Source organism: Microbacterium sp. LWH11-1.2 (assembly GCF_038397745.1).
GTDB lineage: Bacteria > Actinomycetota > Actinomycetes > Actinomycetales > Microbacteriaceae > Microbacterium.
Genome location: NZ_CP151636.1, coordinates 1,627,316 through 1,739,103 on the forward strand (window position 1 = coordinate 1,627,316; position 111,788 = coordinate 1,739,103).

Sequence of the window (111,788 nt, forward strand, 5' to 3'; positions counted from 1 at the left end):
GTGACGACGCAGTCGCAGGGGATGCAGGCGGATGCCGCCGGCTCCGGTGAACCGCAGACCCGCGCCGAGCGCCGCGAGGCGGCCGAGGCGGCCGAGGCGCAGGAGCGCGAACGGGCCGAGAAGCGCGCGCAGGCGCAGACCCTCGACGAGCAGGAGCAGCTGGTCCGTCCGACAGTCGGCTGAGCCGGCGAAGGCGGCTCAGCCGCGTCGGGAGCACAGGAACCGCAGGCGAGCGGGCTCTCAGGCGAGCTGGAGAAGCCGCTCCGGCGTGGACGTGCTCGTGGAGGTCGGATCGGGGCTGCCGAGATCGCGGATGCGGATGCGGCGGATCGCCGGATCGCCGATCACCGCGTCCGCGATGGATCGGATCAGGGCGACGGTCGACGGGCTGTGCGTCCAGCGCGCACCGGCGAGCTCCGCGTCGATCCGGGCGAGCGGGCCCCGGAGCGCCGGGTCGTGCTGACGGGAGTCCTCGCTGAGCCACTCGACGAGCGCGCCGATGGTCCAATCTGGGTCGATTGGACCGAGATCGGGTGAAGTGCTGGCGAAGAACGTGTCCATTGGTCCAGAATCGGGTCTCATGAGCATCGATCACAGGGCCAATCCGGCGCCAGTGGACCACGGATCGGACACAGGATCATCGACCGTGCTCGTTCGGGCCGGCGAGGTGTCGTCCGAGGGGCTCTCCGGGCGACTGGGGCGCTGGACCCACGGCGACGGCACTCTCGCGGGCCGGCTCGCGCGCGGAATCGCGGGCCTCATCGAGACCGGCGAGCTGCGTCCCGGTGACCGCCTCCCCGCCGAACGCGCGCTCGCCGCCGCCAGCTCGGTGTCTCGGGGCACCGTCGTCGCGGCCTATGCCGACCTCGCCGAGAGCGGGCTCGTCGAGCGGCGGCAGGGGAGCGGAACGCGCATCGCGGGCTCCGCGGCATCCGTCGCCCCCGTGCAGCGACCGGGTCGCGGCGAAGCGCTGTTCTCCGCCCTGCCGAACGCGATCGACCTGCTGCGGACCGTCCCGCAGATCCCCGAGCTCGCCGTGCAGCTGATCCGCGACCATCAGCCACGGCTCGACCTCGCGCTCCTGCCCGAGACGGACCCCGCTGGACTCCCCGTCCTGCGCCAGCTCATCGCGGAGATGTACCGCGCCGAGGGCACGCCGACCACTCCCGAGCAGATCCTCGTGACGCACGGAGCGCAGCAGGCGATCAGCCTCGTCGTGAACGCGCTCGTCGGCCCCGGCGACGTGGTGCTCGCGGAGGAGATCACCTGGCCGGGGGTCACCGACTCGGTGGGGCTGCGCGGCGGCACGGTGCACGGCATCCCGATGGGGCCGGACGGGCTCGACGTCGACGCGCTCGAGCAGGCGCTTGCGCGGCTGCGGCCCGCACTCGTCGCGCTCAACCCGCACCACCAGAACCCGACCGGGACGCGTCTGCCCGTCGCCGCCCGGCGCCGCGTCGCGGAGCTCGCCGCGGTCTACGGCGTGCCCGTGATCGAGGACCGCGTCGTCGCAGGCATCTCCTTCGACGGCGTCGTGCCGCCCACCCTCGCGGCAGAGCGGGCCGATGCGCCGATCATCGTCGTCGAGTCCGTCTCGAAGTGGGCGTGGGCGGGGCTGCGGATCGGCTGGCTGCGCGCCGAGCCGGTGCTCGTGCGGCGGCTGCGCGGCGCACGGCAGCTCGCCGACCAGTCCACCAGTGTGCCGGGGCAGCTCATCGCGCTCGACCTCATCGCGCACGCTGAGGAGCTGCGGCGTGCGAACAGCCGCATCCACCAGGAGCGCCTCGGGCTCCTCCGACGCCTGATGGCCGAGCACCTGCCCGACTGGCAGGTCGACCCGCCGCGTGGTGGCCTGTCGCTCTGGGTCGCGCTGCCCGCGGGATCCGCCGACGCCCTCGCCCGGATCGCGGCCACCCACGGCGTCTCGATCGCCGGGAGTGCCGCGTTCGCGGCATCCGTCTCCTCCGACGACCACATCCGGATCCCGTTCACCGCACCCGACGACGTGCTCACGGAGGGCATCCGCCGGCTCGGCGCGGCGTGGCGCGAGTATCGGGAGACTCTCGGGCGTGCTTCCTAGGATGACGATGTCCGCCTGAGACCGGTCACGGAATCCCGCCCTCGGCCCGCTCGGCAGCGACTAGCGTGGGAACATGGTCAACTATCGCTATCTCGGAAACAGCGGTCTCAAGGTCTCGGAGATCACCTACGGCAACTGGGTCACCCACGCATCGCAGGTCGGCGATGACGCCGCCGTGAAGACGGTCCACGCGGCGCTCGACGCCGGCATCACCACATTCGACACCGCAGACACCTATGCCAACACCGCCGCCGAGGTCGTGCTCGGCAAGGCTCTGGAAGGACAGCGCCGCGAAGGGCTGGAGATCTTCACGAAGGTCTACTTCCCGACCGGCCCGAAGGGTCCGAACGACACCGGCCTGAGCCGCAAGCACATCCTCGAGTCGATCAACGGCTCGCTGAAGCGCCTCGGAACCGACTACGTCGACCTGTACCAGGCGCACCGCTTCGACTACGAGACGCCGCTCGAGGAGACCTTCCAGGCCTTCGCCGACGTCGTGCGTCAGGGCAAGGCGCTGTACATCGGCGTCTCGGAGTGGACCGCCGAGCAGCTGCGCGAGGGCCACGCGATCGCGAAGCAGCTCGGCGTTCAGCTCATCTCGAACCAGCCCCAGTACTCGATGCTGTGGCGGGTCATCGAGGGCAAGGTCGTCCCGGCATCCGAAGAGCTCGGCATCTCGCAGATCGTCTGGTCGCCGATGGCGCAGGGGGTGCTCAGCGGCAAGTACCTCCCCGGTCAGCCGGTGCCCGAGGGATCGCGCGCGACCGACCCGCACAGCGGTGCCGACTTCATCAAGAGCTTCCTGCAGGACGACATCCTCACCGCCGTGCAGCGGCTCAAGCCGATCGCCGACGAGGCGGGCCTCTCGATGCCGCAGCTCGCGATCGCGTGGGTGCTGCAGAACCCGAACATCGCCGCGGCGCTGGTCGGAGCATCCCGTCCGGAGCAGCTCGCCGAGACGGTCAAGGCCTCGGGCGTGAAGCTCGACGCCGACACGCTCGCGGCGATCGACACGGCACTCGGCGATGCGGTCAACCGCGACGCCGAGCACACCTACTCGGTCTCGCCGAAGCACCGCCTGACCTGAGCCTCGCGTTCCGGTCGCGAAAACGGCTCCATCCGCATGTCGGATGGAGCCGTTTCTGCGACCGGAACCGGCTCGATTACTCCTTCACGGCGCCGGCCGTCAGGCCCTGCACGATCCAGCGGCTCGCGAGCGCGAACATCGCCATGGTCGGCAGGATCGTCAGGACCGCTGCGGCGCTCATCGAGCCCCAGTCGATGTTGAACGTCGAGATGAAGCCGTTCAGCGCCGAGGGGACCGTGCGGTTCTCGTCGGTGTTCATCAGCACGACCGACAGGAACAGCTCGTTCCAGCAGTTCACGAAGTTGAAGATGAACGCCGCGATGATGCCGGGCGTCATGACCGGCACGAGCACCCGGAACAGGGCGCCGAGGCGGGAGCATCCGTCGATCATCGCCGCCTCCTCCAGCGCATCCGGCACGTTCTCGAAGAAGCCCCGCAGCATGACGGTCGAGAACGGGATGCAGATCGCGATGTAGACGAGGATGAGGCCGGGCTTGGTGTCGACCAGACCCAGGTCGGTCATCATCGAGTACAGCGGTCCCAGGGCGATGAACGCCGGGATCATCTGGGTGAGCAGGAACGCGATCAGCACCGCGCCCTTCCCGCGGAACTCGAAGCGGGCGATCACGTAGGCGGAGAGCAATGCGATCAGCGTGGCCACCGCGCCGGCGACGATCGCCACCAGGGCCGAGTTGCCGAGGAACACCGCGAACGAGCTCTGCTGGAACAGGTTCACGTAGTTCTCGAACGAGGGCTCGCTGGGCCAGTACTCGATCGGGAACCGGTTGATCGTGCCCGGCGACTTGATCGACGTCAGCGCGATCCAGTAGAGCGGGAAGAGCGTGATCACCAGCCAGAGCCCGAGGCCGACGACGCGCACAACGCCGCCCGGCGTCACCCGGCGCTTCGGACGCGGAGCCCTGGCCGGGTCGGGGACGGTGAGCCGCCTGGTCTCCGTCATGGTGGTACCGGTGATGGTCATCGCTGGGCCCTCCGCATCGCCATCAGATAGAACGCGCAGAACACGAACAGGAACGCGACGACGATGAGGCCGATCGCGCTCGCGATGCCGTAGTTGCCCTGCTGGGTGTAGTTGATCATCCAGGTCGTGATGATGTGGGTCTGGTTCGCGGGCCCGCCGTTGGTCATGGCGTAGATGATGTCCGGGAAGTTGAAGATCCAGATCACGCGCAGCAGGATCGTGAGCAGCAGCGTCACCGCGATGTACGGGATGATGATCGAGAACAGCTGTCGCACCTTGCCGGCGCCGTCGAGGCTCGCGGCCTCCAGCATCTCGTCCGGGACGGACTGGAGCGCGGCCAGGATCATGATCGCGAAGAACGTCACGCCGTACCAGATGTTGGCGACGATCACGGCGATCATCGCGAGCTTCGGGTCGGCGAGCCAGGGCAGCGGGGCGTCGATCAGACCGGCCTTCATGAGCAGGTCGTTGACGACGCCGAACTCGGCGTTGAACATCCAGCGGAACAGCATCCCGATCAGGAAGCCCGACACCGCCCAGGGGAAGAACACGAGGGCCTGGTAGAGCCCGCGGAAGCGGAACCGCTTGCGCAGGGCGAGGGCGATCAGGAAGCCGATCACCAGCTGCGGGACGAGGGAGCCGACCACCCAGAGGATCGAGTTCCACGCCACGACGGGGAACGCCGGATCCTGGAACACCGCGACGAAGTTGTCGAAGCCGACGAACGGGGTCGACGTGAGGTCCCAGAGGTTCCAGTCGTGGAAGGCCATGCGGGCGCCCTGCAGCATCGGCCAGTATGTGAACCAGCACACGAAGACGATCGCCGGGGCCATGAAGGCCAGGAGCGTCAGCGCGTGCCGGCCGCGGAACGGCCGGCGCCGGGGGCCGGGGGAGGCCCCGCCGGCGGCTTCTTTCGAAGCCGTGCCGACGGAACCTCCCTCGCGAGCGGTCAGGGCCACGGGTCAGCCCTTCTCCGCGGCGTACTTCTCCGTCCAGAAGGCGTCCCAGGATGCCAGCAGATCGCTCGTCGACATGTTGCCGAGCAGCACGTTCTGCACATCCTGGTCGGACTTCTGGATCCATTCGGTCCACCAGCTGACGCCGCGCGGCTGGCGCACGTTGACGTAGGTGTCCGGGTCTTCCGTCATGGTGACGTAGCTCGTCCACGGGCCGGTGGAGTAGAAGTCGTCATCCGCCGCTTCGGTGATGATCGGCACCAGGCTGTTCGCCTGCGCGAACTCGGTCGCGGGCTCGGCGGACGAGAGGAACTCGACGAGCTTCACCGCCGCCTCCTTGTTCTCGCTCGCCTCGGCGACGCCCCATCCGGCCACGGCCAACGGCTGCGCGGCCTTGCCCGACGGGCCCACGAGGAGCGGAGCGGTGTCCCACTGGTCCTCGGTGAGGTTCGAGTCCTGGACCGTCGCGATGACCTCGGGGTCCTGCAGCAGGAACGCCGTGGTGCCGTTCGTGAAGCCGGCGACCATCTCGGGGTAGCCCCACGACACGGCCGAGGGCGGCGATGCCTTCTCGAACAGGGCGAAGTAGTCGTCGACGGCATCCTGCGCCTCGGGCGCCGCGAAGATCGTCGAGCCGTCCTTCATCAGGAAGGCGTCGTCGATGTTCAGATCGTCGATCGTGTACGCCTCGATGGCGGCGACCACGTTGCTGTTCGCGTTCGGGCCGCCGCGGAAGGCGTAGCCGTAGACGTTGTTCGACGGGTCCTGGATCGCGCTCGCCTGCTCGAGCAGGTCTTCCCAGCTCTTCGGCGGACCGTCGAAGCCGGCCTTCTCGACGAGGTCGGTGCGGTAGAACAGCGACAGGCCGTAGAAGCCGTACGGGACGAAGTAGCTGTTGCCGTCTTCTGCGACCGACGCGGACTTGGCGTTGTCGGTCAGGGCGTCCCAGCCGTCCCACTTCTCCAGGTCGTCGCCGAGGTCGTACAGCCAGCCGTTGTTGGCGAACGGTCCGACCGTGATGTCGCGCACCTCGAGGAGGTCGACGCCCTTGCCGGACTGCAGCATCTGCTGGATCTTCTGGTCGGCCTGCTCGGTGGGCGGCGAGACCAGGTTGACCTTGATCTTCGGGTTCTCCTTCTCGAACTCGTCGAGGAGTCCGCGGATGAGGTCGGTGCGCGCCGGGTTGGTCAGGCTCTCGACCATCTGCAGGGTGACGGTCCCGTCGGCGGACGGGCCGCCGCCGGCGGAGCAGCCGGTGAGCGCGAGGACGGCGACGGTGCCGACTCCCGCCGCTGTCGTCAAGATCTTGTTCTTCACGATGTGCCTCTCAGTTGGTGTTTCGGGTGGGGGTCAGGGGATGATGACGGATGCCGCGGGCCGGATGCCGGCACGCTGGAGGATCTGCGGGATGCAGCGCTCCACGAACGCCTCGAAGTCGGATGCCTCGGAGTAGAGGTGCGCCGACAGGCGGAAGTAGCCGATGCCGCGGAAGCTGGTGAACGCGGTCTCGACCCCGGTCAGGTCGAGCAGGTCCATGCGCAGGGCGTCGGCCTCCTCCCGCGTGGCGCCGAGGCCGAGGGGGAGGCGGACGAGTCGCATCGACGGAACGGGCGAGGGGAGCGGGGTGAGGGGCTCCTCGTCGGCGTAGGGGCGGAAGCCCTCGGCGATGATCTCAGCGCCGGCATCCGCGAGCACCGCCATCGTCTCGCGCGCACGCTGCCAGCCGTACTCGCTCTCGACGAAGTCGATGGCGGCGGGGGTGGCGAGGTAGGTCGTCGCGTCGATCGTGCCCTGCGTGTCGAAGCGCGTCGGGTACGACTCCTGCGCCGCCCACGAGTCGATCAGGGGCCAGAGCTCTTCGCGGTCGTGCGTCTCTGTCACGAGCAGCGCCGAGCCGCGCGGAGCGCAGGGCCACTTGTGCAGGTTGCCGAACCACCAGTCGCCGCCGGCGACGGCTGCGGCATCCGCGACGAGGCCGGGGGCGTGGGCGCCGTCGACGAGCGTGCGCACTCCGCGGTCGGCTGCGAGTTCGGCGATGCGTCGGGTCGGCAGCAGCCGGGCGGTCGGGGAGGTGATCTGATCGACGACGATGAGCTTCGTGCGCGGGGTGAGGGCAGCGGCGAACAGCTCGACGATCTCGTCGTCGGAGCCCAGCAGCGGGAGCTCGACGACCCGCACGGTCGCGCCGAAGCGGCGGGCGAGGCGCTGCGCCCCCATCGTGATCGCGCCGTAGCCCTGATCGGTGACGAGGATCTCGTCTCCGCTCTCGAGGCGGAGCGCGTTGTAGACGACGGTGGCAGCGGCAGAGGCGTTCGGCACGAAGGCACTGTCCTCGGGGCGAGCGCCCACGAACGGGGCGGTCAGCTCCCGGGCGGCGCGCACGCGCTCGGCGATGCGGGGGAACCACTCGACCGGGCTCAGATCCGCCTTGCGGCGCAGCGCGTCCTGCTGCTCGACGACGGCGGTGGGGACGGCGCCGAATGAGCCGTGGTTGAGGTGGATGATCGCCGGATCCAGGGGCCAGGCATCCCGCGCACGGTCGAACGACCTCAGTCGGAGCGGGGCGGGGAAACCGGTGGCCTGCATGGGTCCTCTTCAACACGTCGGGGGGAGTTGTTGCACAACTTTGCCACACAGGTCGATAGATCACCAGAAATCACGCACAATTTAATAAAGTCGTCATACAAGTTGGTTGCGCGATCGGCATCCGACAGACTCACAGGAGATCCGGGTGCCAGAGAGGAACACGATGAGCGCGTTGGACAAAGCGCTGCACGGGCTGCGGGCGCTCATCGCCGACGGTGCCCTGCGGCCGGGGGACAGACTGCCCAGCGAGGGCGAGCTCTGCGAACGGCTCGGCGTCTCTCGCGGATCACTCCGCGAGGCGATCCGCACGCTCGGCGCCCTCGGCGTGCTGGAGACCCGGCACGGGTCCGGCAGCTACGTCAGCGAGCTGCGCGCCGCCGACCTCATCGGCAGCCTGTCGCTCACCGTGGGGCTTCTGCCCATGGCGGGAGTGCTCGAGCTCACCGAGCTGCGGCGCGTGCTCGAACCGCACGCTGCTGCGCTCGCCGCGGCGCGTATCGATGAAGAGACCGTGGAGAAGCTCGATGCGCTCCTCGGCGAGATCGAGGTCAGCGACGACTTCGAGGATCACTCGCGGCTCGACCACGAGTTCCACATGACGATCTCGAAGGTCGCCGGCAACGACGCCCTCACCAGCCTGATCGACGTGCTCCGGTCGCGCTCGCGCGCCTATCGGATCCACGATGTGCACGATGCGGCCGAGCTCAAGCTGCATTCGGATGCCGGGCACCGCGCGATCCTCCGCGGTCTCGCCGCGGCCGATCCGGTGGCGGCCTCTGCGGCGGCGTCTTCGCATGTCGCGTACACCGAGTACTGGGTGCGCAAGTACACCGAGGTGGACGAGCAGGCTGAATGAGGTCCCGATCTGCGGATGTCGTCCCGATCTGCGGAGGATTCTGACCGATCCGTGAGCTGATCGGGTCACGGTCAGCAGATCGGGACGCAGGCGGTCAGGCGAGGGTGATGTCGACCTGGATCTCGGCGGCGATGCGCTCGAGGTCGGCGCGCAGCGCGTCGAGATCGACCGTCGCCGGAACGCGCGCGGTGACGGATGCCTCGAACAGGCGACCGCCGGCCATCGCGGCATCCCGGGTCTCGGTCGCCAGCTCCTCGATGCTCAGGGCGTGCTGACTCAGCACCGTCGAGATCTCGCGGACGATGCCGTGGCGGTCGTTTCCGAGCACCTGGATCGTCAGGAGCTGCTCGTCGTCGAGATCGGCGGCGGGGGTGCCCGTGAGCACGGCGAGGGTCAACAGGCCCTGGCCCTGCAGCGAGCGCAGCGCGGTCTGGAGCTCGGGCGCGCGGTCTTCGGCGACGGACACCTCGATCACGCCCGCGAACGTGCCGGCGAGTTCTGCCAGCGAGCTGTTCTCCCAGTTGCCGCCGTGCGCATCGACGACATCGGCGACAGCGGCCACGAGGCCCGGACGGTCTGCACCCGCGACGGTGAGGATCAGAGTGGTCATGCCGCCAGCGTAGCCCGATCGGCCATCGCCGAAGGGCTGGGTCGCTGAGCCTGCTCGGGCCCTTCGACGAGCTCAGCGCCCCGGGGGTGCGGGTCAGTCGGCCCAGACGCCCGTCTCGAGGAAGGCGTCCAGACGTGCGCGATGCGGGGCGAGGTCCCAGCCCTGGGCGGCGACCCACTCGTCGGAGTAGTAGGTGCCGGCGTAGCGGATGCCGCTGTCGCAGATGAGTGTCACGACGCTGCCGGTCTCGCCGGCCGCCCGCATCCGGGCGATGAGCTGGAACGCGCCGTAGAGGTTGGTGCCCGTCGACCCGCCCGCCCAGTGCAGGGTGCGTGCGCGCAGCATCCGGATCGCGGCGATCGAACCCGCATCCGGCACCCGGATCATCTCGTCGATCACGCTCGGCACGAACGACGGCTCGACGCGGGGCCGTCCGATGCCCTCGATGCGGCTCGGTCGTCCGGCGGGGGCGTCGACGGTGCCGGCCCAGCCGTCGTAGAACGCCGAGCCCTCCGGGTCGACCACGGCGATCTGCGTCTCGTGCCGGCGGTACTTCACGTACCGTCCGAAGGTCGCGCTCGTGCCGCCGGTGCCGGCGCCCACGACGATCCAGCGGGGGATCGGATGCCTCTCCTGTGAGAGCTGGCTGAACACGCTCTCCGCGATGTTGTTGTTGCCGCGCCAGTCGGTCGCCCGCTCGGCGAACGTGAACTGGTCGAGGTAGTGGCCGTGGCAGTCCGAGGCGAGGCGCTGAGCTTCGGGCGACATGTCCTCGGCGCGGTCGACGAAGTGGCACCGTCCGCCGTAGAACTCGATGAGGTCGATCTTCTCCTGGCTGGTGGAACGCGGCACGACGGTGACGAACGGCAGTCCCAGCATCCGCGCGAAGTACGCCTCCGAGACCGCGGTCGACCCGCTCGACGACTCGACGAGCGTCGTGTTCTCGTGGATGCGCCCGTTGACGAGTCCGTAGAGCAGCAGCGAGCGGGCCAGGCGGTGCTTGAGGGAACCGGTCGGATGCACCGACTCGTCCTTCAGGTACAGGTCGATGCCCCACTCCGGCGGCAGCGGGAACAGATGCAGGTGCGTGTCGGCGCTGCGATTGGCATCGGCTTCCAGCAGGGCGATCGCGGTGCTGGTCCAGGAGGTCACGGATCGAGCGTAACGCGCCCGCTCACTTGTCGGTGTAGCCGCCTTCGCCGGTCTCGCCGTCATAGATGAAGACCTTGTCCTCGAGGGTGATCTTTATGTCGTCGCCGAGCGGCTGCTGCGCGAGCAGGCGCTCCTCGAGCATCGCCATGCGTTCGTCGTACTCCTGCGCCTGCTGTTCGTCGATCCCCCAGATCGTCGCGACCTTCATGTCGGTCATCAGATACAGGAACGCCGAGACGGCGGTGCGGTTGTACTCGGTGTCGGGGATCGTCTGCCAGAGCGCGCCGGAGTCGCGCAGGCGCTTGTACTCATCGATCTTCGCCGCGAGCCGGTCCGCGATCCCCGAGGCGTCGGCGTCAGGGCCGGCAGGCTCGTCGTCGGACGGCTGGTCGTCGGAGGGGGCATCCGGCTCTTCGGCGAACGCGCTCGGGCTCGGTACCGGGACCGGCGGGGAAGCCTCGTCCGACCCGCGGACGAGGAACCCGACGAGCACGGCGACGCCGACGACCGCGAGGATGACGAGACCGCCGACCACGGCCAGCACGATGCCGAGGGCGTTCGAGGACTTCGCCGGGGCAGGTGCCGGGTACGCGGGTGCGGGAGCGGGTGCCGGGTGGCCGCCCGCGGTCGCGTAGGGCGGCAGAGGTGCGGCGGAGGGTCCGGGAGGAACGGGAGCGCTCACCGGTGGCGCGAGCGGGACGACGGGCGGGAAACTCGGAGCGCGGCCGCCGGCATCCACAGGTGGAGGCGGAATGACGTCGTCTGGTTCTGCCCCCGTCTGCGCGTCTGTCATCGTTCTCCCCCTGGATCGAAAGCACCTGCCGGATGCCCTCTCCGAAAGGTAGTCGTTTCCGTCATCGACCGTGCGGGCAGATCTGCTCAGGTGGTCATGCTGTGGGGAGAATCTTCGCCACCATCCGCGACGTGCAGGAGAGATCGTCAGTCGTGCGCGGGCCGCTCGGGGCCCAGGGGGCCTGCTGATTGCTCCCCGGCGGCGTCGTCTTGTCGCGCGGTTCGTCGGTACTCGGGATGACCGCGGCAGACCCTCTTCAGCCGACCGTGCCCGCGGGAGAGGCACCGCCATCGCCGTCGACGTGCAGGAGGGAGGCCTGTGACTGCTCCTGCCGCAGCTGGAACTCGAAGCGCGACCGATCGCCGCGGTGGTAGGCGATGAAGTACTCCATGGGGGCGCCGTCGGCGCTGCGGCTCACGCTGCGCAGCCGCAGCAGAGCCGAGCCCGCACTGACGCCGAGGAGCTGCGCCTGCTCGTGGGTCGCGACCGTGGCCTCCGCCGAGCGGACGCCGTGCGTCGCGACCATGCCGTTGTCGGCGAGGAGGCGGTACAGCGACGCCTCGGTCAGATCGGCGTCGAGGGTGACGGCGCCGACGGCATCCGGCATCCAGGTCGTGGAGAGCGACCACGGCTCGCCGTCCACATGACGCAGTCGCTCGAGGGCGACGACCGGCGACCCGACGGGGATCTCCAGGGCGAGCGCGACCTCCTCATCGGCAGTCGTCCGCTCGTGCCGCAGCACGTCGCTGTGCACGTGGCCGCCGCGACGCTCCACGTCGTCGTACAGGCCGACGAGCGTGTGCACGAGGCTCTCGCTCGTGCGCGGTCGGGACACGAACGTGCCCTTGCCCTTGACCCGCTCGACCAGCCCTTCGTGCTCCAGCTGGGCGAGAGCCTGTCGCACGACGGTGCGCGAGATGCCGTAGCGCTCGCACAGGCGGTGCTCCCCGGGCAGCGGATCGCCGGGCTGCAGGCCGTCTCGCGCGATGCCGTCGATGATCAGCTGGCGCAGCTGGTCGTACATCGGAGCGGCGGAGTGCCGGTCGATCGTGTCCGCAACGGTGCCGGTCATGTCAGTACGCGACCCCCGCGTGCAGGATGACGTTCGCATAGGGCGTGAACTCGCCGGAGCGCACGAACGCCCGCGCGCCCTGCGTGAGCTTCTTGAACTCGACGTGCGGCACGAGCTCGATCTCGAACCCCATTCCGGCGAAGCGCTCGCGCAGAGCGTCGAGCACTTGCGGGCTCTTCTCGGCGACCTCGGCGGACACCGTCGCGCCCTCCACCACGAGTTCGGCCAGCACGGTGTCGAGCACATCGAGGAAGGTCGGTGCTCCGGGTCGATACGCCAGGTCGATGCGCTCCGAGCCGAGCGGGATCGGCAGGCCGGCATCGGTCACGACGAGCAGGTCGGTGTGCCCGGTCTCGCTGATCACCCGCGAGAGCGCGGGATTGATCGTGGTCGCTGACTTGCGCATGGGTTCTCCTCAGTTCGTCGCGGTCGCGGATTCCCGGGCCTCGAGGAAGGCATCGACATCGGCACGGTGCGGCAGGCTCGGCGACGCGCCCTGCGTGGTCACGGTCAGCGCTCCGGCCGCCGTGGCCAGGCGCACGGCTTCGCTCAGCGTGCTGCCGTTCGCGAGGGCGGCGCCGAGATAGCCGGCGTAGGCGTCGCCGGCCGCGGTCGTGTCGACCGCCTCGACCGGGAACGGCGGGACGATCGTCGCGCCCTCCGCCGTCACGACGCAGGACCCCTGCCCCGCGAGCGTGATGACCGCGGCACCCACACCCTGCTGGAGGAACCACAGGCCGGCGCGCTCCGCCGACGCGGCATCCGTCACCTCGATCCCGCTGATCAGCGAGGCCTCGGTCTCGTTGGGGGTGACGATGTCGACGCTCCGCCAGATCTCGGCCGGGAGCTCGGCAGCGGGCGCCGGGTCGAGGATCACGGTCATCCCGTGCTCGCGCCCCCGCGCCGTGATGTGGGCGGTGAGCGCGGACGGCGTCTCGAGCTGGGTCAGGAGGACGGATGTCGTCGACGCCAGCGCACCGAGCGCGGCGTCGATCTGCTCGGTGCTCAGGGCGGCGTTGGCGAGCGGGACCATGACGATGTCGTTCTGCGCGGAGGCGTCGACGCGGATGTGCGCGATGCCGGTCGGGCCCGGGACCGTGCGCAGGTGCGTGAGGTCGACTCCCGCGTCGCCGAGTCCGTCGACGACGAGGTCGTGGAACAGGTCGTCGCCGACGCAGCCCACGAAGCTGGTGCGGGCGCCGGAGCGCCCGGCGGCGACCGCCTGGTTGGCGCCCTTGCCGCCGAGCATGAGCGTGAACTCGTCGCCGAGGATCGTCTCGCCCCGGGCGGGGAGGCGCCGTGAGAAGGTGGTCACGTCGGCGGTCACGCTGCCGACGATGACGACGCCGGAGCGATCGCCGGGAAGTGCGGGGGACATCTCGCTCCTGATCCTCTTCGACAGCACGCTCGGCCGCGTCGGCGTCTTTGACAGACGTCGGCGGCTGTCATTACATTAGCCGAATCCGAACCTGTAACGACAGGTTCCTCTGTCTGGAGCTCCGATGACTGCGATCGCCCCCCGCCTCTACGTCGACAGCGCCGACGTCGACCGCATCTCCCGGCTGCTCGCCGCCGGCGTCGTGCACGGCGTGACGACCAATCCGACCATCCTCGAGCGCGGCGACAGGACGGCCGCGGACATCCCGGAGCTGTATGCGCGGTGGGCGGGCGAGGGTGCGCAGGAGATCTTCTTCCAGACGTGGGGAGGTGACACGGCGTCCTTCCTGCGCAACGCCGAGGGCATCCGCGCTCTGGGCGACCGCGTGGTCGTGAAGGTGCCGGCCACGGCCGACGGCTTCGCCGCGGCATCCGCTCTCGTCCGCGACGGCGCGACCGTGCTCGTGACGGCCGTGTACTCCGTGGCGCAGGCACTCGTGGCCGCGAGCATCGGCGTGCGGTACATCGCCCCGTACCTCGGACGGATGCGGGATGCCGCCGCCGAGACCGGCTTCTCCGGGCCCGGCGCCGAAGACGTCATCGCCCGCATGCAGGAGGTCTGCGTCGGCAGCGGCACCGATGTTCTGGCGGCGTCGCTGCGCTCGCCGGAGGACATCGTCGGTCTGCGGATGCTGGGGGTGCCCTACTTCACCGCCGCCCCGGACGTGATCGAGCGGATGCTCCTCCACGACGTGAGCGACAGCTCGGCTGTGGAGTTCGACGCGGCCATGGAGCGACTCGGGGCCTGACCCGGGTCGATCGGGCTGCAGCTTCTGCGCACGCTGCGCGTCGGGATCAGGCGGATGCCGCCTGGCGCAGCCACCGTTCGACGCCGGCGATGTGCGCCGTGGTCAGCGAGGTCGCGAGAGCGGAATCGTGCTGCGCGATGGCCTCGGCGATCGCGCGGTGCTCGGAGAGCGTGCGCTCGACCGCGCCGCCCTCGGTGAGACCGCGCCACACACGCGCGCGCACGGTCTGGCTGCTGAGGTGCTCGATCAGGCTCGCGAGGTACGCGTTGCCCGCCATCCGGACGATCTCCCGGTGGAAGCGGATGTCGTGCTCCACCAGCTCCTCGATCGTCACGGAGGCGTCGATCCCGTCGATCTCGGCCGCCAGCTCGGCGATCGCCTCGTCGGTGCCCAGGTTCGCGGCGAGGCCGGTCGCCTGCGACTCCAGCATCCGCCGCACCGCGAAGATCTCGAGCATCGAGTCGTCGTCGTGCATGTCGACGACGAACGAGATGGCCTCGAGCAGGAGATGCGGTTCGAGGCTCGTCACATAGGTGCCGTCGCCGCGGCGCACATCGAGCACGCGGATGACCTCGAGTGCCTTGACCGCCTCGCGCATCGAGTTGCGGGACAGGCCGAGGCGTTCGGACAGCTCCTTCTCGGGAGGGAGTCGATCGCCGGGGGACAGCTCGCCCGACACGATCATCGCCTTGATCTTCTCGATCGCCTCATCCGTGACAGCCATGGCGTCATCCTAGCGATTGATCGGATGTCTGGGGCAGGATGGGGGCATGCGCGTCATCGATTCACATCTGCACCTGTGGGATCCGGAGCTGCTCGAGTACACCTGGCTCGAGGGGCCGTACGATTTCCGGTTCGCCGAGATCGAGCTGGAGCACGCGCGGCTGGGCGCCGCGGCGGACGAGAAGGCGGTGTTCGTGCAGGCCGAGACCGCCGACGACCGCTTCCTCGACGAGGTGCGCTGGGTCGAGAGCCTCGCCGAGCGCGTCGGGGTGATCGGCATCGTGGCGGGCGTGCGCCTCGACCACGGAGTCGACACGACCACGCACCTCGACGAGCTCGCCGCGCAGACGCTCGTGGTCGGCGTGCGGCACAACCTGCAGAACGAGCCGGACGGCCTCGCGGTGTCGACGGCGTTCGTGACGGGAGCGCGTGAGGTCGCGGCGCGCGGATGGACCTTCGACGCCTGCGTCCGCGCGAACCAGCTGCCCGATATCGCCCGTCTCGCCGGCGCGATCCCGGAGCTGCGCATGGTGCTCGACCACCTCGGCAAGCCCGAGGTCGGCACGGCGGATGCACCGCGGACGCCGTCGGTGGAGTGGGTGCGCGATCTCGACGAGCTGGCACGGCATCCGAACGTCTTCTGCAAGCTGTCGGGCCTGCCGGCGGAGTCGGCGGGGAACTGGAGCAGAGAGCAGCTCGAGCCGTTCCTGGATGTCGCCGCCGACGCGTTCGGCGAGGAGCGTCTGATGTGGGGCAGCGACTGGCCCGTCTCGGCGATCGGACCGGCGGAGTCGGGCGACCCGCATGCCCCGGAAGACGGCTCCGCGACCTACCAGGCGACCGCGCGCACACGCTGGCTCGAGGTCGTCGTGGCCTGGGCCGAGGCGCGCGGCCACGACGTCGACGCGGTCCTCTGGTCCAATGCCGAGCGCTTCTACGAGGTGGGGGACGCGCGGCAGCCGGGGGCGCCGGAGTCTCCGCGCCGCGGCATCCTCGGCTGGCTGCGCGGGGAGTAGGAAGCTCCCGTCGCAGAAAGGCACCGATCCCCGCTCGGGATCGGTGCCTTTTCGCGACCGGGGCGGTGACCGGGGCTACTCGGTGCGCAGACGCAGCTGCGCCATGCCGCCGTCGACCTCGATCGCCGTGCCGGTCGTCGAACCGGCGGACGGGCCGACCAGGTACGCGACGGCTGCGGCGACCTCGTCGGCGCTCACCAGTCGGCCGTGCGGCTGCCGCGCCTCGAGAGCCGCGCGCTCGGCGGCGGGGTCGGATGCCGAGTCCAGCAGTCGGCTGACCCACGGGGTGTCGGCGGTGCCGGGGTTGACGGCGTTCACGCGGATGCCCTCGCGCAGATGGTCTGCAGCCATGGCGCGGGTGAGCGCGGCGACCGCACCCTTCGACGCGGTGTAGAGCGCGCGCTGCTGCAGGCCGGTCGTCGAGGCGATGGATGCCGTGTTGCAGACCGCTGCCGACGGCGACTTCCGCAGCCAGGGGAGCGCGGCCGAGGTCACGCGGGCGATGCCGGTGACGTTGATCGACAGCACGCGGGCCCACTCGTCGTCGTCGTTCGCGGTGATGTCGCCCGTCGCGCCGATCCCGGCGTTGTTCACCACGATGTCGATGCGGCCGAACTGCTCGGCGACCGCCGCGACCGCCGCGTCGACGCTCGCGCGATCCGACACGTCGGCCGTGAAGGCCGCGAAGGCGGGATCTGCGGCGGAGGTGTCGCGATCGAGCACGGCGATCTGCGCCCCGTCGGCGTGCAGGCGCTGCGCGATCGCCGCGCCGATGCCGGATGCTCCGCCGGTGACGATCGCGACCAGTCCTTCCAGTGCGGTGGGTCCCTGAGCCTGTCGAAGGGTCACTTCTGCGCCTCCCATGCCACGAACTCCTGACGCTGTCGGCCCAGCCCGTCGATCTCGATCTCGACGACGTCGCCGGCGGCGAGGTACGGGAAGTTGCCCGAGAGCGCGACGCCCTGCGGGGTGCCGGTGAGGATCAGGTCGCCCGGCTCGAGGGTCACGTACTGCGACAGGTGATGCACGATGTGCTCGACCGAGAAGATCATGTCGCTGGTGTTCGAATCCTGGCGCGGCTCGCCGTTGACGAAGCTGCGCAGTCCGAGGGCATGGTGATCGACCTCGTCGGGGGTGACCAGCCACGGACCGGTCGGGTTGAAGCCCGGAGCGATCTTGCCCTTCGACCACTGGCCGCCGGACACCTCGATCTGGAACGAGCGCTCGGAGACGTCGTTCGCCGTCACGAAGCCGGCGACGTGCGCCATCGACTCCTCGGGGGAGTCGAGATAGGCGGTGCGGGCGCCGATGACGATGCCGAGCTCGACCTCCCAGTCGGTCTTCTCGCTGCCGCGGGGGATCGTGACGGTGTCGTTCGGGCCGACCACGGTGTTCGGGGTCTTCAGGAAGATGATCGGGATGGTCGGCGGCTGCGAGCCCGACTCGGCCGCGTGGGCGGCGTAGTTCATGCCGACGCAGATCACGGCGCTGGGCCGGGCGATCGGGGCGCCGATGCGGAGGGACGCGGCATCCGTCAGCTCGGGGAGCTCACCGGCATCACGCGCCGCGGCGACGCGGGCGCGGAAGTCGCCGGCGAGGAAATCACCGTTCACATCGGATGTCACGGGACGGAGGTCGAGGTAGCGGTCGCCCTCCACGAGGACGGGGATCTCGGTCCCTGGGGCGCCAAGCCGCGCGAACTTCATGATTCTCCTGATCGGTCGGTGGGCCGCGTCGGTGCGGCCGGTCTCGTTGACAGTATAGACATCCGATGTTTACACTCCAAGAGATCCGCGCGAAGAAAACCGCTCGCGCATGGAGAGGAAACCCTGTGAGCCGCATCGTCGCCCTCGACACCACCGACATCCGCTTCCCCACGTCGCTCAGCCTCGACGGCTCGGATGCGATGAATCCCGACCCCGACTACTCGGCTGCCTACATGATCGTGCGGACGGATGCCGACGACGACATCGAGGGTCACGCCTTCGTGTTCACGATCGGCCGCGGCAACGACGTGCAGGTCGCGGCGATCGACGCGCTCGCCGGGCATCTGGTCGGGCGCGAGCTCGAGCCGCTCCTCGATGACATGGGCGGCACGTTCCGCGCGATCATCGGCGACTCGCAGCTGCGCTGGCTCGGCCCCGAGAAGGGGGTCATGCACATGGCGATCGGCGCGGTCATCAACGCGCTGTGGGACATCAAGGCCAAGCGCGCCGGGCTCCCGCTCTGGCAGCTGCTGGCAAGGATGACGCCCGAAGAACTCGTCGACCTCGTCGACTTCCGCTACCTCACCAACGCCCTCACCCGCGAGGACGCGCTCGAGATCCTGCGCGCCGCCGAGCCCGGTCGCGCCGAGCGGGAGCAGCAGCTGCTCGCCACCGGCTATCCGGGCTACACCACGAGCCCCGGCTGGCTCGGCTACTCCGACGAGAAGCTCGAGCGCCTGGCCCGTGAGGCCATGGCCGACGGCTTCACCCAGATCAAGCTCAAGGTCGGCGCCGACCTCGACGACGACATCCGCCGGTTCCGCAAGGCGCGCGAGGTGTGTGGACCCGACTTCCCGATCGCGATCGACGCGAACCAGCGCTGGGAGGTGTCCGAGGCGATCGAGTGGGTGAACGCGCTCGCCGAGTTCCACCCGGCCTGGATCGAGGAGCCGACCAGCCCCGACGACGTGCTCGGTCACGCCGAGATCGCGCGGGGGGTGGCGCCCATCCGCGTCGCGACCGGCGAGCATGCGCAGAACCGCGTGATCTTCAAGCAGCTGCTGCAGGCCGAGGCGATCTCGGTCATGCAGATCGACGCGGTGCGGGTCGCCGGCGTGAACGAGAACATCGCCAACCTTCTCCTCGCCGCGAAGTTCGGGGTGCCGGTCTGCCCGCATGCCGGCGGGGTGGGCCTCTGCGAGGCCGTGCAGCACCTGTCGATGTTCGACTTCGTGGCCGTCACGGGCACGCGCGAGGGCCGCATGATCGAGTTCGTCGATCACCTGCACGAGCACTTCGTGGTGCCGACCGACATCCAGGGCGGTTCGTACATGGCGCCGACCGCTCCCGGTGCCGGCATGGAGATGAAGGCCGACAGCATCGCGACCTACACCTGGACGGGTGCGCATGTCGGGGCCTGAGCGGCGGGTTTCCACGTCGGCGGACACCGGGGAGCGCGGGCACGCCCTCACCGACATCCCCGCCCTCGGCTACGGCGCCGCGAACGTCGGGAACCTGTTCCGCGCGCTCTCCGACGACGATGCGTGGGCCGTGCTGGATGCCGCGTGGGAGAGCGGCATCCGGTACTACGACACCGCGCCGCACTACGGACTCGGCCTGTCCGAGCGTCGCCTCGGCGCGTTCCTCCAGACGAAGCCGCGCGACGAGTACGTGCTGTCGACGAAGGCCGGGCGGCTGCTGCGCCCGAACCCCGAGTTCTCCGGCGGCCTCGACACGGCGAACGACTTCCACGTGCCCGACGACCTGCAGCGGGTGTGGGACTTCTCGGCAGAGGGCATCCGTCGGAGCCTCGACGAATCGCGCGAACGCCTCGGCATCGAGCGCATCGACCTGCTCTACCTGCACGACCCGGAGCGCAACGACCTGGATCTCGCGCTCGCCGAGGCCTTCCCCGCCCTCGAGCAGCTGCGTGCCGAGGGTGAGGTCGCGGCGATCGGCATCGGATCGATGGTCTCGGATGCACTGGCCGCCGCCGTCCGCAGCGCCGACCTCGACCTGATCATGATCGCCGGTCGGTACACGCTGCTCGAGCAGCCCGCCGCCGTCGACGTGCTCCCGGCCTGTCGGGAGCGGGGGACCGGGATCGTCGCGGCATCCGTCTTCAACTCCGGCCTGCTCGCCTCGAGCGAGCCGCGCCGCGACGGGCGCTACGAGTACGGACAGCTGCCGGACGAGCTGTGGGAGCGGCTGCTGCGGATCGCCGCGGTCTGCGCCGACCACGACGTGCCGCTGCCTGCAGCCGCCGTGCAGTTCCCGCTGCAGGCGTCGGGCGTGCGCTCGGTGGTTGTGGGCGGGAGTCGCCCCGAGCAGCTGCGCCAGAACGCGGAGTATGCGGCCCGGCCGATCCCCGAGGAGCTCTGGGAGAACCTGGCAGCCGACGGCCTCATCCCGGCGTGAGCGCGGGTGGTGCACGCCGCGTGTTCACATTTCAGCAAGAACGTACGGAGATCGCCCGGATCGCGTCCGAATCCTCAGGGAACACGACGGATTTGCTGAATCGTGAACGCCGACGCAGTGAGACGAGACCGCCTCAGCGTCCGATCGTCGACTCGCGCACGATGAGTTCGGCGGGGAACGGGGTCGTGGCGGGTGGCGGAGCGCCGGGGTCGGCCAGCTGCTGGAGCAGCGCTGCGCCTGCCGCACGGCCGATCTCGTAGCCCGGCTGCCGCACGCTCGTCAGCGGCACGACCCCCTGGTGCGCCTGGTCGACGTCGTCGAAACCGACGAGCGCGATCTCCTCGGGAACGCGGATGCCGTGCCGCAGCAGCTGGGTGAGCACGCCCAGCGCCACCATGTCGTTCGCGGCGAAGACGGCATCCGGGCGCTCGGTGGCAGGGAGGGCGATGAGCTGCTCGGCGGCCCGCAACCCGTCTTCGGTCGCGAGATGCGGCACGTCGACGACCGTGATGGTCGCAGTGGTGCCCGCGACCGCGTCCTGGAGGCCGGCCAGGCGGTCGTTCGACTGGCTGACCGCGGGATTCCCGAGGAAGAGGATGCGGCTGCGGCCGAGCGACAGCAGATGCTCGCCCGCGAGCCTGCCCCCGCCTCGATCGTCGAAGAGCACGGACGCGACGGTGTCGGATGAGCGGATGGGGCCGACGACCACCGAGCGGATGCCCCGTTCGGCCAGGAGCTCCAGACGCGGCACGACATCGCCGAGCGGATAGATCACGATGCCCTGCACCCGGTGCGCCTCGAACATGTCGATGTTGCGGCGCTCCTGCGCGCCGTCGCGGTTGCTGTTGCTGAAGAAGAGCGACCAGCCGCCCTCGCGGGTCACGTCCTCGACCCCGCGGGACAGCTCGTTGAAGTAGGGCAGCCACGCGTCGAGCAGGATCAGCGCGAGCGCCTTGCTCGACCCTGCGCGCAGCTGCCGCGCCGACTCGTTCGGCACGAACCCGAGCTGCTCGATCGCGTCCCGGACGCGCTCCCGGCTCGACGCGCCGAGCACGTGCGGGTGATTGAGGTAGTTCGAGACCGTGGAGGACGAGACCCCGGCGAGAGCGGCGACGTCCTTGACGCTCGCGGGCATGGATACTCCTCGTTGTCGTGCCCCGATCACGGCAGCGGGCGGGGCGGCGACCCTCAGCGTAGCGGAGGACTTGGCACGTGCCAAGAAATGACTTGACTTCGCCTCGCCACCGCCGTAGCGTGACTCGAACGTCGGGATTGGCACGTGCCAACCGGCGAGGCGACGGTGCCGGACACCCGCCTGCGAGAGGCCTCATGAACATCGGCTGCCACGGGCTCGTCTGGACCGGGAACTTCGATGCCGACGGCATCCGTCTCGCTGTGGAGAAGACGAAAGCGGCGGGATTCGATCTCATCGAGTTCCCCCTCATGGATCCGTTCTCGTTCGACGTGGCGGCCGCGAAGGACGCGCTCGAGGAGCACGACCTCGCGGTGAGCGCATCGCTCGGGCTGTCCGAGGCGACCGACGTCACGAGCTCCGACCCCGCGATCGTCGCGGCGGGCGAGGCGCTGCTGATCCGCGCGGTCGACGTGCTCGCCGAGTTGGGCGGCGAGCACTTCTGCGGGGTGATCTACAGTGCCATGAAGAAGTACATGGAGCCCGTGACGCCCGAAGGACTCGCGAGCAGTCGCGCCGCCATCGCGCGGGTCGCCGACCACGCCGCCGAGCGCGGGGTGTCGGTGTCGCTCGAGGTGGTCAACCGCTACGAGACCAACGTGCTGAACACGGCACGTCAGGCGCTCGGCTACCTGGCGGAGGTCGACCGGCCCAATGTCGGGATCCACCTCGACACGTACCACATGAACATCGAGGAGTCGGATATGTTCGCGCCGGTCCTCGACGCCGCTCCCGCCCTGCGCTACGTGCACATCGGCGAGAGCCATCGGGGCTACCTCGGCACCGGGACGGTCGACTTCGACACCTTCTTCAAGGCGCTCGGCCGCATCGGGTACGACGGTCCGATCGTCTTCGAGTCGTTCTCGTCGGCCGTGGTCGCTCCTGATCTCAGCCGGATGCTGGGCATCTGGCGGAACCTCTGGACCGACAACGACGAACTGGGCGCCCACGCCAACGCGTACATCCGCGACAAGCTCGTGGCGGTCGAATCGATCCGCCTGCACTGAGGCGGGCAGCCGGATCCGGCGGCGGGAAGATCAAGATGTTATTACAGGCCTTCCCCATCCGTGCTTCGTTAGATACATTCAGATACAACTTGCGCGGAAGAGGCGCAGGCCGCAGAATTGATCCGATGTTTACTGCGGCCCGCATCGCCGGACTCGCAACATGACCTTCAAGGAAGCAGGTGAGCACATGAGTGAGCCCATTCTCAGAGTGGAGGGGATCAGCAAGGGATTCCCCGGTGTGCAGGCGCTGAAAGACGTGCACCTGGAGGTGCGTGCCGGCGAGGTGCTGGTGCTGGTGGGAGAGAACGGCGCCGGCAAGTCGACGCTGATGAAGATCCTCTCCGGGATCTACACCAAGGACGAGGGCACCATCACGTTCGAGGGGCAGGAGGTCGAGCTCACCAGCCCGCTGCAGGCCCAGGAGCTCGGCATCACGATCATCCATCAGGAGCTCAACCTGATGCCGGATCTGACCGTCGCACAGAACATCTTCGTAGGCCGTGAGCCGACTTCCGGCCCCTTCCTCTCCGAGCGGAAGCTCAACACGCAGACCGCTGAGCTGCTCAAACGGCTCGAGATCCGCCTCGACCCGCGCCAGCTCGTCGGCGAGCTGACGGTCGCCGAGCAGCAGATGGTCGAGATCGCCAAGGCCCTGTCGTTCAACGCCAAGGTCCTGATCATGGACGAGCCGACATCGGCCCTCACCGACACCGAGGTCGAGACGCTGTTCGTGCTGATCGAGCAGCTCAAGGCCAGCGGCACCGGCATCGTCTACATCTCGCACCGCATGGACGAGCTCCGCCGACTCGCCGACCGGGTGACCGTGCTGCGCGACGGCACATACATCGGATCACTCGACCGGGCCGACGTCACGATCCCGACGATCATCGAGATGATGGTGGGCCGCGTGATCGACGAGGGCACCCGGCCCCAGGCGCGCGAGCACATCAACGATCCGATCGTCCTCGACGTGCAGGGCCTCTCGACGAGGAACCTGCTCAAGGACGTGTCGTTCCAGCTGCACAAGGGCGAGATCCTCGGCTTCGCCGGACTCATGGGCGCCGGCCGCACCGAGACCGCGCGCGCCGTCATCGGCGCCGACCACCGCGACGGCGGCACGATCTCGATCAGCGGACGTCCGGTGCGCATCGGCCAGCCGGCGGATGCCGTGAAGCACGGCCTCGGCTACCTCTCCGAGGACCGGAAGCTGCTCGGACTCATGCTCGAGCAGGACGTCACGTTCAACACGGTGCTCGCCTCGCTCGGCTCGTACGCCAACGGCATCGGCTGGATGGGCGACAGCAAGGCGAAGAACCGCACCAAGGAGTACGTGCAGCAGCTGCGGGTGAAGACGCCCTCGGTCAACCAGGTCGTCAAGCTCCTCTCCGGAGGGAACCAGCAGAAGGTCGTCATCGCCCGGTGGCTGATGCGCGACTGCGACATCCTCATCTTCGACGAGCCGACCCGAGGGATCGACGTCGGCGCGAAGGAGGAGATCTACCGCCTCATGCAGCAGCTCGCTGACCAGGGCAAGTCCATCATCGTCATCTCATCGGAGCTCCCGGAGATCCTCCGCGTCGCGAACCGCATCGCGGTCTTCGCGAACGGTCGCATCACCGGGACGCTCCGCAACGAGGAAGCCAGCCAGGAGAAGATCATGCAACTCGCAGCCCACGGGGAGGAAGACTGATGAGCACCCCACAGCAGCCCGGATCGTCGACGACGACGGTCATCCAGACGGCGGTGAACGAGAACACCGACAAGCGCGACGTCGGAGCGTTCCTGAAGCGCCAGCTCCAGCAGTCGCTGGCATTCGGCACCCTCATCGTCCTGGTGATCTTCTTCACGATCGCCAGCCCGAACTTCTTCACCTTCAGCAACATCGCCACCGTCCTCCTCTCGACCGCGGTCATCGGCATCCTCGCCCTCGGCACGACGTTCGTCATCATCACCGGCGGCATCGACCTGTCGATCGGCACCGGCATGGCGCTCTGCGCCGTGATGACCGGTGTGTTCGTGACCAACATGGGCCTCCCGGTCTGGGTCGGCGTGATCGGCGGCGTGCTGACCGGTGTGCTGATGGGCCTGGTGAACGGCGTGAACATCACGTTCCTCCGGCTTCCTCCGTTCATCGCCACGCTCGCGATGATGATGATCGCGGGCGGTCTCGCCCTCGTCATCTCCAACGTCTCGCCGATCTACTTCTCCACCTCGGCGCCGGACTTCAAGAAGATCGCGCTCGGCGTGATCATCCCCGGCATCCCGAACGCCGTGCTCATCACGGCCGTCGTCGCGATCATCGCGTGGCTGGTCCTGTCGAAGACGCTCCTCGGCCGCTACACCTTCGCGATCGGCTCCAACGAGGAGGCCACGCGTCTCTCGGGTGTCAACACCCGTCGCTGGACGATCCTCATCTACATGTTCGCCGGCGCCTTCACCGGCATCGCGGGCATCGTGATCGCCGCTCGCCTCGACTCGGCCCAGCCGCAGATCGGCATGGGGTACGAGCTGCAGGCGATCGCCGCGGTCATCATCGGCGGCACCTCGCTGCTGGGCGGCCGCGGATCCATCCTCGGCACCGTGATCGGCGCGCTCATCATGAGCGTGCTCGTCAACGGCCTGCGCATCCTGTCGATCCAGCCCGAATGGCAGAACATCGTCGTCGGCGTCGTCGTGCTGCTGGCCGTGTTCCTCGACTCGCTGCGCAACCGCCAGCGGACCTGAAGCAGTTCGACCCGACTCAACTGAATAGCACCACGCAGTCCACCGTCGGCCCCGGCCGGCAATCACAGAGAACAATGGAGTTTCCATGACATTCGGCAAGAAGACCGCATTCGCGGCACTCGTGGCAGCATCCGCGCTGGTGTTCGCCGGCTGCGCCGGCGGCGGAGACGTGATCGAAGAAGGCAGCGGCGGCGGCAGTGGCTCAGGCGACGGCGAGATGTACATCGCCCTCGTCTCGAAGGGCTTCCAGCACCAGTTCTGGCAGGCCGTGAAGAAGGGCGCGGAGCAGAAGGCGGAAGAGCTCGGCGTCAAGATCACGTTCGAAGGCCCCGCGGCCGAGACCGAGATCGCCGGCCAGCTCGAGATGCTGACCGCCGCGATCGACAAGAACCCGGATGCCATCGCCTACGCGGCGCTGGACCCCGAGGCCTGTGTCGCCCCGCTCGAGCAGGCGAAGTCGAAGGACATCCCTGTCGTCTACTTCGACGCTCCCTGCAACGGCGACGTCGGGCTCAGCCTGTCGGCGACCGACAGCAAGGTCGCGGGCGCGCTCGCCGCAGAGCACATGGCCGAGCTGATCGGCGGTGAGGGCCAGGTCGCGATCGTGGGCCACTCGCAGATCAACTCGACCGGTGTCGAGCGTCGTGACGGCTTCGTCGAGAAGATCGAGGCCGACTACCCCGACATCGAGATCGTCGACATCCAGTACGGCGACGGCGACCACCTGAAGTCGGCCGACATCGCGAAGACGCTGATCGCGGCGCACCCCGACCTCAAGGGCATCTACGGCACCAACGAGGGCTCGGCCATCGGCGTCGTGAACGCCGTGAACGAGCTCGGCCTGGAGAAGGGCAAGATCACGATCGTCGGCTTCGACTCCGGAGCGGCGCAGATCAACGCCATCAAGGACGGCACCATGGCCGGCGCCATCACGCAGGACCCGATCGGCATCGGCGAGCAGGTCGTGCAGGCCGCCTACGACGCGGCCAACGGCAAGGAGGTCGACGAGTTCTACGACACCGGTTCCTACTGGTACGACAAGACCAACATCGAAGACCCGAAGATCGCCGCAGTCCTCTACGAGTGACCTCGGCAGATCCACGGGAGCCCCTCACCTTCGGGTGGGGGGCTTCTTCGTGCGCGCGGCGAATGAGGACAGGATCCGTCCGCGGCGAATGTCACGATGTGATCGACGAAAGGATGCACCATGACCACCACCCCCGCGCGACCTGACGGCTCCAACACCGTCAACCCCTTCCTCATGACCGACGACGCCGCACGGATCATCGACTTCCTCACGCGCGTCTTCGGCGCGATCGACGTGCCCGAGGCGCGGACGCTCGACACCGACGGGCTGATCCTGCACTCCGAGCTGCGCATCGGAGACTCCCTGATCACGGTGGCGGATCGCAAGCCGGACTGGCCGTTCACGCCCGGCTTCCTCCAGGTCTACGTCGACGACGTCGAGGCGACGCTGGAACGCGCGGTCGCGCTCGGTGCGCGCATCGTGACCCGCCCGACGGACTTCTTCGGCGACACGTTCTCGCGCTTCACCGATCCGTCCGGCAATCTGTGGTGGGTGTATCGGCACGAGCCGCAGGAAGCGGCCTGGGATGCCGCGCCGGCTGTGGACGCCGGAACGACCGATGCCGACGCCGAGGACTGGTCCAGCTTCACCTCTCCGGAGCTCGAGTACATCCACGAGAGCCTGGTCGAGGCGATGACATCGTTGCAGGATCCGCGGCTCGCGAACTGAGGCGCCTGGTCGGGCGGAGATCTCACGTTCGGGAGTTGGATCTGAGCCTCAGACTCCTCCCGTCGCGGAGAACTCCGCCCGAACAGCTGTCAGATGACGCAGCGCCGCGACTCACGCCGAGAGCGTGAGCAGGCGCGCGGGGTTGGCGATCAGCATCCGGTCCACGGCGTCATCGCCGATCAGCGCGCGGAGACGCGGGACGTAGCGCTCGCCGAGGTAGCCGAGGCCCGGCATGCCGCCGTAGGCGAGGTAGCGGGTGCGTCGCGCGACGTCTCCGCCGAGCACCACACGATCGCCCGCTCCACGCTCGACGACGGATGCGGTCAGCGCCAGCAACTCGGCATCGGACCGCGTGCGCGGCCGCGCGAATCCGTCGTACCCGAGGTAGGCGCCGCGTTCGGTGAGGGAGACGTGCAGCCCCGGATCCGGATCGCGGTCGGCGTGCGCCAGGACCACCCGATCGGATGCCACGCCCTCGGCCGCGAGCAGATCGAGGACCTCATGGGCTGCGGTGCAGAACTCCAGGTGCACCATCACCGGCGCACCGGTCTCGCGGTGCGCGGCGGCGACGGCGAGGAGGCTCGTGCGTTCGAAGGGGCTGATGCGCCAGTAGTCGATGCCGGCCTTCAGCAGCCCGGCGCGCACCGGCTCGCCGTGGGTGGTCGCGGCGAGTGGGACCTCCGGCGTCTCGAACACCGCGGTGTCGGCATCCGGCATCCCGCGGGTGAGGTCGGAGCGGAACAGCGCGGCCAGGCGGTCGACCGTCCAGACCTGCATCGGATGGTCCGCTCCGTAGTGCGCCTCGCGATGCCGGCCCGTCGTCGCGATGATGTGCAGGCCGGTCGTCGCACTGATCCGCGCCAGCGCCGCGGGGTCGCGGGCGAGGCCGAACGGGGTCGCATCGACCATCGACTCGAAGCCGCTCGCCTTCAGCAGCCCCGCTTCTGCGCCCGACGCGCGCTCGTCGTCGAGCTCATCACCCGGCAGCAGAGGCGACACCTGGAACAGATGCTCGTGATAGTCCACGCGCCCGAGCGCGGCCGGTTCGACATCGCCGAGCACCGTCCGGACGACCGGCATCAGCGCACCGACTCCGCCGCCTCGGCGAGCCGCTCGACGGTCTCGGGGGTGAGGTCGAGCTCGAACACGTCGGCCACGACCTGCGACCAGCCGTGGATGAAGTAGCGCCAGCCGTCGACCACGTGCAGCGACCGGGCGGTCTCCTGCGCGTGGGCCTGGTGCAGGAACTCGAGCGAGCCGCGGTAGTTGAACTCCCACGCGTACGCGCCCTCGGGGAACACGACCGCGTCGGTCAGCGGAGAGCCGGGGCGATCCTTGCCGAGTCCCGTGGCGTTCGCGATCACCGATCCCGGGGGAGCGGCGGCCACGACCGCGTCGGCCTCGTCGGGGGTGGCCGTGACGATGTAGTCGATCAGCCCGTCGCGGGTGCCGTGCTGGCGGTGCACCTCGCGGAGATGGTCGAGCTTGTCCTGCGAGCGGGCGGTCACCGTGACGCGAGCGGGAGCATCGGCGCGCTCCGCGAGCGCCCAGCTGAGCGCCGTGCCCGAGCCGCCGGCTCCGAGGATCACGACCTCCGCTCCTGTGCGGGCGAAGTGGTCGGCGGGGAGGAAGTCGTTCAGCGCCAGGTCGACCGTGATCGGATCCTTCGCGCGGCCCGACAGCAGCGCGCCGCGCTTGGAGATGCTCGAGATCTCGGCGCACGACACCGCGAACGGATCGAGCTCGTCGAACAGATCGGATGCCGCGGCGTACACGTTCATCTTGTGCGTGGTGACGAGGGCGCCGCGGTGGTGCGGGTCGTCGCGGATCTGCTCGACCATCGCCCGGTACTGCGCCGGATCGGCATCCATCGGCAGGTCGTGGCCGATCAGCGTGCGGGTCGGGAGGCCCAGGATGTCGGCCCAGAGCGGGAACACCTTCATGATCGACGACGACGCCGTCGTCACGCCGACGAAGCCCATGTAGTTCGACGGCACGGTCTCGATCGTCTCCGGATCGGTGGTGAGGGACGAGGTCATCGGAGGCTCCTAGCGGGCGGTCACGGGGTGGGCGGGCTCTGCGCCCCTGAGCACGGCGAGGACGTCGTCGAGCGAGATCGAGCCCATGTTGTCCACGGCCTGGGTGGTCTGCGCCCCGAGATGAGGAGTCACGATCACCCGGTGCGCGAGGGCCGGATCGAGCAGAGGGCTGGCCTGGGCGGCGGTGTCGCCGTCGAGCGTGTCGGCGGCGTAGGCGGACAGGATGCCGTCGCGCAGCGCCTCGGCGACGGCGGTCTCGTCGACGAGGTCGCCGCGCGCCGTGTTCACCAGCACGGTGCCTCGTCGCATATGGGCGAGCCGTCCGGCGTCGACGAGCAGCTGACCGCCCGGGGCGTGCAGCGTGATCACGTCGGCGACGCGGAACAGCTCGTCGAGGTCGATCGGCTCGGCGCCGTTCGCCCGGATCAGGTCGGCGGACAGGAAGGGGTCGGCGGCGACGACGCGCGGCCCGAAGCCGCTCAGGCGCCTCGCCACGCCCTGGCCGATGCGGCCGAAGCCGACGATCCCCACGACGGCCGCCCCCAGCTCGCGTCCGCGTCGCACGCTCCAGTCGCCCTCGCGCACCCGGCGGTCGCCGTCCGGCACGGACCGCAGCGCGGCCAGCATGAGACCTGTGGCGTGGTCGGCGACGGCATCCGCATTGGCGCCGGGGGTGTTGGTGACAGGGATGCCGCGGCGACGGGCCGCCTCCAGATCGACGGCCTCCGTGCCGACGCCGTAGCGGGCGATGACCTTGAGGCGCGGCCCCGCGTCGAAATGCTCGTCGGTGACGGCACCCGTGCCGGCGATCCAGGCATCCGCGCCATGCAGCAGCGGACGCAGCTCGTCGAGGTCGTGGTGGGCGGGACCGCGCAGGATGCGGTGACCGGCCTGTGCCGCCCGACCGACGAGGTCGAGGTCGCCGTCCGAGAACGAGCGGCTGGTGACGAGGATCACGCCCATCAGCTCGGCCGTCCTGCGAACCAGGGCGCGAGAGCCGAGTAGGCCTCGGCGAAGCGGGCGTGGCGCTCGACATAGACCGCGTGACGCCCGGCATCCGGGGTGAACTCGGCGGTCACCTCGCTCAGCGCGCGCGCCGCGGCGAAGTCGGCGAGGCCGAGACCGACCGCGCCCGTGACCGCGGCGCCGAGGCTGTTCGCCTCTTCGACGATCGTGCGTCGGCGCACCGGCACACCCCAGACATCGGCGAGGACGGACAGGTACACGTCGCTCTGCGCTCCGCCGCCGACCGCATCGATGCGGTCGATCACGGCGCCCGAATCCCGGAACGCCTGGATGCACGTGAGCAGGTTGAAGGCGGTGCCCTCGAGCACCGCGCGCGTGAGGTGGGCGCGCTGATGATGGCGTGCGAGGCCGACGAAGGCGCCGCGCGCGTCGGGATCCCAGAGCGGGGAGCGCTCGCCGAGGAGGTACGGGAGGAAGTAGAGGTCGTCGGTGTCGACGTCACCGGAGGCTTCGGCGATGAGCCGACCAGTCTGCGGGTGCGCCGGATCGGGGGAGAGGGCTTCGGCGATCCACTGCACGGATGCTCCGCCGGCCTGCATCGTCGCGGTCGGGACGAACGACCCCGGCACGACGTTGTCGAACGTGAAGGTGCGCATCGCCGGATCGTGCAGCGGCTGATCCGCGGCGAACGAGATCCACGACGACGTGCCGAGGCAGACGTACGCGCCGTCCTCGGGTGCGACCACGCCGGAGCCGACGGCGGCCATCGGGCCGTCTCCGCCGCCCATGACCACGGGGACGCCGGCAGGCAGGCCGAGCGCCTGGGCCGCGGCATCCGTCAGTCCGCCGGCGATCGCGGTCGAGTCGAGGATCTCGGGGAACAGGGCGGGGTCGAGGCGCGCAGCCTGCAGCACCTCGTCGGACCAGGTGCCGGTGCGCTGGTCGTACGCGTTCGTTCCCGAGGCATCGGAGCGGTCGGTCGCCAGGCGTCCGGTGAGGCGCAGCACGATGAAGTCCTTGGCGACGCAGACGCGGCGCACGCGCGACCAGATGTCTGGCTCGTGGTCGCGCACCCACATGACCTTCTCGAGGGAGTAGGTCGGGTTGAGGCGATGACCGAGGATCGCGTAGGCGTGCTCGGCGCCGAGGGCGGCTTCGAGCTCGCGCTGCTGCGCCCCCGCACGGGTGTCGGCCCAGATGATCGCCGGACGCGCCGGCTCGCCGTCGGCGTCGAGAAGCACGGCGCCCATCATCTGCCCGCTCACGACGAGGCCGGCGATGGCGGCAGGGGCCGTCTCGGTGCGGGCGAGCAGATCGCGGGTCGCGGCGACGACCGCGTTCCACCAGTCGGCCGGTTCCTGCTCGGCGATGCCACCGGCGGCGAAGTGCGCCGGGTAGGGCACGGTGACCGCGGCGACCAGTCGGCCGTCGTCGTGATGCAGGGACGCCTTGTTCCCCGTGGTCCCCAGGTCGTGCGCGATGAGCATGGCCGCGGCCTATCCCGCGTAGGGACGCAGGTCGACGCCGTCGGCCGCACGGTAGGCGCGCGAGCCCATGCCGTGCTCGAGCACCCAGCCGTAGTCGTGGCCGGCGCCGCCTGGATACACGGCGAGGAACGCGTAGGGCTCGTCGCCGGTGTTGACCGAGCGATGCGCCCACCCCGGCGGGATGTAGCCGATGGTACCGGGGAGCATGTCGAGCCATTCGGTGCGCTCGCCGTCGAACATGAGCAGTCCGCCGCGTCCCTTGAGCGCGAGGTAGATCTCGCCCTGGTGGTTCGGATGCTGGTGCCCCTTGGTCATCCACAGCTCGCCGGACGTGTCGCCGGGCATGATCGTGGTGATCGACTGGGGGAGCTCGCGGTCGATCTCGGGGACAGGGGAGCTGACGACGGTGTAGACGACCGGGTCGTCGCCCGCGGATGCCGCGGCCCAGGCGTCGGCGTCGAGGAAGAGGCCCTCGAGATCGGACATCCGCCGGGTGAGGGTCGGTCCTTCGGGGGAGAGCGTCAGCTTCTCGGCATCGAAGGCGATCGCCATCGGGGAGATCGGCGGGGTGTGGAACTCGGGCATCGGTGCTCCTTGCGAGGATGCTGCGGCGCTGCGCAACCTGTAATGACAAGTTGAGTGTACCTGTGATGACAGGTTCGCGTCCAGGACACATCGCTCATCCGCGCAGGTCTCGGCGCGCGCTGGTGGCCGCTCTGTCAGCTCCGGTCGCGATATCTCATGGATCCGCGGCCGGGATGGCTGACATATCGCGACGGGAGGCGGGTCAGCGGGGTCAGGCGTCGGCGCGGCGGGCGCGGTACGCGGCGACAGCGTTGCGGTTGGCGCAGGTCGCCGAGCAGTAGCGCTTCGAGCGGTTGCGCGAGAGGTCGAGGGCGAGAGCCTCGCAGGTGTCGTCGTCGCAGACTGTGATGCGTGACCCCTCGTCGGTGCGGATGACGTCGATCAGGGCCATCGCCGTCTCGATGAGCACGCGCTCGGCGAGCGGTCGTTCGTCATCGACGGCGTGCAGGTGCCAGTCGGTGCCGTCGTGCCGCACGAGGTGCGGCGTGAGCGTGCTCTCGTCGAGGGCGGCGTTCACCCGCTCGACCATGTCGTCGCGCGGGGCCAGCAGCATCGAGCGCAGACGCGGTCGAAGCTGCTGCAGTGACGCGAGTTCCGCGTCGTCGCGATCGAGCCGCCCGGTGTAGGGGAACTCCACCAGGAATGCCGCGTAGTCGTGGAGGTCGGCGAGCGTCTCCGGGTCCTCCGCGGAGTTCACGAGCCAGACCGCCGAGCGGAGAGCCTCGGCCGTGTCATTCGTGAAGATCATGTTGACATGTTACATCGGGGACGCGTAACGTCACATCCTATGAGCACTATGGCGAATGACACCGTCGGTACGACCGTGTCCGGCGTGCGTCTGGGACTGCCGCTCGCCATCGGCGCCGCGTTCGCCTTCGGCATGTCCGGCGGCTGGGCGCGGGGTCTCATGGATGCCGGGTGGACGCCCGGCGCCGCCGTCACCGCACGCATCTGGGTCGCCGCCCTCGTCCTGCTGATCCCGACGGTCCTGTCCCTGCGAGGGCGATGGAATCTGCTCCGACGCAATCTCGGCATGATCGCGGCGTACGGCCTGCTCGCGGTGGCGGCCACGCAGCTCTTCTACTTCCAGGCTGTTGCCGTGATGGATGTCGGCATCGCGCTGCTCATCGAGTACACGGCGCCGATCGCCGTCATCCTCTGGCTGTGGCTCCGCCGCGGGGAGCGGCCGAGCCGACGCAGCATCCTCGGTGCGCTGATCGCGTTCGTCGGCCTCGTGCTCATGCTCGACATCGTGACCGGTGCCGAGGTGAACGCTGCCGGCATCCTGTGGGCGCTCGGGGCGATGGTCGGTGCCGCGACCTACTTCCTGCTCTCGGCCAAGGCCGACACGGGTCTGCCGCCGGTCGCGCTCGCCGGGAGCGGCCTGCTGCTCGGGGCGCTCGGTCTGACCGTCGCCGGCGCCGTCGGCGTCCTGCCCATCGCGTGGAGCACTGACGACATCGCCTACCGGTTCGGCACCGTGCCGTGGTTCGTGCCGGTGCTGGCAATGGGCGTGCTCGCGACGGCGCTGGCCTATCTGCTCGGCATCGCCTCGACGCGGATGCTGGGCTCGCGACTCGCCTCGTTCGTCGCACTGGCCGAGGTCGTGGCTGCGCTGCTCTTCGGCTGGCTCCTGCTCGGACAGCTGCCCGATCTTCTCCAGGCCCTCGGCGGCGTGCTCGTGCTGGCGGGTGTCGTGATCGTGAAGCTCGGGGAGCCGGTGCCGGCGGAGTTCGTCGAGCCCGTGCCGGAGCCGCGTCGCTGACTGCTTCCCCGCCGAGAGGGTGGCTCGACAGGCATTCTCGACGGCGCGACAGTGAGACGAATGTATACGAGAGGTGCATGAATGGGGAGATGCGCCCGGGAGTAGCTCGTTTATGTATACACTGAGGGCATGACCCTCTCCGTCGAGCGCACGTCCGCGAGCGATCGCGCGTATGCGGCTCTGCTCGACGGCATCCAGTCCGGAGCCCTCGCAGCGGGCGTCGTCCTGGGCGAGGTCGAGCAGGCGGAGCGTCTCGGCGTGAGCCGCACCCCGATGCGCGAAGCGCTGCGCCGCCTGATCGCCGACGGCCTCGTCGTGCAGCAGTCGCCGCGGGTCACCGTCGTCGCGGACCTGCATGCCGACGACATCCGCTCGCTCTTCGAGATCCGCCGCGCACTGGAGGAGACCTCCGCCCGCCTCGCCGCCACTCGCGGCGATGCGGGCCTCTTCGCCGCCCTCGCCGACGAGTTCGCCCACGTCGACCTCGCCGCCGCCGAGGGGCGCGACGCCTACTACGCCCTCATCGCCCGCTTCGACGCCGCCCTCGACGCGGCCGTCGCCAACGACTACATCGCCTCGGCACTGCGCACCGTCCGCACGCACCTCGTGCGGGTGCGGCGGATGGCGCGCGACAACCCGGCGCGACTCGCGGCATCCGCCTCCGAGCACCGGACGATCGCCGAGGCCCTCGCCGCGCGCGACGGCGACCTCGCCGCCCACGCCACGCACGTCCACCTGCACAACGCGCTCACCGGCATCCTCGATTCGCTACCTGAACACGTTTCGTCACTTCGACTCGCTCCGCTCGCTCAGTACAACGCTCGCTCCGCTCGCTCAACGACCGAAAGAGTCTCATGACCGTCACCCACCACGTCCGTGTCCACCGCAGTGACGAGAACCTCGCGCGCGAGGACCAGCTCGCCTGGAAGATCGCCGAGGTCGCCGCCGACCCGGTCGAGGTCGAGCAGGACGTCGTCGACATGATCATCAACCGCATCATCGACAACGCGTCGGTCGCCGCGGCATCCCTTACCCGTGCGCCGATCAACGCGGCACGCGCGCAGGCGTTCAGCCACCCGGTCTCGACCGGAGGAGCGGGCGCGAACCTCTTCGGTGCCGCCCTCGACCGTCGCACGAGCCCCGAGTGGGCGGCGTGGGCCAATGGCGTGGCCGTGCGCGAGCTCGACTACCACGACACCTTCCTCGCGGCGGAGTACTCGCACCCCGGCGACAACATCCCGCCGATCCTCGCCGTCGCGCAGCACGCAGGCAAGGACGGGCGGGCGCTCGTGCGCGGCATCGCGACCGGATACGAGATCCAGATGGACCTCGTGCGCGCGATCTGCCTGCACAAGCACAAGATCGATCACGTCGCCCACCTCGGCCCGTCGGCCGCGGCCGGCATCGGCACCCTGCTCGGCCTCGACGTCGAGACGATCTACCAGGCCGTCGGCCAGGGGCTGCACACCACGACCGCCACCCGGCAGAGCCGCAAGGGCGAGATCTCGACCTGGAAGGCGCACGCCCCGGCCTTCGCGGGCAAGATGGCCGTCGAGGCGGTCGACCGGGCGATGCGCGGGCAGACGAGCCCCGCCCCGATCTACGAGGGCGAGGACGGCGTGATCGCCTGGATGCTCGATGGCAAGGATGCCGCGTACGAGGTGCCGCTGCCCGCCGCCGGCGAGCCGAAGCGCGCGATCCTCGACTCGTACACGAAGGAGCACTCGGCCGAGTACCAGGCACAGGCGTGGATCGACCTCGCTCGCAAGCTCGGCACCGAGAACCCGGCGCTGCGCGACCCCGCGAACATCGCCTCGATCGTGCTGCACACCAGCCACCACACGCACTACGTGATCGGCTCGGGTGCGAACGACCCGCAGAAGTACGACCCGACGGCGTCCCGCGAGACGCTCGACCACTCGATCCCGTACATCTTCGCGGTGGCACTGCAGGACGGCGGCTGGCACCACGTCGACTCCTACGCCCCGTCTCGCGCGGCACGCCCCGACACCGTCGAGCTGTGGCACAAGATCACCACGGCCGAGGATGCCGAGTGGACGCGCCGCTACCACTCCGAGGACCCGGACGTGAAGGCGTTCGGCGGTCGCGTCGAGTTCCTGCTCACCGATGGCACGACCGTGGTCGACGAGATCGCGGTCGCCGACGCGCACCCGCTCGGCGCCCGTCCGTTCGCCCGCGACAACTACATCGCGAAGTTCCGCCTGCTCGCCGAGCCCGTGCTCGAGCCCGCCGAGATCGAGCGCTTCCTCGAGCTCGTGCAGCGCCTGCCCGAGCTCACCGCCGCCGAGGTCGGCGAGCTCTCGATCGTCGCGAAGGCCGGGCTGCTCGACGGCGCCGACGCGCCGAAGGGGCTGTTCTGATGCTGTCCTCGGACCCTTCGACAAGCTCAGGGACCCAGGGTGGGTTGCTGAGCCTGTCGAAGCACCCCACCCGCGCACGTGATCGGAGGTTCTGATGCTGTACTCCACGACCACCCCGGCCGAGAAGCGGCGGCTGTTCCGGGAACGGCTCCGCTCCGGCGAACTGCTGCGCTTCCCGGGAGCCTTCAACCCGCTGAGCGCCCGGCTCATCGAGCAGAAGGGCTTCGACGGGGTCTACATCTCCGGTGCGGTGCTCGCCGCCGATCTCGGGCTCCCCGACATCGGCCTCACGACGCTCACCGAGGTCGCCGGTCGGGCGAAGCAGATCGCCCGCATGACGGAGCTCCCCGCGATCGTCGATGCCGACACCGGATTCGGCGAGCCGATGAACGTCGCCCGCACGATCCAGGAGCTCGAGGATGCCGGACTCGCCGGCACGCACATCGAGGACCAGATCAACCCGAAGCGCTGCGGTCACCTCGACGGGAAGAGCGTCGTCGACGAGAGCACGGCGATCAAGCGCATCCGCGCCGCCGCCGACGCGCGTCGCGATGAGAACTTCCTCATCATGGCGCGCACCGACATCCGCGCGATCGAGGGACTGGATGCCGCGATCGACCGCGCCAAGGCGCTGGTGGATGCCGGAGCGGATGCCGTGTTCCCCGAGGCGATGCGGACCCTCGCGGAGTTCGAGGCGATGGCGAACGCGCTGGACGTGCCGATCCTCGCGAACATGACCGAGTTCGGCAAGAGCGAGCTGTTCTCCACGGACCAGCTGCGCGACGCCGGGGTCGCCCTCGTCATCTGGCCTGTGTCGCTCCTTCGCATCTCGATGGGGGCATCCGGGCGTGCACTGGATACTCTGAACGACGAGGGGCATCTGACCTCGAAGCTCGGCGAGATGCAGCACCGCGCCGATCTCTACGACCTCATCGACTACGAGTCGTACAACCACTTCGACTCGGGCGTCTTCAACTTCACAGTCGACAACACCGGTCGCTGAGCAAAGCGAAGCGGACATCCGACCCGGTCGCCGAGCGAGCAGCGAAGTGACGAGTCGAAGTACACGAAGGAGTGACATGACCGAGCCGGACATCAAGAAGGGCCTCGCGGGGGTCGTGGTCGACACGACCGCGATCTCGAAGGTCAATCCCGAGACGAACAGCCTGCTCTACCGGGGATACCCGGTGCAGGAGCTGGCCGCGACGCAGCCCTTCGAGGCGGTCGCGTACCTGCTCTGGAACGGGGAGCTGCCCACGGCCGAGGAGCTGGCGGCGTTCCGCGTCACCGAGCGCTCGAACCGCGCGCTCTCGCCGGTGGTCAAGGACGCGATCGACCGGCTGCCGCTGGACTCGCATCCGATGGACGAGGTGCGCACGGCGGTGAGCGTCATCGGCGCCATCGAGACCGCGGGCATCGCCAACGTCCTCGACGCGGTCGGAACTCCGGAGGAGAACCTGGAGCGCAGCCTGACCCTGTTCGCCGCGCTTCCCGCGATCGTGTCGTACGGTCAGCGTCGTCGCCGGGGCCTGGAGCCGCTCGAGCCGCGCGATGACCTCGACTACGCGGCGAACTTCCTCTGGCTCACGTTCGGCGAAGAGCCCGAGCCGGCCGTCGTCGACGCGTTCAACCGCTCGATGATCCTCTACGCGGAGCACTCCTTCAACGCCTCCACGTTCACGGCACGGGTGATCACCTCCACGCTGAGCGACCTGTACTCCGCGGTCGTCGGCGCCATCGGCGCGCTCAAGGGGCCGCTGCACGGCGGGGCGAACGAGGCGGTCATGCACATCTTCGACGAGATCGGCACCGCCGACCGGGTCGGGGGGTGGCTCGACGCCGCGCTGGCCGAGAAGCGCAAGATCATGGGCTTCGGGCACCGCGTGTACAAGCGCGGCGACTCGCGGGTGCCGACCATGAAGGCGGCGCTCGACTCCCTCGTCGCGCACTACGACCGGCCGGATGTCGCCGAGCTGTACGAGACGCTGGAGAGCGAGTTCGTCTCCCGCAAGGGCATCTACCCGAACCTCGACTACCCCTCGGGTCCCGCGTACAACCTCATCGGGTTCGACACCCTGACGTTCACTCCGCTCTTCGTCGCCGCTCGCATCACCGGCTGGACCGCGCACATCATCGAGCAGCAGTCGTCGAACGCGCTGATCCGTCCGCTGTCGGCCTACGACGGCCCGGATGAGCGCCACATCGAGGAGTACGTGCCCGACACCGCGGCGATCGACGTGCTCGAGCGTCCGGAGGAAGCCGCCGGCTGACCCTGTCGAAGCGGGTGGCTCTCAGTCCGCGCGGGTGAGCTCGCCGACCTTCGTGCCTGCCGCGTTCATCGCGACCAGCACATCGCCGTCGACCTCGGCGGAGCGCACGCTGCGCAGCCAGTCGTCGACTCCCTCGCACGCCTTCAGGGTCGACGCGAAGGGCGCCAGGGAGATGCGGCCGCCGTCGACCGTGTACGTCGTCGTGATGCCGTTGCACCCGTCGCTGCCGTGCACCTCGCCGTCCGCCGTGAACTCCAGGTGCGGCTCACCCGCCGCGTCCTGACCCCAGAGTCCGACGACCTCGGAGGCGACGGCATCCGGTGCTGCCGCATCGGTCGGGGTCGAAGTGGGCGCGGCGGACTCGCCGGACGTGCATCCGGTGCCGACCAGCGCGAGGAGGCCGAGCGCCGCGAGGCCGACCAGGGAACGTGTTCGGGTTCGGCTCATGCCCGTCATGCTAGCCGCCTCCTCGTCGAACCCGCCGATATCTCCAGTCATTGGAACAAAGCGCGCACACTTTCGCCCACCTTATGAATTCCTCATGAACGCAGCCGGTTTCCTGTGTGTTCGCTGAGTAGTATTTCGGTTATCCCTCGCCATGACGGCGAGGGACTCTGCTGCTCGGGGGACCAGCGTCGCACTTCGCGCCCCGTCCGGGACGCAGACCGGCCGTGCGTGAGCACGAGGCCGCAGTCCAGAGTGAATGACGATCCGCGACCAGCAAGGACATACATCACATGAAGCACAGAGGGACAGGACGGCGCCCACTGGCGTTGACCGCCGCAGCGACGATCGCCCTGTCGGGGCTCTTCATCAGCGCACCGGCCTTCGCCGAAGACGGGGCTGACCTGCCCGCCGACCCGTCGGCGACGACGTCGGAGACCGCGGCGCCGGAGGCCCCCGCGACCGAGGCGCCCGCGACCGAGGCTCCTGCGGAAGAGCAGCCGCCTGCCGCGGAGGAGCCGCCGGCCGAGCTCGTCGAGACCTTCGAGGCTGCGGCCGCGAGTGACATCGACGCGGTCGCCTACGGCCAGAACGCCAACGACGAGTGGGTGTTCCTCGTCACCGAGGCCACGACCGCGAGCGACCAGGAGATCCAGGCCTTCGCCGACTCGAAGAGCCTCCCGGTCGACGTCGTCGCGAAGGTGGACGCCGCTCCCACCGCCTGGGCGGACGGCGACTTCGTCGGAGGCCAGGGCTACCTCGTCGTGCACCCCGACGACAACGTCTCCGCCTGCTCCGTCGGCTTCGCGGCCTTCGCACCCGACGGATCGGACGCCTTCCTGAGCGCCGGTCACTGCGCGTTCAACGCCCAGGGCACCAAGCTCTCGGCCACGACGCTGAGCATCCCGAACCAGGAGCCCGCCGTCGGCGGCCCCGGCTTCGAGGTGCCGAACCCTCCCGTTCTGCTCGGCACCTTCGGGTTCGCGCAGTTCGGCAGCACGGGCAACGCCGCAGGTTCCAACGGCGACACCAACGCCACCGACATCTCGGTGATCGATGTCGTCGAGGCCAACGGCTGGAACCCCCTTCCCTCCGTGACCGACTGGACGACCGCCGGCCCCGCTCTCGACTCGCTCGCCGCGAGCACCTTCCCGGTCAAGGCCGTGGGCTCTGCGGTTCCCGGCTCCGTCTCGAAGAGCGGTCGTACGACCGGATTCACGACCGGCACGATCGACGGCGACGACATCATCGACGGCTGGGCGAACATCGACGGCCGCTTCGTGCAGGGCTTCTCCAGCAACACCGTCGCCGGCCCCGGAGACTCCGGCGGCTCGGTCATCCAGGGCACCACGGCAGTGGGCCTCATCAGCGGCGGTACCGAAGCCGACCCGGGAGCCGGCATCGAGCAGTGGACCTGGGCGGCGTCGCTCACCACCGCTCTTCCGAAGACCGGTGGCTACGAGGTCGCGCTCGACCTCGACGCCCCCGCGATCGCGAGCCCGGCCAACGGCGCCAGCGTCACCCCCGGCCAGACCGTCAGCGGCACCGCCCCTGGCGCCACCTCTGTCATCGTGAACCTTGGTGGCGGCGACCAGGAGGTCCCGGTCTCGAACGGCGCGTTCTCCTTCGCGGGTCCCGTCGCGCTCGGCGCCGCCTCGATCTCGGTGACCTCGGCGAACGGCTTCAGCCGCTCGGACACGACGACCATCGCCGTCGAGGTGGAGGCTGCTCCGCTCGCCGCGCCGATCATCACGTCGCCGGCGAGCGGCACGACGCTCACCGCCACCGTCACGGCGATCAGCGGCACGGGTCTCCCGACCGCGGACATCACGGTCGTCGACGGCGAGGGCAACACTCTCGGCACGGCAGTGGTCGGCGGGACCGGCACCTGGACCGTCGACGGGCTGAACCTCGGGTACGGGGCTCACACGGTCGTCGTGACGCAGGCCAGCGCAGGTGAGGTCTCCCCGGAGGCCACGGCCTCCTTCTCGGTCGTGCCGGTCGCCCCGGGTGTGACGTCGATCGCGGGCGGCTCGGCCTTCCCGCATGACGGCGGGCCCTCGGCTCTCTCCGGCACGGGTATCGACGGAGCCACGGTCACCGTGGTGCTCACCGGCGTCGACGCGCCCGCGGCGAAGGCGGATGCCGGTGCCCTCGCGGCACTGAGCGGCGTCTACACCACGACCGTCGCAGGCGGCACGTGGACCGTGACCTTCCCCGAGGTCCTGATGACCGGTTCGTACACGGTCTCCGCGCGGCAGACCGTCTCCGGCTTCGTCTCTTCGGCGACGCTGGTCTCGTTCTCGGTTCTCGGCGTGCCGGCACCGGGTGGCGGCGCGGTCGCTCCGGGCGGCGGCGGAACCGGCGACGGCAACCTCGCCGCGACGGGTGCGGACGCACTGGTCCCGATGGGTGCCGCGGCCGTCGCGCTCGCGCTGCTCTCGGGCGGGCTGCTGCTGATGGCACGTCGTCGTCGGACGATCGAGGCCTGACCGCACTGATCGGAACCTGATCCGACACGACCTCGGTCGCCGTCGGAGAACGAAGAAGCCCGGTATCGGAGGATACCGGGCTTCTTCGTTCTCGCGGAGGGGTCAGGCGCGGGTCACGTCCAGCTCGATGACCGACCAGGACAGCGGCGGGAGAGCCGTGCGCACGGCCCCGTCGACGACCTCGGCGCGTGCGAGCGGCACCATGTGCACCGTGTCGGGTGCGGTCTCGAGGTTCGCCGTGTGGCGGTCGCCGCCCTCGGGGATCGTGAGGGTCTCGGCCTGGCGCACGTGCAGGTCGCCGAGTCCGTGCAGGTCGATCGTGAGGTCGCTCTCCTCATCGAGCGAGCGGTTCGCGACGAAGACGACCAGGCGTCCGGTCGTCTCGTCCCAGGTCGCGGCCGCGTCGACGGCGTCGACTCCGCCGTAGCGCGCGGTCTCGATCTGCGGCGCCGACACCGCGAGACGCAGGATGCGGCCCTTGGCGAGGCGCGCCATGCGCTCGAACGGCCAGAAGCTCGTCTGCCGCCATGCGGCACCGCCCTCCTCCGACCGGATCGGGGCGATCACGTTCACGAGCTGCGCCTGGTTGGCGATCTTCACCCGGTCGCCGTGCCGCAGCAGGCTGTTGAGCAGGGTGCCGACGACGACGGCATCCGTCACGTTGTACGTGTCCTCGATCAGGCGCGGATGCTGCTTCCATCCGGCCTTCGCGATCTCCCCGGCTTCGACGTCGTTGTACTTGACCTGGTCCCACACGTTCCACTCGTCGAACGAGATGTCGACCTGCTTGGTGTGCTTGCCGGCGGCCTTGACCGCGTCGACCGTCGCGATGACGCCCTCGATGAAGGCATCCATGTCCACCGACTCCGCCAGGAACGACTCGGCGTCGCCGTCGTGCTCCTGGTAATACGCGTGCATCGAGACGAAGTCGACCTCGTCGTACGCGTGGCTCAGCACGGTGTGCTCCCAGGTGCCGAACGTCGGCATCGAGCGGCCCGACGAGCCGACCGCGACGAGCTCGATGGACGGGTCCACGAGGCGCATGGCCTTCGCCGCCTCCTGGGCGAGGCGGCCGTACTCGGTCGCGGTCTTGCCGCCGATCTGCCACGGCCCGTCGAGCTCGTTGCCGAGGCACCAGAGCTTGATGTCGAAGGGCTGCTCCGCACCGTTCTTCCGGCGCAGGTCCGACCAGTAGGTGCCGCCGGGGTGGTTCGCGTACTCGACGAGTGCGCGAGCCTCCTCGACGCCGCGCGTGCCGAGGTTGATGGCCTCCATGACCTCGACGTCGGCCTCCTTCGCCCAGTCCATGAACTCGTGCAGGCCGAACGCGTTGGTCTCGATCGTGTGCCACGCCCCGTCGATGCGCACGGGGCGGTCCTCGACGGGGCCGACGCCGTCTTCCCACCGGTACCCGGAGACGAAGTTGCCGCCGGGGTAGCGGATGACGGTCGGTCCCATCTCCTTGACCAGCGCCAGCACGTCCTGGCGGAATCCGCGCTCGTCGGCCTGGGGGTGGCCGGGCTCGTAGATGCCGGTGTAGACGCAGCGCCCCATGTGCTCGACGAACGAGCCGAAGAGCCTCCGGGGGACGTCGGCGATCGTGAAGTCGCGGTCGATGGTGATGCGGGCCTGAGACATTGCTCTCCTTGTGTCTGGCTCTGTGGCCGGGTGGGGGACTACTGACCGCCGAAGCCGCTCGTCGCGACTCCCTTGACGATCTGCTTCTGGAAGATGAGGAACACGACGATAAGGGGCAGTGCGGCCAGCACGGCCTGCGCCATGACCTGGGCGTACTGCACGCCGTAGGCGCTGATCACCGTCTGGAGACCGACCGGCAGCGTCATCAGGGTGGTGTCGTTGATGACGAGGAACGGCCAGAGGAAGTTGTTCCACGCGGCGATGAAGACGAAGATGCCGACGGATGCCATGATCGGACGCGACAGGGGCAGCACGATCGACCAGAAGATGCGCAGGCGCCCGGCGCCGTCGACGCGGGCGGCGTCTTCGAGCTCGATCGGGATCGCGTCGAAGAACCGCTTCAGGATGAACACCATCGCGGGGGCCACGACCTGCGGCAGGATCAGGCCCCAGTACGTGTCGATCAGGTTGAACGCGAGCATCTCGTAGAACAGCGGGATGATCAGCACCTGCGGCGGCACGACGATCGAGGCGATGATGACGACGAACAGCCACTTGCGTCCGGTGAAGTCCAGCCGTGAGAAGGCGTACGCGGCCAGTGCCGAGATCGTCAGCGTGATCAGGGTGATCGCGACCGAGGTCCAGAGGCTGTTGAACGCCCAGGTGTAGACGTTGCCCTGCGACAGGATCGCGGTGAACGCGTCGATCGTGGGGCCGGCGGCTCCGATCCAGCCGGGGTCGCCGGATGCGGCATCCGTCTCGGTCTTGAACGCGGTGGCGACGGCCCACAGGAAGGGCAGCAGCCAGCCGATCGCGAGGAGCAGCAGCACGACGAAGGCGGTGATGCGCAGCGGCCCGAACGGCTTCTGGCCGGGCAGGTGCGCGCGGCGGGGCTTCCGCGTCTCGGCGGTGGTGATCGCCTCGGTGCGGGTGGCGGTGACGGTGGCGGTGGACATCAGAACTGCTCCTTCCGGCGGCGCGTGATGAGGGCCTGCACGACGCCGAGGATGACGATGAGAGCGAAGAACACGTAGGAGATGGCGGCCGAGTAGCCGAACCGGTAGCTGACGAATCCGGCCTCGTAGATGTACTGCACGATCGAGCGGGTGGTGTCGCTCGCGACCCCGCCGAGCATCTGGTACGCCTGATCGAACAGCTTCAGCGAGGCGAGGATCTGCAGGATGAGGATCAGCACGGTCGCCGGTCCCAGCTGGGGGAGCGTGATCGACCAGAACTGCCGCCACGCGCCGGCGCCGTCGAGGGATGCGGCCTCGTACTGCTGCGGCGGGATGTTCTGCATCGCCGCCAGGTACAGCAGGAAGTTGAAGCCGACCGTCCACCACACGGTGGCGATCACGATCGACAGCATGTTCGTGTCGGGGTTCTGCAGCCAGGCGAGCGGCTCGAGTCCGAAGAACTCCAGGATGTTGTTGGCCGCGCCGACCTGCGGGTTGAAGATCCAGACCCAGATCTGCGAGATCACGGTCGAGGCCAGCAGGAACGGCATGAAGAACGACAGCCGCCAGAGCCACTGGCCGGGAATGCCGCGGTCGACGAGTGCCGCCATGACCAGGGCGATCACGACGAGCGGCACGGTGGAGAGCAGCGTGAACCACACGGTGTTCCCCATCGACTGCCACATCTTCGGGTCGCCGAGCGCCTCGACGTAGTTGGCGAAGCCGACGAACGCGCCGCCGGCCCCGGTGAGGGACTGGTCGGTGAAGCTGAGGATGATGCCGTGCACGATGGGCCAGGCGAGGAACAGGACGAACGCGACCAGGAACGGGGCGAGGAACGCCCAGCTGATGAGCTGCTCGCGGTTGCGGGCTCCGGCGCGACGCGGCGGGGTTCCGGTCTTCGATCCGGTGACGATGGTGCGGGTGGAATCGGTTGCGGTCGTCATGATCCGAACGTCCCTTCGGGGTCAGCCGGGTTGGGCTGTCGGAGCAGGGTGTTCACCCGTGCCTCGAAGCGGTCGATCGCGGCAGCGGGGTCGTCGCCCGAGAGGAGCACACCCTGCACGGCGGCGCCGAACTCGGACTGGAAGTTCGATCCGGATCCGGTGAACCACGCGGTCGGGTCGTAGACGACGTGCTGCGCGGCCTCGGCGTAGTGCGCCTGCGGGATGAGGTCGTCGTAGTCGGGGGACTCCGTGACCGGCAGGAAGGCCGGGATGTGCCCGGCCTCGGCCCACCCGAATGATCCCTTCAGCATGTCGGCGACGAACTGATAGGTCAGGTCGCGGCGGACGGGGTCGGCGTTCGTCTGATGCGGGAGCACGAAGGAGTGCGAGTCGGCGTAGACGGCCGGAGTGCCGAACAGGGTGGGGATCATGGTCGCGTCGAAGGGCAGCGACGCCGCCTGCATGGTGCGCAGCTCCCAGACGCCGGTGAAGAGCATGCCGCTCTTGCCGGTCGCGAACTCGGCGACCGCGCTGCCGTAGTCGGCCTGCGCGAGGGCGATCTCGCCGTCGAGGAGGGTGCGCATCAGCGACAGCGACTCGACGGCGACGTCTTTGTCGATCACGGCAGGGCCGCCGGGCGGGAGCTCGATGGCGCCGCCGTGCTGCGAGTAGAACGTGTAGAACAGGCGCCACATCTGCGCGCCGTCGCCGAGGTAGCCGTAGGACAGCGCGTGGCCCTCGGCCTGGCCGCCCACTTCGCGCAGCTGGTCGAGGAACTCCTCGGGCGAGGAGGTCTCCTGGAGCTTCCCGTCGCTGTCGAGCACTCCGGCCGCATCGCAGATGTCGGTGTTGAACATCATCACGAACGGGTGGGCGTCGAGCGCGATGCTGTACATGCCCTCGCCGACGAAGCCCTTCTCCCAGATCGGCTTCGGGAAGGTCGAGCTGTCGATGCCGAGAGAGGCGAGCTTGTCGACATCCCAGCGGTCGAGCAGCCCGCCCGGCGCCCAGCCGACGGTGCGGGTGGCGTGCATGATCGCGACGTCGGGTGCGCGACCGCCGGCTCCCGCCATCGCGAGCTTCGTGTAGTACGGCGTGCCCCAGGCGAGCACGGTGGGGCGGATGCGGAACGCGCTCTGCGCGCCGTTCACGTCATCGAGCAGCTGCGACATGGTGACACCGTCGCCTCCGGAGAGCAGGTGCCAGAACTGCAGGGTCTGGGTTCCCGAGCCGGGGACCGCGCCGGGGGCGCAGCCGGCGAGCAGAGCCGTGCCGGCGGCCACCGAGGCGGCGGTCAGGAACTGCCTGCGGGACAGATCGAGTGGGGGCGTCATCGTCACTCCTTCGTGACCGGTGGGTGGACGACTCATCATTACATCGATGTAATCGACGCGCAAGAAGCAGTTCGGACGATTCGCACGCGGGAGTCAGGGGCGGTAGCCCGCGGGGCGTCCGGCGGTGCTCGCGCGCTCGAGCAGATGGTGCGACAGCGTCAGGGATCGCGGCGGCGTGCTGCGGTCGTCCATACGCGACTCGAGCAGACCGAGCGCTGCCTCGGCGAACGCGCGACGGTCGAAGGCAACCGAGGTGAGCGCCGGCGACGTGTACTTCGAGAACTCGACGTCGTCGAAGCCCGTGACGATCACGTCGTCGGGAACGCGGATGCCGTGATCGTGCAGGGTGTGCAGCGCCCCGAGGGCGAGGGAGTCGGTGAAGGCCACGATCGCGTCGAACGCGACTCCGCGGGCGAGCAGCGTGCGCGCGGCATCCGCTCCACCCGACATCGACCAGGGCAGCCGGTTGACCTCGAGCGCCGGGTCCCGCGGGATGCCGGCTTCGCGCAGGGCGTCGTGCACGCCCTCGAGGCGCAGTCGACTCGTCGCCGTCGCGACGGACGGGTCGTCGTCGGCGCCGACCACCGCGATCCGCCTGGCGCCGCGCGAGAGCACGTGCCGCGTGGCATCCGCGGCCGCCATCCGGCTGTCGATGCGCACGTGGTCGGCCCTGTTCTGCTCGACCTCGCCGATCACGACGAGGGGCGGCAGACGATCGGAGTACTTGATGACGCTGTCCTCGAGGCGGATGGGGTTGAGGATCAGCCCGTCGACGAGGTGCGCCCTGGCGCGCGAGACGAGCTCCTTCTCGCGCTCGGGCACCGACGCGGTCTCCTCGATCTGCACGGCCAGGCCGCGATCGTGTGCGGCCTCGACGATGCGGTGCAGCAGCTCGGCCGAGAACGCGGTCGCGAGATCGGGGAGGGCGACGGCGATGATGCCGGACCGCCCCTTGCGGAGCCCGCGTGCGCTGAGGTTCGGGACGAAGTCGAGCTGCGTCATCGCGGATTCGACCTTGGCGCGCGTCTCCTCGCGCACGGCCACGGTGCCGGTGACGACGTTGGAGACGGTCTTGATCGACACCCCGGCGAGGGCGGCGACGTCTCTCATCGTCGCGCGTGGCGGTGGCGTCGCTGTCATCCGGTCAGCCTAGTGGGGACCGCCTCCGGCGAGGGAGTACAACGATGTAGTCGAGCCGTTCGTGGCTATCATGGCGCCATGGGCATCGAACGCAACTGGGCGGGCAACCTCACGTATCGCGCATCACGCGTGGAGCACCCGTCGTCGACGGATGAGCTGGCCGCGCTTCTCGCGCAGGGCGGTCCGGTGCGGATGCTGGGATCACGCCACAGCTTCAACGACCTCGCCGACACCGACGGCCTGCTCGTGGCCGTCGACGCGCTGCCCGCGGTGTTCGAGGTGAACCAGGCGCGCGACGCCGTCCGCGTCTCGGGTGGGCTGCGCTACGGCGACATCGCCCCGCGTCTGCTGGCGGAGGGGCTCGCGCTCGCGAACCTCGCCTCGCTCCCGCACATCTCGGTGGCGGGCGCGGTCATCACCGGCACGCACGGCTCGGGCGACGCGATCGGCTCGCTCGCGAGCGCGGTGCGTGCGCTCACGATCATCACGCCGACGGGGGAGATCCGCACGCTCCGCCGCGGCGACGACGACTTCGACGGCGCGGTGGTGAATCTCGGCGCGCTCGGAGCGGTCGTCGACCTGACCCTCGACGTCGAGCCGACCTACGAGGTCGCTCAGCACGTGTTCGAGCATCCGGACTGGGACGCGATCCTCGCCGACCTCGACGACGTGACCGGCGCCGGCACCAGCGTGAGCATCTTCTCGACCTGGCAGCGGACCGACATCGCCGACCAGATCTGGGTGAAGCAGCGGCTGCCCGAGGCGCACGAGGCTGCGCGCGAGTCGCTGTTCGAGCGTCTCGGCTCCGCGGCCGCCGTGAGCAAGCGGCATCCCATCCTCGGTGTGGACCCGGTCGCCTGCACCGACCAGCTGGGCGTTCCCGGGCCCTGGTCCGAACGGCTGGCCCACTTCAAGCTCGAGTTCACGCCCTCGGCCGGGGCCGAGATCCAGAGCGAGTACCTCGTGCCGCGCGCCGACGCCGTCGCCGCGATCCAGGCCGTGCGCACGCTCGCCGGCCAGATCGCCCCGCTGCTGCTGGTCAACGAGATCCGCACGGTGCGGGCCGACAGCCTCTGGCTGAGCTCGTCGTACGAGACGGATGCCGTGGGCATCCACTTCACGTGGAAGCCCGAGGAGGCCGCGGTCCGGGCGCTCCTCCCGACGATCGAGGCGGCGCTGCCGCCGACGGCCCGTCCGCACTGGGGCAAGGTGTTCGAGTTCGACGGCGCCGAGGTGCGCTCGCGGTACCCGCGCTTCGACGACTTCGCGGCGCTCGCCGCGCGCTTCGACCCCGATCGTCGGCTGGTGAACCCGTACCTGGAGCGCCTCGGACTGTAGGTCGGCCCTTCGACAGGCTCAGGGACCCAGAGGTGCGGAGGCTCAGGGACCCAGGGGTGTGGAAGCTCAGGGACCCAGGGGTGCCGACTCAGCTCGTCGGGATCCAGACCCGCATGGTCGACGGGCCGCGCTGCGCCCAGTCGTGGTACGGCACCAGCACGGCATCCGCGACCTCGCCGGACGCGCGGTGCCGCAGCGGCAGGCGCACCTGCCCGCCGGATTCGACCGGCTCCCCGGCGACGACCGCGTCGACGATGTCGGCACCGAAGTCGATCGACTCCAGTGCGAGCACCTCGGGGCCGCGCTCGACGACGACGGATCCGCGCACGGCATCCACTCGAGGATCGGCGCTGCTCACCCGGGCGACCAGCGGCAGGGTCAGCTCGACGACGTCGCCGGCGCGGAAGGGACGACGCACCTCGACCGTGCCGGGAGCGGCCGCCTCCTCCGTGACCTCGCCGTCGGCTTCCACGCGCACCGTCGCCCCCTCGGCCCACGCCGGCACCCGCAGCGTCAGGGTGAACTCGGCATCCTCTGCGATCGACACGCGGATGCCGCCGTCGACCGGGTAGCCCGTCTCGACGTCGAGCGCGACGACCCTCCCGTCGGGGAGCGTCGTGCGCACGGATGCCGGCGCGTACTGGTGCAGCTGCACGCCCTCGGCGTCTGAGGTCGCGAGGTAGGCGGCGAGGCTCGCGAACGTGCGCGCCACGTTGGGCGGGCAGCACGAGACCTCGAACCAGGGTGCGCGCAGCGAGGACGACGCCCGCTTCGACGTGCCATCGGGATCGGCCTCGACCCCCGGCATCCGCTGGTGGAGCGTGTTGGCGTAGTAGAACGCGCGTCCGTCGGGAGCCGGCGAGGTGGCGACGACGTTGAACAGCGTGCGCTCGATGAGGTCGGCGTGCTGCGTCGCGCCCGTCGCGAGCAGCAGGCGCCACGAGAACATGATCGACCCCACGCCGGCGCAGGTCTCGGAGTAGGCGCGATCGCTCGGCAGCTCCCAGTCGGCGCCGAACGCCTCGTCCTGGTGGTGCGAGCCCTGTCCCCCGGTCACGTAGGTGCGGCGTTCCGTCGTGCGGTGCCACTGGGCGCGCAGGGCATCGAGCAGACCGTCGTCGGAGAGCTCCACGGCGACGTCGGTCGCCCCGGAGGCGAGGTAGTTCGCCCGCACGGCGTGCCCGCGCAGCGCCTCGGCCTCGCGCACCGGCACGTCGTCCTGGAAGTACTCCTGCCCCCACTCGATCTCGGCGAGGGTCCCGCGTCCGTGCCGCTCGACGAACAAGGCGGCCTGATCGATGAAGCGCTGCTCGCCGAGCGCTCGACCGAGTTCCGCGAGACCGACCTCGACCTCGGCATGGCCGCAGATCGCGTCGCGTCCGGCCGGCCCGAACTCGCGGATGACCAGCTCTGCCGCGCGTCGCGCGATCTCGATCAGTCCGTCGTCGGCGTCGGGGCGGGTGCGGTGCCGGGCGACCGCCGCCTGGAAGAGGTGCCCGAGGCAGTACAGCTCATGCCCCCACTCCAGGTCCGACCAGCGGTCGCCCTGGCCGGGGCGACCGAACCGCGTGTTCAGGTAGCCGTCGGCCTCCTGCGCGGCCGCGACGCGTGCCACGACCGACCGGAACCGCTGCTCGAGCGCGGCGTCTGGCGCGGCATCCGTCCGTCCGATCTCCCAGGCGAGCGCCTCGAGGTACTTGTAGACCTCGGAGTCGGCGAACTCCCGGCCCCGACGTCCCGCGGGCAGCGTGCCGGCGGCGGCGAGATCGAAGTTCGGCAGCCAGCCCTCGGACTCGAGACGAGAGGCGATGTGGTCGAGCGTCGCCGCGCCGTTGATCTCCTGGCGCTCGCCCCAGAACCCTCCGGTGATGCGCACCTCGGAGAGGCCGAGCGGGCGCAGGCGACCGCGCGTGGGGACCACCGGCGCCGCCGGTGCAGTGATGTCGTACATGGTCATCCCTTGAAGGCGCCGGACATGAAGCCGCGCACGTAGTGTCGTTGGAGGATCAGGAAGAGAAGGATGCAGGGGAGCGCCAGCACGACCACCCCGGCCTCGGTCGCGCCGTAGTCGACCACGCCCTGCACCTGCCCGCGGAGGTTCGCGACCGCGAGCGGCAGCGTCATCCGGTTGGAGTCGTTGATGAGGATCAGCGGGGCCATGAAGTCGTTCCACGCCGTGAGGAAGGCGAAGAGTCCGACGGTCACGAGTCCCGGCTTGACCGCCGGCAGCAGCACCCGCCACAGGGCGCCCCAGCTGGAGCATCCGTCGACCATGGCGGCCTCATCCATCTCGCGCGGGATCGACTCGAACGAGATCCGCATCATGAACATCGAGAACGGCAGCTGGAACATCGTGATCACGAGCGCGACGCCCACGAGCGAGTTCTGCAGGCCGACCGCGTTGAGGATCACGTAGAGCGGGATCAGCAGGGTCGCATACGGCACCATGAGGATCGCGAGCGTCACCAGGAACAGCGCGTTCTTGCCGGGGAACGAGAACCGGGCGAAGGCATAGCCGCCCAGCAGCGAGATGAACAGGGTGAGGGCGACCGTGAGCACCGAGACGAACAGCGAGTTGCCCAGGTACACCCAGATGCCCGCCTGGTAGTCGGCGAGGGCGATGTAGTTGCCGAAGCCCCAGCCGTCGGTCTGGCTCGTGCCGGCCACCGGGCTGAGCGAGGAGACGCCGGTCCAGATGAGCGGATAGAGGAAGATCACCGCGAGGGCGGTCGTGAACACCCAGTAGGGGATGCCGAAGACGATGCGCGCCGCTCTCGAGCGGTACCGCGGAGCGGCGGGCTGATGGTTCGGGGCGACGATCGTGCGCGTGAGTGTCTGGGACATGGCTTCAGCTCTCATCCGGACGCCGGAAGGCGCGCAACTGGAAGACGTTGATGACGATGAGCGCGAGCAGCACGATCACCGAGAGGGCGCCGGCGATGCCGAGGCTGTTCTGACCCTGGAAGGCCACGTTGTAGATGAGCTGCACGACCGTCATGGTGCTGTTGTCGGGGCCGCCCTTGGTGAGGATGTAGAACTGCTCGAACGCGAGCAGGGAGCCGGTCACGCACATGACGGTGGTGAGCGCGAAGGTCGGCTTGAGGAGGGGCACCGTGATGTAGCGGAACGTCTGCCAGCGGCTCGAGCCGTCGATGCGCGCTGCTTCGTAGATGTCGTCCGGGATGCCCTGCAGGCCCACGAGCATCAGCAGCATGTAGAAGCCGGCGAAGCGCCACACGATGAGGAAGATCGTCGACCAGAGGGCACCGTCGGGGGTGCCGAGGAACGTGATGCCCCACGACTTCATCAGGCCGGCGAAGGGGCCGGCGATGGGGGAGTAGAGCACGTAGAACAACAGAGACGCGGAGGCCAGGCCGAGGGCGCTCGGGATGAGGAAGGCCGTGCGCAGGAGGCCCTTCCAGCGGGTCGACTCCTGCACGAGGAGGGCGAGTCCGAGGCCCAGGCCGATCAGGATCACGGTCGTGATCAGGGTGTACAGCAGGGTGAAACGGATGCTGTCCCAGAAGAGCCGGTGGCTGACGGCATCCACGTAGTTCTCGGGGAAGTTCGGGCCGCGGTTGCCGCTGAGCAGCGGCCAGTCGGACCCGGACATCTGCAGCACGAGCACCAGCGGCACCACGAACAGCAGGGCCACGAAGATCGCGGTCGGTGCGGCGTAGAGCCAGCCCTGCACGGGGCCGCCGAATCCGGTGCGCGCGCGGCGGCGGCGCAGCGGGGGTGCGGTCGAGGTCATCTCAGTCTCTTTCGATCGGGGCGAGCGGGCGGTGGGGCGGCACGGCGTGCGCCGCCCCACCGAGGATCACTGCGAGAGGATCGCGGTGATCTCCTCGTTGTCGGCCTCGACGGCGTCCTCGCCGTTCAGTACCCGGTTGCGCACCAGCGAGAGCCACGGGCTGCCCGGCGCGTTGAACGCCTGCTGGAAGTTGAGCGCGACGGGAGTGCTGCCTTGCGCTGCGACCTCGTTGATCGTGACCAGGCGCGGGTCGGCGGCCGCGTACTCGTTGTCGGCGAGATCGCCGCGGGAGACGGCGTTGCCGTCCTTGGCGAGCACCTCGACCTGGGCCTCCTCGGACATCATCCAGTTGAGGAAGTTCCAGGCCTGCGCGGACTGCTTCGAGTCCTTCGAGATTCCGATGCCGTCACCGCCCACGAACGTGGAGACGCCGCCGTCGACACCGGGGATGCCGGCGACTCCCGCGTCGAACTCGAGAGAGGGCAGCAGTGTGGCCGGGAACGGCATGACGCCGACCTTGCCTTCGCTGAACGCCGCGGTCCAGGTCGGACCGGCCTCATCGGTGGAGCTGGGCAGCACGGCGCCGGCCTTCTCGAGCTCTGCCCAGGTGTCGTACACGGCCTGCGCGGCGTCGCCGTCGAGCAGCGCCTCGGAGCCGTCGTCTGTCATGACCTCTTCGCCGGATGCCCAGACCGAGGGGAACCACGTGAAGACCAGGCATCCGCCGCAGTTGAGCCCGGTGGCGGTGCCGTAGGTGTCGGGCTTATTGAGCGCCTGCACGGCCTGCGCCGCCTCGGAGAACTCCTCGAGCGTGGCCGGAGCCTTCTCGGGGTCGAGCCCGGCCTCGGAGAACAGCTCCTTGTTCCAGAACAGCATCGAGAGGTCGAGGGCGAACGGCAGCACGTACTCCTTGTCGTCGACCGTGCCGGCGGAGAGGTGGCCCTGGTTGATCTCGTCCTTGAAGTCGAGGCCGTCGATCTGCTCGGAGATGTCGGCGAAGAGTCCCTGCTGCGCCCAGTTGGGCACGTAGACGATGTCGGCGGCGAAGAGGTCGGGGAGTCCTCCGGAGCCGGCAGCGGCGCCGACCTTGGCGACGTAGTCGTCGTTCGGGACGACCGTGAGCTCGACCTGGTTCTCGTGCGACTCGTTGTACGCGTCGACGAGCAGTTTGGCCTGGCGCTCGATGGGCGCGCGGGTCCAGAGGGTCAGGGTCGACCCGTCGTCGACGCCTTCGGCGGTGATCGGCTCGTCGGACGCGGCTTCACCGCCGGATGCGCAAGCGGCGAGAGGGGCGGCGAGCAGGGCGGTCGCCGCGAGGGCGGTGACGGTGCGTCGGAGCGCACGGCGTCGGGTGGTGTGCATGGGATGGCCTCCAGGACTCTTCGGTGAGCGGATGCTGTCGTCGGGCGACGGCGCTGACTTGCGTTGGCGGGCGGCTTCGAAAATCTCCGAAACCGCTTTCGAAAAGGTATATCGTGAATGGGGTGCAGCGGTCAAGGACTGCTCCGATAACCTTTCAGCAACGTGCGGTTCAGTGCGGTTCAGGGGGCGAGATGGCAAACGGCGAATCCGTGGGCAAGGCGGCGACGCTCAGCGATGTGGCCCGTCTCGCTGGCGTGTCGATCGCGACGGCATCCAAGGCGCTCAACGACCGTGGGGATGTCGCCGCAGCGACGCGAGCCCGTGTGCTCGCGGTCGCCGACGAGCTCTCCTTCACGCCGAACGCCATGGCGCGGGGGCTGCTCGCCGGCCGCACCGGCACCGTGGGCCTGCTCACGAGCGACCTCGAGGGCCGCTTCATGATCCCGATCCTGATGGGGGCGGAGGATGCCTTCGGCGCCGGCCGCATCAACGTGTTCCTGTGCGACGCCCGCGGCGACGCGATCCGCGAGCAGCATCACCTGAAGGAGCTCCTCAGCCGCCGGGTCGACGGCATCATCGTGGTCGGACGTCAGACCGACCCGCGCCCATCGCTCGGACAGGACCTTCCCGTGCCGGTCGTCTACGCGTACGCGCCGTCGGATGACCCGCGCGACCTGTCGCTCACTCCCGACAACTACGCCGGCGGGCGCCTCGCGATCGAGCACCTGCTCGCGTGCGGGCGCCGGCGCATCGCCCACATCTCCGGCGACCCCTCGTACGCCGCGGCCCAGGATCGTCTCGCCGGAGCACGGGCCGCGCTCGGCGAGGCCGGACTCGAGCTCGTCGGAGAGCCGATGTTCTCGGAGTGGACCGAGCACTGGGGCAGAGACGCCGCCGCGATGCTCCTGCAGCGGCATCCCGACATCGACGCGGTGTTCTGCGGCTCCGATCAGATCGCGCGCGGCGTGCTCGACTCGGCGCGCGACCTCGGACGCTCGGTGCCCGATGACCTCGCGGTGATCGGCTACGACAACTGGGAGGTGCTCGCGACCAACGCCCGCCCCGAGCTCACCAGCATCGACGCGAACCTGCAGCAGCTCGGGCGGCAGGCCGCTCAGCGCGTGTTCGATGCGATCGACGGCGTCGACATCGGCGAGGGCTCGCACCACCTGCCCGTGCGCCTGGTGATCCGCGGCTCGACCATCGCCCGGCGGTAGCCCGGGGTGCTTCGACAGGCTCAGCAACCCAGGTGCCTGGGTCCCTGAGCCTGTCGAAGGGCCGGCCGAGAGGCGTCCGTCAGACGTGGTCGCGCCAGGAGTGCTGCGGGTCGAACCCCAGCACGCGCCGCGCCCTGTCGATCGAAAGCAGCGTCTCGTTCGGCCCGAACTCGCCCCTGACCGGCACGTCGGGGAACACCTCGGCGAGCAGCTCGGCGTTCGCTCGTGTCATGACCGTGTCGGCGGCCGCGATGATGAAGCGGTCGAATCCGGGAGCGGCGACCTCGAGCGCGCGCTGCACGGCCTGCGCCCCGTCGCGGGCGTCGATGTAGCCCCAGAGGTTCCACTTGCGCAGCAGCGCATCGGCGTCGAACGACGGGAAGGCCGCGTAGTCCTCGGGGTCCATCACGTTCGAGAACCGCAGCGCCGTGATCGACAGATCGGGGTGCCAGCGGACGAGCTCGGTCGCCAGCTGCTCCTCGAGCGTCTTCACCAGCGAGTACACCGACTCCGGGCGCGCCGGATAGTCCTCGTCGACCGGCACATAGGGCGGCGGAACGTCGAACGGCAGGCCGAGAACCGTCTCGCTCGACGCGTAGACGATACGACGGATGCCGAGCCGCACGGCCGCCCAGAACACGTTGAACGTGGCCGGCATGTTGTTGTGGAAGGTCGCGACATCGCTGCGGATGCCGGGCGCCGGGATCGCGCCGAGATGCACGACCGCGTCGATGCCGTCGTGCCGATCGCCGACCGCGGTGAAGGCGTCGACGACCTGGCCGTAGTCGGTGAGATCGACCTGCACGAAATCGGGTCCGCGGACGCCCGCGACATCCATCCCGATGACGTCGTAGCCGTTCGCGCGCAGTTCGCGAGCGACGACGCGGCCGAGCTTGCCCGATGATCCCGTGAGAGCGATGCGCATGTCTCCAGAGTGGCACGGCTGCGAGCGGCGCGGGTCGGGCGTCGTACACTCGTCGGCGTGAGTGAGTCCCCCAGCGCGTCGAATCGCACGGTCGGCGTCCGCGACGTCGCGGCGCTCGCCGGGGTGTCCCGGCAGACCGTCTCGCGGGTGCTCAACGATCACCCCGATGTCGCCCCCGAGACCCAGGTGCGCGTGCAGGCGGCCATGGCCGAGCTCGGATACCGGATGAACAACGCCGCCCGCGCGCTGGGCACCCGCCGGTCCCGCACGCTGGGCGTGCTGGCCTCCGACGCCCTGCAGTACGGTCCCTCACGCAGCATCGCCGCGCTCGAGGCGTCCGCTCGTGCGGCGGGGTACTGGGTCAGTGCGGCCTTCGCCGATGCGGGAGACGCCGCTGCGGTCGTCGCGGCCGTCGACCACCTCATCACCCAGGGCGTCGAGGGCATCGTGGTCGTCGCTCCGCATGCCCGCACGCTCGAGGCGCTCGACGCCCTCTCGATCGGCGTTCCCGTCGTCACCCTGCATTCCGCCGGGCGCGGCGCTCACGGACTTTCCGTCGATCAGGCGGCCGGCGCGCGCATGGCCGTCGCCGCCCTCGCGGATGCCGGGCACACCCGCATCGTCCATCTCGCGGGTCCCGCCGACTGGCTCGAAGCGGAGTCGCGCGCGGAGGGCTTCGCCGCGGAGCTGGCCGCACGGGGTCTCCCGGCCGGACCCGTGATCGCAGGGGACTGGTCGGCGGGATCGGGGTATGCCGCCGTCGCCGCGGTCCGCGCCGCGGGTGCCACCGCCGTCTTCGCCGCGAACGACCAGATGGCGCTCGGACTGCTCGGTGGACTGCACGAGGCCGGGCTCGCGGTCCCCGCGGACATCAGCGTGGTCGGCTTCGACGACATCCCGGACGCCGCGTACTACTGGCCGAAGCTCACGACCGTGCGGCAGGACTTCGACGAGCTCGCGCGCCGCGCGGTCGCTGCTGCGGTCGGCGGCGCCGAGGCCGAGGCGGCGCATCTGGCCCCGGTCGCCCCGGTGCTGATCACGCGCGACTCGGTCGCCCCGCCGCGCTGACCCTCGGCTCGTGGTCGCCCCGTCGTTCCGGCCGGAGTGGCGTTCGCAATTCAGCAAGAGTTCGGACGCGCGGGGCTCCTTCCCTCGGAATTCCGGGGGCCGTGATCGGGGCGCAGGGAGTTCTTGCTGAATTGTGAACGGCCGACCGCCGAGCCCCGTCCTCTTGACGACCCGCGCGACCCGTGTCACACTTCTGTGACCGGTCACAGTGGCCGGTCGTGAAGCATCCGAGGTCCTTGTGAGCAACGACGCCCCCGCCTTCGACCCCGCCGTCGATGCGGCCATCGCCACCGTCCGCGCCGACGTCGCCCGACTGCACGGCGAGCTGGTCCGCTACGGACTCGTCGTCTGGACCGGCGGCAACGTCTCCGGCCGGGTTCCCGGCGCCGACCTGTTCGTGATCAAGCCGTCCGGCGTCTCCTACGACGACCTCGCACCCGACAACATGATCCTCTGCGACCTCGACGGGAACGTCATCCCCGGCACCCCCGGCAGCGATCGCTCCCCGTCGAGCGACACCGCCGCACACGCCTACGTGTACCGCAACATGCCGGCGGTCGGCGGCGTCGTGCACACGCACTCGACCTACGCCGTCGCCTGGGCCGCCCGCGGCGAGGAGATCCCCTGCGTGATCACCGCCATGGCCGACGAGTTCGGCGGACCGATCCCGATCGGCCCCTTCGCGATCATCGGCGACGACTCGATCGGACGCGGCATCGTCGAGACCCTCAGCGGACACCGCTCGCGGGCGGTGCTCATGCAGAACCACGGCCCGTTCACGATCGGCGTCGACGCGAAGGATGCCGTGAAGGCGGCGGTCATGGTCGAGGACGTGGCCCGCACGGTGCACCTCGCCCGCGAGGCCGGTCCGCTGGTCCCGATCCCGCAGGCGGCGATCGACAGCCTCTTCGACCGCTACCAGAACGTGTACGGCCAGAGTCAGGACGCCCGCCGATGACCTCTCCGACCGCGGCGTCCGGCGCCGATGACATCCGCGCCGGCCGGGCGAGCCTCGGCATCGAGCTGGGTTCCACCCGCATCAAGGCCTGCCTGATCGGGTCCGACCCCACCGAGGTGCTCGCCACCGGCTCCTTCACGTGGGAGAACCGGCTCGAGGACGGGCTCTGGACCTACGCGATCGACGAGGTCTGGACGGGGCTGCAGGCCGCCTATGCCGCGCTCGTCGCCGACGCGGAGCGGCAGCACGGCATCCGTCCCTCATCGTTCGGAGCGATCGGCGTCTCGGCCATGATGCACGGCTACCTCGCGTTCGACGAGGCCGGCGAGCTGCTCGTGCCGTTCCGCACCTGGCGCAACACCAACACCGGCGCGGCATCCGCCGAGCTGACCGAGCTGCTGGGAGTCAACATCCCGCTGCGCTGGTCGATCGCCCACCTGCACCAGGCGGTCATCGACGGCGAGGCGCATGTGCCCCGGATCGCCGGCGTGAACACGCTCGCCGGCTATGTGCACCACAAGCTCACCGGTCGGCGCGTGCTCGGCGTCGGCGACGCCTCGGGCATGTTCCCGATCGACTCGGCCACCCGCGACTACGACGAACGGATGCTGCGCGCCTACGACGCCCACGCCGCCGGTCGTCTGCCTCGCCCGCTCGTCGAGATTCTCCCGGCCGCGCTCTCCGCCGGTGCGGATGCCGGTGCCCTCACGACCGAGGGAGCGGCGCTGCTCGACCCGAGCGGTGCTCTGCAGCCCGGCATCCGGCTGTGCCCGCCCGAGGGCGACGCGGGCACCGGCATGGTCGCGACGAACTCGGTCGCGCCGCGCACCGGCAACGTCTCTGCGGGCACCAGCATCTTCGCGATGGTCGTGCTCGAGCGTCCGCTGACCGAGGTGCATCACGAACTCGACCTCGTGACCACCCCCGCGGGCGATGCCGTCGCGATGGTGCACTGCAACAACGGCGCGAGCGAGCTCGCGGCCTGGGCGGGTCTGTTCACCCGCTTCTCGGCCGCCGCGGGGCAACCGCTCGACGATGACGCCGTGTTCGATGCGCTGTTCCGCGAGGCGCTCGACGGAGAGGCGGATGCCGGCGGTCTGATCGCCTACAACCATCTCGCGGGCGAGCCCATCGCCGGGCTCGATGCCGGCCGGCCGCTGTTCGTGCGCACGCCCGACAGCGCGTTCACGCTCGCGAACTTCATCCGCTCGCAGCTCTACGGTGTGTTCGGCACTCTCGCGCTCGGCATGCAGGTACTGGCCGACGAGGGCGTCGAGTTGGACCGGATGTTCGCCCACGGTGGCATGTTCCGGACGGCCGGGGTCGCGCAGCGGTTCCTCGCCGGCGCCCTCGGTGCGCCGGTCGCCGTCGGAGAGCTGGCATCCGAGGGTGGGGCGTGGGGCATCGCGGTGCTGGCCTCGTACCTCGCGCATGCCGACGCGCTGTCCCTGGGGGACTACCTCGAGCACCAGGTGTTCGCCGCGGCATCCCTCTCCACGACCGAACCCGACCCCGCGGATGTCGCGGGCTTCGCCGCCTACCTCGACCGCTATCGGGCGGGACTGGCCGTCGAGGCCGCCGCCGTCGCATCCCTCTGACGCTTCGACAGGCTCAGCGACCCACTTCTGAAAGGCAACATCATGGCCCTCTCCACCTCGCTCGACGGCTACGAGGTCTGGTTCCTCACCGGCAGTCAGCACCTGTACGGCCCCGAGACGCTCGCCCAGGTCGCCGACCAGTCGCAGGAGATCGCGCGCCTGCTCGACTCCGCAGACGAGGTGCCCGTGAAGATCGTCTGGAAGCCGGTGCTGACGGATGCCGCCGCCATCAAGCGCACCGCCCTCGAGGCGAACGCCGACGACCGGGTGATCGGACTCGTCGCCTGGATGCACACTTTCAGCCCGGCCAAGATGTGGATCGCGGGTCTCGACGCGCTGCGCAAGCCGCTCGCGCACCTGCACACGCAGGCGAATGTCGAGCTGCCCTGGGCCGACATCGACTTCGACTTCATGAACCTCAACCAGGCCGCGCACGGCGACCGCGAGTTCGGGTACATCCAGACGCGCCTCGGCGTGCCGCGCAAGACCATCGTCGGGCACGCCTCCGACCCGCGCGTGCGCCGCGAGCTCGGCACCTGGCAGCGCGCCGCCGCGGGGCTCGCCGCGTCGCGCGACCTGAAGCTCGCCCGCTTCGGCGACAACATGCGCTTCGTCGCCGTGACCGAGGGCGACAAGACCGAGGCCGAGCTGCGCTTCGGCGTGCAGGTGAACACCTGGGGCGTGAACGAGCTGGCGGATGCCGTCGCCGCGGCATCCGACTCCCAGATCGACGCGCTGGTCGCCGAGTACGAGGAGCTGTACGAAGTCGTCCCCGAGCTGCGGAAGGGCGGCGAGCGGCACCAGTCCCTGCGCGACGGCGCCGCGATCGAGATCGGGCTGCGCTCGTTCCTCGAGGAGGGCGGCTTCGGCGCCTTCACGACCTCGTTCGAAGACCTCGGCGCGCTGAAGCAGCTTCCCGGCCTCGCCGTGCAGCGGCTGATGGCCGAGGGCTACGGCTTCGGCGCCGAGGGCGACTGGAAGACGGCGATCCTCGTGCGCATCGCGAACGTCATGGGGGCAGGCCTCCCCGGCGGCGCGAGCCTCATGGAGGACTACACCTACGACATGACCCCGGGCGACGAGCTGATCCTCGGCGCGCACATGCTCGAGGTCTCGCCGTCGCTGACGACCGCGAAGCCGATGCTGGAGATCCATCCGCTCGGCATCGGCGGCAAGGACGACCCGGTGCGCCTGGTCTTCACGGCCGACCCCGGTCCGGCGATCGTGGTCGCGCTGAGCGACATGCGCGACCGCTTCCGGCTCACGGCGAACGTCGTCGAGAACGTGCCGCCGCGCGCCTCCCTCCCCAAGCTCCCGGTCGGCCGGGCGGTCTGGAAGCCGGCGCCCGACTTCACCACCAGTGCGGCCGCCTGGCTCACCGCGGGTGCGGCGCACCACACGGTCATGTCGACCGCGGTGGGTCTCGAGGCGTTCCGCGACTTCGCTGACATGGCCGAGGTCGAGCTGCTCGTGATCGACGACAGCACGACGCTGCCGGAGTTCCAGAAGCAGGTGCGCTGGAACCAGGCCTACTACCGTCTCGCGCAGGGACTGTGATGACGGTGGGGCTGCGATCCGGGCGGCAGCTGCGCCTCGCCGGCCACGGCTACGAGGCGATCATCGCGAGCGTCGGCGCCTCGCTGCGGATGCTGACGTTCGAGGGGCGCGACCTCGTCGTGCCGTTCGACGCCGACGAGGTGCGGCCCGGGTACCGCGGTGCGACCCTCGCTCCGTGGCCCAACCGGATCGTCGACGGCCGCTACCGCTTCGGCGGCGCCGTGCACCAGCTGCCGCTGACCGAGCCCGGGCGCGGCCAGGCCCTGCACGGACTGCTCGCCTGGGTGGAGTTCTCCGACCGGCTCATCCTCGACGATCGCGTCGTGCTCGCCGCTGTGATCGAGCCGCAGTCCGGCTACCCGTTCCGCATCGAGGTCGAGGTCGAGTACCGCCTCGACGCGGACGGCCTGCGCCAGACCGTCACCGCCCACAACATCGGAGCGGATGCCGCGCCTTGGGGCACCGGACCGCATCCGTATCTCGTGGCGGGCCCTTCGACAGGCTCAGGGACCCAGGGAGGCGACTCGGCACCTCCGGTCGATGCCTGGACGCTCCTCCTTCCGGCATCCGAGGTCCTGACGGTCACTCCCGATCGCCTGAGCCCGGTCGCGGTCGAGCCGGTGGCGGAGCATCCGGAGTGGGACTTCCGCGCAGCCCGTCGGATCGGCGATGTCTTCATCGACCACGCGTTCACGGGTCTCGCCCGCACCGACGGCGTGGCCGAGGTTCGGCTGACGACCGACGACGGGACGGGCGTCGCGATGACCTGGGACGAGCGCTGCCCGTGGGTGCAGGTGCACACGGCCGACAATCCAGGACTCGACGGCATCCATCGGATCGGCCTCGCGGTCGAGCCGATGACCTGTCCGCCCGATGCCTTCAACTCCGGCACGGATCTCGTGACGCTCGCCCCCGGCGCGGAGCACGCCGCGAGCTGGCGCATCCGGGCGGTGTAGCCGAGGTTCTTCGGTTTCGATCGCCGTTCGTGCCGCCTCACGCGCCGGGAGCCGGCAGCAACGGCGACCGGAACGCCTGGTGACGACGGGAACTGCGACCTGAGGCTCAGCCGCCGAGCACCGCGGCCGCCTGACGGACGGCGCCGAGGGCGACGTACTCGCCGGCCGGCGGCACCTCGACCGGGATGCCGAGCACCTCAGGGGCGATCGCCCGCACGGCCTCGGACTGCGCGCCGCCGCCGATCAGCAGGGCCCGATGCAGGGGCACGCCCTCCTCGCGGAGCGCGTCGAGGCCCGCCCCGAGACCGGACAGCATCCCCTCGACCGCGGCTCGCGCCAGGTTCTCGCGGGTCGTCGAGGCCAGCGTCATGCCGCTGAGCGTGGCCGTCGCATCCGGCAGGTTCGGGGTGCGCTCTCCCTCGAAGTACGGCACCAGCGAGAGCCCGTCGGCACCCGACGGCGCCGAGAGGGCCAGGCGGCTGAGCTCGTCGTGGTCGACACCCAGCAGCGTCGCCGTGACGTCGAGCACCCGGGCCGCGTTGAGAGTGCACACCAGCGGCAGGAAGTGTCCGTCGGCGGAGGCGAAGCCCGCGATGATCCCGGTCGCATCGGCCGACGGCGCCTCGCTCACGGCGAAGACCGTGCCACTGGTGCCGATCGAGACGACGACATCTCCGGGACCGGCGCCCAGTCCGAGGGCTGCCGCGGCGTTGTCACCGGCGCCGGGCGCGACGCGTCGGCCCGCCGCATCGGTCACCCACTCGTCGGCGCCCAGCACTCGCGGGAGCATCGCGTCATGTCCCAGGGCGGCGATCAGCAGCTCGCGGTCGTATCCGCCGGTCGCCGCACTCCAGTACCCCGTGCCCGAGGCGTCGGAGCGGTCGGTGACGAGCTCGGCGAGGTCGGGCCCGAGCGGTGCGGCATCCGCTCCCGCCGGGCCGTACCCGCGCAGCCGCCAGGTCAGCCAATCGTGCGGTAGGGCGATCGCCGCCACGCGCGCCGCGTTGTCGGGTTCGTGATCGCGGAGCCAGCGCACCTTCGAGATCGTGAAGGATGCCACGGGCACGAGTCCCGTGCGGTCGGCCAGCTCCCGCGCCCCGAACTCGTCGACGAGCGCCGTCGCGGCATCCGCGGATCGGGTGTCGTTCCACAGCAGCGCATCGCGGATGACCCGGCCCACGGCGTCGAGCGCGACCATGCCGTGCTGCTGCCCGCCGATGGCCCACGCCGCGATGTCGTCGAGTCCGCCTGCCGCCGCGAGCGCCGCCTGCAGCGCGACCCACCACGCTTCGGGATCGACCGAGGTGCCGTCGGGATGCGATGCCCGACCGGTGCGCACGACGGCACCGGTCGAGCTGTCGACGACGACGACCTTGCACGACTGCGTCGAGGAGTCGACGCCGAGGACGAGGGCCATCGCGGACTCAGCGCGCGCCGAGCAGGTGCTCGGTCGCCAGCTGCTGAAGGCGCACGAAGCCGAAGCCGTGACCGCCGAGGTAGGCGTCGGCGTCGAAGTCCTCGTAGGCGCTGCGGTCGGCGAGGAAGTCGTCGTAGCTCTCGCCGGGGTTGAGCGTCGGCGTGGACAGCTCGGCGACCTTGGCGGCAGCCAGCGCCTCCTGCACCTCGGGGTCGGCGCGGAAGGCCGCGGCGCGCTCCTTGAGGAGGAGGTACGTGCGCATGTTCGCGGCGGCGGAGTCCCAGACCCCGCTCTCGTCCTCGGTGCGGCTCGGCTTGTAGTCGAAGTGCCGGGGGCCCTCGTACGCCGGGACGCCGTTCGGTCCGCCGTTCTCGAGCAGGTCGACCAGCGAGAAGGCGTTGTGCAGGTCGCCGTGCCCGAACACGAGATCCTGGTCGTACTTGATGCCGCGCTGACCGTTGAGGTCGATGTGGAAGAGCTTGCCGTGGTACAGCGCCTGAGCGATGCCGGCCGTGAAGTTCAGACCCGCCATCTGCTCGTGCCCGACCTCGGGGTTCACGCCGACGAGCTCCGGGCGCTCGAGGGAGTCGATGAACGCGATCGCATGCCCGAGCGTCGGCAGCAGGATGTCGCCGCGAGGCTCGTTGGGCTTCGGCTCGATCGCGAAGCGGATGTCGTAGCCCTTGTCGGTCACGTAGTCGCCGAGCAGGTTCACCGCTTCGCGGTAGCGCTCGAGCGCCGCGCGGATGTCCTTGGCGGAGTCGTACTCGGCGCCCTCGCGGCCGCCCCACATGACGAACGTCTTGGCGCCCAGCTCGGCGCCGAGGTCGAGCTGGCGGAACACCTTGCGCAGCGCGTAGCGGCGCACGTCGCGGTCGTTGGAGGTGAAGCCGCCGTCCTTGAAGACCGGGGCGCTGAAGAGGTTGGTGGTGACCATCGGCACGATCAGGCCGGTGCCGTCGAGCGCACCCTTGAGCCGGTCGATCTGCGTCTGCCGCTCGGCATCCGTCGATCCGAACGCGAACAGGTCGTCGTCGTGGAAGGTGAGCCCGTAGGCACCGAGCTCGGCGAGCTTCTCGACCGCGTGCACCACGTCGAGGGCCGGACGCGTGGGTCCGCCGAACGGATCGGTGCCGTTGTAGCCGATGGTCCAGAGGCCGAACGAGAACTTGTCGTCGCGGGTCGGGGTGAGGCTCATGATGCTCCTTCGCATGGTGCGGCGCGCCGACATGCAGAAGTCGCCGTGCTCAAATGTTGTGAGCAACAACATATAGCCTGGAGTGCAGGATGTCCAGCCTCCTAGACTGAGACGCCGAACCGAATGCGAGGACGATGTGACGGACGCTTCGACGGGGCGCAGCGCAACCGCGGCGCTCAAGGACTCGGGCGACGGCGTGCGTGCGCGCAATCTCGCGCGGGTCCTGCGGCTGGTGCACCTGGGTGGAGCGCAGTCGCGGGCGCAGCTGACGACCGCGACCGGCCTGAACCGCTCGACGATCGCCGACCTGGTCGCCGAGCTCGTGAACGAGGGCTGGGTGGTCGAGCGCGATCCCGATCCGGTCGGACGGGTGGGGCGGCCCTCACCTGTCGTCGCGGCATCGCCGAGGGCGGTCGTGATCGCGGTGAACCCTGAGATCGACGCGGTCGAGATCGCGGCCATCGACCTCTCCCGCACGATCGCCGTCCGCGAGCGCATCGAATCCGCGACGCTGCTCACCGCCGTCGAGGTCGCCGATCTCGTCGCGGCCGTCGTCGATCGCTGGCGCGACGGCCCGCTCGCGGATGCACGGCTGGTCGCCGTCGGGGTCGCCGTGCCCGGCCTCGTGCGCGCGGCCGACGGGCTCGTCCGCAACGCCCCGCACCTCGGCTGGACGGATGCCCCGGTGCGGGCGCTGATCGCCGAGACGACGGGACTCCCGACCGCCGTGGGGAACGATGCGAGCCTCGGCGCGCTCGCCGAGCATCTCTTCGGCGCGGCACAGGGTGCCGACGACGTCGTGTACCTCAACGGCGGTCCGTCCGGCATCGGCGGCGGCATCATCGTGCACGGCTCCCCGGTCGGCGGAGTGGGCGGGTACGCTGGCGAGTTCGGTCAGAACCGGGTCGACCCCACTCGCTCGGCCGTGCTCGAGGATGACGTGAGCCGTGCCCGCCTCCTGGCGGTGCTGGGCCTCGCGTCGGCTGACGATGCGACGCTCGCGGAGTCTCTCGCCGCGGCATCCGATGCCGACCCCGTCCGCGAGGAGTGCGCGCGTCAGCGCGGGCTGCTGGCGCAGGCGATCGCGGATGCCGTGAACATCCTCGATCCCTCGGTGGTCGTGCTGGGTGGCTTCCTCGCCCAGCTGGAGGAGCTCGACCCTGAAGGCTTCGCCGCCGACGTGGCCGACCGCGCGATGGCGGAGAACGCGGAGGGGCTCCGCATCCTCCCGGCATCCCTCGCCGCCGACCGGCTGCTGCTCGGTGCGGCAGAGCTCGCCTTCACGTCCGTCGGCGTGATCTGACGAGCCCCGCCCGCCGGCCGATCAGGCGAGGGCTGCCACCAGCGCCCGCGCCGCCGACTCCGAGGACTGCGGGTTCTGCCCCGTGATGAGCAGTCCGTCCACGATCGTGTGGTCGCTCCAGGCCTCGGAGACCTCGACGTCGGCGCCCAGCGCGCGCAGAGCGCTCTCGAGCAGGAACGGTGCGCGGTCGGCGAGACCGGCCTGACGCTCCTCCTCGTCGGAGAAGCCCGTGATCCGGCGTCCGGCGACGACCGGCTCGCCCGAGGCCGTGCGTGCGGGAAGGAGGGCCGCGAGGCCGTGGCAGACCGCGGCGAGCGGGCGTCCGGCGGCGAGGGTCGCCGTGATGAGCGCCGCCGAGTCGGCATCCTCGGCGAGGTCCTGCATCGGACCGTGACCACCGGGGTAGTACACGGCGTCGTAGGCCGCGGGATCGACGTCGGCCAGAACCAGGGGCGTCGCGAGCGCGGAGATCGCCGCGATGGATGCCGCGTCGCCGTCCGCCACGCTCGCGGCGTCGGCGATCGGGGGCACCCCTCCCGGAGTGGCGAACACGATGTCGTGACCGGCTTCGGTCAGCAGTCGGTAGGGGGCGAGCAGCTCCTCGGCCCAGAACCCGGTGGGGTGCGCGGTGCCGTCGGTGAGGGTCCAGGTGCGGGCGGCGGTGACGACGAAGAGGACGGTGGACATGGATGCTCCTTCAGGGGGTGACGGATGCCGAGCGGATGCCGGTATCGAGCACAACCGTTCGGCTTTGCGCGTCCTTCCGATAGATTCACGATATGAGCGATCGGAATTCCGATGGACTGAGAGACGTCGCGCTGTGGCGGACGTTTCTCGCGGCATATCGATCGGGTTCGGTGTCGGCGGCGGCGCGGATGCTGGGACTCGCGCAGTCGAGCGTGACCGCGCAGCTGCAGGCACTGGAGGCGCGGATCGGCGAGCCGCTGTTCGACCGCCACGCCCGCGGCATCCGTCCCACCCCTCGGGCCGACGATCTCGCGAACCGGCTGGCGGGTCCGCTCGACGCGCTCGCGACGGCGCTCGGATCGCCTCCGCCCGCCGATGCGCCGCCCGTCCGACTCGGCGGCGCGGGCGATCTCCTCGCGGTGCTGGCGGCTCCTGCGCTCGCCTCGGCCGTGGCGGGAGGCCTCCGGGTCACCATGACGCCGGGACTCGCGGCCGACCTGCTGGACCGGATCGCGACGGGGAGCCTCGACCTCGTGGTCTCGGCGGTGCGACCGCGCGGTCGCGCGCTCCCGACCGTCGCCCTCTTCGACGAGGAGTTCGTCCTCGTCGCATCCCCCTCGCTCGGGATCGAGCCGTCGGTCGACCTGCGGCCCGATGTGCTGGCGTCGACGCCGCTTCTCGCGTTCGCACCGGATGTGCCGATCCTCCGCCGCTACTGGCGGCACGTGTTCGGGATCCGACTCGAGCGCGCACCCGCTCTCGTCGCTCCCGATCTGCGCGCCCTCGTCGCCGCGGCGGTGGCGGGTGCGGGAGCCACGGTGCTGCCCACCTATCTGATCGCCGGCGAACTGGCCGACGGGCGGCTGACGGTCCTGCGCGAGACCGACGACCCGCCGATCAACACCCTCTACCTCGTGCGGCGCCCCGGGCCGCTCGCCGAAGGGGTCGCGGTGGTCGAGCGCGCGCTGCGCGACGCCGTCGCGGACCTCTGACTCAGCGCGCGAACCAGCTCCGCAGCGAACGGGTCACGAAGGGCAGCACCCAGTAGGTCATGATCGGCGTGAGCACCAGGGTCGTGGCGAGCACGCGCAGCCAGATCGGCAGGGCATCCCAGCCGGGGATGGGACTCATGGCGTAGGTGAACGCGAGGTTCACGGGGAAGAAACCCAGCCAGATCGAGACCGCCTGCTTCCAGCGGGGAGGGGCGGGCGCGACGGTGACGGTGGTGGTCCCGCCCTCGGGCGTCGGCAGGGTGATGCTGCCGGTGGTCGGCTCGTCGAACCAGCCCTCGATGCCCGTGCGGCGCTTGGAGCGCTCGCTGCGGATGAAGCCCTCGCCCATCGAGAGCCACCATTCGCGCTCGCCGGACTTCTCCCATGCGACGAGGGATTCCTCGTTCGCGAAGCGGTAGAGCATGTGCCAGATCTGGGAGTCCTCGCCGGCGCGGACCCAGCCGGAGCCGAGGAATCCCGGATACTTCGTCGCGAGGTTCACGCCCGTCTGCACCCAGACGGTCGCCTCGGTGATGCGGTCGGGGTCGACCTCGCGGCGGATGGACACGGTGATGGGTTCGGACACGATGCAGTCCTCGAAGACGGGGAGCCCGGATCACGGGCTGCCGAAGCGGCTGCGCCGGGGTGCGGGCGCACGTCGATTCTATTTCGGCTCGGCGGGCACGCGGAATCACGCGATCTCATGAGGCTCCCGGGAAAGAGAGGACCCCCGCCGACCCGATTCGGCGGGGGTCTCGCGGCGTGGGCACCGCGACGGGAGCGAGAGTGCTCACCGAGTGCGCGGATGATGTGACTACCCGATCCGGTCTGAGTCTCCTTGCCCGCGCATCTGCAGTTGTAATCGACCGAGGTGACGGGACGGTGAACGCGGTGCGAACATCCGCGCGCAGACGCTGTTCCTCATTTACAAGGATGTCCTAGTAAATAATCGGATGCCGGAGTAAACTCCCAATGTGCCAATGATGGCTCGGAGGGATGTCACACAATGACTCGTACTATCCCGCACTTCGTGGGCGGATCGCTTCTCACCCCGGACACCGGTCGCTTCGCCGACGTGTTCGATCCGAGCTCGGGCGCCGTGCAGGCTCGTGTGCCCCTGGCGTCGGCCGACGAGGTGCGCGAGGTGATCGCGAACGCCGAGGCGGCGCAGATCGCCTGGGCCGCGACGAACCCGCAGAAGCGCGCCCGCGTGCTGCTGCGCTTCCTCGATCTCGTGCAGCGCGAGATGCAGTCGCTCGCCGAGCTCCTCGCCAGCGAGCACGGCAAGACCGTCGACGACGCCAAGGGCGACATCCAGCGCGGCCTCGAGGTCATCGAGTTCTCGGCGGGTGCCCCGCACCTCCTCAAGGGCGAGTACTCGACGGGGGCCGGGGCCGGGATCGACGTCTACTCGATGCGGCAGCCGCTCGGCGTGGTCGCCGCGATCACCCCGTTCAACTTCCCCGCCATGATCCCGCTGTGGAAGGCGGGTCCGGCGCTCGCCGCGGGCAACGCCGTGGTGCTCAAGCCCAGCGATCGCGACCCCTCCGTGCCCGTGCGCATCGCCGAGCTCTTCCTCGAAGCGGGTCTTCCCGCCGGCGTGCTGAACGTCGTGCACGGCGATAAGGAAGCCGTCGACACGCTGCTCACCGACGAGCGCATCCGCGCCGTCGGCTTCGTGGGGTCCACCCCGATCGCCGAGTACATCTACTCGACCGCCGCGGCGCACGGCAAGCGCGCACAGTGCTTCGGCGGCGCGAAGAACCACATGATCGTGATGCCGGATGCCGACCTCGACCAGACCGTCGACGCGCTCATCGGCTCCGGCTACGGCTCGGCGGGGGAGCGCTGCATGGCGATCTCCGTGGCCGTCCCGGTCGGGCAGGAGACCGCCGACGCGCTGGCCGCGAAGCTCCTCGAGCGGGTGGGGCAGCTGCGCATCGGCCCGTCGCTCGCGAAGGACGTCGACTACGGACCCCTCGTGACCCGCGCCGCGGTCGAGCGGGTCGAGGGTTACATCCAGCAGGGCATCGACGAGGGTGCCACGCTTCTCGCCGACGGCCGCGGCTTCACCGTGGACGGCTACGAGGAGGGCTTCTACCTCGGCCCGACGCTGTTCGATCACGTCACGACCGACATGGCGATCTACCGCGAGGAGATCTTCGGACCGGTGCTCGTGATCGCACGGGCGGCCGACTACGAGGAGGCCCTGCGGATGGCGTCGGAGCACGAGTACGGAAACGGCGTCGCGATCTTCACCCGCGACGGAGATGCCGCCCGCGACTTCGCCGCCCGGGTGCAGGTCGGGATGGTCGGCGTGAACGTGCCGATCCCGGTGCCGATCGCCTACTACACGTTCGGCGGCTGGAAGCGCAGCGGCTTCGGCGACCTGAATCAGCACGGCGCCGACGCGTTCCGCTTCTACACGAAGACCAAGACCGTGACGAGCCGCTGGCCATCGGGCATCAAGGACGGTGCCAGCTTCGTCATCCCGACCATGCACTGACCCACCCTTCGACAAGCTCAGGGATCCAGAGAAAATGACAATGACCACCGTCACCACCACCGCCGAAGAGCGCGAGGCCATCCTCGACGCCGTCCGCGACTTCGCGGAGACCGAGCTCGCGCCGTACGCCGCCGAGCGCGACGAGAAGCACATCTTCCCGCGGGAGTCGCTGAACAAGGCCGGAGAGCTCGGGCTCGGCGGCATCTACGTCCGCGAGGAATTCGGCGGCACGGGCCTGAGCCGCACCGACACCGTGGCGATCTTCGAGGAACTCGCGAAGGGCGACCCCGCGGTGGCCGCCTACATCTCGATCCACAACATGGTCGTGTGGATGATCGACACGTACGGCGACGACCCGCAGCGGAGTGCCTGGCTGCCGCAGCTCACCGCGATGCAGGAGTTCGGCGGCTACTGCCTCACCGAGCCCGGTGCCGGCTCGGATGCCGCGAACATCGCCGCCAGTGCGGTCCGCGACGGCGACGAGTACGTGCTCACCGGCGTGAAGCAGTTCATCTCCGGTGCGGGTGAGGCAGCGGTCTACGTCGTCATGGCGCGCACCGGAGAGCCGGGCGCCCGCGGCATCAGCGCGTTCCTGGTCGCCGGCGACGCGGAGGGACTCAGCTTCGGAGCGCCGGAGAAGAAGATGGGGTGGCACGCCCAGCCCACGCGGCAGGTGATCCTCGACGGGGTGCGCGTTCCGGCATCCGCTCTTCTCGGTGAGGAGGGTCGCGGCTTCGCGATCGCGATGTCGGCGCTCAACGGCGGTCGGCTCAACATCGCCGCATGCTCGCTCGGCGGGGCGCAGTGGGCGCTCGACAGGGCGGTGCAGTACGTGCACGAGCGGGTCGCCTTCGGAGAGCCCCTGGCCGAGAAGCAGTCGATCATGTTCGCTATCGCCGACATGCGCACCGACCTGCAGGCGGCTCGCCTGATGGTGCGCGACGGCGCTGAGGCGGTCGACCAGCACGCCCCGGATGCGACCATGCGGTGCGCGATGGCCAAGCGCTTCGCCACCGACGCCGGCTTCGACGTCGCGAACCGCGCGCTGCAGCTGCACGGCGGATACGGCTACCTGCAGGACTACGGGATCGAGAAGGTCGTGCGCGACCTGCGCGTGCACCAGATCCTCGAGGGGACGAACGAGATCATGCGCCTGATCGTCGGTCGCGAGATGCTGCGACCCGCGGGGTCGTCGTCGATGCGGAGTGCATCATGACGAGCGTCGCCTTCCTCGGCCTCGGGCACATGGGTCTGCCGATGGCGAAGAACCTCGTCGCCGCGGGCCACGAGGTGCACGGGTTCGATCTGGTGCCCGCCGCGATCGAGGCGGCGCAGGCGGCGGGGATCGCCGTGGCGTCGAGCGGGGCGGATGCCGTGGCCGACGCGGATGTCGTCATCACGATGTTCCCCGCGGGGAAGCACGTGATCGAGGCGTACCGCTCCGAGCTGCTCGCCGCCGCGCGCCCCGGCACCCTGTTCATCGAGTCATCGACGATCGCGGTCGACGAAGCCCGTGCGGCGCATGCACTGGCGATCGCCGCCGGTCACCGCAACGTCGACGCTCCCGTGTCGGGCGGCGTCGTCGGGGCCGAGAACGGCACCCTGGCCTTCATGGTCGGCGGGTCCGACGAGGACTACGCCGCTGCCCTTCCGCTGCTCGAGGTCATGGGCAAGCGGACCGTGCACTGCGGCGGACCGGGCCTCGGCCAGGCAGCGAAGGTGTGCAACAACATGGTCCTCGCGGTGTCGCAGATCGCGGTCGCCGAAGCGTTCGTGCTGGGGGAGCGTCTGGGCCTCGAGCATCAGGCGCTGTTCGACGTGGTCTCGCAGGCGTCCGGTCAGTGCTGGTCGATCACGACCAACTGCCCGGTGCCGGGACCGGTGCCGACGAGCCCCGCCAACCGGGACTACCAGCCGGGGTTCGCCGGCGCGCTGATGGCCAAGGACCTGGGCCTCGCGCTGCAGGCGATCGAGCAGACGTCGACGGATGCGCAGATGGGACGGCTCGCGCAGCAGATCTACGCCGCGTTCGCTGCGGGCGACGGTGCGGGCCGGGACTTCTCCGGCATCATCACCGACATCCGCGACGCGACCGACTGACCGATGCCCGCCAGTTTGCAGGTCGGCGATACATCTGCAGGTCGCATCCGCGCATCGAGACCTGCATCTGTCTTTTCGACCTGCAAACTGCGCCGGGAACTGCGGATCCGGGTCGAGCGACGAGACCGCACGCAGGGCGATACTGGGATGACCACGACGGAGAGGGCCACATGACCGAGTACGAGACGATCCTGGTCGAGCAGCGCGGACGCGTCGGGTGGATCACCCTGCACCGGCCGGAGGCGCTGAACGCCCTCAACAGCCGACTCGCGGAAGAGGTCACGGCCGCAGCGGTCGCCTTCGACGAGGACGAGGGTGTCGGTGCGGTCGTCGTGACCGGGTCGGAGAAGGCGTTCGCGGCGGGTGCCGACATCAAGGAGATGGAGAGCATGTCGGCCGCGGAGATGCTCGAGACCGACCACTTCGGCGTCTGGCATGAGTTCGCGGCGGTGCGCACGCCGGTGATCGCTGCCGTCTCCGGCTTCGCGCTGGGCGGCGGATGCGAGCTGGCGATGATGTGCGACATCATCCTCGCCGCCGACACCGCGAAGTTCGGACAGCCGGAGATCAATCTCGGCGTCATTCCGGGCATGGGCGGCACGCAGCGTCTGATCCGCGCCGTCGGGTACTACAAGGCCGCTGAGCTGGTGCTCTCCGGACGCTTCATGGGCGCCGAGGAGGCGGAGCGCTCAGGTCTCGTGTCGCGCGTCGTCCCGGCATCCGATCTCCTGGCCGAGACTTCGGCGCTCGCCGAGACGATCGCCTCGAAGTCGTTGCCCTCGGTCTATGCGGCCAAGGCGGCTCTGGATGCGGCGATGGAGACGACGCTCGCCGAGGGGCTGGCGCATGAGAAGCAGGCTTTCGCCGCGCTCTTCGACACCGCCGATCAGAAGGAGGGCATGTCGGCCTTCCGGGAGAAGCGTGCACCGCAGTTCGAGAACCGGTGACGGGTGTCGGGGTGTTCACAATTCAGCAAGAATCCGGCGGATGTGCCCGGAAAGGACTCGCCAGAGCCGGTGAAGCCATGATCCTGCTGAATCATGAACGGTCAGCTGCGGAGACCGTCGACGATCTTCGCGATCCTGCGCTCCCGGGTCGCCTCCTGCTTCGCGTCGGCGACCGTGCGGGCGTGCTCCTTGCGGGCCGAATAGCTCAGCGCGTCGAACGCCGCACGCACGGCCGGGTCGGCATCCAGCGCCGTGGCGAGTTCGTCGGGCACGTCGACCGTCCGCTCGGCGGAGTCCACCCGGATGACGGCGTCGATCTCCTGATCGATCTCGAGTCCGAGATCCGCGCGCACGGCCTTGGTGAAGCCGATCATGTTCTCGCCGCCCATGCGCGCCAGGCGCAGTCGCGCCGTGCGTCCGCCGATCGTGACGGCCACGGGGAAGGCCTTGCCTGCCCCGAAGGACGCGACCTGCTCGTCGCTGAGCAGGATCGCCGCGGCGGGACCACGGCCGGTGAGGACGGTGTGCAGGCGCAGTTCGCTCATGCCGACAGATTACGCCCGTGTCCCGCGACTTCCGCGGAGAGGATCGCGTTGCGTTCCTCGATCAGCCGGCGCATGTACGCGCGCATGAAGACGGCATCGACGAGCCGGCCGAGCGGACCGAACGGCGAGTGGAAGGTCACGGTGTCGCGCATGAGGGTGCCGGTCGGATGCTCGTCGAACCGGTGCTCGTGCAGGAAGGCCCCGAAGGGGCCGGCGATCTGCCGATCGGAGAATCCGCGCGGCGGATCGATGTCGAAGACCACCGAGCGCAGGCGGAAGCGGATGCCGAGATGGCGCGCCTGCCAGGTCACGGTCGAGCCCTCGGTGAACACCCCGCCCGCCGGAGGCTCGACCATCGTCTCGCCGTACCGTGCCATGGAGCGCACGTGCAGGCCCGGATCGAGCGAGGCGCCGAAGACTTCGGCCGGTGGGGCGGCGATGATCGTCTCGAGAACGAACCGCGCCACGTCAGAGCGCTTCGGGCTGGGGGCGCGGGTCGGCGAAGTCGCCGGCGTCCTTGCGCATCCTCGCCACGATCGCGACGAGCTCGGCGGCATCGTCGCGGCTGAGACCCGGATCGGCGAAGACGTCGGCGTTGAGGGCCTCGGTCGCCCGCTCGACGAGCTCGCGGCCGGCATCCGTCAGGGCGAGGAGCGCGGCGCGGCCGTCGTAGGGGTGCGGCGCACGCACGATCAGGCCGTCCCGCACGAGCCGCTCGGCTGTGCTCGTCACCGTGGTCGCATGCACCTGGAGCCGGGCGACCACGCTCGACAGCGGCAGGCTCCCCGCGCGGCTGAACGCCAGCAGGCGCAGCACCTCGTAGCGGGCGAAGCTCAGCGCGAACGGCTTCAGGGTGGCGTCGACGCGGGCGAGCAGCAGCTGTTGCGCGCGCATGACCGAGGTGACGACGGTCATGCCGTCGGCGGCATCCGTCCATCCGTGCGCGAGCCATTGCCGCTTCGCCTCGGCGAGCGGATCAACGGGGAGCGGTCGGGATTGGGCCACATCCCTACGGTAGCGGCGGGAGGCCGGTGCGTCGGGACGGCGCGCGACGCGCCATCGTCGGAGTCCTTGGGTCTCAGTCGCAGAGGTGCTGGGACTCAGTATCGCGGTCTAGAATTGCAGCAGTCGTGAGGAGCAATCGATGAAGATCTTCGTCCTGGTCAAAGAGGTGCCGGACACCTATGGCGATCGCAAGCTGAATCTCGAGACCGGCCTCGCGGATCGGGCGGCAGGCGATGTGGTCCTCGACGAGATCACGGAGCGTGCCCTCGAGGTCGCGTTGGCCTTCGCCGACAAGAATGAGGGCACCGAGGTGGTCGCCCTCTCGATGGCACCCGCGGGGTCGACGGCATCCGTCCGACGCGCTCTCGCGATCGGCGCAGGGTCAGCCGTGCACATCGCCGACGAGCAGTTGGCGGGCGCGGATCTCGGACTCACGGCCGAGGTGCTGGCCGCGGCCATCCGCCGCGGTGCTCCCGACCTGGTGATCACCGGGAACCTGTCGACCGACGGATCCGGCGGCGTGATCCCGGCGATGCTCGCCGAGCACCTCGGCTTCGCGCAGGCCACCGCCCTCAGCTCCGTCGAGATCACCGCGGATGCCGTCGCCGGCACGCGCGCCGCGGATGCCGGCGGCCAGCAGATCTCCGCTCCGCTTCCTGCCGTGATCTCGATCACGGAGGCGCTCCCTGACGCCCGGTTCCCGAACTTCAAGGGGATCATGGCTGCGAAGAAGAAACCGCTCGACGTGCTCTCGCTCGCCGACCTCGAGGTCTCGGCCGACCCCGCCGCCGCGCCGCGCACCATCATGACCGCGGTGGCCGAGAAGCCGCCGCGGGCGGCGGGCGTGAAGATCACCGACGAGGGCGATGCCGCCGAGAAGCTCGTCGAGTACCTCGTGCAGAACAGGCTGGTGTGAGATGACCTATCCCGAGAACCCCATCCTCGTCCTCATCGACGTCGACCCGTCGGGCGATGCCGCGAGCAGCACAGCCGCACTGATCGGCGCGGCGTCGACGATCGGCGCCCCGATCGCGCTGGTGGTCGGCGGCAGTCAGGCGGCGGTGGATGCCGCGGCAGTCGCCGGCGCTGCGGTCGTGCTGACCGCCGACGGCGACGCCACGGCGCTCACCGTGCCGATCGTCGACGCGCTGCAGGCCGCTTTCGACCGGGTGGAGCCGGATGCCGTGCTCGTCTCGAACTCGATCACGGGCCGCGACGTCGCCGGACGGTTCGCCGTGCGCGCTCGACTCGCTCTCGCCGTGGATGCGGTCGGCGTCTCGCGCGACGACGAGGGCATCGTCGCGCACCACTCCGTCTACGGCGGCTCGTATCTCGTCGATGCGGCTGCCACCTTCGGCGCCCCCGTCATCACTGTGCGGCAGGGCGCGGTCGACACGCGCGCCGAGGCCGCGGCATCTCCGACCGTCGAGGCGCTGCAGGTCGCGGCATCCGGTGCGGTCGCCGCGAAAGCCGGCGCGGTCGAGGCGGTCGAGGTCGCCTCCTCCCGGCCCGAGCTCCGAGGGGCGACGCGCGTCGTCTCGGGCGGACGCGGCCTCGCATCGAAGGAGAAGTTCGTGCTCGTCGAGGAGCTCGCCGATGCGCTCGGCGCCGCCGTCGGCGCCTCGCGCGCGGCAGTGGATGCCGGGTACATCCCGCAGTCGCACCAGGTCGGACAGACCGGGGTCTCGGTGTCCCCGCAGCTGTATGTCGCTCTCGGCATATCCGGGGCGATCCAGCACCGCGCCGGCATGCAGACCTCGAAGACGATCGTCGCGATCAACAAGGACGGCGAGGCGCCGATCTTCGACGTGGCCGACTTCGGCATCGTCGGCGACCTCTTCACCGTCGTGCCGCAGGTCATCGCCGCGCTCGAGGCGCGGAAGAAGTAGACATGGCCCTTCGTCAGGCTCCGGGACCGGCGAGCATGCGGCGCGGACTCCCGCGCGTGCCGGGCGGTGAGCCGTGGCCCCCGGCGGATGCCGCGGCCGAATGGGTCGCTGCGCCTGTCGATGCGTCTGCGGGTGCGGGCCCTTCGACGAGCTCAGAGACCCAGGTTGCGAGCAGTGCAGAGGTGACTCCCAGTTGGGTCGCTGAGCCTGTCGAAGCGTCTTCCGCCGTGGGCCCTTCGACAAGCTCAGGGACCCAGGTCGCGGAAGGTCCGGTCGCGCGCATGCGTAGCGGTCTGCCTCGCGTCGTCGGCGGCGAGCCCTGGCCACCCGCCGGCACGGCTGCGGTCGGTTCCGCGACTGACCGTGGCGCCGCGCCCACCGTGGGGGCCGACATGCCAGATGTCGGACATTCGACCCCAACCGGTCCGACATCTGGTGTGTCGACCCCCGACGCGGCGTCGGCTGCGCCCGAGGCGGTGGCGACGCCCGTGGCTGCGGCAGCCGCCGTGACGCCGGCACCCGGCGAGTCCTCGGTCCGTCGAGGTCTTCCACGCGTCGCCGGAGGCGAGCCCTGGCCTCCGGCCGGGACGGCTCCCGCGTCGGGAGACGTTTCGTCTCGGTCGGCTTCGCCGTCCTCCCTCGACGACCGGGCGTCCGACGTCGGCGCCCTCGTCGTCGTCCAGCCCGAAGCATCCGCGCCTGCCGCCCTCCTCTCCGCCGACCTCGACACCCCGCTGCCGTGGACCCGCACCGTCTGGAACGGCCGGGCACCCCGCCACGTGGCCGCCGCGCCGGCATCCGCTCGTCGTCTTCCGACGTGGCCGCAGGCGATCGCCGGGCTCCTCGCCGCCGCCGCTCTGGGCCTCGTCGCCGGTGCGGCGATCGCGTTCGTGCGCACGCTCCTCAGCTTCCCGTTCATGCAGGACTTCCTCGCCGCCTTCCCCGGCGAGTACGAGCCCGCGATCGCGGTCGAGCCGGGCTTCGCGCCCTGGGTCAACTGGGCGCACTTCTTCAACATGTTCCTGATCGTGCTGATCATCCGGTCGGGGCTGCGCGTGCGCAGCGAGAAGCGGCCGACGGTCTTCTGGACGCCGCGCGGCAACCAGAAGGGCAAGATCAGCCTGACCCTGTGGTTCCACCAGGCGCTCGACCTGCTGTGGATCATCAACGGCGTGATCTTCGTGGTGCTGCTGTTCGTCACCGGGCACTGGGTGCGCATCGTGCCGACGAGCTGGGAGGTCTTCCCGAACGCGCTCTCCGCCGCGCTGCAGTACGTGTCGTTCGACTGGCCGCACGAGAACGGCTGGAACAACTACAACAGCCTGCAGCAGCTCGCCTACTTCGCGACCGTGTTCATCGCCGCGCCACTGGCCGTCGCGACCGGCTTCCGGATGTCGGGACTGTGGCCGAAGAAGGCCGAAAAGCTGTCGAAGGCCTACCCCGTCGAGTGGGCCAGGGCGCTGCACTTCCCGATCATGCTGTACTTCGTGGCGTTCATCATCGCCCACGTCGCGCTCGTGATGCTGACCGGGTTCCTGCGCAACCTGAACCACATGTACGCATCGCAGGATGCCGTGACCTGGACCGGCTTCTGGGTGTTCATCGCCTCGCTCGTCGTGCTGGCGGTCGCCTGGTTCGCGGCGCGACCGCTCGTGCTCGCGCCGATCGCGAAGCTCTTCGGCCAGGTGTCGGGCCGGTGAGCCCGGAGAGCGACGACGCGCGCATCGCCGACTACTGGCGCGATGCGCGAACGGCGCTGCCGGAGCTGCCGGAGACCCCGCCCGAGGCGTGGGGTTTCGGCGCGACCCCCTGGCAGGCCGATGAGCTCCTCGCGCTGGTGCTCGCCGGGCTGAAGGACGGGACCGCGTCGTCCCTGTGGGACTACGAGGCGAACGGGGACCCGCTGCCGGCGGTCGGAGAGATGAGCATCATCCTCGACGGGGCGGGTGCACCCCGAGCGGTGATCGAGACCACGGCGGTCGAGATCGTCCCCTTCGACGAGGTCGACGAGGTGCACGCCAGCGCCGAGGGTGAGGGTGACCGTACCCTCGCGCACTGGCGCGAGGTTCACGAGCGGTATTGGCGTGAGCACTCCGAGAACGCCCGCGGCTATGCGCCCGACATGCCGGTCGTGTGCGAGCGGTTCCGGTTGATCCACGCCGCGTGAACCCGCGAACGCGCACGCGCGCGACGAGGGAGAGGAAGAAGAGCATGGCAGAGGCATACATCGTCGACGCGGTGCGCTCGCCGGTCGGCAGGCGCGGCGGCTCGCTCTCCGGCATCCATCCTGCCGATCTCGGTGCGCACAGCCTGCGCGCGCTGGTCGACCGGGTCGGCATCGACCCGGGGCTGATCGACGACGTCATCCTCGGCACGATCGATGCGATCGGCGGGCAGGCCGGCAACGTCGCCCGCACCGCCCTGCTGGTCGCAGGCTTCCCGGAGCACGTTCCGGGCGTCACGATCGACCGCCAGTGCGGGTCGAGTCAGCAGGCCGTGCATTTCGCGGCGCAGGCCGTGATGAGCGGCACGGCCGACCTCGTGATCGCGGGCGGGCTGCAGAACATGTCGCAGGTGCCGCTCACGTCGTCGGCCCTCGTGGGGGAGGCGTTCGGATTCACGACGCCGTACGCGGAGTCGCCCGGATGGCAGGTGCGGTACGGCGACCAGGAGATCTCGCAGTTCGTCGGCGCCGAGCTGATCGCCGAGAAGTGGGACATCACCCGGGAGCAGATGGAGCAGTTCGCGCTCGAGAGCCACCGCCGGGCGGCGCTCGCCCAGGACGAGGGCCGTTTCGCGCGTCAGATCGCCCCGCTGGGCGGCCTCGACCACGACGAGGGCGTCCGTCGCGACACCACCCTCGAGCGGATGGCGGGCCTCGCGCCGCTGCGTCCCGGCGGCCGCATCACGGCCGCCGTCTCGTCGCAGATCAGCGATGCGTCGAGCGCCGTGCTCGTCGCGAGCGAGCGGGCGGTGAAAGAGCACGGCCTCGTGCCCCGTGCTCGTGTGCACCATATCTCCGTGCGTGGCGACGACCCCGTGTTCATGCTCACGGCGCCTATCCCCGCGACTCGGCGTGCTCTCGAACGCACCCGCCTCACGATCGACGACATCGACCTGTTCGAGATCAACGAGGCGTTCGCCTCGGTCGTGCTCGCCTGGATGCGCGAGCTCGACGTCCCTCACGAGAAGGTCAACGTCAACGGCGGAGCGATCGCCCTCGGCCACCCGATCGGCGCCACGGGGACACGCCTGATGACCACGCTGCTCGCCGAACTCGAGCGCACCGGGGGCCGCTACGGACTGCAGACGATGTGCGAGGGCGGTGGCGTCGCCAACGTCACGATCATCGAGCGACTCTGACGCGCGTCTGCGAGACCCGCGGCGCCCGACTCAGGAGCGGACGAAGCGGACCTCGGTCAGCGTCTCGCCGAGGAAGGGCTCGGTGTGCGTGGCGCCGTCGAGCGTGAAGCCGTTGCGCGTGTAGAACCGGTGCGCGCGGGGGTTGTCCTCGGCGACCCAGAGGTACAGCGGCTCGTCCTTCTCCACGGCGGCGTCGAAGAGCTTCTGGCCGATGCCGGTGCCGTGCAGCGCGTCGAGCAGGTAGATGAAGTAGAGCTCGCGGAATGCCGGGGCATCCTTGTCACGGGCGGGGCCCGAGCCGACGAACCCGACGATCTCGCCGTCGACCAGCGCGGCCCTCATGGTGAACTCGGGGCCCTGGGCCGCCCAGTGCGTCCACAGCTCCGCCATGCGGCGGGGCGAGACCCGCTCGAGCGCAGCCTTGCTGATCAGGTGGTCGTAGGTCTCGTGCCAGCACTGGGCGTGCACGCGACCGAGAGCCTCCGCGTCCACATCACGGACCGGACGGACGATGACTTCAGGCTGGGCTTCGGCGCTCATGCCGCGACTCTACGCGCGGCATTCCAGATCAGGAAATCGAACGGATGCCGTGCGCGGAGTGATCGAAACCGATGGAGGATTCGTACAACGATGTTCGCGGATCGTTCGTCGATGGCTACGATCGATCTTCGTGAATGTGATCTGGCGCACGCTCCTCGTGATCCTCCGTGCTCGTCGCCGTGTGCGTCGGGGAAAGACGCTCGACCCGACGGCCGTCGGCACCGTCCGCGTCACGACCCTCCCCACCGATCTCGACATCCTGCGGCACATGAACAACGGCCGGTATCTGTCGCTGTTCGACCTCGGGCGCTGGGACCAGCTCATCCGCACGGGGCTCTTCGACGCCATGAAGGAGCGCGGCTGGTACGCGGTCGTCTCGAGCGAGACCATCACGTTCCGCAAGTCGCTGCAGCTGTGGCAGCGCTTCGAGGTGCAGTCGCGGTTCATCGGCCACGACGAGAAGGCTCTCTTCATGGAGCACCGGGCCGTGGTCGACGGCGAGGTCTACGCACGCGCGATCGTGCGGGCGCGGATGCTGCGCCGCACCGGCGGCACCGTCAGCAATGAGGAGCTCTTCGCCGCGGTCGGCAAGCCCGATGGCGTGCCGGAGATCGATCCGTGGGTGCACGACTGGGCCGCGGCATCCGCTCTTCCTCCCGTGCGCACGAAGGCGCCGAGCGTCTGGTCGTAGCGCCGGTATTCCGGATGGCGCTCGACGCGGTAGTTTAGGGCCGTGCTGGGGATCCTGACCACGACCGGACGCGTGCTGATGAGGCACTGGCCGGCACTCATGGCGTGGTACCTCGCCGGAGTGCTCGTGCAGTACGTGATCGGCCAGGTCGCAGGATTCATCGGAGCCTCCTCGGCGACGCTCGGCTTCCTCGTGCTCCCGATCGGCATCCTCGCGCGACTGATCAGCATCGTCGCGATGTTCCTCGTGTTGCGCGATGGCCTGCGCAACCTGCAGGAGGTCGCCCCTCTTCCCGCGGATCCGGTCGAGCGTCGGCGCACCTTCCTCTCGGCGTTGCTCGCCGGCATCCTGCCCTTCTTCGCCGTGTACTGGGCGCAGGGACTGCTCCGCGAGGATGTGAACGCCTATTCCACGCGTGCCCTGGAGGTGCGCTCCGGCATCATCTTCACCGCCAGTGTCAACGGCGACGGCCCGGTGAGCGATCAGGACACGGTCCTGAACCTGCCCTTCAACGTCTGGACGGTCGCGATCATCGTGATCGCTTTCGCCGGGCGGTGGGCGTGGTCGAAGTGGTCGGCCAAGCTCTCGACCTGGCTCGCGCCTGTGGCTGTCTACTTCGAGGTCGTGTGGGTCTTCTTCTCGGTCATCCTGCTGGGCGATCTCTTCGACGCGATCAAGGCGTGGGTGGACAGCCGTGCGGCCATGGCGTTCCTGGAGGATGTGCGGGAGCGGATCCTGGATGCCGTCGCGCCGCTGCGCTGGCTGTGGGAGGCGATCGGATGGGTGCTCACCGAGGCGGGCCCCGTGCTCCTCGCTCCGCTCGCCTGGCTCACGATCGCCGGTGTCGTGTTCGGTCAGGCGATCGTCGCGGAGAAGCTGCGCGTGGAGAACCAGCTGATCTCCCGATTCCGCCAGCATGCGACCGTGATACCGAACCCTGTGGTGCGGAGGCTGAAGGATCTCGGTGACGAGCTCGGCGCGCGCTTCCGGCCCATCGGGCGCGCGATCCTGCTGATGTGGCGGGCCGGGCCACTGCTGGTCGCCTCGTATGCGCTGTTCTACGTCGCTGTGAAGGCGCTCGAGTCGTACCTCTCGCTCGGGATCACGAGGCTGATCGGCCCGCACGAGTTCCTGACCTGGGCGATCATCCTGCCGGTGGTCTCGATCGTGCCGCTGCTCCTCACCGAGCCCCTGCGCATCGCCGTCATCAGCGGTGCCTACGACGCGACACTGGGGCGTCTGCGCCGCCGCCCGCAGGAGCGCGCGGACTCCGCGACCGTGTCGTCGGAGGAGACCGAGATGCGCGCCGTCGCCGACGCCGCCGGTCTGCTGCCTGCCTCAGCGGATGCCGTCGCCGCCGCGGTCGTGTCGGCACCGCCGCGGGATGCGGTCGGCGGTCAGTCCTCGAGCGTGAACCTGAGGAACGATCCGCCCGCCTCCTGAGGCCAGACGTCGACCCAGAACGGGCCTTCGACATCGTCCGGGACGACGAAGGGGACGATCAGCTCGTAATCACCCTTCTCGTCGCTCACGCAGGTCTCCGGCTCCTCCGAATCGGAGAGCAGACCCATCTCGGACCGCGCCGTCTGCCATTCGCGACCGCTCGCCTGATGCACGAGGACCGGAGCCGTGCACGTGACGCCGTCCGTCCCGGCGTCGACGGGAACGCCGACCGCGATCACCTTCGCGCCGTCGGGGACATCGAATCCGCTGAGGTCATCGATCTCGCCTCCGCGCACGGGGCCCCAGGTCGCTCCGACGAGCTCGGCCGACGCGTCTTCCTCGACGACGATCGGCTGGAACGGACGGGCCTCGAACCCGTAGTACTGGTGCCACTCGTGCCACCCGATGCCGATGGCCGTCCCCGGGATGAGCACGACCAGGGCGATCAGGGCGAGGCGATTGCGCCGCCACCACGACGGCGACCGCGTGGGCTCCGGCTCCGGCTGCGGCTGCTCGCGGATCGGGGGAGGGGGAATCGTCATCGCGCCCATCCGTTCTCGTCCAGGAGCACCTCGACCTCGACCGGGAGATCGTCGAGCACGATCGGAAGCTCGATGAGACCGTCGAGCAGCACCTCGTTCGGCGATCCGTTCGGCACGCCCAGCCGGAGAGTGGCAGTGCCGACCAGGGCGTCGGCGGGGAGCTCGAACGCGAGGCTTCCGGCGCGCGCGACGCCGGTGACGAGCCGCTGCTTGGCGAAAGTCGTTCCGCGGTCGGTGGCGCTGAAGGTGCGATCGCCGACGACCAGCTCGGCGAGACCGAGGATGGCGGCCTCCTGGGTGACGACCGAGGCGGCCTCCAGATCGACCACGACCCAGGTGCCCTCGGCAGACCAGCCGTCGGCATCCGTCACGCGGCTGGCGACGTGCACATCGGTGACCGTGACCTCGAGGTTGCGCACAGAGGCCGGCTCGTCGAGCGCGGCGACGGTCGGGAACGCCGCGGTCGAGGCGTCGTCGGGCAGCGTCGCCTTGGACACGCCCCACGCCCCGGCGAGCAGCACGAGCGTGAGAGCCCACACCAGGATCCTCTGCTTCACGGCACGGGCTCCTCGTCGACCTCGGCCGGTACCTCGACGACCTCGGCGGTCACCGTGGCTCCGACGCGGGCGTCAGTCCAGTAGTCGCCCCGCATCACGCTCTTGCCGACGTAATGGGTCGAATCGGGGAGTGTGAGCTGGACTTCGTCGCCGTCGCGGTAGTCGTCGGGGCCGACGATCCAGGCCAGGAGGAGGCGGACGGGCACGTCGGGCTGCAGCATCGGACTGCCCGCTCCGTCATCGGCGCGCGAAACAGAGGGCTTCTCATCGATCCCCTCGAGGTGGATTCCGTTGACCACCGGCGACATCTTGTCACCGCTGTACGAGCTTCGAGGTGTGTCGAACGTGTTGACGACGTCGACCACGACCACGAGTACGCGCTCGTCTTTCTCCTCGTCCGGATAGAGGGCGGCGTTGCCAGGCTCCTCGCGCAGCTCGACGCCGACGATCGTCATCTCGAGGTCGGATCCCGCGAACGTCTCGCCGACTGCGACGGTGGGCGTCGGGTCGACCGCCGCGGCCTCCAGGCCGCCGAAGATCGCGGTGGCACCGAGCAGCACAGCGCCGGCACCGGTGATCAGCCACGAGGTCGGGATGAGATCGATGCTCCGCCGTGCCCATCCGAGCACCTTGGCACGCGCCCCCGCGTTCGCGGATGCGACGCCGCGGGCATCGGGCTGCGCTCCCGGCTCGCCCGGCGGTGTCGCGTTCACGGAAACAGCATAGAGCCGCGGGCGCGCTTGCGCGGTGGGGAGCGGTGCCCGGTGCACGGCATACGTATTCCGCAAGAAATGGAATTCTTTTCTCGTAATGTGACCAGAAGGGCAGGGCGCTGCCGTCTCCTCTCAGTACTGTGAGCGGAACATACGGGCACGGTAGCCCGCAAGACCCCGTCGGAGCAGACGGGCGGAGGAGGAGCAAGTGGCAGTCATCGGCATCGTGCGGGAGCCTGCGGGCGAAGCACGGGTCTCGGCCACCCCGGCGACGATCGCGTCGCTGCGGAAGCTGGGCCACACGGTCAGCGTGGAGCGGGGAGCAGGCGCAGCAGCGTCCTACCCGGATTCGGAGTACGAGGCGGCCGGTGCGACGCTCGTCGACCGTGCAGGGGCATGGGGGAGCGAGATCGTCCTCGCGATCACCGCACCGGATGCCGCGGCGATCGCACTCCTCGCCGATGGGGCGACGCTCATCGCCCTGCTTTCGCCGGCACTCCGTCCTGACCTCGTCGAGTCGCTCGCCCAGCGGGGGATCACCGCGCTCGCCCTCGACGCGGTGCCGCGCATCTCGCGCGCGCAGTCGATGGACGTGCTCAGCTCGATGGCGAACATCGCCGGCTACCGCGCTGTCGTCGAGGCCGCGCACGAGTTCGGACGCTTCTTCACCGGGCAGGTCACCGCTGCCGGCAAGGTGCCGCCCGCCAAGGTCCTGGTCGCCGGAGCCGGTGTCGCCGGTCTCGCGGCGATCGGTGCCGCGTCGAGCCTGGGCGCGATCGTCCGCGCCACCGATCCGCGCCCCGAGGTCGCCGACCAGGTCACGTCGATCGGCGGCTCGTATCTGCCGGTCGACGTCGCGGTCGCGGCATCCTCCGACGGCTATGCGAAGGCGACCAGCGAGGACTACAACCGGCGTGCGGCGGAGATCTACACCGAGCAGGCCGCCGACGTCGACATCATCATCACGACCGCGCTGATCCCCGGTCGCGCGGCGCCGCGTCTGATCACGGCATCCGACGTCGCCCTGATGAAGCCGGGCAGCGTGATCGTCGACATGGCCGCGGGCCAGGGCGGAAACGTCGAGGGCTCGGTCGCCGGAGAGCGCACCGTGACCGACAACGGCGTCATCATCCTGGGGTACACCGACCTCGCCTCGCGCCTCGCCGCGCAGGCCTCGCAGCTGTACGGCACGAACCTCGCCAACCTCGTGGCGCTCCTGACGCCCGCGAAGGACGGGCAGCTGGTGATCGACTTCGACGACGTCGTGCAGCGCTCGGTCACCGTCGTCCGCGACGGAGCCGTGACCTGGCCGCCGCCTGCCGTGCAGGTCGCGGCCGCTCCCGCGAAGGCGGTCGAGGCGGCAGTCGAGATCGCGAAGCCGAAGACGATGTCGACCGGCCGCAAGGTCGCCCTCATCGTGCTCGGCATCGCCGCGCTGTTCGCCGTGAACGCGTTCGCGCCCGCTCCGCTGCCGCAGCACTTCACCGTGCTCGTGCTCTCGGTCGTGATCGGCTTCTACGTGATCGGCAAGGTGCACCACGCCCTGCACACGCCGCTCATGTCGGTGACGAACGCCATCTCCGGCGTCATCGTGGTCGGCGCGATGCTGCAGGTCACCTCCTCGATCCCGGTCGTGCAGGTGCTCGCCGCGATCGCCGTGCTGCTCGCATCCATCAACATCTTCGGAGGATTCGCGGTCACCCGCCGAATGCTCGCGATGTTCACGAAGGGCGGCCACAAGTGACCGTCGACGCCCTCGCGGGAGCGGCCTACATCGTCGCCGCCCTGCTGTTCATCCTGAGTCTCGCGGGACTCAGTCGCCACGAGTCCGCCCGTTCCGGCGTGGTCTACGGCATCTCCGGCATGACCATCGCGCTGCTCGCGACCGTCGCCCTCACCATGGCGGATGCCTGGACCACGGGCGCCTTCCTCGGGCTCGGCCTGCTCGTCGCCGCGGTCGCCGTCGGCGCGGCCATCGGCCTGTGGCGGGCGCGCTCGGTCGAGATGACCGGCATGCCCGAGCTCATCGCGCTGCTGCACAGCTTCGTCGGCCTCGCCGCCGTGCTCGTCGGCTGGAACGGCTATCTCGCCCACCCGAAGATCGCTCCGCAGCTCGAGGGCATCCACAACGCCGAGGTCTTCATCGGCATCTTCATCGGCGGCGTGACGTTCACCGGATCGATCGTGGCCTACCTGAAGCTCTCGGCGAAGATGTCGTCGAAGCCGCTCATGCTGCCGGGCAAGAACGTGCTGAACGTCGGAGCGCTCGTCGCCTTCGTCGCGCTCACCGTCTGGTTCGTGAACGACCAGCAGCTCGCCCTCCTGATCGGCGTCACGGTGCTGGCGTTCGCACTCGGATGGCACCTGGTCGCCTCGATCGGCGGCGGCGACATGCCCGTCGTCGTCTCGATGCTCAACAGCTACTCCGGATGGGCGGCGGCCGCCGCGGGCTTCCTGCTGAACAACGACCTGCTGATCGTGACGGGTGCGCTCGTCGGCTCGTCGGGTGCGTACCTCTCCTATGTGATGTGCAAGGCGATGAACCGCTCGTTCCTGTCGGTGATCGCCGGCGGATTCGGCATCGCCGCGCCGACGGCCACCGACGAGGAGTACGGCGAGCACCGCGAGATCACCGCCGAGAGCGCGGCCGAGATGCTCACCGAGGCGAAGTCGGTCGTGATCACCCCCGGCTACGGCATGGCCGTCGCGCAGGCGCAGTACCCGGTCGCCGACCTCGTGCGCCGACTGCGCGAGCGGGGCGTGGACGTGCGGTTCGGCATCCATCCGGTCGCCGGCCGTCTGCCGGGGCACATGAACGTGCTGCTGGCCGAGGCGAAGGTGCCGTACGACATCGTGCTCAGCATGGACGAGATCAACGACGACCTGGCATCGACCTCGGTCGTGCTCGTGATCGGCGCCAACGACACGGTCAACCCGGCCGCGGCTGAGGACCCGTCGAGCCCGATCGCCGGGATGCCGGTGCTCAAGGTGTGGGAGGCCGAGAACGTCATCGTGTTCAAGCGGTCGATGGCCGCCGGATACGCGGGCGTGCAGAACCCGCTGTTCTTCCGCGACAACGCCTCGATGCTGTTCGGCGACGCGAAGCAGAAGGTGGAGGACATCATCGCGGCACTGTAGCGGCGTGCGCCCGCGAAGGAGAAGTGCGCTTGGCGAGGACGGATCCCGCGGATTCAACCATGTGGAGCGCACTTCTCCTTGCCGGGCGCACGTCGGTGGACGCGATTGCGAACAGGTGGCGGCGTCGACCGGGTGGCGTCCGCTGCTCGAGCGGCATCCAGACCTAATGTGGAGACCATGGCAGAGTCGTCGTCATCCTCCGCGGATGCCGTGGCATCCGCTCCTCTCGCGGATCGTGCCGTCGAGCTCGCGCGCCGCTGGGTGACCGAGGCCGCGGCGGCCGAGGTCGACCCCGCGGCGGAGCGGCTCGCCGGCGTGCTGCAGGATGCGAACGGGCTCCCCTTCACCCTCGGTTTCGTCGACGGCGTGATGCGTCCGGAGAGCCTGGCCGCGGCCGCATCCCAGCTGCACCGGATCGCTCCGATCGTGCCCGAGTTCCTGCCGTGGTACCTGCGCTCCGCCGTGCGCCTCGGCGGGGGCATGGCGCAGGTGCTGCCGTCCCCGGTCGTGCCGATCGCCCGGCGGGTGCTCCGCGACATGGTGGGGCACCTCGTCGTCGACGCCCGCCCCGCGAAGCTCGGACCGGCGCTGGAGAAGATCCGCACGCCCTCGACGACCACCGGAACCGCCGCGCGCGTCAACCTCAACCTCCTCGGCGAGGCCGTGCTGGGCGAAGCCGAGGCGAAGCGTCGGCTCGATGGCATCCACGAGCTGATCCGCCGCCCCGACGTCGACTACGTCTCGGTGAAGGTGTCGGCGATCATCAGCCACATCTCGATGTGGGCGTTCGACGAGGTCGTCGACCTGGTGGTCGAGCGGCTGATGCCGCTCTATCTGACGGCGGCGGGCCCTTCGACAGGCTCAGGGACCCAAGAGGGGACGGGCTCAGGGACCCAGACCTTCATCAACCTCGACATGGAGGAGTATCGCGACCTCGATCTCACGATCGCGGTCTACACGCGCATCCTCGAGGACCCGCGACTGCAGCACCTCGAAGCGGGCATCGTGCTGCAGGCCTACCTGCCCGATGCCCTCCCCGCCCTGCAGGAGCTCACCGCGTGGGCGCAGGACCGGGTCGCGCACGGCGGAGCCCCGATCAAGGTGCGCCTCGTGAAGGGCGCGAACCTCGCGATGGAGAACGTCGAGGCGCGGCTGCACGGCTGGACCCCGGCGACCTACGACACGAAGCTCGACACAGACGCGAACTACCTCCGCTGTCTCGACTGGGCGCTGACCCCCGAGCGCACCGCCGCGGTGAAGCTGGGCATCGCCGGGCACAATCTCTTCGGCATCGCGTACGCCTGGCTGCTGGCCGGGGAACGCGGAGTCCGCCCTTCGACGAGCTCAGGGACCCAGGTTCCGGGTGCGGGGCAACCGCCGATCGCGTTCGAGATGCTGCTGGGGATGGCGCAGGGGCAGGTGCAGGCCGTCTCCCGCGAGGTCGGCGCCGTGCTCCTGTACGTGCCGGTCGTGGAGCCGGCCGAGTTCGACGTCGCCATCAGCTACCTGGTGCGCCGGCTCGAGGAGAACGCGTCGGCCGACAACTTCCTCTCCGCAGCGTTCCGGCTCGACGAGGACGAGGCCCTGTTCGTGCGCGAGCAGGATCGCTTCCTCGACGCCCTCGACCGCTCCACCGACCCGACGCTGCGCATCGGTCCCCGTCGCACGCAGGACCGGCTCGCCCCCGTGCACGAGTCGGTGCGCCCGGCGCTCGCGGCCCCGACCCCCGAGGTCGACCTCACGAAGGCCGTGCTCGGCATCTCGCGCGGATCGGATGACGGCGACGGCGAGGCCTTCCTCGAGACCGCCGTCTACTCGGCGCGGGAAGCGCCGGAGGACGCCGGCGGCGCTCCCGGATTCTCGAACACCGCGGACAGCGATCCCTCGCTTCCGGCCAACCGCGACTGGGCGCGCTCCGTGCGCGACGGCATCCGCGGTTCGACGGCCGGCCGCACCACGCTCGAGGCCGCGCTGATCGACGATCCCGCTGCCCTCGACGAGACCGTGCAGCGGGTGCGCGACGCGGCTCCCGCCTGGGGTTCCCGCCCGGCCGCCGAGCGTGCCGAAGTGCTGCTCCGCGCCGCCGCCGCCCTCGAGTCGCGTCGCGGCGAGCTGATCGAGGTCGCGGCGTCCGAGACGGGCAAGGTCTTCGCCGAGGCCGACGTCGAGGTCAGCGAGGCGGTCGACTTCGCCCGCTATTACGCGGCCAAGGCCCGCGAGCTCGATGCGATCGCGGGAGCGACCTTCCTCCCCGCGAAGGTGACCGTGGTGACGCCGCCCTGGAACTTCCCCGTCGCGATCCCGGCGGGCGGCGTGCTCGCGGCGCTCGCCGCAGGTTCGGGCGTGGTGTTCAAGCCCGCCCCGCAGGCGCGCCGCTCGGCGGCCGTGGTCGCGGAGTCCCTCTGGCAGGCCGGTGTCCCGCGCGACGTGCTCGCTCTCGTCGACATCGAGGAGGGCGACCTCGGTCGCGCGCTCATCGGTCACGACGCGGTCGATCGCGTGATCCTCACCGGCGCCTGGGACACGGCGGCGCTGTTCCGCTCCTGGCGACCCGATCTGCCTCTGCTCGCCGAGACGAGCGGCAAGAACGCGATGATCGTCATGCCGTCCGCCGACCTCGATCTCGCCGTCGCCGACCTCGTCAAGAGCGCCTTCGGTCACGCCGGTCAGAAGTGCTCGGCGGCCTCGCTGGCGATCCTGGTCGGACCGGTCGGACGCTCTCCGCGCTTCGCCCGGCAGCTGGCGGATGCCGTCCGCTCCCTGCACGTCGGCTGGCCCACGGATCCGCTCGCCGAGGTCGGTCCGGTGATCGAGAAGCCGCAGGGCAAGCTCGCCTGGGCGCTGACCGAGCTGGATGGCGACGAGCAGTGGCTCATCCGGCCGGAGCTCGCGGCGGACGACGACGGCAGCGGACGGCTCTGGCGCCCCGGCATCCGGGTCGGCGTGCAGGCCGGATCGCGCTTCCACACCGAGGAGTTCTTCGGTCCCGTGCTCGGCGTGATGCACGCTCCCACGCTCGAGCGGGCGATCGAGCTGCAGAACGCGGTCGCCTACGGCCTCACGGCCGGCCTGCACACCCAGGACCCCGACGATCTCGCGCAGTGGCTCGACCGCGTGCAGGCGGGGAACCTCTACGTCAACCGGGGCATCACCGGTGCCATCGTGCAGCGGCAGCCGTTCGGCGGCTGGAAGCGCTCATCGGTCGGACCCGGCGCCAAGGCCGGCGGGCCGAACTACCTGATCGGACTCGGGTCGTGGCGCTCGCACCCCGGCGGGCCGGCATCCAGCACCCTGCACCTTCGCGGTCTCGACTCCCGGATCACCGCCCTCATCGAATCGGCGCAGCCGTCGCTCGCCTACGAGCCGTTCGAGTGGCTGCGACGCTCCGCCCTGTCGGACGCGCTGGCCTGGGATCGCGAGTTCGGGCAGGTGCGCGACGTCTCCCGACTCGGTGTCGAGCGCAACCTCTTCCGCTACCGGCCGGTGCCCGTCGAGATCCGCGCGACGGACGACGCGGCCCTGCAGGATCTGCTGCGCGTCGTGATCGCCGGTGTGCGCGCCGGTGCCCGTTTCGTGCTCTCCAGCCCGACCGGCCTGCCGGCCGAGGTGCGCCGGGCGCTGGGGGATCTGGACGCCGTCGTCTTCCTCGAGACCGAGGCGGAGTGGATCGAGCGGATGCTGCGCCACGACGAGCCCGCAGAGGGCGATCGTCGTCCTGCGCCGAGCCGGAACCGCGTGCGTCTGGTCGGCGGACGTGACACGGTCGCCGCTGCCCATGCGTCGCTGGCCGTGGCGTCGAGCGGTGATCCCGACCTCGCGGTGTACGACGGCGAGGTGACGGCGGCCGCGCGCATCGAGCTGCTGCCCTTCGTGCACGAGCAGTCCATCAGCATCACCGCGCATCGCTACGGGAACGTCGATCGCCGCTTCAGCGAGGTCATCTGAGCGGATCGGCGCGTCTCAGCGTCCGCTCGTGGTCACGCTGGCGAGAAGCGAGCGGATCAGCGGGTCCGTGGCACCGCGCCAGTAGACCGAGATGTCGCGGCGCACGGGTTCCCGCAGCGCGTGCGCCGCGACCTGCGGAGGCACGATGTTTCGTGGCACCAGGGTATGGCCGAGCCCGTGCAGGGCGTACTCGACCGCGGCCCGGGCCTGCTCGGTGCGCAGGGCGGCACGCGGGATGAACCCGGCACGCGCGCAGGCCGCGTCGAGCAGTTCTCCCAATCCGTTGTCCGGGGTGAAGTGCACCCAGTCGTCGTCCCGCAGATCGGCGAGGTCGAGCGGGCCGTCGGGAGTCCGTCGATCGGCGCCGGAGAGCACCACGACGAACTCCTCCTCGACCAGGCGGCTCCGACCGCCCGTCCAGCCCTCGGGGACCGGGCCGATCGCGAGATCGAACGCCCCGGCGAGGAGGCCGGCTACCAGCTCCTCCTGATGACGGAACTCGTGGAGCTCGGCCTGTACGCGCGGATGCTGCGATCGCCAGTCCGCGAGGATCGCCGGGAGGATGCCCAGGCTGAGGGAGTACAGGGTGCCGACCCGCAGCTCTCCGACCGCGCCGCTGGTCACGGTGCGCGCCGTCCGGACGAGGTCATCGTGGGCGGCGACCACCGCCCGCGCCGTGTCGAGCAGGGTGCGCCCGGCGGTGGTCGGACGCGTGGACCGAGGGAGGCGCTCGACCAGGGCGACGCCGAGGGCCTGTTCGAGCGCGACGAGCTGGCGGGACAGCGTCGGCTGACTGACGAAGAGACGCGCAGCGGCGCGCGTGATCGAGCCTTCGTCGCACACGGCGATGAAGGCGCGGAGCTGCCGCTCGGTCACATCCATGTCTTGAGTGTATGGATATCAGCGCTTTCTTGCATCGCATGCGGGGTATGGGGATCGAGGGCGGTGTGTTCCATCCCTCAGACGCCGCACCGGGCGTCCGGACAGACAGGAAGAACCATGACCGCTCTCACCATCGAAACCGCGTCCCGCGCCGCCGCCGCCGCCCAGGACGCGGCTCGGCAGCACGGCGTCGCCGTCGTCATCACCATCGTCGATGCCGGGGTGCAGCCCGTGCTGGTCGTCCGACAGGACGGGGCGCCGATCGCGGCGATCGACGCGAGCCTGAGCAAGGCCCGCACGACGCTGTACTTCGGCGGCACCGCGACGGCCGACCTCGCCGGCGCGACCGCTCCCGGGGGACCGCTGTTCGGGTTCGAGCACGCCGTCGCCGCGCCGCTCGCCTTCCTCGGAGGAGCAGTACCCGTCCGAGACGCACAGGGAGAGATCATCGGCGCCGTCGGCGTCGGCGGCGGCACGGCCGAGCAGGACCACGCGATCGCTGTCACAGCGGCAGCGGCCATCGGAGCGTCGGCGTGAGCTCGGCGGGCGAGGTCGTCGTCTCGCTGGCGACGCTGGTCGCGCGCGAGGGGCGGCGTGACGACCTGCGGCGCGCGCTGCTGCCGCTCATCGAGCCGACCAGGGCAGAGCCGGGAAACCTCGACTACGTCCTGTTCGAGAAGACCGAGGCGCCGGGCACGTTCGTCATGCGCGAGGCGTTCGCGTCGATGGGCGCTCTCGGCGAGCACCAGCAGACCGCCCACTACGTGGCTTTCGCGGCACAGGCCGACGACCTGCTCGCCGAGCCGCTCGCGCTGACGTTCCTCACGCAGGTCTCGGACTGAGGCCTCGGCGACCGGAGCCGATGTAAAAGATTCTTGACACGAGGGAGCGCTGAGGCGTACTCTCGTGTCAAGAATCTTTTACATGGGAGGCATCATGGTCTACGAGGAGCGCAACGCCTGGGCGGGGTTGATCGTGAGCCCGATCACGATGATCGTCTACGTCATCCTCATCGTGCAGCAGGCCGCGGGCGGTCCGCTCACCGACGTCGACTGGTTCCCGCTCATGCTGTGGGTGATCGGCGGCAGCATCCTCGCCGTGATCATCCTCAGCATCGTCTGGGGCATGATCGCCGGAGTGAAGGATGCCGGCGGCATCGGCCAGGCCGACATCCGCGATCGCGACATCAGCCGCCTGGGCGGACGCGTCGAGCAGGCCTTCGTCGTGATCGCGGGACTCGGCGTGATCGCCCTCTGCGCGGTCGGGGCCGACGTCTTCTGGATCGCGAACACGATGTTCGCCGGCTTCTGGGTCGCCGCCGCCATCGGCAGCGTCGCCCGCGTCATCGCGTACCGCCGGGGGCTGATCTGATGGTCAAGCCGACCCGCGTCTCCAACAGCATCCGCGCCCACCGGGAGTCGGCGGGGATGACCCAGGCCGACCTCGCCCGCACGATCGGCGTGACCCGGCAGACCCTCATCGCGATCGAGCAGGAGAAGTACTCGCCCACGCTCGAGCTCGCCTTCCAGATCGCCCGCGCCTTCGGCGTGGGGATCGACGCCCTCTTCCAGTACCCGGAGCAGTGACATGGACAACACGTCTGAGACCCCGACCATGACCGCCTGGCGCCGCGACACCTACGGCCCCGCCTCCGGGACGACACTGCAGGAGATCCCCGTGCCGGTCCCCGGTCGCGGCGAGGTGGTCCTTCGCGTGAGCGCCACGGCCCTCAACGCCGGCGACGTCCGCCTCATGCTCGGAGATCCTCTGCTCGTGCGGCCGATCTTCGGCATGACGAAGCCGAAGTACCCGGTGCGCGGCATCGAGGCCGCCGGAACCGTGGTCGCGGTCGGCCCCGACGTCGTGGGCGCCGAGCTCGACGAGCACGTGGTGGGAGAGCTCGTCGGGGGAGGCGGGCTCGCGACCTACGTGCGCGTCCCCGCAGCCCGGCTCGTCCCGGTCCCGCCCGACGTCGACCCCGCGGTCGCCGCGTGCCTTCCGGTCGCCGGCGGGACCGCCTGGCAGGCGCTCGATCTCGCGGAGGTCGGGCTGCGCGCCGGCAGTGCGCCACGCGTGCTCATCATCGGGGCATCCGGCGGGGTGGGCACCTTCGCGGTGCAGCTCGCCGCCCTGCGCGGCGCCGAGGTCTGGGCCACCTGCCGCACCCGCAACGCGCCGCTCGTCGAGTACCTCGGCGCCACCCGCACCCTCGACCACCGCACCTCGCCGCTGAGCGAGCTGCCCGCCGAGCACTTCGACGCGGTGATCGACATCGCCGGAGGGATGCCGCTGCGCGAACTGCAGCGCCTCGTCGCGCCCGGCGGCACGGTGGTGCTGGTGACCGGCGACGGCGGGCACATCATGGGTCCCGTGCCGCGCATGATCAAGGCGGCCTTCCTCTCGATCGGATCCCGCCGCATCCGTCCTCTCGCGGCCTCGCCGCGCCCCGAGGTGCTGGCCAAGCTGCTGGAGCTCGTCGCCGAGGGGCGCATCTCCCCGGTGATCGAGCGCGAGTACCCCTTCGCCGAGGCATCCGCCGCGCTCGCCCACATCGAAGCCGGGCACACGGTCGGCAAGCTCGTCGTGCGCGCCGGCTGACGCACTCGGCATCCCGGCGCGCTCTGGCGACGCACAGGGGGTGGATGACAGAATGGGAGCTGGCGTGCTCGAGTCGCATCTTCCCCGCAACCCCTCTGACGAGAAGCGGGTCGAAGGACCGCCGGGCCCCTGGACAGAGTCCGCCGCGTATCGTTCCGAGGAGCATCTTGTCTTTCGAAAACACGCTGTCGACGCCTGAGACCACCGCGACCGCTGTGCCCACCCGCACCGCGCACCACCGTCACTACCTGATGTGCAAGCCGTCGCACTTCACCGTCAGCTACAAGATCAACCCGTGGATGGAGCCGGCCAACCCGACCGACACGGCGAAGGCCGTCGAGCAGTGGCAGCAGCTGCACGACCTCTACCTTGAGCTCGGCCACGAGGTCGAGCTCATCGAGCCGCTCGCCGGGTTCCCCGACATGGTCTACACGGCCAACGGAGGCTTCCTCATCGACGGCCGCGCCTATGTGCCGAAGTTCCGGTTCGTGGAGCGCCAGGGCGAGTCCCCGGCCTTCGCCGACTGGTTCCGCGCGGCCGGCTACGACACCGTCATCCCGGAAGAGGTCAACGAGGGCGAGGGCGACTTCCTGCTCGTCGGCGACGTGATCCTGGCGGGCACCGGCTTCCGTTCGACCGGCGACAGCCACCGGGAGGTCGGCGAGGTATTCGGTCGCGAGGTCGTCTCGCTGAACCTCGTGGATCCGCGCTTCTACCACCTCGACACTGCGATCGCCGTGCTCGACCCGGTGCAGGGCACGGAGAACGGCGGGCCCGAGCGCGCCAACATCGCCTACCTCCCCGGCGCCTTCGACGACGCCAGCCGCGCGATCCTCGAGGAGCGCTTCCCCGACGCGATCCTCGTGTCGGACGAGGACGGCTCGGTCTTCGGCCTGAACTCCGCGAGCGACGGCTACAACGTGGTCATCTCGCCGCGGGCCAAGGGCTTCGAGCAGCAGCTGCGCGAGCGCGGCTACAACCCGATCATGATCGACCTGTCCGAGCTGCTGCTCGGCGGCGGCGGCATCAAGTGCTGCACGCTCGAGCTGCGCGGTGCCAAGTGACGGGCCCTTCGACAGGCTCAGGGACCCAGGTGGCAGGCTCAGGGACCCAGGTGGCAGGCTCAGGGACTCAGGTGGAGGCGGCGACCGAGCCGCACGTCGCGCACAACTACCACCCGCTCCCGGTGAACATCGCCCGTGGTGAGGGGGCCTGGCTGACGGATGTCGAGGGCAAGCGCTACCTCGACCTGCTCGCCGCGTATTCCGCCGTGAACTTCGGCCACCGGCATCCGGCTCTGGTCGCAGCTCTCACCGAGCAGCTGGGGCGCGTGACGCTGATCAGCCGCGCGTTCCAGAGCGATCGGCTGGAGCCGTTCGCGGCGGCGCTCGCCGAGCTCGCCGGCAAGGACATGGTCCTGCCGATGAACACCGGCGCCGAGGCCGTCGAGACCGGGATCAAGGTCGCCCGCGCCTGGGGCTACCGGGTGAAGGGCATCGCGGAGGGCCGTGCGCGCATCATCGTCGCCGCCGGCAACTTCCACGGCCGCACCACCACCATCGTCAGCTTCAGCGACGACGAGTCGGCGCGCGACGGGTTCGGCCCGTACACGCCCGGATTCGACGTGGTGCCGTACGGGGATGCGGATGCCATCGCGGCCGCCATCACGGATGACACGGCGGCCGTGCTCGTGGAGCCGATCCAGGGGGAGGCCGGGGTCGTGATCCCGCCCGAGGGCTACCTGCGTCGCATCCGCGAGATCTGCGACGAGAAGAACGTGCTCTTCATCGCCGACGAGATCCAGTCCGGACTCGGTCGCGTCGGAGAGACGTTCGCGTGCGACCGCGAGGGCGTCGTCCCGGACCTGTACCTGCTCGGCAAGGCCCTCGGCGGCGGCATCCTGCCCGTCTCCGCCGTTGTCGGCAACGCCGATGTGCTCGGCGTCATCCAGCCGGGGGAGCACGGATCGACGTTCGGCGGCAACCCGCTGGCTGCGGCCGTCGGCCTCCGTGTGGTCGAGATGCTCGAGTCGGGGGAGTTCCAGGAGCGTGCTCGTGCGCTCGGCGCCCACCTCGATCAGGCGCTGCAGCCCCTGATCGGACACGGCGTGACAGCCGTCCGTATCGCAGGCCTGTGGGCGGGCGTCGACATCGACCCCGCCAAGGGCACCGGGCGCGAGATCGCCGAGAAGCTGCTCGCCCGCGGTGTGCTCGTGAAGGACACGCACGGCCAGACGATCCGCATCGCCCCGCCGCTCGTGATCCGCGCTACCGAACTCGACTGGGCGGTGGAGCAGCTCAAGCTCGTTCTCGGGGCCTGACTCGCGTCACTCCACCTCGGCAGAAAAGGCTCAGGCCGGCGGGGAATCCGGGTCGAGCGTCTTCAGGGTGTCCTCTTCGGCGGCGTTGTCGGCCTGGAGCTGATCCTCGGTCGTCTCGTCGCCGCCGAGCGGCGCCCCGTGCCCGGGTCCTGCGCTGCCCTGGATCGCGCCGCCCGTGGACTCGCCACGGGAGCTGTCGCCCTGGATCGCGCCGCCGTCGCCGCTGTCGGAGCCGTCATGATCAGGCCCTGCGCTGCCCTGGATCGCGCCGCCGGTGGATTCGCCGCGCGCGGCATCGCCCTGGATGGCGCCGTCGTCGCCGCCCTCATGGCCTTCGTTCTCGGTCGTGCCGTCCACGCCGGTGGCGCCTTCGGCCGGATCCTGCGGGTGCGGGGTGCTTTCGCTGTTGTGGTCCATGCGCCGACCCTACGTTCGGCGAAGACAGACGCGAAGGGTGTTGACAACGGGCCCTCGCGCGAGGACGGTTCAGTCGTTCTTCGTCGCCGTGCGGATCGGCGTGGTCGCGGCGGCCTCGTCGCTGAACTCGATCGGGTCGGCCCGCTCGATGACGCTGAGCGGACGCGTCTCGTCGAGAGTGAGCAGGAAACGACGGTTCTCGTCGCGGTGCAGACGTCCGGACGTGAACACCCAGATCGCGCCGATCGCGCAGGCGACGAATCCGGCCGTCCCGCCGAGCATGATCGCCGTGCGTGGACCGAAGGCGTCGGCGACCCAGCCGGCGATGGGCGCGCCGACCGGCGTCGAGCCCATGATCACCGCCATGTAGAGGGCGAGCACCCGTCCGCGCAGCGAGGGGTCGGTCGTCATCTGCACGTAGCCGTTCGCCGTGGTCAGCAGCGTCACGATCATGAAGCCCGTGAACATCAGCGTCACCGCGTACGACGCGTACGTCGGCATGGCCGAGGAGACGAAGGCGGCGACGCCGAATCCGCCCGCCGCCAGAATGACGACGCGCACGCGCGCCCGGTCGCGCCGGGCCGCGAGCAGAGCGCCGGCGAGCGAGCCGATCGCGAGGATCGAGCTGAGCACGCCGTAGCCGTCTGCTCCGGATCCGAACTCGATCGCCATGGTCGAGGCGAAGATCGGGAAGTTCATGCCGAAGGCGCCGATGAGGAACACGGTCACGAACACGACCCGCAGATCACTGCGCCCCCACACGTACCGGAATCCGGCGAGGAGGCCGCCCCTGTTGCGCGTCTTCGGACGCGCGGCGAGCAGGCTCTTCCGCAGCATCAGCAGCGCGAGGATCATCGCGAGGAACGTCGCGGCGTTCACGATGAACACCCAGCCGGAGCCGATCGCCACGATCAGGAGACCGCCGACCGCCGGGCCGATCATGCGGGCGAGGTTGAAGGATGCCGAGTTCAGGGCGACGGCGTTCGACGTGTCGCCGGCGGTGACCATGTCGGACACGAACGCCTGCCGCGCCGGCGCATCGAAGGCGTTCACGACGCCGAACCCGAGCGCGAAGCAGAACATCATCGGCAGGGTCATGACGCCGCTGAGCAGCAGGATGCCGACGGCGACGGCCAGCCCCAGCAGCGCGGTCTGCGTGCACAGCAGGATGTGGCGTCGGTCGAAGCGGTCGGCGACCCAGCCGGTCTGACTCACCAGCAGAAGAGGAGGGCCGAACTGCAGGGCCATCGTGATGCCCATCGCCGTCGCGTCATTGTCGGTCAGCTCGGTGAGGACGACCCAGTCCTGCGCCGTGGCCTGCATCCAGCCGCCGATGTTCGAGACGAGGGCCCCGGCGAACCAGATGCGGTAGTTGATGTTCGCGAACGAGCGGAACATGGCGCTCATCGCTCGACCGCCCGTCGCATCAGCGCGCTGGCTTCTCGGAGCGTGGCCAGCTCCGCCTCGGTGTAGTCGACCTCGCGGAGCATGTCGGCCAGCAGCTCGTCGCGGCGGCGGATGGTCTCGACGACGATCTCGATCCCCGCGTCGGTGATGTCGACCTGCACGCGGCGGCGATCGTCTTCATCCGGGGTCCTGGCGACGAAGCCCTGCTCCTCGAGGCCGTTCACGATGCTGGTCATCGAGGGCGCGGTCACCCGTTCGCGCTCGGCGAGCGTCGAGATCGTGCGGCGTCCGTTCACGCGCAGATCGGCGAGCACCGCGAGCTGCGCATCGCTCATCGAGTCGGCGGCGCGGGCGCAGCGCAGGCGGCGGGCGAGCCGGAACGTGGCCATGCGAAGGTCTGTGGCGGTGAGGTGGAGGGATTCATCAGACGCAGACATTACTTAGTTAGCCTATCTAACCTTCTGGAGGAGGGGAAGGGCGACCCGGCAGAATGGTCGGATGACCCGAACCCTCGCCCTCGAGATCGCCGTGCAGGACCCCGCCGGAGTGCGCATCGCCGCGGAGGTCGGCGCGACGCGCGTCGAGCTCGCGAGTGCCCTCGCCCTCGGTGGACTCACGCCGTCTCCCGCGACGCTCGAGCTCGCCGTCGAGACGGCGGGCGCCGGAGGGCCCGAGGTGCACGTCCTGATCCGGCCGCGCGCCGGCGGATTCCACTACACCGAGGACGAGCTCCTGGTCTCGGAGCGCGACGTCCGCCGCGCCATCGGCGCCGGTGCGGCCGGCGTCGTGATCGGCGCCCTCGACGCCGACGGCTCTCTCGACGTCGACGCCATGGTGCGTCTGCGCGACGCCGCCGGCGGAGCATCCGTCACCCTCCACCGCGCGATCGACGTGACGCCCGATCCGGTCGCGACCCTGCGCACGGCCAGGGACCTCGGACTCCGTCGCGTGCTCACCTCCGGCGGGGCATCCGTCGCGATCGACGGCGTCGACACGCTGCGGATGCTCGTCGCCGCCGCCGAGGGCGGGATCGAGGTCATGGCCGGCAGCGGGGTCGACGCGGCCAGCGCTCCGGCGCTCGCCGCGAGCGGCGTCGACGCCATCCACTTCTCCGCGAAGCGGGCGGTGCGCGAGGTCGGGGGAGTGCGCATGGGCTCCGCCGCGGACGGCGTCGGCGGCTACGAGGTCACCGACCTCGACACGGCGCTCGCGGTCTGCGCCGCACTCGGCCGGTAACCGGCGGCGACCCGCGGTCGGTAGGCTCTCCCCCGTGACGGATACCCGCGAGTTCACCGACGCCCATGGCATCGCCATCGTCTACGACGTCCATCCGGCCACCACGACGGCCCGAGGAGTGGTCCAGCTCCTGCACGGCGTCGGCGAGCACGCCGGCCGATACGGCGTGCTGGCGAAGGCCCTCACCGATGCCGGATTCGTCGTGTACGCCGACGATCATCGCGGCCACGGCCGCACCGGCATCCGTCAGCACGGCGGACCCGCGCGGCTGGGGCGTCTCGGCGCGGGCGGACTCCGCGCGGCCGAAGACGCGATCTGGCAGCTCACCGGCATCATCCGCGACGAGAACCCCGATCTGCCGCTCGTGCTCCTCGGGCACTCGTGGGGATCGTTCCTGGCGCAGAAGCTCGTCAATCACCACCCCGAGGCCTGGGACGCCGTCATCCTCTCCGGATCGGCCCTGCTGACTCCGGGGTCGCTCAACGCCGCGCCGCTCAACGCGCGCTGGGCGAAGGACGAGGGTGCGACCGGCCTCGAGTGGCTCAGCCGCGATCCCGCCGTGTGGGAGGCGTTCGATGAGGACCCGCTCACCACCGACGTCCCGCTGCTCAAGCTCTTCGGCCCGATCGAGGCCGCCAAGCTCTACGGCCGCCCGGCGAAGGACCTCGTCTCGAAGGCGGGCCACGACATCCCGATGCTGCTGCTCGTCGGTCGCGACGATCCGGTGGGCGGACCGCGCAGCGTGCACAAGCTCGCCGACGAGTACCGCTCGCGTTCCGGTCTCGCCGACGTCACGACGCTGGTCTACCCCGATGCCCGTCACGAGATCTTCAACGAGCTGCAGCAGGATGAGGTGCGCGCCGACGTGCTCGCCTGGCTGGACAGCCGCTTCCCGTCGCGCGCGGACGGCTGACCCGCGCGGCAACCCGGCACAGCGCTCGCGCATTCCCTTCGGAGTCGCGACATTACGCACGGTGAAGGTGCGTGACGTCATCCGGGCGGCGGCCGCCGCCGTCGTTCTACATTCGGACCATCATTCCGCGGGAACGCGAGAGGGCGGTCGGATGAGCTTCGTCAGCGAATGGCGCGATTGGCACGCGGCGCGTGAGCGGCTCGCGGGATCGGAGTACGGTCCCTCGGCCCTGGAGTCGACGAACTGGCTCATCGAGATGCCGGCGGCCGTGGACGGCATCCCGGGCCTCTGGGCGCTGACCGGCGACGGCGGCATCCGCGGCAGCGAGCTCGGGCAGTCCGGTGCGAGCGTGACGCTGCGGGGTGCCGAGAGCTTCCGGCTCGGGCGGCGGGAGCTGCGCGTCTTCGACCGTCACGGAACGCTGGCTCTGCGGGTGCTGAACCCGTCCCGTCCGCAGCGCGAATGGTTCACGGCGATCGACGCCTATGCGCCCGACGAGCGCTGGCGCCTGCCGGCGCGGTTCGAGCAGACGCCCGACGAGCGGGTCGTGATCACCGCGGTCGACGGCGAGGAGCGGGAGTCTCCTGTCGCGGGACGTCTGCACTTCGAGCTCGCGGGTGCGCCGCACACGCTGACCGTGACGCGGAGCTCGCAGGGGACCCTGAGCGCCGTCTTCGCCGACGGCACCAACGGACTCGAGACCTACCGGTTCCGCTTCCTCCCGGTCGAGGAGCCCGCCGATGACGGTTCCGCGATCATCGACTTCAACCGCGCCTACCTCCCGCCCTGTGCGTTCTCGGATCAGTTCGTCTGCCCGCTTCCGCTGCCGGGCAACCGCTACTCGACGCCGATCCGGGCGGGCGAACGCGTCGTCGTGCTCGGCGGCTGACCCGCCGCGGGCCCCCGGCGCGCCTTAAGCTGGAACCGTGCACGGTGAATACAAGGTTCCAGGAGGAAAGCTGGTCGTCGTCGACCTCGACGTCGAAGACGACAGGATCGCGCGTTTCCGACTCGCCGGCGACTTCTTCCTCGAGCCCGACACGGCGCTCGACGACATCAACGCCGCCGTGAACGGCCTGGCGGTGGAGTCGGATGCGACGGTCATCGCCGCCGCGGTGCGCGAGGCTCTGCCCGACGGGGCCCAACTGCTCGGCTTCACGCCCGAAGCCGTCGGCACGGCCGTGCGCCGCGCACTGGTGACCGCACCGGGCTGGCGCGACTTCGACTGGGAGATCGTGCACGACAAGGCCGTCTCGCCGCGGATGAACCTGGCCCTCGACGAGGTGCTCACCTCGCGCGTCGGCGAAGGGCGCCGCCGGCCGACGCTGCGCATCTGGGAGTGGGACGAGTCCGCCGTCGTCATCGGGTCGTTCCAGTCGTACCGCAATGAGGTCGACCCCGAGGGCGCGGCCCGGCACGGCTTCGACGTCGTGCGCCGAATCTCCGGCGGCGGGGCCATGCTCATGGCCGCGGGACAGATCATCACGTACTCGCTGTACGTTCCGGCATCCCTCGTCGCGGGCATGACGTTCGCCGACTCCTATGCGTTCCTCGACGACTGGGTGCTGCAGGCGCTGCGGTCGCTCGGGATCGATGCGGTGTACCAGCCGCTCAACGACATCGCGAGCCCGACCGGCAAGATCGGCGGCGCCGCGCAGAAGCGCCTCGCGAACGGCGGGGTGCTGCACCACGCCACGCTCTCGTACGACATCGACGGTCAGACCATGACCGAGGTGCTGCGCATCGGCCGCGAGAAGCTGAGCGACAAGGGCACGACCTCTGCGGCGAAGCGCGTCGACCCACTGCGCAGCCAGACCGGGCTGACCCGCGCCGAGATCATCGAGCGCTTCAAGGACACCTTCCGCTCGCTGACGGATGCCGAGACGGGCACGATCGCCCCCGACGAGTACGTCGCAGCCGAAGCCCTCGTGGAGTCGAAGTTCGCCACCGAGGCGTGGCTGCATCGGGTGCCGTGACCGACCCTTCGACGGGCTCGGGGGCCCCGGCGTCGAAGGGCTCCGTCACGATCATCGAGGGCGACAACCTCGTCGCCGCGGCGTCTCTGCCCGCGGCATCCTTCACCCTCGTCTATCTCGACCCGCCGTTCAACACGGGTCGCGCGCAGGAGCGGCAGGTGGTCACCGCGCGACGCGCGTTCACAACTCAGTCAGAATCCGGGGAACCGGCCGCTGACGGGGTCTCGCCGGCCGATTCCGCGCCGGTCTTGCTGAATACCGAACACGCGGATGCCGCGACCGAGGTGCGGCGCGGGTTCCACGGGCACGCCTACGAGCGGGTGCGCGGGATGCTGCGCGCGTACGACGACAGCTTCGACGACTACGGGGCGTTCCTCATGCCGCGGCTTGAGGAGGCGTGGCGGCTCCTCGCCGACGACGGCACCCTCTACCTGCACCTCGACTACCGCGAGGCGCACTACGCGAAGGTCATGCTCGATGCGGTGTTCGGGCGGGACTGCTTCCTCAACGAGCTGATCTGGGCCTACGACTACGGAGCGAAGTCCCGGCGCCGCTGGCCGACCAAGCACGACACGATCCTCGTCTACGTGAAGAACCCGCGCGAGTACGTCTTCAACTCCGAGGATGTCGACCGTGAGCCGTACATGGCGCCGGGGCTCGTGACGGCGGAGAAGGCGGCCCGGGGCAAGCTCCCCACCGATGTCTGGTGGCACACGATCGTGCCGACGACCGGGCGCGAGAAGACCGGGTATCCGACGCAGAAGCCCGAGGGCATCCTGCGCCGCATCGTCACGGCGTCGAGTCGTCCCGGCGACCGCGTCCTCGACCTCTTCGCCGGCAGCGGTACGACCGGGGCGGTCGCGTCGGTGCTCGGCCGCGATGCGGTGCTGGTCGACGACAATCCCGAGGCCGTCCGCGTGATGACCGAGCGGATGCCGCACGCCGAGGTCATCTCGTCCTCCGGTCGTTGAGCGAGCGCAGCGAGACGAAACGCCGCGCCGCCCCCACCGGCATCCGTCGGTTGATCGCACACGTGCAGGTCGAGATCGACGGTTTCGACCTGCGGGCGTGAGATGAGCCTGCAGATGGAGGCCAGGCGGGTCAGATCGGGCGCAGCAGCACGAGGAACTGCTCGATCTCAGCGGCCATGTCGAGCGTCGGGTCGAGCATCCAGGCGGACTGCAGGCCGTCGGCGAGGGCGTGCATCGTCCGCACGATCCAGGCCGGATCGAGGTCGTCGCGCAGCCGGCCCGCCTGCTGATCAGCCGCGACCTGCGCCAGCGTGAAGCTCTCGACGCGCGCGGTTCGGTCGCGGAAGTAGTCGTGCGCCGGATGCTCGGGGTCGCCGGCCTCGGCGGCGAGCTGCGCGTAGAGCTGCACGAGTCCGGGGACAGAGGCGTTGTGCCGGGTCACCGCGAGGAAGGCCGCGATCACGTCTTCGCCGGCGTACTCCTGCTCGTCGCGGTCGTCGCGCGCCTGGAGGATCGCGACGAAGAGCTCCTCCTTGGTGCCGAAGTAGTGCAGGAGGCCGGCGGGGCTGAGGCCCGCGGCATCCGCGATCTCCCGCACCGAGGCCTTGCGATACCCGTGCTCGGCGACGACGGCGAGGGCCGCTTCGAGGATCTCCTCGCGCTTGGCGACGCCCTTCGCGTATGCCCCTCGAGTCGCCATGGCTCCAGGGTATCCGTCACGACTCGATCACGAAAACCAAACAACGTTCGTGAATCACTTGCGCTCGCGAGGACGCGTCTGTCACCATGTCCGATGAATACCAAACACCGTTTGGGATTCATTCCGCATCCGCTCAACGAGGAGCCGACATGTCCGTGTCCCCGCTCGACCCCGCCGCCGAACTCGCACCGACCGGGACCATCCGGTCGGCGCCGCCGTCGGCGGGTGAACCCGCCGCCAGTCCGCCCGCGAACCGCAGGCTGCTGCCCAGTCTGCTGATCGCCTCGCTCACCCTCTTCGCCACGTACGGCGGGCTCATCGCGATCCTGTTGCCGAGTCAGGTGCTGCTGATCGACGAGGCGAACAAGGTCGCCAACCTCGGCCTGGTCACCACCATCTCGTTCGTCTTCACGCTGTTCGCGCAGCCGATCGTCGGCGCGCTCAGCGACCGCACCCGCTCGCGCTTCGGTCGTCGGGTGCCGTGGATGGTGATCGGCGCGATCGTCGGCGGCATCTTCCTCTTCGGTCTCGGCTCGCTCAGCGACATCCTCTGGATCACGGTGTTCTGGGTCGTCATCCAGGTCGCCCTCAACTTCTTCCAGGCGCCGCTGACCGCCATCACCGCCGATCGCTTCCCGCGCGCCAAGCGCGGCGGCGCGAGCGCGATGATCGGGCTCGGCACCCAGCTCGGGATGACGGTCGGCATCATGCTCGCCGGGGCCTTCGCCGCGCAGATCGGCATCGGGTACTCCGTCTTCGGCGGTGCGGTGATCGTCGCCGCCCTGCTGTTCGCCCTCGTGAACCGGGACTGGTCGTCGAAGGATGCCGCGGTCGATGCGTTCCGCTGGGGCGCCTTCTTCCGGGGATTCTGGATCGACCCGCGCCGCCACCCGGACTTCGCCTGGGCCTTCGCCGCCCGCTTCCTGCTCATCCTCGGGTACTTCGTCGTGAGCGCCTATCAGCTGTACATGCTGACGGACTACATCGGCCTTCCGCTCGCCGAGGCCCAGGGGGCCGTGGTCACGCTCACGCTCGTGGCCTTCGTGCCGACCCTCGTCGCGATCGCGCTCTCGGGCTGGTGGAGCGACAAGGTCGGCCGCCGCAAGGTGTTCATCTATGCGGCATCCGTCGTCATGGTGGCGGGGCTCGCGATGCCGCTGCTGCAGCCGAACATGACCGGCATGATCCTGATGAGCATCATCAACGGCATCGGCTTCGGGCTGTACATGTCGGTGGATGCCGCGCTGATGACCGAGGTGCTGCCGAACGAGGGTGTCTCGGCGGGCAAGGACCTCGGCATCCTCAACGTCGCGACCAACGTGCCGCAGGCGCTGAGCCCCGCGATCGGCGGAGTGATCATCACGGCGCTGGGGGGCTACGCGACGCTCTTCGTGTTCGCGATCGTGTTCGTCATCCTCGCCGCGATCGCCACCGCTCCGATCAAGGGAGTGCGCTGATGCTCAGCAACGAACAGGAGAATGCTGTGATGACCGACACCGACACCGACTTCGTCGAGGTGGCCACCGCCGCAGGGCGCGTGCGAGGTCGCTGGCGTCCGACCACGGGTGGGCGGGGGAATCCGCGGTCTGCGGCATTCCTCGGCATCCCGTTCGCGGAACCGCCGGTGGGCGCGTTGCGGTTCCAGGCGCCGGTGCCGAAGGCCCCGTGGGCCGGGGTGAGGGACGCTCTCGAGTTCGGGCCGACCGCGCAGCGGGGCGACCCCGGCGTGACGCTCATCCCGGAGCCGAGCGTCGACGGAGAGTCGACGCTGAACGTCAACGTCTTCACGCCTGCCCTTCGACGAGCTCAGGGACCCAGTGGTGAGGCTCAGGGACCCAGTGGTGAGGCTCAGGGGCCCAGCGGTGAGGGACCGGATGCCGGGCTGCCGGTGCTCGTCTGGATCCACGGCGGCGGCTACTTCGCCGGCTCCCCGGCGAGCCCCTGGTACGACGGCCGCAACTTCAACCGCGACGGCGTCGTGACCGTGTCGATCTCGTACCGTCTCGGCTTCGACGGCTTCGGCTGGATCGAGGATGCCCCGTCGAACCGTGGCGTGCGCGACTGGCTGCTGGCGCTCGAGTGGGTGCAGCAGAACATCGCGGCGTTCGGCGGCGACCCGTCGCGCGTGACGATCGCCGGCCAGTCCGCCGGCGGTGGCGCGGTGCTGACGCTGCTCGGGATGGAGAAGGCGCAGCATCTGTTCCACGGTGTCTACGCGGTCTCGGGCGCCCTCGCGGATGTGTCGGCGGAGCGTGCGGAGGCGTTCGGCCGGGGTCTCGCCGCGACCGCAGGCGTCGAGCCGACGGTCGCGGGATTCTCGTCGCTCGCCGAGGAACGCGTGCTGGCGCTGCAGAAGAAGGCCACGCAGCTCGGCCCGTCGTCGCTCGGAGCCATCGTCGACGAGGGGCTGCCGCTGGGGCCGTCGATCGACGGCGACCTGCTGCCGCGGTCGACGAGGGAGTCGCTGCGCGCGGGAGTCGGGGCTGACAAGCCGCTCGTGCTCGGCGCGACCGACGACGAGTTCACCATGGCGTTCACGGGTGCTGCGGAACGGGCGCTGCGCTGGGTGCCGCAGAGCTTCCTGCTCGCCAGGCTCGGCCTTCCGCGAAGCGTGCGCCCGGCGTACCTCGACGCGAACGCCGATGTCGCGCGACGGGGCAAGGCGCGTCTCGCCGGTCGGCTGCTCACCGATCGGATGTTCCGCGCGGCGCTGCTGCGCGTTGTCGAGGATCGGGGGTCGGCCCCGACCTGGCTGTATCGGTTCTCCTGGCCGTCGGGCCAGTTCGGATTCGCGGAGCACTGCCTCGACGTGCCGTTCTTCTTCGACTGCCTCGACGGCCCGGCGATGGAGCCGCTGGCGGGACCGAAGCCGCCGCAGGAGCTCGCGGACGAGCTGCACGGCGCCGCGGTCGCGTTCATCACGAGCGGCGACCCGGGATGGCCGAGACACGACGGGACAGGCGGGATCGCACGGGTGTACGACACGCCCACGCGTGACATCGCCGACGCCTACGCATCGGTGCGTCCGCTGCTGGGTGCCGCGTCGTGACCGCCGTGGAGACGGCCGGGTCCTCGACCCGGCCGGTGACGGTCGCGCGCCCGCGGTGGATGCTGTGGACGGCGCTCGGACTGCTGGTCGCGTTCGTCGCGCTCGCGCTCGGCGTGCTCGCCGCGCCGGATGCCCCGTGGACTCAAGCCCTCGACGACCTGTGGCGCGGGGCCGTCGGCGTCGGGCCCGACTCCTGGGTGCCGGCGTTCGCGCTCGCCCAGCTGTTCCAGCATCTCGGCCAGCTCCCCGGCGCGGTGCTGATGATGATCCTTCTGCCGCTGGTCCTCGTGCTCGTGGGACGGTGGCGTTCGGCGCTCTTCGTGATCGCCGTGCAGCTGGCGGGACCCGGGCTCCTGTCGCAGCTCACCAAGAACCTCGTCGACAGGCCGCGCCCCGCCGAGGACACGGTGGCCGGGTTGTTCGGTCCCCTCGTGCAGGTCGATCATGGCTCCTTCCCCTCCGGGCATTCGGTGAGCATGGCGGCGATCATCATCACCGTGCTCGCCCTCATCCCGGCATCCGCCGTATGGGCGCGACGGATCTGGATCGTGATCGGCGTGCTGTTGGCGGCCGGGATGGTGTGGCAGCGCACGCTGATCAACGCGCACTGGTTCACCGACACCTGTGCGGGGCTGATCGGCGGCGCCGCGGTCGCCGTGCTGCTGTGGTGGGCGTTCCTGCCGTGGCTGGGTCGCGATCACGAGCGGCGGGTGTGGTTCGTTCGCCGCATCCGGCCTCGCAACGCAGGTTGATCGCACAGTTGCAGGTCGAGATCGGCGATCTCGACCTGCAACTGTGAAACGAACCTGCAAAGCGTCTCGAACGACCGCGCCTCAGGCGATGTAGATCTTCCGCAGCGTCTCGCTGACGGTCCAGATCGTGCGCTGGCCGTCGGCGAGACGTACCACCGAGCCCGGACCGACCTCGAGGTCGGGCAGGTCGGGGTCGTCGAACGCGATGGTCGCGCGACCCGCGATGACGACGAAGACCTCGTCGACCTCGGTGTCGGATGCCGTGCCCGGGGTCATCTCCCAGACGCCGATCTCGGTGTCACCGAGTGTGGCGAGGGCGGCGCTCGCCGCGGTCGGAGACCCCTCCTGCACTTCTTCGACCGGAAGAGGGGTGTGGACGAGGAGCAGCGCGGCAGCATCCACGCCGGCTCCGGGACGCAGTTCGCTCACGAGTCGAACCCCATGCCGACGGCATCCAGCGTCTTGAGGAACAGGTTGCGCTTGCCCCCGTTGTGGTCGGCCTGGTTCATCGCGGCGCGCACGAGGTTCACGCCGATCGAGGCGGCGGGCTCGGGCGGGAACGGGATCGGCTTCTCGCGCACCATCCGCAGATCCGTGCGCTCCGTCACCTCGCCCGACAGCTTGTCGAGCATGACGTCGGCGGCGAAGCGCGCCGCCCCGACACCGAGCCCGGTGAACCCGGTCGCATAGGCCACGCGGCCCTTTCGTGCCGTGCCGAAGAAAGCGCAGAAGCGGCTCGACGAGTCGATGGCCCCGGCCCAGCGGTGGGTGAACCTCAGGCCCTCGAGCTGCGGGAACGTCGTGAAGAAGTGCGAGGCGAGCTTGCGGTGGCTCTCCATGCGGTCCTCGTACTCGGGGCGCACCTTGCCGCCGTAGTGGTAGATCGCGTCGTACCCGCCGAAGAGGATGCGGTTGTCGGCGGTGAGCCGGTAGTAGTGGAACTGGTTGGCGCTGTCGGCCAGGCCCTGGCGGTTCGACCAGCCGATCGACGCCATCTGCTCCGTCGATAGCGGCTCGGTCATCAGCACGTAGTCGTACACCGGCACGGTCATCAGCCGGTTGCGCTTGAGGAGCGAGGGGAAGACGTTCGTGCCGAGAGCCACGGCATCCGCCGTCACCCGTCCGTTCGCCGTCACGAGCGTGATCGGCCCGGAGCCGTCGCCCTCGACGCGCTTCACCAGGCTGTGCTCGTAGATCTCGACGCCGAGGTCGGCCGCGACGCGCGCCAGCTCCATGCCGAGCTTCGCCGGGTGCACCATCGCGCAGGCCTCGCGCTCCCAGGCGCCGCCGAGGAACGTGGGGGAGTGCACCTCGGCCTGCACGGCCTCCTGGTCGAGGAATCCGGGCTCGTCGCGGTACCACTCGACCTGGTGCGGCTCGACGGCGACGGCCAGCTGCCCCGTGCGCTCGAAGTCGACGTCCATGTCGTAGCGGGCCACCGTCTGCTCGATGCCGTCGAGGTTCTCGAGTCCCATCTCCTCGAGGCGGTCGATCTCCTCGGGCCAGCGGGTCAGGCCGTTCTCATGACCGTGGGTGAGGCTCGCCTCGCAGAATCCGCCGTTGCGACCGGATGCCGCCCACGCGATGCGCGACGCCTCGAGCAGCACGACGCGTCGCTCGGGATCGCGCTCCTTGGCGCGCACGGCCGTCCACAGCCCGGCATAGCCGCCACCCACGATCGCGAGGTCGGCCGTGACGTGCCCGGTGAGGGTCGGGTGCGCGGTGCGCGTCACGTCATCGAGCCAGAACACCCCGAACGCGGTGTCGCGCAGGGACCCGGCGACTGCGACGGGGGCGGGCAGGCGGCGTTCGAAGACGGTGGTTCCCATGGTCACTCCTGGTCGTGCGGATTCGGGCGCGGATGCGGTGGGGTGCGCGTCAGCGCGTGCCCCAGTTGTAGAGGTCCTTGTAGAGGCCGGCGTAGAGCAGGCTCTCGGTGTGCGCGACGCCCGGGATCGTGCGGATGCGGGTCGCGATGAGGTCGATGAGGTGCTCGTCGTCCTCGCACACGGCCTCGACGAGGATGTCGAAGGTGCCGAGGGTGACCACGACGTAGGCCAGCTCGCGGATCTTCGTCAGCTCTTCCGCGATCTCTCGAGGATCGCCGGAGACGCGGATGCCGATCATCGACATGCGGTGGAAGCCCAGCTGCATGGGGTCGGTGACGGCGACGATCTGGATGATGCCCGCCTCGGTCATGCGCTGCACGCGCTGGCGGGCAGCTGCTTCGCTGAGTCCCACCTCGCGCCCGATCTCGGCATAGGGCCGCCGGCCGTCCTCCTGCAGGAGCTCGACGATCCGCTTCGAGATGTCGTCGAGTGCCAGCTGCTTGGTCTTCGTGCTCATGGGTCGATATTGTCAGGCTCGAATGTGGATAGCAACTGATTCAGTTGTTTCATGGTGATCAGACCTTTTGATTTCGTGGCCGAGCCACTACGCTGGCGCCATGCTCCGTGATCTCCTGAAGAACTCCGCCCCGCTGCAGAACTTCATCGGCGGCCGCTACGTGCCCGCGAACGGTGCCGGACGGATGCCGCTGCTCGACCCGGCGACCGAGGCGACCTACGGCGAGATCCCGGTGTCGGATGCCGGTGACGTGGATGCGGCCTACGCCGCGGCATCCGCTGCCTTCCCGCTGTGGCGCGACACGACTCCCGCCGACCGGCAGCTCGCCCTGTTCCGCATCGCCGACGAGATGCAGGAGCGGGCCGAGGAGTTCGCCGACCTGGAGTCGCAGGACACGGGCAAGCCCCGCGCGAGCCTCGTCGCCGACGAGATCCTGCAGTCGATCGACCAGCTCCGCTTCTTCGCCGGCGCCGCACGCAGTCTCGAGGGGCGCGCAGCGGGGGAGTACCTCGCCGGGCACACCTCGTTCGTGCGCAGGGAGCCGGTCGGCGTGATCGGTCAGGTGACGCCGTGGAACTACCCGCTGAACATGGCGGTGTGGAAGATCGCGCCCGCGCTCGC

General features: G+C 69.9%; 109 protein-coding genes (2 of these 109 running past the window's edge). 58 read left to right on the forward strand and 51 right to left on the reverse strand.

Going from position 1 to position 111,788, the window contains the following annotated elements:
- Positions 1–183, forward strand: partial view of a DUF4407 domain-containing protein gene (locus tag MRBLWH11_RS07740; RefSeq protein WP_341947409.1) — the end only. 1,428 nt of this gene lie to the left of the window's left edge; only the last 183 of its 1,611 coding nucleotides appear in the window; its start codon lies off the left edge, out of view; its stop codon occupies positions 181–183.
- A 57-nt stretch (positions 184–240) separates the two neighbouring features.
- On the opposite strand, the gene MRBLWH11_RS07745 is transcribed toward MRBLWH11_RS07740, so the two are convergent.
- Positions 241–561, reverse strand: coding sequence for a hypothetical protein (locus tag MRBLWH11_RS07745; RefSeq protein WP_341947410.1), 321 nt, complete (start codon positions 559–561; stop codon positions 241–243).
- 85 nt (positions 562–646) lie between these two features.
- Here MRBLWH11_RS07745 and MRBLWH11_RS07750 point away from each other — a divergent pair, with 85 nt between their 5' ends.
- Together MRBLWH11_RS07750 and MRBLWH11_RS07755 are read left to right on the forward strand one after the other, a co-directional pair.
- Positions 647–2,080 (forward strand): PLP-dependent aminotransferase family protein, encoded by a 1,434-nt coding sequence (locus tag MRBLWH11_RS07750; protein ID WP_341947411.1) that lies wholly within the window; start codon positions 647–649, stop codon positions 2,078–2,080.
- A gap of 73 nt (positions 2,081–2,153) precedes the next feature.
- Positions 2,154–3,167, forward strand: coding sequence for an aldo/keto reductase family protein (locus MRBLWH11_RS07755; protein WP_341947412.1), 1,014 nt, complete (start codon positions 2,154–2,156; stop codon positions 3,165–3,167).
- Positions 3,168–3,243: 76 nt separating this feature from the next.
- On the opposite strand, the gene MRBLWH11_RS07760 is transcribed toward MRBLWH11_RS07755, so the two are convergent.
- Genes MRBLWH11_RS07760 through MRBLWH11_RS07775 form a run of 4 tightly spaced genes read right to left on the reverse strand, consistent with a single transcriptional unit; the run spans position 3,244 to position 7,691 of the window.
- Positions 3,244–4,149 (reverse strand): carbohydrate ABC transporter permease, encoded by a 906-nt coding sequence (locus MRBLWH11_RS07760; RefSeq protein WP_341947413.1) that lies wholly within the window; start codon positions 4,147–4,149, stop codon positions 3,244–3,246.
- A complete protein-coding gene (locus MRBLWH11_RS07765) occupies positions 4,146–5,108 on the reverse strand; it encodes a sugar ABC transporter permease (protein WP_116633839.1) in 963 nt (320 codons plus the stop codon). Before MRBLWH11_RS07765 ends, MRBLWH11_RS07760 begins: the two co-directional genes overlap by 4 nt.
- A 3-nt stretch (positions 5,109–5,111) precedes the next feature.
- Complete coding sequence (locus MRBLWH11_RS07770) at positions 5,112–6,422, reverse strand: sugar ABC transporter substrate-binding protein (RefSeq protein WP_341947414.1); 1,311 nt, start codon at positions 6,420–6,422, stop codon at positions 5,112–5,114.
- Positions 6,423–6,455: 33 nt separating this feature from the next.
- On the reverse strand, positions 6,456–7,691 hold the full coding sequence (locus MRBLWH11_RS07775) for an aminotransferase class V-fold PLP-dependent enzyme (protein WP_116633841.1): 1,236 nt from the start codon (positions 7,689–7,691) through the stop codon (positions 6,456–6,458).
- 163 nt (positions 7,692–7,854) lie between these two features.
- Here MRBLWH11_RS07775 and MRBLWH11_RS07780 point away from each other — a divergent pair, with 163 nt between their 5' ends.
- Complete coding sequence (locus MRBLWH11_RS07780; RefSeq protein ID WP_341947415.1) at positions 7,855–8,547, forward strand: FCD domain-containing protein; 693 nt, start codon at positions 7,855–7,857, stop codon at positions 8,545–8,547.
- Positions 8,548–8,641: 94 nt separating this feature from the next.
- Here the strand turns inward: MRBLWH11_RS07780 and MRBLWH11_RS07785 are convergent, their stop codons facing one another.
- The 6 genes from MRBLWH11_RS07785 to MRBLWH11_RS07810 form a co-directional block, all read right to left on the reverse strand.
- Positions 8,642–9,157 (reverse strand): ACT domain-containing protein, encoded by a 516-nt coding sequence (locus MRBLWH11_RS07785; RefSeq protein WP_116633843.1) that lies wholly within the window; start codon positions 9,155–9,157, stop codon positions 8,642–8,644.
- Between the two features lie 93 nt (positions 9,158–9,250).
- On the reverse strand, positions 9,251–10,309 hold the full coding sequence (locus MRBLWH11_RS07790; protein ID WP_341947416.1) for a PLP-dependent cysteine synthase family protein: 1,059 nt from the start codon (positions 10,307–10,309) through the stop codon (positions 9,251–9,253).
- 22 nt (positions 10,310–10,331) lie between these two features.
- Positions 10,332–11,102: a hypothetical protein gene (locus MRBLWH11_RS07795; RefSeq protein ID WP_341947418.1), complete on the reverse strand. Its 771-nt coding sequence runs from the start codon at positions 11,100–11,102 to the stop codon at positions 10,332–10,334.
- A 256-nt stretch (positions 11,103–11,358) separates the two neighbouring features.
- On the reverse strand, positions 11,359–12,174 hold the full coding sequence (locus tag MRBLWH11_RS07800) for a GntR family transcriptional regulator (protein ID WP_341947419.1): 816 nt from the start codon (positions 12,172–12,174) through the stop codon (positions 11,359–11,361).
- A gap of 1 nt (position 12,175) precedes the next feature.
- Positions 12,176–12,580 (reverse strand): D-ribose pyranase, encoded by a 405-nt coding sequence (gene rbsD, locus MRBLWH11_RS07805; protein WP_341947420.1) that lies wholly within the window; start codon positions 12,578–12,580, stop codon positions 12,176–12,178.
- A gap of 9 nt (positions 12,581–12,589) precedes the next feature.
- A complete protein-coding gene (locus tag MRBLWH11_RS07810; protein ID WP_116633848.1) occupies positions 12,590–13,552 on the reverse strand; it encodes a ribokinase in 963 nt (320 codons plus the stop codon).
- A 124-nt stretch (positions 13,553–13,676) separates the two neighbouring features.
- On the opposite strand from MRBLWH11_RS07810, the gene MRBLWH11_RS07815 reads away from it, so the two are divergent.
- Complete coding sequence (locus MRBLWH11_RS07815; RefSeq protein ID WP_341947421.1) at positions 13,677–14,360, forward strand: transaldolase family protein; 684 nt, start codon at positions 13,677–13,679, stop codon at positions 14,358–14,360.
- A 46-nt stretch (positions 14,361–14,406) separates the two neighbouring features.
- Here the strand turns inward: MRBLWH11_RS07815 and MRBLWH11_RS07820 are convergent, their stop codons facing one another.
- Positions 14,407–15,084: a FadR/GntR family transcriptional regulator gene (locus MRBLWH11_RS07820; RefSeq protein WP_116633850.1), complete on the reverse strand. Its 678-nt coding sequence runs from the start codon at positions 15,082–15,084 to the stop codon at positions 14,407–14,409.
- A 46-nt stretch (positions 15,085–15,130) separates the two neighbouring features.
- On the opposite strand from MRBLWH11_RS07820, the gene MRBLWH11_RS07825 reads away from it, so the two are divergent.
- Positions 15,131–16,099, forward strand: a complete 969-nt coding sequence (locus MRBLWH11_RS07825) for an amidohydrolase family protein (RefSeq protein ID WP_341947422.1) — start codon at positions 15,131–15,133, stop codon at positions 16,097–16,099.
- A gap of 75 nt (positions 16,100–16,174) precedes the next feature.
- On the opposite strand, the gene MRBLWH11_RS07830 is transcribed toward MRBLWH11_RS07825, so the two are convergent.
- A complete protein-coding gene (locus tag MRBLWH11_RS07830) occupies positions 16,175–16,948 on the reverse strand; it encodes an SDR family oxidoreductase (protein WP_341947423.1) in 774 nt (257 codons plus the stop codon).
- Entirely contained in the window at positions 16,945–17,805 is an 861-nt protein-coding gene (locus MRBLWH11_RS07835) for a fumarylacetoacetate hydrolase family protein (RefSeq protein ID WP_341947424.1), read from the reverse strand. The genes MRBLWH11_RS07830 and MRBLWH11_RS07835 overlap by 4 nt, the downstream gene beginning before the upstream one ends.
- Before the next feature lie 125 nt (positions 17,806–17,930).
- Here MRBLWH11_RS07835 and MRBLWH11_RS07840 point away from each other — a divergent pair, with 125 nt between their 5' ends.
- Positions 17,931–19,226: an L-fuconate dehydratase gene (locus MRBLWH11_RS07840; RefSeq protein ID WP_341947425.1), complete on the forward strand. Its 1,296-nt coding sequence runs from the start codon at positions 17,931–17,933 to the stop codon at positions 19,224–19,226.
- Positions 19,213–20,223, forward strand: a complete 1,011-nt coding sequence (locus tag MRBLWH11_RS07845) for an aldo/keto reductase (protein ID WP_341947426.1) — start codon at positions 19,213–19,215, stop codon at positions 20,221–20,223. The genes MRBLWH11_RS07840 and MRBLWH11_RS07845 overlap by 14 nt, the downstream gene beginning before the upstream one ends.
- A 133-nt stretch (positions 20,224–20,356) precedes the next feature.
- Here the strand turns inward: MRBLWH11_RS07845 and MRBLWH11_RS07850 are convergent, their stop codons facing one another.
- Positions 20,357–21,358 carry a LacI family DNA-binding transcriptional regulator gene (locus MRBLWH11_RS07850; RefSeq protein ID WP_341947428.1) on the reverse strand — a complete coding sequence of 334 codons (1,002 nt, stop codon included), beginning with the start codon at positions 21,356–21,358 and terminating at the stop codon, positions 20,357–20,359.
- A gap of 194 nt (positions 21,359–21,552) precedes the next feature.
- Here MRBLWH11_RS07850 and MRBLWH11_RS07855 point away from each other — a divergent pair, with 194 nt between their 5' ends.
- From MRBLWH11_RS07855 to MRBLWH11_RS07875, 5 genes are all read left to right on the forward strand, one after another.
- The gene (locus tag MRBLWH11_RS07855; RefSeq protein ID WP_116633856.1) at positions 21,553–22,422 is read left to right on the forward strand and encodes a sugar phosphate isomerase/epimerase family protein; all 870 of its coding nucleotides are present in this window, start codon (positions 21,553–21,555) and stop codon (positions 22,420–22,422) included.
- Positions 22,423–22,609: 187 nt separating this feature from the next.
- Positions 22,610–24,112: a sugar ABC transporter ATP-binding protein gene (locus tag MRBLWH11_RS07860; protein WP_341947429.1), complete on the forward strand. Its 1,503-nt coding sequence runs from the start codon at positions 22,610–22,612 to the stop codon at positions 24,110–24,112.
- Positions 24,112–25,146, forward strand: coding sequence for an ABC transporter permease (locus MRBLWH11_RS07865; RefSeq protein ID WP_207769886.1), 1,035 nt, complete (start codon positions 24,112–24,114; stop codon positions 25,144–25,146). The genes MRBLWH11_RS07860 and MRBLWH11_RS07865 overlap by 1 nt, the downstream gene beginning before the upstream one ends.
- Positions 25,147–25,231: 85 nt before the next feature.
- Entirely contained in the window at positions 25,232–26,233 is a 1,002-nt protein-coding gene (locus MRBLWH11_RS07870) for an ABC transporter substrate-binding protein (protein ID WP_341947430.1), read from the forward strand.
- Positions 26,234–26,353: 120 nt separating this feature from the next.
- Positions 26,354–26,902 carry a VOC family protein gene (locus MRBLWH11_RS07875; protein WP_341947431.1) on the forward strand — a complete coding sequence of 183 codons (549 nt, stop codon included), beginning with the start codon at positions 26,354–26,356 and terminating at the stop codon, positions 26,900–26,902.
- Between the two features lie 111 nt (positions 26,903–27,013).
- Here the strand turns inward: MRBLWH11_RS07875 and MRBLWH11_RS07880 are convergent, their stop codons facing one another.
- The 6 genes from MRBLWH11_RS07880 to MRBLWH11_RS07905 form a co-directional block, all read right to left on the reverse strand.
- Positions 27,014–27,982, reverse strand: coding sequence for an aryldialkylphosphatase (locus MRBLWH11_RS07880; protein WP_341947432.1), 969 nt, complete (start codon positions 27,980–27,982; stop codon positions 27,014–27,016).
- A complete protein-coding gene (locus MRBLWH11_RS07885) occupies positions 27,982–28,941 on the reverse strand; it encodes a shikimate dehydrogenase (protein ID WP_341947433.1) in 960 nt (319 codons plus the stop codon). The genes MRBLWH11_RS07880 and MRBLWH11_RS07885 overlap by 1 nt, the downstream gene beginning before the upstream one ends.
- A 9-nt stretch (positions 28,942–28,950) precedes the next feature.
- On the reverse strand, positions 28,951–29,904 hold the full coding sequence (locus MRBLWH11_RS07890) for an NAD(P)-dependent oxidoreductase (RefSeq protein WP_341947434.1): 954 nt from the start codon (positions 29,902–29,904) through the stop codon (positions 28,951–28,953).
- Positions 29,904–31,394, reverse strand: coding sequence for a xylulokinase (xylB, locus tag MRBLWH11_RS07895; RefSeq protein ID WP_341947436.1), 1,491 nt, complete (start codon positions 31,392–31,394; stop codon positions 29,904–29,906). Before xylB ends, MRBLWH11_RS07890 begins: the two co-directional genes overlap by 1 nt.
- 9 nt (positions 31,395–31,403) lie before the next feature.
- Positions 31,404–31,979 carry a glucose-6-phosphate isomerase family protein gene (locus tag MRBLWH11_RS07900; protein ID WP_341947437.1) on the reverse strand — a complete coding sequence of 192 codons (576 nt, stop codon included), beginning with the start codon at positions 31,977–31,979 and terminating at the stop codon, positions 31,404–31,406.
- 211 nt (positions 31,980–32,190) lie between these two features.
- A complete protein-coding gene (locus tag MRBLWH11_RS07905; RefSeq protein WP_341947438.1) occupies positions 32,191–32,727 on the reverse strand; it encodes a CGNR zinc finger domain-containing protein in 537 nt (178 codons plus the stop codon).
- Positions 32,728–32,775: 48 nt separating this feature from the next.
- Here MRBLWH11_RS07905 and MRBLWH11_RS07910 point away from each other — a divergent pair, with 48 nt between their 5' ends.
- The 5 genes from MRBLWH11_RS07910 (at position 32,776) to MRBLWH11_RS07930 (ending at position 38,395) form a co-directional block, all read left to right on the forward strand.
- Entirely contained in the window at positions 32,776–33,744 is a 969-nt protein-coding gene (locus tag MRBLWH11_RS07910; RefSeq protein ID WP_341947439.1) for a DMT family transporter, read from the forward strand.
- A gap of 129 nt (positions 33,745–33,873) precedes the next feature.
- Positions 33,874–34,602 (forward strand): GntR family transcriptional regulator, encoded by a 729-nt coding sequence (locus MRBLWH11_RS07915; RefSeq protein ID WP_341947440.1) that lies wholly within the window; start codon positions 33,874–33,876, stop codon positions 34,600–34,602.
- The gene (locus MRBLWH11_RS07920; protein ID WP_341947441.1) at positions 34,599–36,125 is read left to right on the forward strand and encodes an MmgE/PrpD family protein; all 1,527 of its coding nucleotides are present in this window, start codon (positions 34,599–34,601) and stop codon (positions 36,123–36,125) included. Before MRBLWH11_RS07915 ends, MRBLWH11_RS07920 begins: the two co-directional genes overlap by 4 nt.
- Before the next feature lie 94 nt (positions 36,126–36,219).
- Positions 36,220–37,128 carry a methylisocitrate lyase gene (gene prpB, locus MRBLWH11_RS07925; protein WP_341947442.1) on the forward strand — a complete coding sequence of 303 codons (909 nt, stop codon included), beginning with the start codon at positions 36,220–36,222 and terminating at the stop codon, positions 37,126–37,128.
- A 76-nt stretch (positions 37,129–37,204) separates the two neighbouring features.
- The gene (locus MRBLWH11_RS07930; protein ID WP_341947444.1) at positions 37,205–38,395 is read left to right on the forward strand and encodes a bifunctional 2-methylcitrate synthase/citrate synthase; all 1,191 of its coding nucleotides are present in this window, start codon (positions 37,205–37,207) and stop codon (positions 38,393–38,395) included.
- 21 nt (positions 38,396–38,416) lie between these two features.
- On the opposite strand, the gene MRBLWH11_RS07935 is transcribed toward MRBLWH11_RS07930, so the two are convergent.
- Positions 38,417–38,842 carry an META domain-containing protein gene (locus MRBLWH11_RS07935; RefSeq protein ID WP_341947445.1) on the reverse strand — a complete coding sequence of 142 codons (426 nt, stop codon included), beginning with the start codon at positions 38,840–38,842 and terminating at the stop codon, positions 38,417–38,419.
- A 290-nt stretch (positions 38,843–39,132) separates the two neighbouring features.
- On the opposite strand from MRBLWH11_RS07935, the gene MRBLWH11_RS07940 reads away from it, so the two are divergent.
- Positions 39,133–41,331: an Ig-like domain-containing protein gene (locus MRBLWH11_RS07940; protein WP_341947447.1), complete on the forward strand. Its 2,199-nt coding sequence runs from the start codon at positions 39,133–39,135 to the stop codon at positions 41,329–41,331.
- Positions 41,332–41,433: 102 nt separating this feature from the next.
- Here the strand turns inward: MRBLWH11_RS07940 and MRBLWH11_RS07945 are convergent, their stop codons facing one another.
- The 5 genes from MRBLWH11_RS07945 to MRBLWH11_RS07965 all read right to left on the reverse strand — a co-directional run bounded on the left by MRBLWH11_RS07945 (position 41,434) and on the right by MRBLWH11_RS07965 (position 47,346).
- The gene (locus MRBLWH11_RS07945; RefSeq protein ID WP_341947448.1) at positions 41,434–42,969 is read right to left on the reverse strand and encodes an alpha-N-arabinofuranosidase; all 1,536 of its coding nucleotides are present in this window, start codon (positions 42,967–42,969) and stop codon (positions 41,434–41,436) included.
- 38 nt (positions 42,970–43,007) lie between these two features.
- Positions 43,008–43,925 carry a carbohydrate ABC transporter permease gene (locus tag MRBLWH11_RS07950; RefSeq protein WP_341947449.1) on the reverse strand — a complete coding sequence of 306 codons (918 nt, stop codon included), beginning with the start codon at positions 43,923–43,925 and terminating at the stop codon, positions 43,008–43,010.
- Positions 43,925–44,872 carry a sugar ABC transporter permease gene (locus MRBLWH11_RS07955; protein WP_207769887.1) on the reverse strand — a complete coding sequence of 316 codons (948 nt, stop codon included), beginning with the start codon at positions 44,870–44,872 and terminating at the stop codon, positions 43,925–43,927. Before MRBLWH11_RS07955 ends, MRBLWH11_RS07950 begins: the two co-directional genes overlap by 1 nt.
- Positions 44,869–46,206 carry a substrate-binding domain-containing protein gene (locus MRBLWH11_RS07960; protein ID WP_116633873.1) on the reverse strand — a complete coding sequence of 446 codons (1,338 nt, stop codon included), beginning with the start codon at positions 46,204–46,206 and terminating at the stop codon, positions 44,869–44,871. The genes MRBLWH11_RS07955 and MRBLWH11_RS07960 overlap by 4 nt, the downstream gene beginning before the upstream one ends.
- A gap of 93 nt (positions 46,207–46,299) precedes the next feature.
- Positions 46,300–47,346, reverse strand: a complete 1,047-nt coding sequence (locus MRBLWH11_RS07965) for a LacI family DNA-binding transcriptional regulator (RefSeq protein WP_116633874.1) — start codon at positions 47,344–47,346, stop codon at positions 46,300–46,302.
- Positions 47,347–47,424: 78 nt separating this feature from the next.
- Between MRBLWH11_RS07965 and MRBLWH11_RS07970 the strand changes: the two genes are divergently transcribed.
- Positions 47,425–48,684: an FAD-binding protein gene (locus tag MRBLWH11_RS07970; RefSeq protein WP_341947450.1), complete on the forward strand. Its 1,260-nt coding sequence runs from the start codon at positions 47,425–47,427 to the stop codon at positions 48,682–48,684.
- Positions 48,685–48,772: 88 nt separating this feature from the next.
- Here MRBLWH11_RS07970 and MRBLWH11_RS07975 read toward each other — a convergent pair whose 3' ends face one another.
- From MRBLWH11_RS07975 to MRBLWH11_RS07990, 4 genes are all read right to left on the reverse strand, one after another.
- Positions 48,773–50,635: a beta-L-arabinofuranosidase domain-containing protein gene (locus MRBLWH11_RS07975; RefSeq protein WP_341947451.1), complete on the reverse strand. Its 1,863-nt coding sequence runs from the start codon at positions 50,633–50,635 to the stop codon at positions 48,773–48,775.
- 2 nt (positions 50,636–50,637) lie between these two features.
- Positions 50,638–51,528 carry a carbohydrate ABC transporter permease gene (locus tag MRBLWH11_RS07980; RefSeq protein WP_341947453.1) on the reverse strand — a complete coding sequence of 297 codons (891 nt, stop codon included), beginning with the start codon at positions 51,526–51,528 and terminating at the stop codon, positions 50,638–50,640.
- Positions 51,529–51,532: 4 nt separating this feature from the next.
- The gene (locus MRBLWH11_RS07985; RefSeq protein WP_341947454.1) at positions 51,533–52,438 is read right to left on the reverse strand and encodes a sugar ABC transporter permease; all 906 of its coding nucleotides are present in this window, start codon (positions 52,436–52,438) and stop codon (positions 51,533–51,535) included.
- A gap of 66 nt (positions 52,439–52,504) precedes the next feature.
- Positions 52,505–53,800: a sugar ABC transporter substrate-binding protein gene (locus MRBLWH11_RS07990; RefSeq protein WP_341947455.1), complete on the reverse strand. Its 1,296-nt coding sequence runs from the start codon at positions 53,798–53,800 to the stop codon at positions 52,505–52,507.
- A 191-nt stretch (positions 53,801–53,991) separates the two neighbouring features.
- Between MRBLWH11_RS07990 and MRBLWH11_RS07995 the strand changes: the two genes are divergently transcribed.
- Positions 53,992–55,017 (forward strand): LacI family DNA-binding transcriptional regulator, encoded by a 1,026-nt coding sequence (locus tag MRBLWH11_RS07995; RefSeq protein ID WP_116633886.1) that lies wholly within the window; start codon positions 53,992–53,994, stop codon positions 55,015–55,017.
- Positions 55,018–55,096: 79 nt separating this feature from the next.
- Here MRBLWH11_RS07995 and MRBLWH11_RS08000 read toward each other — a convergent pair whose 3' ends face one another.
- On the reverse strand, positions 55,097–55,942 hold the full coding sequence (locus MRBLWH11_RS08000) for an NAD(P)-dependent oxidoreductase (RefSeq protein ID WP_341947456.1): 846 nt from the start codon (positions 55,940–55,942) through the stop codon (positions 55,097–55,099).
- 57 nt (positions 55,943–55,999) lie between these two features.
- Here MRBLWH11_RS08000 and MRBLWH11_RS08005 point away from each other — a divergent pair, with 57 nt between their 5' ends.
- The 5 genes from MRBLWH11_RS08005 to MRBLWH11_RS08025 all read left to right on the forward strand — a co-directional run bounded on the left by MRBLWH11_RS08005 (position 56,000) and on the right by MRBLWH11_RS08025 (position 62,079).
- Positions 56,000–57,010: a LacI family DNA-binding transcriptional regulator gene (locus MRBLWH11_RS08005; RefSeq protein WP_341947457.1), complete on the forward strand. Its 1,011-nt coding sequence runs from the start codon at positions 56,000–56,002 to the stop codon at positions 57,008–57,010.
- Between the two features lie 238 nt (positions 57,011–57,248).
- Positions 57,249–57,968, forward strand: coding sequence for an L-ribulose-5-phosphate 4-epimerase (locus MRBLWH11_RS08010; RefSeq protein ID WP_341947458.1), 720 nt, complete (start codon positions 57,249–57,251; stop codon positions 57,966–57,968).
- On the forward strand, positions 57,965–59,566 hold the full coding sequence (locus tag MRBLWH11_RS08015) for an FGGY-family carbohydrate kinase (protein ID WP_341947459.1): 1,602 nt from the start codon (positions 57,965–57,967) through the stop codon (positions 59,564–59,566). Before MRBLWH11_RS08010 ends, MRBLWH11_RS08015 begins: the two co-directional genes overlap by 4 nt.
- A gap of 39 nt (positions 59,567–59,605) precedes the next feature.
- Complete coding sequence (gene araA / locus MRBLWH11_RS08020) at positions 59,606–61,123, forward strand: L-arabinose isomerase (RefSeq protein ID WP_341947814.1); 1,518 nt, start codon at positions 59,606–59,608, stop codon at positions 61,121–61,123.
- Entirely contained in the window at positions 61,123–62,079 is a 957-nt protein-coding gene (locus MRBLWH11_RS08025) for an aldose 1-epimerase family protein (protein ID WP_341947460.1), read from the forward strand. Before araA ends, MRBLWH11_RS08025 begins: the two co-directional genes overlap by 1 nt.
- Before the next feature lie 106 nt (positions 62,080–62,185).
- On the opposite strand, the gene MRBLWH11_RS08030 is transcribed toward MRBLWH11_RS08025, so the two are convergent.
- Together MRBLWH11_RS08030 and xylA are read right to left on the reverse strand one after the other, a co-directional pair.
- The gene (locus MRBLWH11_RS08030; protein WP_341947461.1) at positions 62,186–63,496 is read right to left on the reverse strand and encodes an FGGY family carbohydrate kinase; all 1,311 of its coding nucleotides are present in this window, start codon (positions 63,494–63,496) and stop codon (positions 62,186–62,188) included.
- Positions 63,497–63,503: 7 nt separating this feature from the next.
- The gene (gene xylA, locus MRBLWH11_RS08035) at positions 63,504–64,694 is read right to left on the reverse strand and encodes a xylose isomerase (protein WP_341947462.1); all 1,191 of its coding nucleotides are present in this window, start codon (positions 64,692–64,694) and stop codon (positions 63,504–63,506) included.
- A gap of 136 nt (positions 64,695–64,830) precedes the next feature.
- Between xylA and MRBLWH11_RS08040 the strand changes: the two genes are divergently transcribed.
- Positions 64,831–65,997: an ROK family transcriptional regulator gene (locus MRBLWH11_RS08040; protein WP_341947463.1), complete on the forward strand. Its 1,167-nt coding sequence runs from the start codon at positions 64,831–64,833 to the stop codon at positions 65,995–65,997.
- A 21-nt stretch (positions 65,998–66,018) separates the two neighbouring features.
- Here MRBLWH11_RS08040 and MRBLWH11_RS08045 read toward each other — a convergent pair whose 3' ends face one another.
- Complete coding sequence (locus MRBLWH11_RS08045; protein WP_116633895.1) at positions 66,019–66,684, reverse strand: type 1 glutamine amidotransferase domain-containing protein; 666 nt, start codon at positions 66,682–66,684, stop codon at positions 66,019–66,021.
- Positions 66,685–66,776: 92 nt separating this feature from the next.
- Between MRBLWH11_RS08045 and MRBLWH11_RS08050 the strand changes: the two genes are divergently transcribed.
- Positions 66,777–67,676, forward strand: coding sequence for a LysR family transcriptional regulator (locus MRBLWH11_RS08050; RefSeq protein WP_341947464.1), 900 nt, complete (start codon positions 66,777–66,779; stop codon positions 67,674–67,676).
- 1 nt (position 67,677) lies between these two features.
- On the opposite strand, the gene MRBLWH11_RS08055 is transcribed toward MRBLWH11_RS08050, so the two are convergent.
- Positions 67,678–68,262 carry an antibiotic biosynthesis monooxygenase gene (locus MRBLWH11_RS08055; protein ID WP_116633897.1) on the reverse strand — a complete coding sequence of 195 codons (585 nt, stop codon included), beginning with the start codon at positions 68,260–68,262 and terminating at the stop codon, positions 67,678–67,680.
- A 420-nt stretch (positions 68,263–68,682) separates the two neighbouring features.
- Here MRBLWH11_RS08055 and MRBLWH11_RS08060 point away from each other — a divergent pair, with 420 nt between their 5' ends.
- The 4 genes from MRBLWH11_RS08060 to MRBLWH11_RS08075 all read left to right on the forward strand — a co-directional run bounded on the left by MRBLWH11_RS08060 (position 68,683) and on the right by MRBLWH11_RS08075 (position 73,229).
- The gene (locus MRBLWH11_RS08060; protein WP_341947465.1) at positions 68,683–70,182 is read left to right on the forward strand and encodes a CoA-acylating methylmalonate-semialdehyde dehydrogenase; all 1,500 of its coding nucleotides are present in this window, start codon (positions 68,683–68,685) and stop codon (positions 70,180–70,182) included.
- A 34-nt stretch (positions 70,183–70,216) separates the two neighbouring features.
- Complete coding sequence (locus MRBLWH11_RS08065; protein ID WP_116633899.1) at positions 70,217–71,398, forward strand: acyl-CoA dehydrogenase family protein; 1,182 nt, start codon at positions 70,217–70,219, stop codon at positions 71,396–71,398.
- A complete protein-coding gene (gene mmsB / locus MRBLWH11_RS08070; protein WP_341947466.1) occupies positions 71,395–72,282 on the forward strand; it encodes a 3-hydroxyisobutyrate dehydrogenase in 888 nt (295 codons plus the stop codon). The genes MRBLWH11_RS08065 and mmsB overlap by 4 nt, the downstream gene beginning before the upstream one ends.
- Positions 72,283–72,452: 170 nt before the next feature.
- Positions 72,453–73,229, forward strand: a complete 777-nt coding sequence (locus tag MRBLWH11_RS08075) for an enoyl-CoA hydratase-related protein (protein WP_341947467.1) — start codon at positions 72,453–72,455, stop codon at positions 73,227–73,229.
- A gap of 101 nt (positions 73,230–73,330) precedes the next feature.
- Here the strand turns inward: MRBLWH11_RS08075 and MRBLWH11_RS08080 are convergent, their stop codons facing one another.
- The 3 genes from MRBLWH11_RS08080 to MRBLWH11_RS08090 are packed head-to-tail and all read right to left on the reverse strand — an operon-like array spanning position 73,331 to position 74,779.
- A complete protein-coding gene (locus tag MRBLWH11_RS08080; RefSeq protein WP_341947468.1) occupies positions 73,331–73,774 on the reverse strand; it encodes a YdeI/OmpD-associated family protein in 444 nt (147 codons plus the stop codon).
- Positions 73,771–74,241: an SRPBCC family protein gene (locus tag MRBLWH11_RS08085; RefSeq protein WP_116633903.1), complete on the reverse strand. Its 471-nt coding sequence runs from the start codon at positions 74,239–74,241 to the stop codon at positions 73,771–73,773. Before MRBLWH11_RS08085 ends, MRBLWH11_RS08080 begins: the two co-directional genes overlap by 4 nt.
- A 1-nt stretch (position 74,242) precedes the next feature.
- Positions 74,243–74,779, reverse strand: coding sequence for a MarR family transcriptional regulator (locus MRBLWH11_RS08090; protein WP_116633904.1), 537 nt, complete (start codon positions 74,777–74,779; stop codon positions 74,243–74,245).
- A gap of 139 nt (positions 74,780–74,918) precedes the next feature.
- Here MRBLWH11_RS08090 and MRBLWH11_RS08095 point away from each other — a divergent pair, with 139 nt between their 5' ends.
- The 5 genes from MRBLWH11_RS08095 to MRBLWH11_RS08115 all read left to right on the forward strand — a co-directional run bounded on the left by MRBLWH11_RS08095 (position 74,919) and on the right by MRBLWH11_RS08115 (position 80,031).
- Entirely contained in the window at positions 74,919–75,695 is a 777-nt protein-coding gene (locus MRBLWH11_RS08095) for an electron transfer flavoprotein subunit beta/FixA family protein (RefSeq protein ID WP_116633905.1), read from the forward strand.
- A 1-nt stretch (position 75,696) separates the two neighbouring features.
- Positions 75,697–76,668, forward strand: a complete 972-nt coding sequence (locus MRBLWH11_RS08100) for an electron transfer flavoprotein subunit alpha/FixB family protein (RefSeq protein ID WP_341947470.1) — start codon at positions 75,697–75,699, stop codon at positions 76,666–76,668.
- Between the two features lie 437 nt (positions 76,669–77,105).
- Complete coding sequence (locus tag MRBLWH11_RS08105; protein ID WP_341947471.1) at positions 77,106–78,368, forward strand: cytochrome b/b6 domain-containing protein; 1,263 nt, start codon at positions 77,106–77,108, stop codon at positions 78,366–78,368.
- The gene (locus tag MRBLWH11_RS08110; RefSeq protein ID WP_341947472.1) at positions 78,365–78,835 is read left to right on the forward strand and encodes an ASCH domain-containing protein; all 471 of its coding nucleotides are present in this window, start codon (positions 78,365–78,367) and stop codon (positions 78,833–78,835) included. The genes MRBLWH11_RS08105 and MRBLWH11_RS08110 overlap by 4 nt, the downstream gene beginning before the upstream one ends.
- 44 nt (positions 78,836–78,879) lie before the next feature.
- Positions 78,880–80,031, forward strand: a complete 1,152-nt coding sequence (locus tag MRBLWH11_RS08115; protein ID WP_341947473.1) for an acetyl-CoA C-acetyltransferase — start codon at positions 78,880–78,882, stop codon at positions 80,029–80,031.
- Positions 80,032–80,061: 30 nt separating this feature from the next.
- On the opposite strand, the gene MRBLWH11_RS08120 is transcribed toward MRBLWH11_RS08115, so the two are convergent.
- Positions 80,062–80,571, reverse strand: coding sequence for a GNAT family N-acetyltransferase (locus MRBLWH11_RS08120; protein WP_116633909.1), 510 nt, complete (start codon positions 80,569–80,571; stop codon positions 80,062–80,064).
- 130 nt (positions 80,572–80,701) lie between these two features.
- Between MRBLWH11_RS08120 and MRBLWH11_RS08125 the strand changes: the two genes are divergently transcribed.
- Entirely contained in the window at positions 80,702–81,262 is a 561-nt protein-coding gene (locus tag MRBLWH11_RS08125) for an acyl-CoA thioesterase (RefSeq protein WP_116633910.1), read from the forward strand.
- A gap of 42 nt (positions 81,263–81,304) precedes the next feature.
- Complete coding sequence (locus tag MRBLWH11_RS08130) at positions 81,305–82,705, forward strand: hypothetical protein (RefSeq protein ID WP_116633911.1); 1,401 nt, start codon at positions 81,305–81,307, stop codon at positions 82,703–82,705.
- Here the strand turns inward: MRBLWH11_RS08130 and MRBLWH11_RS08135 are convergent.
- Genes MRBLWH11_RS08135 through MRBLWH11_RS08145 form a run of 3 tightly spaced genes read right to left on the reverse strand, consistent with a single transcriptional unit; the run spans position 82,660 to position 84,517 of the window.
- Positions 82,660–83,247 (reverse strand): hypothetical protein, encoded by a 588-nt coding sequence (locus MRBLWH11_RS08135; RefSeq protein ID WP_341947475.1) that lies wholly within the window; start codon positions 83,245–83,247, stop codon positions 82,660–82,662. The genes MRBLWH11_RS08130 and MRBLWH11_RS08135 overlap by 46 nt on opposite strands.
- Positions 83,244–83,804, reverse strand: coding sequence for a hypothetical protein (locus tag MRBLWH11_RS08140; protein ID WP_341947476.1), 561 nt, complete (start codon positions 83,802–83,804; stop codon positions 83,244–83,246). Before MRBLWH11_RS08140 ends, MRBLWH11_RS08135 begins: the two co-directional genes overlap by 4 nt.
- On the reverse strand, positions 83,801–84,517 hold the full coding sequence (locus MRBLWH11_RS08145) for a hypothetical protein (protein ID WP_341947477.1): 717 nt from the start codon (positions 84,515–84,517) through the stop codon (positions 83,801–83,803). Before MRBLWH11_RS08145 ends, MRBLWH11_RS08140 begins: the two co-directional genes overlap by 4 nt.
- Before the next feature lie 208 nt (positions 84,518–84,725).
- Here MRBLWH11_RS08145 and MRBLWH11_RS08150 point away from each other — a divergent pair, with 208 nt between their 5' ends.
- From MRBLWH11_RS08150 to MRBLWH11_RS08160, 3 genes are all read left to right on the forward strand, one after another.
- Positions 84,726–86,261: a Re/Si-specific NAD(P)(+) transhydrogenase subunit alpha gene (locus MRBLWH11_RS08150; RefSeq protein WP_341947478.1), complete on the forward strand. Its 1,536-nt coding sequence runs from the start codon at positions 84,726–84,728 to the stop codon at positions 86,259–86,261.
- Positions 86,258–87,655 carry a Re/Si-specific NAD(P)(+) transhydrogenase subunit beta gene (gene pntB / locus MRBLWH11_RS08155; protein WP_341947479.1) on the forward strand — a complete coding sequence of 466 codons (1,398 nt, stop codon included), beginning with the start codon at positions 86,258–86,260 and terminating at the stop codon, positions 87,653–87,655. The genes MRBLWH11_RS08150 and pntB overlap by 4 nt, the downstream gene beginning before the upstream one ends.
- 177 nt (positions 87,656–87,832) lie before the next feature.
- Positions 87,833–91,600 carry a proline dehydrogenase family protein gene (locus MRBLWH11_RS08160; RefSeq protein WP_341947480.1) on the forward strand — a complete coding sequence of 1,256 codons (3,768 nt, stop codon included), beginning with the start codon at positions 87,833–87,835 and terminating at the stop codon, positions 91,598–91,600.
- A gap of 15 nt (positions 91,601–91,615) precedes the next feature.
- On the opposite strand, the gene MRBLWH11_RS08165 is transcribed toward MRBLWH11_RS08160, so the two are convergent.
- A complete protein-coding gene (locus tag MRBLWH11_RS08165; RefSeq protein ID WP_341947481.1) occupies positions 91,616–92,482 on the reverse strand; it encodes a LysR family transcriptional regulator in 867 nt (288 codons plus the stop codon).
- A gap of 117 nt (positions 92,483–92,599) precedes the next feature.
- Between MRBLWH11_RS08165 and MRBLWH11_RS08170 the strand changes: the two genes are divergently transcribed.
- The 7 genes from MRBLWH11_RS08170 to rocD all read left to right on the forward strand — a co-directional run bounded on the left by MRBLWH11_RS08170 (position 92,600) and on the right by rocD (position 97,400).
- Complete coding sequence (locus MRBLWH11_RS08170) at positions 92,600–93,019, forward strand: heme-binding protein (protein ID WP_341947482.1); 420 nt, start codon at positions 92,600–92,602, stop codon at positions 93,017–93,019.
- Positions 93,016–93,324: a putative quinol monooxygenase gene (locus tag MRBLWH11_RS08175; protein ID WP_341947483.1), complete on the forward strand. Its 309-nt coding sequence runs from the start codon at positions 93,016–93,018 to the stop codon at positions 93,322–93,324. The genes MRBLWH11_RS08170 and MRBLWH11_RS08175 overlap by 4 nt, the downstream gene beginning before the upstream one ends.
- A gap of 82 nt (positions 93,325–93,406) precedes the next feature.
- A complete protein-coding gene (locus MRBLWH11_RS08180) occupies positions 93,407–93,853 on the forward strand; it encodes a hypothetical protein (protein ID WP_243408795.1) in 447 nt (148 codons plus the stop codon).
- Positions 93,853–94,068, forward strand: coding sequence for a helix-turn-helix transcriptional regulator (locus MRBLWH11_RS08185; protein WP_116633921.1), 216 nt, complete (start codon positions 93,853–93,855; stop codon positions 94,066–94,068). The genes MRBLWH11_RS08180 and MRBLWH11_RS08185 overlap by 1 nt, the downstream gene beginning before the upstream one ends.
- A gap of 1 nt (position 94,069) precedes the next feature.
- Entirely contained in the window at positions 94,070–95,080 is a 1,011-nt protein-coding gene (locus MRBLWH11_RS08190) for an NAD(P)-dependent alcohol dehydrogenase (protein WP_341947484.1), read from the forward strand.
- Positions 95,081–95,265: 185 nt separating this feature from the next.
- On the forward strand, positions 95,266–96,144 hold the full coding sequence (ddaH, locus tag MRBLWH11_RS08195; RefSeq protein ID WP_341947815.1) for a dimethylargininase: 879 nt from the start codon (positions 95,266–95,268) through the stop codon (positions 96,142–96,144).
- A gap of 50 nt (positions 96,145–96,194) precedes the next feature.
- Complete coding sequence (rocD, locus tag MRBLWH11_RS08200) at positions 96,195–97,400, forward strand: ornithine--oxo-acid transaminase (RefSeq protein ID WP_116633923.1); 1,206 nt, start codon at positions 96,195–96,197, stop codon at positions 97,398–97,400.
- 30 nt (positions 97,401–97,430) lie between these two features.
- Here rocD and MRBLWH11_RS08205 read toward each other — a convergent pair whose 3' ends face one another.
- From MRBLWH11_RS08205 to MRBLWH11_RS08215, 3 genes are all read right to left on the reverse strand, one after another.
- On the reverse strand, positions 97,431–97,817 hold the full coding sequence (locus tag MRBLWH11_RS08205) for a hypothetical protein (protein WP_341947485.1): 387 nt from the start codon (positions 97,815–97,817) through the stop codon (positions 97,431–97,433).
- Between the two features lie 69 nt (positions 97,818–97,886).
- A complete protein-coding gene (locus MRBLWH11_RS08210) occupies positions 97,887–99,215 on the reverse strand; it encodes an MFS transporter (RefSeq protein WP_341947816.1) in 1,329 nt (442 codons plus the stop codon).
- A gap of 5 nt (positions 99,216–99,220) precedes the next feature.
- On the reverse strand, positions 99,221–99,613 hold the full coding sequence (locus MRBLWH11_RS08215) for a MarR family transcriptional regulator (RefSeq protein WP_341947486.1): 393 nt from the start codon (positions 99,611–99,613) through the stop codon (positions 99,221–99,223).
- Positions 99,614–99,722: 109 nt separating this feature from the next.
- On the opposite strand from MRBLWH11_RS08215, the gene MRBLWH11_RS08220 reads away from it, so the two are divergent.
- From MRBLWH11_RS08220 to MRBLWH11_RS08240, 5 genes are all read left to right on the forward strand, one after another.
- On the forward strand, positions 99,723–100,460 hold the full coding sequence (locus tag MRBLWH11_RS08220; protein ID WP_341947487.1) for a copper homeostasis protein CutC: 738 nt from the start codon (positions 99,723–99,725) through the stop codon (positions 100,458–100,460).
- Between the two features lie 34 nt (positions 100,461–100,494).
- Positions 100,495–101,373: an alpha/beta fold hydrolase gene (locus MRBLWH11_RS08225; protein ID WP_341947488.1), complete on the forward strand. Its 879-nt coding sequence runs from the start codon at positions 100,495–100,497 to the stop codon at positions 101,371–101,373.
- 151 nt (positions 101,374–101,524) lie between these two features.
- The gene (locus tag MRBLWH11_RS08230) at positions 101,525–102,262 is read left to right on the forward strand and encodes a DUF1684 domain-containing protein (RefSeq protein ID WP_341947489.1); all 738 of its coding nucleotides are present in this window, start codon (positions 101,525–101,527) and stop codon (positions 102,260–102,262) included.
- Positions 102,263–102,299: 37 nt separating this feature from the next.
- Complete coding sequence (locus tag MRBLWH11_RS08235; protein WP_341947490.1) at positions 102,300–103,349, forward strand: biotin/lipoate A/B protein ligase family protein; 1,050 nt, start codon at positions 102,300–102,302, stop codon at positions 103,347–103,349.
- Positions 103,328–104,320 carry a site-specific DNA-methyltransferase gene (locus MRBLWH11_RS08240; protein ID WP_341947491.1) on the forward strand — a complete coding sequence of 331 codons (993 nt, stop codon included), beginning with the start codon at positions 103,328–103,330 and terminating at the stop codon, positions 104,318–104,320. The genes MRBLWH11_RS08235 and MRBLWH11_RS08240 overlap by 22 nt, the downstream gene beginning before the upstream one ends.
- 130 nt (positions 104,321–104,450) lie before the next feature.
- Here the strand turns inward: MRBLWH11_RS08240 and MRBLWH11_RS08245 are convergent, their stop codons facing one another.
- The gene (locus MRBLWH11_RS08245) at positions 104,451–105,020 is read right to left on the reverse strand and encodes a helix-turn-helix domain-containing protein (protein ID WP_341947492.1); all 570 of its coding nucleotides are present in this window, start codon (positions 105,018–105,020) and stop codon (positions 104,451–104,453) included.
- A 149-nt stretch (positions 105,021–105,169) separates the two neighbouring features.
- Between MRBLWH11_RS08245 and MRBLWH11_RS08250 the strand changes: the two genes are divergently transcribed.
- The 3 genes from MRBLWH11_RS08250 to MRBLWH11_RS08260 are packed head-to-tail and all read left to right on the forward strand — an operon-like array spanning position 105,170 to position 108,821.
- Positions 105,170–106,477 (forward strand): MFS transporter, encoded by a 1,308-nt coding sequence (locus MRBLWH11_RS08250; protein ID WP_341947493.1) that lies wholly within the window; start codon positions 105,170–105,172, stop codon positions 106,475–106,477.
- 29 nt (positions 106,478–106,506) lie between these two features.
- A complete protein-coding gene (locus MRBLWH11_RS08255; RefSeq protein ID WP_341947494.1) occupies positions 106,507–108,069 on the forward strand; it encodes a carboxylesterase family protein in 1,563 nt (520 codons plus the stop codon).
- Positions 108,066–108,821, forward strand: coding sequence for a phosphatase PAP2 family protein (locus MRBLWH11_RS08260; RefSeq protein WP_341947495.1), 756 nt, complete (start codon positions 108,066–108,068; stop codon positions 108,819–108,821). Before MRBLWH11_RS08255 ends, MRBLWH11_RS08260 begins: the two co-directional genes overlap by 4 nt.
- Positions 108,822–108,902: 81 nt before the next feature.
- Here MRBLWH11_RS08260 and MRBLWH11_RS08265 read toward each other — a convergent pair whose 3' ends face one another.
- Genes MRBLWH11_RS08265 through MRBLWH11_RS08275 form a run of 3 tightly spaced genes read right to left on the reverse strand, consistent with a single transcriptional unit; the run spans position 108,903 to position 111,167 of the window.
- Positions 108,903–109,250 (reverse strand): cupin domain-containing protein, encoded by a 348-nt coding sequence (locus tag MRBLWH11_RS08265; protein ID WP_341947496.1) that lies wholly within the window; start codon positions 109,248–109,250, stop codon positions 108,903–108,905.
- Complete coding sequence (locus MRBLWH11_RS08270) at positions 109,247–110,650, reverse strand: FAD-dependent oxidoreductase (protein WP_341947497.1); 1,404 nt, start codon at positions 110,648–110,650, stop codon at positions 109,247–109,249. Before MRBLWH11_RS08270 ends, MRBLWH11_RS08265 begins: the two co-directional genes overlap by 4 nt.
- Before the next feature lie 49 nt (positions 110,651–110,699).
- Positions 110,700–111,167: an Lrp/AsnC family transcriptional regulator gene (locus MRBLWH11_RS08275; protein WP_341947498.1), complete on the reverse strand. Its 468-nt coding sequence runs from the start codon at positions 111,165–111,167 to the stop codon at positions 110,700–110,702.
- Positions 111,168–111,267: 100 nt separating this feature from the next.
- Here MRBLWH11_RS08275 and MRBLWH11_RS08280 point away from each other — a divergent pair, with 100 nt between their 5' ends.
- On the forward strand, positions 111,268–111,788 hold the 5' end (the start) of the coding sequence (locus MRBLWH11_RS08280; protein WP_116633948.1) for a gamma-aminobutyraldehyde dehydrogenase. Its footprint extends 931 nt past the window's final position; the window shows 521 of its 1,452 coding nt (coding positions 1–521); its start codon is at positions 111,268–111,270; its stop codon lies off the right edge, out of view.

Bases quoted from the DNA above. Each gene is read 5' to 3' on its own strand.
- MRBLWH11_RS07745 (WP_341947410.1), bottom strand. From the start codon at position 561: ATGGACACGTTCTTCGCCAGCACTTCACCCGATCTCGGTCCAATCGAC.
- MRBLWH11_RS07755 (WP_341947412.1), top strand. From the start codon at position 2,154: ATGGTCAACTATCGCTATCTCGGAAACAGCGGTCTCAAGGTCTCGGAG.
- MRBLWH11_RS07760 (WP_341947413.1), bottom strand. From the start codon at position 4,149: ATGACCATCACCGGTACCACCATGACGGAGACCAGGCGGCTCACCGTC.
- MRBLWH11_RS07775 (WP_116633841.1), bottom strand. From the start codon at position 7,691: ATGCAGGCCACCGGTTTCCCCGCCCCGCTCCGACTGAGGTCGTTCGAC.
- MRBLWH11_RS07780 (WP_341947415.1), top strand. From the start codon at position 7,855: ATGAGCGCGTTGGACAAAGCGCTGCACGGGCTGCGGGCGCTCATCGCC.
- MRBLWH11_RS07785 (WP_116633843.1), bottom strand. From the start codon at position 9,157: ATGACCACTCTGATCCTCACCGTCGCGGGTGCAGACCGTCCGGGCCTC.
- MRBLWH11_RS07795 (WP_341947418.1), bottom strand. From the start codon at position 11,102: ATGACAGACGCGCAGACGGGGGCAGAACCAGACGACGTCATTCCGCCT.
- MRBLWH11_RS07800 (WP_341947419.1), bottom strand. From the start codon at position 12,174: ATGACCGGCACCGTTGCGGACACGATCGACCGGCACTCCGCCGCTCCG.
- rbsD (WP_341947420.1), bottom strand. From the start codon at position 12,580: ATGCGCAAGTCAGCGACCACGATCAATCCCGCGCTCTCGCGGGTGATC.
- MRBLWH11_RS07810 (WP_116633848.1), bottom strand. From the start codon at position 13,552: ATGTCCCCCGCACTTCCCGGCGATCGCTCCGGCGTCGTCATCGTCGGC.
- MRBLWH11_RS07815 (WP_341947421.1), top strand. From the start codon at position 13,677: ATGACTGCGATCGCCCCCCGCCTCTACGTCGACAGCGCCGACGTCGAC.
- MRBLWH11_RS07820 (WP_116633850.1), bottom strand. From the start codon at position 15,084: ATGGCTGTCACGGATGAGGCGATCGAGAAGATCAAGGCGATGATCGTG.
- MRBLWH11_RS07825 (WP_341947422.1), top strand. From the start codon at position 15,131: ATGCGCGTCATCGATTCACATCTGCACCTGTGGGATCCGGAGCTGCTC.
- MRBLWH11_RS07835 (WP_341947424.1), bottom strand. From the start codon at position 17,805: ATGAAGTTCGCGCGGCTTGGCGCCCCAGGGACCGAGATCCCCGTCCTC.
- MRBLWH11_RS07845 (WP_341947426.1), top strand. From the start codon at position 19,213: ATGTCGGGGCCTGAGCGGCGGGTTTCCACGTCGGCGGACACCGGGGAG.
- MRBLWH11_RS07850 (WP_341947428.1), bottom strand. From the start codon at position 21,358: ATGCCCGCGAGCGTCAAGGACGTCGCCGCTCTCGCCGGGGTCTCGTCC.
- MRBLWH11_RS07855 (WP_116633856.1), top strand. From the start codon at position 21,553: ATGAACATCGGCTGCCACGGGCTCGTCTGGACCGGGAACTTCGATGCC.
- MRBLWH11_RS07860 (WP_341947429.1), top strand. From the start codon at position 22,610: ATGAGTGAGCCCATTCTCAGAGTGGAGGGGATCAGCAAGGGATTCCCC.
- MRBLWH11_RS07865 (WP_207769886.1), top strand. From the start codon at position 24,112: ATGAGCACCCCACAGCAGCCCGGATCGTCGACGACGACGGTCATCCAG.
- MRBLWH11_RS07870 (WP_341947430.1), top strand. From the start codon at position 25,232: ATGACATTCGGCAAGAAGACCGCATTCGCGGCACTCGTGGCAGCATCC.
- MRBLWH11_RS07875 (WP_341947431.1), top strand. From the start codon at position 26,354: ATGACCACCACCCCCGCGCGACCTGACGGCTCCAACACCGTCAACCCC.
- MRBLWH11_RS07880 (WP_341947432.1), bottom strand. From the start codon at position 27,982: ATGCCGGTCGTCCGGACGGTGCTCGGCGATGTCGAACCGGCCGCGCTC.
- MRBLWH11_RS07885 (WP_341947433.1), bottom strand. From the start codon at position 28,941: ATGACCTCGTCCCTCACCACCGATCCGGAGACGATCGAGACCGTGCCG.
- MRBLWH11_RS07890 (WP_341947434.1), bottom strand. From the start codon at position 29,904: ATGGGCGTGATCCTCGTCACCAGCCGCTCGTTCTCGGACGGCGACCTC.
- xylB (WP_341947436.1), bottom strand. From the start codon at position 31,394: ATGCTCATCGCGCACGACCTGGGGACCACGGGGAACAAGGCGTCCCTG.
- MRBLWH11_RS07900 (WP_341947437.1), bottom strand. From the start codon at position 31,979: ATGCCCGAGTTCCACACCCCGCCGATCTCCCCGATGGCGATCGCCTTC.
- MRBLWH11_RS07905 (WP_341947438.1), bottom strand. From the start codon at position 32,727: ATGATCTTCACGAATGACACGGCCGAGGCTCTCCGCTCGGCGGTCTGG.
- MRBLWH11_RS07910 (WP_341947439.1), top strand. From the start codon at position 32,776: ATGGCGAATGACACCGTCGGTACGACCGTGTCCGGCGTGCGTCTGGGA.
- MRBLWH11_RS07915 (WP_341947440.1), top strand. From the start codon at position 33,874: ATGACCCTCTCCGTCGAGCGCACGTCCGCGAGCGATCGCGCGTATGCG.
- MRBLWH11_RS07920 (WP_341947441.1), top strand. From the start codon at position 34,599: ATGACCGTCACCCACCACGTCCGTGTCCACCGCAGTGACGAGAACCTC.
- prpB (WP_341947442.1), top strand. From the start codon at position 36,220: ATGCTGTACTCCACGACCACCCCGGCCGAGAAGCGGCGGCTGTTCCGG.
- MRBLWH11_RS07930 (WP_341947444.1), top strand. From the start codon at position 37,205: ATGACCGAGCCGGACATCAAGAAGGGCCTCGCGGGGGTCGTGGTCGAC.
- MRBLWH11_RS07935 (WP_341947445.1), bottom strand. From the start codon at position 38,842: ATGAGCCGAACCCGAACACGTTCCCTGGTCGGCCTCGCGGCGCTCGGC.
- MRBLWH11_RS07940 (WP_341947447.1), top strand. From the start codon at position 39,133: ATGAAGCACAGAGGGACAGGACGGCGCCCACTGGCGTTGACCGCCGCA.
- MRBLWH11_RS07945 (WP_341947448.1), bottom strand. From the start codon at position 42,969: ATGTCTCAGGCCCGCATCACCATCGACCGCGACTTCACGATCGCCGAC.
- MRBLWH11_RS07950 (WP_341947449.1), bottom strand. From the start codon at position 43,925: ATGTCCACCGCCACCGTCACCGCCACCCGCACCGAGGCGATCACCACC.
- MRBLWH11_RS07955 (WP_207769887.1), bottom strand. From the start codon at position 44,872: ATGACGACCGCAACCGATTCCACCCGCACCATCGTCACCGGATCGAAG.
- MRBLWH11_RS07960 (WP_116633873.1), bottom strand. From the start codon at position 46,206: ATGACGCCCCCACTCGATCTGTCCCGCAGGCAGTTCCTGACCGCCGCC.
- MRBLWH11_RS07965 (WP_116633874.1), bottom strand. From the start codon at position 47,346: ATGACAGCGACGCCACCGCCACGCGCGACGATGAGAGACGTCGCCGCC.
- MRBLWH11_RS07970 (WP_341947450.1), top strand. From the start codon at position 47,425: ATGGGCATCGAACGCAACTGGGCGGGCAACCTCACGTATCGCGCATCA.
- MRBLWH11_RS07975 (WP_341947451.1), bottom strand. From the start codon at position 50,635: ATGTACGACATCACTGCACCGGCGGCGCCGGTGGTCCCCACGCGCGGT.
- MRBLWH11_RS07980 (WP_341947453.1), bottom strand. From the start codon at position 51,528: ATGTCCCAGACACTCACGCGCACGATCGTCGCCCCGAACCATCAGCCC.
- MRBLWH11_RS07985 (WP_341947454.1), bottom strand. From the start codon at position 52,438: ATGACCTCGACCGCACCCCCGCTGCGCCGCCGCCGCGCGCGCACCGGA.
- MRBLWH11_RS07990 (WP_341947455.1), bottom strand. From the start codon at position 53,800: ATGCACACCACCCGACGCCGTGCGCTCCGACGCACCGTCACCGCCCTC.
- MRBLWH11_RS07995 (WP_116633886.1), top strand. From the start codon at position 53,992: ATGGCAAACGGCGAATCCGTGGGCAAGGCGGCGACGCTCAGCGATGTG.
- MRBLWH11_RS08000 (WP_341947456.1), bottom strand. From the start codon at position 55,942: ATGCGCATCGCTCTCACGGGATCATCGGGCAAGCTCGGCCGCGTCGTC.
- MRBLWH11_RS08015 (WP_341947459.1), top strand. From the start codon at position 57,965: ATGACCTCTCCGACCGCGGCGTCCGGCGCCGATGACATCCGCGCCGGC.
- MRBLWH11_RS08025 (WP_341947460.1), top strand. From the start codon at position 61,123: ATGACGGTGGGGCTGCGATCCGGGCGGCAGCTGCGCCTCGCCGGCCAC.
- MRBLWH11_RS08030 (WP_341947461.1), bottom strand. From the start codon at position 63,496: ATGGCCCTCGTCCTCGGCGTCGACTCCTCGACGCAGTCGTGCAAGGTC.
- xylA (WP_341947462.1), bottom strand. From the start codon at position 64,694: ATGAGCCTCACCCCGACCCGCGACGACAAGTTCTCGTTCGGCCTCTGG.
- MRBLWH11_RS08045 (WP_116633895.1), bottom strand. From the start codon at position 66,684: ATGTCCACCGTCCTCTTCGTCGTCACCGCCGCCCGCACCTGGACCCTC.
- MRBLWH11_RS08050 (WP_341947464.1), top strand. From the start codon at position 66,777: ATGAGCGATCGGAATTCCGATGGACTGAGAGACGTCGCGCTGTGGCGG.
- MRBLWH11_RS08060 (WP_341947465.1), top strand. From the start codon at position 68,683: ATGACTCGTACTATCCCGCACTTCGTGGGCGGATCGCTTCTCACCCCG.
- MRBLWH11_RS08065 (WP_116633899.1), top strand. From the start codon at position 70,217: ATGACAATGACCACCGTCACCACCACCGCCGAAGAGCGCGAGGCCATC.
- mmsB (WP_341947466.1), top strand. From the start codon at position 71,395: ATGACGAGCGTCGCCTTCCTCGGCCTCGGGCACATGGGTCTGCCGATG.
- MRBLWH11_RS08075 (WP_341947467.1), top strand. From the start codon at position 72,453: ATGACCGAGTACGAGACGATCCTGGTCGAGCAGCGCGGACGCGTCGGG.
- MRBLWH11_RS08080 (WP_341947468.1), bottom strand. From the start codon at position 73,774: ATGAGCGAACTGCGCCTGCACACCGTCCTCACCGGCCGTGGTCCCGCC.
- MRBLWH11_RS08095 (WP_116633905.1), top strand. From the start codon at position 74,919: ATGAAGATCTTCGTCCTGGTCAAAGAGGTGCCGGACACCTATGGCGAT.
- MRBLWH11_RS08100 (WP_341947470.1), top strand. From the start codon at position 75,697: ATGACCTATCCCGAGAACCCCATCCTCGTCCTCATCGACGTCGACCCG.
- MRBLWH11_RS08115 (WP_341947473.1), top strand. From the start codon at position 78,880: ATGGCAGAGGCATACATCGTCGACGCGGTGCGCTCGCCGGTCGGCAGG.
- MRBLWH11_RS08120 (WP_116633909.1), bottom strand. From the start codon at position 80,571: ATGAGCGCCGAAGCCCAGCCTGAAGTCATCGTCCGTCCGGTCCGTGAT.
- MRBLWH11_RS08135 (WP_341947475.1), bottom strand. From the start codon at position 83,247: ATGACGATTCCCCCTCCCCCGATCCGCGAGCAGCCGCAGCCGGAGCCG.
- MRBLWH11_RS08160 (WP_341947480.1), top strand. From the start codon at position 87,833: ATGGCAGAGTCGTCGTCATCCTCCGCGGATGCCGTGGCATCCGCTCCT.
- MRBLWH11_RS08165 (WP_341947481.1), bottom strand. From the start codon at position 92,482: ATGGATGTGACCGAGCGGCAGCTCCGCGCCTTCATCGCCGTGTGCGAC.
- MRBLWH11_RS08170 (WP_341947482.1), top strand. From the start codon at position 92,600: ATGACCGCTCTCACCATCGAAACCGCGTCCCGCGCCGCCGCCGCCGCC.
- MRBLWH11_RS08180 (WP_243408795.1), top strand. From the start codon at position 93,407: ATGGGAGGCATCATGGTCTACGAGGAGCGCAACGCCTGGGCGGGGTTG.
- MRBLWH11_RS08185 (WP_116633921.1), top strand. From the start codon at position 93,853: ATGGTCAAGCCGACCCGCGTCTCCAACAGCATCCGCGCCCACCGGGAG.
- MRBLWH11_RS08190 (WP_341947484.1), top strand. From the start codon at position 94,070: ATGGACAACACGTCTGAGACCCCGACCATGACCGCCTGGCGCCGCGAC.
- MRBLWH11_RS08205 (WP_341947485.1), bottom strand. From the start codon at position 97,817: ATGGACCACAACAGCGAAAGCACCCCGCACCCGCAGGATCCGGCCGAA.
- MRBLWH11_RS08210 (WP_341947816.1), bottom strand. From the start codon at position 99,215: ATGTTCCGCTCGTTCGCGAACATCAACTACCGCATCTGGTTCGCCGGG.
- MRBLWH11_RS08215 (WP_341947486.1), bottom strand. From the start codon at position 99,613: ATGGCCACGTTCCGGCTCGCCCGCCGCCTGCGCTGCGCCCGCGCCGCC.
- MRBLWH11_RS08220 (WP_341947487.1), top strand. From the start codon at position 99,723: ATGACCCGAACCCTCGCCCTCGAGATCGCCGTGCAGGACCCCGCCGGA.
- MRBLWH11_RS08230 (WP_341947489.1), top strand. From the start codon at position 101,525: ATGAGCTTCGTCAGCGAATGGCGCGATTGGCACGCGGCGCGTGAGCGG.
- MRBLWH11_RS08245 (WP_341947492.1), bottom strand. From the start codon at position 105,020: ATGGCGACTCGAGGGGCATACGCGAAGGGCGTCGCCAAGCGCGAGGAG.
- MRBLWH11_RS08250 (WP_341947493.1), top strand. From the start codon at position 105,170: ATGTCCGTGTCCCCGCTCGACCCCGCCGCCGAACTCGCACCGACCGGG.
- MRBLWH11_RS08255 (WP_341947494.1), top strand. From the start codon at position 106,507: ATGACCGACACCGACACCGACTTCGTCGAGGTGGCCACCGCCGCAGGG.
- MRBLWH11_RS08270 (WP_341947497.1), bottom strand. From the start codon at position 110,650: ATGGGAACCACCGTCTTCGAACGCCGCCTGCCCGCCCCCGTCGCAGTC.
- MRBLWH11_RS08275 (WP_341947498.1), bottom strand. From the start codon at position 111,167: ATGAGCACGAAGACCAAGCAGCTGGCACTCGACGACATCTCGAAGCGG.